This window comes from Actinacidiphila sp. DG2A-62, assembly GCF_035825295.1.
In the GTDB taxonomy this organism is placed as follows: domain Bacteria; phylum Actinomycetota; class Actinomycetes; order Streptomycetales; family Streptomycetaceae; genus Actinacidiphila.
On record NZ_JAYMGI010000002.1, the window covers coordinates 3899726 to 4013066 of the forward strand.

The following is a 113341-nucleotide window of genomic DNA, read 5'->3' on the forward strand; positions in this document are numbered from 1 at the left end:
CGTCCGGGGCGTGGTCGTCCCGAAAGGCGACGTGCAGCTCCCGGGCCTGCTCGCCGGCGAGCCGGGCGGACTCGGCGTATCGGCCCTCGCCGACCTCGCTGATCGGCACGGCCAGCGTGTGCAGCTCGCCGTGTCGGACGGTCAAGGCGACCGGCCACGCCAGGTTCAGGATGCCGACCACTTTCTCCGAGGCGATGACCAGCACGTCGCCGTCGCGGATCTCGTCGTTCCACTGCGTCGCGTCGTACGCCTCGCGGGTGCTGTCGAAGCGGTGCGCGCGCGGGTCGGTGACCGGCGCCTTGGCGGCGGCCTCCTCAGCTTCGCGGCGTTCGGCGATCCGCTCGGCGGCCTCCGCGCAGCCCTTGCAGAGCACGGGCACCCGGGCGGCCTGCTCCTCGTTGAGCCTGCGCTCGACCGGCTCGTGGCAGAGGGTGATCACCGCCGCCGGGTCCGCGAAGTGCGGCTCGAAGTCGTTCTTGCTGTGGGCCAGGTCGACGTCGGCCCGCCGGGCGAGCGCGCGGATCTCCTCGTTGCGGTCGCCGGGCTCGATCGAGTCGGCGAAGGCGCGGGCGGCGGCGGTCAGGGGAGAGGCGGGCTCGGCGCGCTCGGCGGCCAGCTTCTCGGCGTGGGCCACGCAGTGGGAGCAGAAGCGGGGCGCGGCGGCGGCCTCGGCGTCGGTCATGCGCGCGCCGGTTTGCCGGGTGCAGACGGCCGGGGCGCCTTCGGTCTCCGCGTAGTGGGGGAGGGCGGTGGTGGCGCTGCGGACCGGGATGAGGCCGGCCAGCTCGTGGAGGGGGCGGGTGTTGGTCATGGCGCGTGGCCTCTCGGGTGGGTGGTGAGTGGTTCAATCACCATCATACCCAAATGAACTTAGGTAAACCGACTTGGGTAAAGTTTTCGCAGGTAGATCGGCCCCAAGCCCGCTACGGCTACCGCGTTTGCCAAACCCCGCTTGTGGAATACTCGAACCTATGGCCACCAAGAAGACGCCCCGTCCCCCGTACGAGCCGAGCGACGACCTGCGCACCGCGCTGGCCGAGCTGGCGGCCGAGGAGGTGTCGTACGAGGAGAAGCGGCAGGCCACACGCAAGGCGGTCGCCGACGAGCTGCGCGCCTCCGGGCAGTCGCACGGCCGGGTCGCCGAGCACACGCCGTGGACCGAGGAGACCGTGCGCGGCATCGCCACCGAGTACGACGTGCCGCCGAAGACGCCCGGCAAGGTGCCACCCCCCTACGAGCCGAGCCCCGAGTTCACCGCCGCGCTGGCCGCGTGGGCGAAGGCGGAGGAGGAGTTGGGGAAGAAGCGCACGGCCGCGCGCAAGGCGGTCGCCGACGAACTGCGCACGTCCGGCGTCTCCCAGGCCAAAGTCGCCGCCCACACCCCGTGGACAGAGGCGACCGTCCGCACGATCGCCCGGGAGTACAAGGTCCCGCCGCTGCGCAAGCCGACGGTGCGCTCGATCCGCGACTGACCCGGGTCAGCCCTTCCGGGCCGGGTCACCCTGGCCGGCCTTCGCCTGAATCCGGGCGATCTCCACCTTCGCCCGCGCGAGCACCGCGGTGACCGCGACCACGCAGCCGCCGAGCAGAACCCACACGAACGCCGTCGTACCCGCCATGACGCCACCCTCCGACCTGCAACCTGGGCGGGGGAGCGTACCGCCTCCGGACATGCCGAGAGCCGCACACGAACGTGTGCGGCTCTCGTGTGCCCGGCCCCGCCCCAGCGGCGCCGGGGGCCTACCCCAGCCGGACCGCGATGCCGACGACGATGACGAGCGTCATCAGCGCGCCGGCGACCCACTGCCCGAGCGGGATGTCGGTGAAGCGAAACGGTTCGGGCTCGATCACCCGCTCGCCGTCGGGGACGTGGCCGCCGTGGAACAGCACGCGGTGCTTGCGGCGCTCCTCGTCCAGCCCCGTGCGCGTCAGCACCGGCGGCGACGTCGTGCGGCACTGGCCGCATCGGTACTGGAGGCTCATCCCGACTCCTGCTCTCATTTCAGATCACCCCCCATCATGGCGGACAGGTCGGACCTGCGGGTACCAGTCGTCACTTCTTCTCCCTGCGGCTGGGGTGGTACTCGATCGTCCAGACGGACGGCCCCCGGTCGACGTCCTGGACGAAGCGGTGGCCGCGCGCCAGGTCCTCCGCCGTCCAGTCGTTGCCGTCTACAGCCAACCCCTCTTCGGGGGCGTTGGCGGCGTTGTTGGCGTTGGCGTTGGCGGGCTGACCTGCGGCAACACCGGACCCCTGGGGGGCGGCCAGGGGAGGGGGCGGGGCCGGGAAGTCGTCGCGGTGCACGCCGGGCCCATTCCCGACTGGTGTTCGGACCCCCGGGCGGTGGGGGATTCCGGCCCCGTCCAGCACCCTCTTCACGGCCTGGGAATCGGGCAGACCGAGGTGCTTGTACAGGGCCGTGTGGAGTACCCCACTGCCCCCTCGATAGAGGTGGTGCAGGGCCGCCGCGATGGCCTCCCGGGAGGGGTCGGCGGCGGCCTCCTCCGGCGCATCTTCCGGGGCTTCAGGGGAGCCCTCTTCCGGGTCCTCCTCGGCGTCCTCGGCGGGGGTGTCGGCGCGGCGCGTGAAGCGGGCCAGCAGACGGGTCCGCGCGGGCGCGGGCGCGGCCTCGTTCACGACCTCGGTCGTCGTCTCCTCGGCGGCCGGGGCCGGCTTCTTCGCTGGGGCCTTCCCCTTGCCCTTGTCGGCGGCCTTCTTCGCGGGCTTGCTCTTGGGGAGCGCAATCCGGCCGGTGGCCGCGAGGACCACGGCGGCCAGGAACGCCGCGCCGATCACCCACGGGGCGATCGGGAAGGTCGCCGCGGTGCTCGCCGTGCCGTATGCGACGAAGCCGGCCGCGCCGAACCGGGCGCCGACGCTGCCGTGCTTGCCGTACTTCCCCGACAGCCAGCCGAGGAGGAGCGCCAGGAGCACGCGCAGCCCGCGCAGGTACCAGGCCGTCATCTTCACCAGGTCGCGCAGGAGTCGGCCGGCCCCCGGATCAGCGGCGGCCCGGCGACGCGCCCTGCCTCGACGGCGAGCGGGCCGAGCTCGGCGAGCGGGCGCACGTCGTAGTACGGCTTCAAGTCCGGCATCCAGCCGCGCCGCTCCCCCTCCTCGTCCTCCTTGTCCTCGACGTCGACCAGGTCCTCGACCTCGTCGGCGTCGTCGTCCTGGTCGACATCGGCGAGCAGCTCTTCGGCGGCCGGGATGTCGGCCGCGGGGGACGGGGCGACGGGGGGCGGGACGGGCACAGGCCACTCCGCCGGGCCCGGCGTCTCGTTGGGGCCGAACTCGGGGTCGGGAACGGCGTGCAGGTGAGCGGGGCTCATGACGCGAGCTGATGAGCGGCGGCGGCGACCCTCTCGGCGAGGATGCCGAGGCCGCCGTTGGCGCTGACGGCGACGTACCAAAACGCGATGCCCATCATGACCACGCCGCGACGGCTGAGCTTCTTCCACGCGATGATCGCCAGCATGCACAGGCCGATCGCGGGGAGCGTCATCCCGGGGATGAAGCTGTTGACGACCTTGATCAGGTCGTTGACCAGCCCGCGCACGAGGGAGAAGGGCCAGCCGGCGGCGGCGTAGGACGCTCCGGCGAGGACCGACAGGGCGAGGCACCATCCCCAGCTGAGCGCATTGGCCTGGCCGTCGCCCTTGGTGCCGACGATCAGCACGACGGTCAGGACGGCGGCCAGTCCGACCGGACCGAGGGTGCCGATGAGCGAGTTCATGATCTGTTCCTTCGCGGGTGAGATCAGACGGGGAGGTGGGGCGTGCCGTACAGCAGCGAGCCGACGACCATCGAGACCATGGGGATGCGGGCGGCGAGCGCGAACGGCGGGAGCCAGCGGCGGGTCTTGTGGTCCCACGCCCAGACGCCGATGGCGACGCCGTACCAGATCACGACGTAGAACGCCATCCACGAGTGGTAGGTGTGCACGAGGTAGGCGACCTCGGCGGTGAAGAACTGGGGGACTCCGAGCGCGAAGCCGCCGGCGAGCGCCGTGCCGTTGTAGAGCAGCCAGCGGGACTGCGAGGAGCGGCTGATCCACCAGTCGACCAGGGACTGCTTCGGGGCGGGCTTGCTCTTGAGGTAGCCGGGGCGCGCGTACGTCTTCTCTCCGGACCCGCGCACGCTCCAGCGGCGGCGGATCGCGGCCGGGACTTCTCCCCCGTCGCCGTCCTGCTCGACATCGGCGTCCTTGACGTCCTCCAGTTCGTCGTAGTCGTCGGGGACGGGGAGCTGCGTCTCGCAGTCCGCGCACCAGTACGCGACGAGCTGCCCGGTCGGCTGCGACCGGACCGCGTGCGGGTTGGGGTGCTCGCACGAGCCCTTGCGCGCCGTCGCAGGCGCGGGGGCCGGGGAAGCGGCGGGCACGTCGGGGTACAGCTCCTCCTTGCAGTCCGGGCACCAGAACGGGACCTGTTCGCCGGTCTCCCCCAGTTGGAAGGTGCTCGGGTTGGGATGCGTGCACACGGGACCGGCGATGACCGGCTTGGGCTCCCACCAGGCCGGGGCGCGGTCGCCGGGCCGCAGCGGGGCCGGCTGCGCCGGGACCGCCGCGGCGACCGGCACGGTCGGCGCACTCTCGGGCTCGGCGGGCGCGGGCTCGGGCTCGGGCTGCGCCTGGTCCTCGTCGGGCTCGGCGGCCTCGTCCGGAGTCACAGCGTCGGTGAGGCGCTGGAGCAGCGTCCGGGGGCGGAGGTCCACAGGGTCACTTCCTTCGGTACGCGGGGAAGAGGGCGGCGGCGCGGGGGCCGGGGTGCTCCCCCGCCGCGCGGTAGCGGCGGTCCAGGGAGTGCAGGACGGCGAGGACCTGGTGGGCCGGGACGATACGAATGGAATCGAGCACCCATTCGCCTCGGGGGTGCGGACTTTCCGCCGGACCTTCCATGGACACGAGCGGGATCACCGGACACCCGAGGGCAGCGGACACGGCGCGGGCCTCGTGGCGGATACCGTCGAGCCGCGCGCTGACGTCCCGGTCGCCGTGCAGGAGGCGGCCGCCGACGACCCGGAGCGGGTAGCGGGCGGACCACTTCTTGCTGTCGAGGACGACTACGACGCCGCGCGGGCTGACCAGCAGGTGATCCACGTTGGCCCGGCCGGTCGGCAGGGCGCGGTCGTGAAGGACCGTCCATCCCTGGCGGGCGAGGGGCTTGAGGCGGGCCGCGGTGCGCTTCTCCCCCACCGAACCGGCGGCCCACTGCTTCGCCTGGCGACCGCGCACGGTCTGGACGCCGAGGAGTTCGGCGAGGCGGACCAGCGGACTGCGGAGGCGGCGGGCCTGGGCGGCTGCGGAGGAGCCCGCGCCGGGGCGCTGCTGGGCCTGGAGGTACCAGGCGACGGCAGCGGCCACGACGAGGAGCATGACCATCACGTGGTCTCTCCCAGCACCCGGCGCAACACCTCGGCTTGGTCCTGATCGCCGCTCTCGGTGATCAGCGCCAAGGCCCGGGACAGATCGGCTTCGTCTACCTTGGCCTGCAAGGCCAGTACGGCGACCAGATCCTGTTCCCCCTGCTCGGAGATCAGGGCCAAGATCCCGCTGAGGTTGCCGGTCTGAGCAGCCAGTACCGCCAGTACATCGGCGAGGTCCTGCTCACCGTTCTTGGCCACTGCGCCCAGAGCGGCAGCGAGTTCGTCGCTGCTGTTCACGATGCTTTCGCCTTTCGGGTGGGGTCGATGCGCTGCGCGGTGCGGCGCACGGAGTCGGCGAGGGACGGCCGGTCCGGGTGGCCGGCCGCCTTCACGGCGGCGACCAGCTCGGCGTCGGTGACGTCGGAGTTCGCCGCGATCTCCTTCCTGCAGATCGCGGCGATCGCCGGGCGCGTGATCTCCGCGACCTGCGGCACGGGCCCGGGCTGCTCCTCGCCGCCCTGGTCCTCAGCGGCCGGAGGGACCGGAGGGACCGAATCGGACGGGGCCGGAACGGGAGCCGGGGTGGGCTTGGGCTGTCCGGACGTCGGCGGGACAGGGCTGCTGACCGGCTCGGACACCGTCCGGACAACCGGCGGCGGCTCGTCCGGCGGGGTCAGGCTCCGCGCGGCCTCGGCCCGGCTCAGGATCGCGTCGGCTGCCTGGAACTCGGCGCCGCCGACGGCCCGCTGGTACGCGGCCCGCCGGTTGAGCCTGCGGACCCGGGCGGCGAGCAGCGCGCGCCCGGCGAGCTTCTGCTCCTGCTCGGCCACCCAGTGGGCCACGCCGGCGTCCAGCGGGACGGCGTACTCGCGCAACAGCAGCCACCACGCGCCCTTGGCGATCAGGTCGACGCACGCGCCGAACGCGCCCGCCCACTGCTGGTGCAGCGTGTGGCCGTACGCGGCGACCGCGCCCATGCTGAGCAGCAGGAAGAACCACCCGGCGACCTTCGCGGGGCGGGCCCGGTCGGGCGCGGTGCGGTTCAGCCACTCGATCGCCAGGCAGTAGATCCAGGCGATGGCGAACACCGAGCCCATGCCGTACGAGATGACGGCGGGCACGAGCGGGTGGAGGAGGCCGCCGAGGCTGGCGGTGCCGCCGATCACGGCGATGGCGGTGAAGGTGATCGCGATGCCGGTGACGCCGCGCAGGATCAGCTCGTCCCACTCGCGCGGCGGGACCGGCTCCCACCCGTCGACGCTCACCCGGCGCGTCGAGGGGACACCGTCGATGACGGTCGTCTCCTCGCGGAACCGCGGGACCTTGCGGTACTTCACGCCTTCGATGCGCGGCTGCTGATCGGGGGCCTGGTCCATCGCTCTACCTCTCGTGTGCGATACGGGGATGGCCGACCTGCCCCGGGTGGGGCGGGCCGGCCGGTTCCGCCGCTAGAGCCCGTGGCGTTCGCGCTCCTGGCGGCGGTCGTTGTCCTCCCACGCCTGACCGGCGCGGGCGGAGTCGCGGACGTCGATCGCTCGCCCGATCCGTCGCTTGATCTGCTTCTTGGTGGCGAGGTCGGCGGCGAGCTGGCGGTCATTGCCGCCCCTCATCCAGTCGGGGACGATCTTCATCGCGGCCCCCGATCGGCACCGGCGGCCTGCGAGCCGTGCTCGGCCGCGGTCGCGTCGGCGTTCTTGACGGCCTGCGGGTCGCGCTGGGCGGCACCGGCCTTGTAGGCGGCGGCGGCCTTCTCCTGCTCGGACATCAGCGCACCCCCGCCACGGCCGCGACGATCAGGACGGCGAGCGCGAGGCTGGACTCAGTCCAGCCCTTGCACTTCGAGCAGACGAACTGGCGGCCGTCGCGGCGCATGGTGCGCGCACAGCACTTCGGGGCGCTGGCCATCAGGCACCCGCCTTCGAGGCGGGGCGCGACTCGGGGACGGTCGGCTTCGGGTCGGGCTGGGTGCGCTGGCCGGGGATTCCGGTGATGCGGGGGATGGCGGGATCGTTCGGGCCGTCGGGCCAGTCGTGGCCCGCCGTGGCGGCGCGGCGGAGGATCAGCGCGAACTCGCCGCGCGTGGTGCCGGGCACCAGCTCGGGCGCGGTGGCCAGCGCCGCCTTGGCGAGGGCCTGCGCCGTGCCGTCCAAGCTGCGGCCGGTGAGCTTGTACGCCTCCGCGCCGAAGGCGACGAGCAGCGAGGACTGCTCCAGCTCCTCGGTGGGGTTGGTCTTGGTGAAGTGGTCGGCGACGGCGACCAGGACGCGGCTAACGTCCTCTCGGTCTCGGCCCACGGCGTTCAGATCAGTAACCTGTGCCATGCGTCAGCTCCTGTCGGTAGCAGGTCTGGCGTGGCCCCCGGTCGGCGTTTCCTAGGCCCCGACCGGGGGCGACTTGTTGGCGCGAGAGTGGCGCTCGATTGCCCAATTTACGGGAGTCCCGTAAATTGAGCAACCGGCCATGTGAAAGAGGGTCCGGATGGCCGACGAACTGGCAGGCGGCGAGGAAGAGGTACGGCGCGTGTTCGACGCACTGGATGGCCTCAAGGCCATCGAGGATCCGAAGGTGCGGGCACGAGCGATCACGGCGTTCCTGAAGGAACAGCAGCCCCGGCTACGGGAGCTGAGCCGACTGCGGCGTGAGTACGTCCAGGAGCAGCGCAAGCAGAAAGTCCCCCGCTGGAAGATCGGCGAGGACATCGGCGTGTCTGCCTCGACCGTCCAGGACATCGAGCACGGCTACTCCGGCTCCGGCCGGACGCGGCCACCGAAGGACGAGGCGACGAGTGACGCTACAGAAGAAGTCGGAGACGAGTAGGCCAGCCGCCGTTTACCGCCTGTGGGCGGAAGACGGGACGCTGCTCTACATCGGGTCGGCGTACGACCCGGAGGAGCGGTGTAAGGATCACCGCGACAAGCCGTGGTGGCCGTTGGTGCACTCGCGGTCCGAGGAGAGGCAGGACAGCTGAGTGGGGGCCTACATCGCGGAGTTGGAGCAGATCCGGGCCGAGCAGCCACCGCACAACGTGATGGGCACGGCTCGGTACACGGCCCCGGACAGCCCCGGGCTGCGCTGGCGGAACGGTCTCAACGGCGTTCGCGCCCGCGCTCTGCGTGACGCGCGCCGCCTGCGCCAGGAGACCTGGTGCGCTGGGAAGAAGGACGGGTTGCCGGAAGCCGAGGTGTTCCGCCTGGGCGATCTGACCTACATCGCTGTTTTGGAGGCGTCGGGGGCGTGGACCGCCCGGGTGGCCGAACTGCGGGGCGAGCACACACGCAGGTACGGCCCCTCCTCGCGATGACGCGGTTCGTCCTCGTCCGGGTGATGTGCCGCGATTCCCCGTTGGTGATCTGATCTGTGGGTCTATCGTGCGGTCCGCTCAGGATCACCGCACGCAGGAGGAAAGCGGGCATGACGACCACACCAGACCAGCAGCCACCGCAGTACGCGGGGCCGCCCCCCACCGTGATCATCAACAACAGCTCGTCGGCGTCGGCCGCCGCTTCGACGGTCGTCGGCGGGTACGGCGCGGTCCGTCGGCGGCGCCAGTCGTTGTGGGTCCACTTCTGGCTGCTGATGTTCACGGCTGGGATCGGCAACGTCTTCTACGCGGTGCACGTCCACCGGTGGAACCGCGACCGCGGCCTGTGACCGGCTGACCGACTCCTGCTCGGCCCCTGGGTCGACGTAACGAGGCCCTTCCCGTGCGCGAACTACGGGAAGGGCCTTCGTGGTTGCAGGGCCGCCGGTTGTGATCCCGCGCCGCGCGACAGGTCTTACCGCCTGCGGCTGCCCGCCAGGCGCTGCGCGAGCAGCGGCCGGCCCTGCGCGCGCCAGGGTAGCCGGTCCGGACTGTCCGGACACGGTGTCCGGGCAATGTCCCAGCCGTTCAGGGCTGTGTCCGGTGTCCGGCGGCGATGGCGGCGGCGAGGCCGATCCATCCCTTGTGCCACGCCTGGTCGAGCAGCGCCCCGGCGCGCGGGTCCTTGGTGAGCCAGTCCTTCTTGCCCATGTCGTGGGCGATGCGGACCAGGAGCGGGGCGTCCGGGTCGGTCCGGGCCCAGTGTCCGGCGCAACGGTCGGCGACGTAGTGCGTCAGCGCCGACACCGCCAGGCCGGCCGCCGCGCGCCGCCAGTCCAGGCCGAGGCCGAAGCGCCGGTCAGCCGCCCACAGGGCGGCGGCCTGGGTGGCCGTGTACGAGGTGACGTGCCGTGCGCACGCGGCAGCGCCTTCCGGGCCGTGCTTGCCCTTCGCGACGGCGTCGCTGTTGCGCTGGACGATGTAGTCGCCGACTTCGTGGGCCGAGGTGAGGACGCCGTAGGCGACGGCGAAACGGACGGCTGCGCTGCTGATGGTCGACTGCATGATGGGACTCCTTCGGTTGATCTCCAGGTTTCCGGCGGTCGCGCTGCCGTACTGCCCACGGCTGGGCGGTACGGGTGTGGCATCCCGCACGGCGCGCGAGAGCGGCCCCTCTTCTCCGGGTGGGAGGCAGGGGCCGCTCTCGGTGTCCGGACGGTGTCCGGGCTGGTCAGACGGTTGTCCGCTGGGCGGGCGCGGGGAATCCGGCTGCTGGGGGCCGGCTGGTGTCGGTCGACAGGAACAGGCTGGTGCCCCACTCGACGTGGTACTCGGCCGGTTCGTCGCAGGCACGCGGCCACGCGCGGGCCTCGGTCGTCGGGATGGCCTCGCCGAGCGCCAGCACGCTGTGACCGGGCAGAACGTCGACCTTGTGCTCGTCGACGTCGAGGCGCTTCCACCGGGGGACGAGGAGGTACAGCGTCTCCCCGCCGGGCGTCTTCGCCCAGGCGTCGACGGCCTGCCACGTTCCCCGGCGCTGCCACAGCCCTTGCGCCAGCGCCGGGAGGACGAGCCGGTTCGGGTGGTCGTCGGGCGCGGCGAACGCGACCAGGCCGGGGGCGGCCCGTGCGTACGGGAACGGGCCGGTGGACTCGTACACGGCGGGCTGGTGGGTGCGGTAGACGTAGGCGAGCATCACCGGCTCGTCGAACCGGTACGTGACCGCCTGCTGGTGGTCGGGCTCGTCTTCGTCGCCGGCGTACGGCGTGATCCGCACGGCCACGCACGGCGCGTACGTCGGCGGGCTCGACACGATGTCGTCACCGGACACGGCGCGGCTCCTTCCGGTTCCGGCCGCGCGGCGGCGGGCCGTACGGGCTCGCCCACGCCGGCCGGTCGCGGTGCGCCGCGGCGGCCTGCTGGGCGACGGGCTGGAACGCGCGGACAAGGTCGGCCATCGCCGCGGCGGCGGCCTTCGCGATCGGCTGGAACGCCTCGATCACCTTCCGCATCGGGGCGAACGCTTCGGCGAGCACCGCGTTGGCTTCGACGATGACGAGGTGCGTGTGCGGGCCGGTCTCGCGGCGGCGTCGCTGGACAACGGCGGTGGCGGCCTCGTCGGCGGTGAGGCCGTGGTTGCGGACGAGGCGGGAGATCAGCAGCAGTGCGGCGCGGGCGCTGGCCTGCTCGGGCGTCATGGGCGCGGGTCCTTCCGAAGGAGGTCGGCGGGCAGGTCGAACGCGGAGCGGATCGCTTCGGCGACCTCGGCGCGGCGGCCGGCCGGGGGCGGAGCCGGCTCCGGCTCCGGCTCGGGTGGGTGGAGCTCGGCGGCGACGGCGGCCAGGCCCTCGGCGAAGGCGGCGCCCATGAGGTGGCGCGGCACCCGGGCCCGGTACTCGACGCGGACACCGCCGGGCGTGTCCGGACACTCGCTGTCCGGGCGTGTCCGGACGGTGTCCGCCCTGGTGGGCAGCGGTCCGCAGTCGACGGTCTCGCCGACGTCCAGGCCCGTCCGGACGTGTCCGCCGGACCTGTCCGGACGCTGCACGGACGCGGCGTCGTCGGGGGTCGTCACGGGGTTGCCTCCTGCCGGTCGACGGCGGTCAGGGTGGCCTCGGCGCGGGCTTTGCCGTCGGCGTCGGTGATGACGTCGAACGTCCACGGGGAGCCGTCGCCGGTGCTGAGCAGGCTCCAGCCGGTGCACTCGCCGGCGTCGTCGTAGTGCATGGCCAGCGCGAGGCCGCGGGGGTGGAGCGCCACGCGGTTGAGGAGCCACAGCAGGCCGGAGTCGCGTAGCTCGGCCAGGGGACGGGGCTCGCCCGGCGGGCGGTGCGGGGGGACGTTGGGCGGGGCCGGGGGCTCGGCGGACTTGACGTCGTAGGACTGCGGGAGGCACATGCGGGCGCCGCCGTAGCCGTCCAGGAGCAAACTTGGGTCGTCGGCCAGGCCGATGAGCCGTCCCTGCCACACGGCCTTGTCCGTCGGGTGGGTGACGGTCACCCAGCCGCCCATGTAGCCGAGTAGGGTGTCGCGGTCCGTCATGACTCACCGCCAGTGCGGGCCCGGCGGGCGGCCAGCTCCTCGGGGCAGTTGACGGTCCGGCAGCCCTCTTCGACGTAGCAGCCGTGCACGCAGCGCGCCCGGTTGTAGTGCGGGTCCTCGTCGCGGCGTGGTGCCCGCCGCGGCGGGACGGTGGGCCGCTTGTGCCAGCCCATCGGCTCATCCTGCGTCTCGGGATCCCAGGCGGCGACGCTGTCCGCGACGGCCTGCGGGTCGCGCGGGTAGCACCAGCCGTGGTCGTACGCCCAGGCACCGTCTTCGTTCTTCGGCACAGCGACCAGCCGGATGTTGAGGCCATGCCACAGCCACAGGTAGCGGTGCGTGGCGTCGGCGGCGAGTTCGTAGCCTTCCCAGTGCTCATCCAGGATCGGCGGTTCGTTGATCTGCACGGTGGTCCCTTCGGTCAGGACAGGTTGCGGTCGGGCGGCGGTAGCTCGGACCAGCCGAACGGGGACTCGCCCCGGTCCTGGTCGCAGACGACACCGGCGATCTCGGCGAAGAGGGCGTCAGCTCCCGGCGGCGGGGCCGGGGCGGTTGTGGTCGGTTTCACCGGGTTTCCTTCCACCAGAGGAGCATGGGGCAGTAGGGGTCGTGGCGTTCGCCGAGGCTGGTCCACCAGGTCTCGCAGCGGCACTCGGGCGGCAGGGCGGACGCCCTCTCGATCGCGGCCAGCTCGTCGACCGGCCCGACGTACGGCGCTCCGTGCCGGTAAACGGCGACGACGCGCAGGAGGCGCGCAGCGTGGCAGAACTCGCGGCGCACGGCGAGGAGCAGCCCGGCCGACGTGGAGAACAGGCCGGCCGCGTACAGGAAGTCGCCAGACGCGAGCGCGGAGGCACCGGCCCAGGCCGCGAGCAGGTACGCCATCGCGTACAGCGAGACCAACACCATGCGGGCCGCGTTCACCAGGTCTTCCCTTCCTCGCGCTGGCGGCGCTTTCGCGCGACCTCGTACTCGGCGGTCGCGGCGGCCATCGCGAACACCGCCCTGATGGCTTCGGCCAGGTCGTCGGTGCCGTAGCGGTCGGACGGCTCGGCGACCGCCCAGAACAAGGCGTGCGCGGTGTCCTGGTCGCGGTTCGCCCAGGCGGTGACGAAGTGGGCGGCGAACCGCAGCGGCGGTGGCAGCAGCTCGGCGTCGGCCGGTCCGTCCGGGCCGATGACCTCCATGCCGAACGAGCTGCCTGGGCTGGCCTCGCGGGCGTCGCTGGACGCGACTTCGGCGAGGGAGCCGAGGAGCGCGTACGTCGAGCGCGGTCCGGCGTCGACGAGCGGCTGGAGCAGCGCCAGGCCGCGTTCGGTGTCGCCGGCGACGCTGTGCGCCAGCGCGTCCAGGATGGTCTGTGCTTCGGTGGCGGGCATTGCGTCGGGTCCTTTCGGTCGTACGGTGGGGGGCCAGCCCGCCCCCGGTTGCCACGGGGGCGAGCTGGCTGGTCGTCAGGCGACGCGGCGCTCAGCGCCACAGCCGCACGTCTCGGTCCGCAGGTAGTGATCGCGCCGACAGGGATGGCAGCGCCACATGAATCCGGCGCGCAGCGCCACCCTCGTCACCGCGTTGGTCTCGGTGGCGGTGGTGGCCTCGGCGAGGAGCAGCGTCACGGCCTGCGACTTCAGCTCGTCGTCCAGCACGGGGGACTCGATCACGGCGTGATCTCCAGTTCTTCCAGGGGTTGTCCGCTGTCGATGTGGGCGTGCAGCTCGCGCAGGCGGGCCAGCGCCCGGCCGTCGCGGCGGTTGAGCGCCCTGCGGGCGGGCTCGGGCAGTGCGGCCCAGCAGGCGCCGCACAGGTACCAGCGGGACGGCTTCGGGGTCCGGCAGGCCCGGCACGGGGTCGCCGTGTACGCGCCGCGCGGCAAGGACTGGCCGGTCACCGCTCGTCCCCCGCCTGCCGGGTGGCCATCTCGTCGTAGGTGTCGAACAGCTCCGGCCAGTCGTCGCCCGGGTGCAGCACCTCGGGCGGGAGCCGCCGCTGGGCGACGGCCAGGCGCACGCCGATGTGCCGGTGGCCGACGGCGGCCAGCCACCCGGCGCACGCGATCTCGCGGCCCTCCGGCGTCTTGTGGCACGCGAACAGCGGCGCCCCGATGCCGGGCTCGTGGCCTTCGCGCTGCTCGCTGGTGACGCGCAGCTCCTCGTACCGCGACGCCGGGAACTCGCCGGGCTCGACGTCCTTACGCCACGGGCAGTTCCCGCACGGGCGGCGCCGGTACGGCACGGCCCCCGAGACGCACCGGGCGGTCACGCGGCAGCCCCGGGTAGGGCGGCGCGGAGCTTGGCCAGGTGCTCGGCGTGCGCGCGGCCGACCTCCGGGGTGCAGTACCGGGCGAGGACCGCGGGGTCCATGCCGCTGCGGCATTCCGGGCCGATGCCGAGCGTCTTCGACGTCTCGTCGCGCAGTGCCCGCCCGCAGCTCCAGCACCGCGTCCGCAGGTCCGCGAAGCAGCGGGCCGCGACCTCGGGCCGGCCGCGATGGCGGCCACGACCTTCTCCAGGTACGCGCGCCGCGTCTTCGACCAGGCCGACACGAACTCGACGCGGTCCAGCGGGTCGGCGGGGAGCTGCCACCGCTGCGGGATCGGCGGGCCGTAGACCGCCCTCGCCGGCCAGGGCCGCAGCGAGTTCGCCCGCGCGGTGCGTACGCGCCGCCAGTACGTGACCGTGGTGTCGTCGTCCGGGTCCAGGAGGGCGTAGTACCCGTCCTCGACCCGATCCAGCTCGGGCCACTCCAGGGTCGCCGTCATCGGTCACCTGCCGTGTCGTCGCCGAACAGGCCGGACAGCTCGTCGGCGTGATCAGTCAGCCAGTCGCTGGCGTACTGCCGGGCGAGGCGGGTGGGCACGCCGCCCTCCTCGTACATGTCGACCAGGTGCTCCGCGACGGTGCGGGTCTCGGCGTCCGCGTCCGGTTCGTCGGCGATGGGCCTCCACCGTCGGACGACGTCGTACCGCGGCTCGACCTCCTCGGCCTCGACGGTGTCGCCGTACCAGCCGTGGTTTTCCGGGGGCGGGCCGAGTTCGTAGTCACCCGTGTCCAGCTCGGCTTCGTAGGTGACGGCGTAGGTCTTGTCGTCGTCGGCGCGGAAGACGCAACGGCGCTGCATCGAGTACTTGAGCGTCGTCACCGGCTCGTCGGCGAGCACGGTCTCGCTGTACTCGATTTCCTCCGGGCTGTCCGGCGGGACGCCGAGGTCCGCCAGCTGGGCGCGGGTGAACTGCCGCATGGGCATTCAGATCTCTCCTTCATCGGTGTGCACCTCGGCCGCCGGTACGGCGAGCTGCTGCTTCGAGGGGTGACGGCCGCCGACGATGAGCGCGCGGGTGACCGCCTGCGGGCCGTACCGTTCGGTGGCCGCGTCCTGGCCGTGCTCCTCGATGTGCCGAAGCACGTCGCCGGGCACGAAGTCGTTGGGGATAGGGCGAGCCGGCCGCCGGTGCGCGGACCCGCACAGCAGGCATCCGTTCTCGGCCGTCGGGTCGACGGGGCTGCCGGGGTGCCGCAGGCAGCGGTTCGCCCGCGCGGTGCGCACGCGCCGCCAGTACGTGACCGTGCCCTCGTCGTCCGGGTCGAGGATCGCGTAGTAGCCGTCCTCGATGGCGTCCAGCTGCGGCCATTCCAGAGTGGCTGTCATCAGCTGTCGTCTCCTTCGTCGTTGGGCTCGGCCGCCGTGTGCTGAGGTTGGGGGGTGGGCCAGGTGCCGGCCGCGATCTGCTGCGAGCGGTGGGTGAGCAGCGCCTCCAGGAAGTCGATGTGCCGTTCCAGGCCGCGGCGGTCCGCGCGCCGGGCCACGATGTGGGCCTGGATCGCGTCGGTGCTGGCGTTCTTCGCGAAGCTGTCTAGGTACCGGCGCTGGACCGGGGCCGGGCTGTTCTGGGTGGCCGCTCTTGGAGCCGGGGCGCTGGCCGCGCCGGTCGGCGGGGTGTCGCCCTCGATCCAGGCGCCCAGCGCCTCGGCGTGCGCCGCGCGAGCCTTCTCCGTCGCGGCTTCCGCCCGCTCCGCCTCCTGCCGCAGGTCGGCGAGGTGTGGCGGCGGGGTGTCGCCCTCGATCCAGGCGCCCAGCGCCTCGGCGTGCGCCGCGCGAGCCTTCTCCGTCGCGGCTTCCGCCCGCTCCGCCTCCTGCCGCAGGTCGGCGAGGTGTGGCGCGTGACCCTCCAGCCGGTCGCGCAGCAAGTCCGGCATGATCGCGGTGAGCTTGGCCGGGGTGCGCTTGACCCCGTGACCGGGATCCAGGCACAGGCGGAGGAAGTCACGTACTTCCTCCTCGGTCTGAAACTGCATCAGGCGTCATCTCCTTCGTCGTTGGGCTCGGCCGCCATGGCGCCGGGCCGCTTGGTGGAGGGGTGGCGGCCACCGAGGAGCAGCGCGCGGGTGACTGCCTGCGGCCCGTACCGATCGGTGGCCGCGTCCTGGCCGTGCTCCTCGATGTGCCGAAGCACGTCGCCGGGCACGAAGTCATTGGGGAGAGGTCGAGCCGGCCGCCGCCGCGCGCTGCCGCACAGCAGGCAGCCGTTCTCGGCCGTCGGATCGACCGGGCTACCGGGGTGCCGCAGACAGCGGTTCGCCCTCGCGGAACCACGGGCCGCAGCGACCGCCGCGCGGGCTTTCTCGATCTCGGCCGCCAGCTCGGTGAGCGTGTCGTCGGTCACCTCGCGCCAGGTCGCGTACTCGCACAGGGCGCGCAGGGACGCGCCGATCGCGGGCAGGAACTCCGGGTTCACGCGCTGCTCACCGAGCCCAGCTCGGCGCGCTGCTGGTCGGCGGCGTACACGCAGTCCGGGCACAGGTCGCTGTTCCGCAGCCGGTGTTTCCGGCCGCAGCCGCACACCCGCAGCGGGGCTGTCGGGTCCTCGGCGGGCCACTGGGGGCGCTCACGGCGGCTCTGGGGGGCTCCCTGGCCACCACCAGCCAGCGGCAGTAGGAACGTGCCCTGGACCGGCTTCTCGGCCGCCGCCTTGCGGGCCTTCGCCGCCTCGGCCTCCTTGCGGAGACAGCCGCCGCACTGGTCCCGGTCCGGCCGCAGGATGCGCTGACCGCACTCGCAGAACTTCACCGCCACGTCGGCGGCGCCGTTCTCGAGACCGCCCGGCCGCGCAGCGGTCGCGGTCGTCTCCTGCCGCTCGGGCGAATCGTCTTCGCCTCGCTCGCCCGCGCGCTCCTGTGGTTGAGGTACTACACCAGCCATCTCTTGGGGTAGTTCCTGGGTACTACCTGGGTTGTTCGGGCCGCTGTGGCCCGAACCATTCGGGCCGCTGTGGCCCGAACCCATACGGGCCGCTGTGGCCCGAACCTCGTCGTCCAGGTCGGCATCCAAGTTCGGGCCGCTGTGGCCCGAACTTCCGTCCTCCGGGTCGCCCTCAGAGTTCGGGCCGCTGTGGCCCGAACTTTCGCCATCGTCCGACTTCTTCGGGCGGGCCGTCTCCTTGAGGTAGTGGGCGGCTGCCTCCCACCCCGGCCACGGGCAGTTCACCAGCATGTAGAGCGTCGGCTTGCCCCTGCGCCGCTCCCCGATCACCGCCACGACGCCCGCCCGGATCGCCGCCTCCAGGTACCGCCGAGCGTCCTTCTCGCGACACCCGGAAGCCTTGGCGATGTCCTGGATACGGATCGGCTTCCCGTCGCCGGAGAACCGCAACTGGCCGCTCGCGGACGCCATCGCCCGCATCGCGTACAGCGTCGTCAGGAACCCGCCCTTGAGGGACGTCGGCATGTCCCGCGTCCACTTCCAGGCCAGGGCGTTGCCGAACTCGTGCGGCGGGCATCCGGGAGCGCGCCCGGTGTCCTGCTGCTCGTTCGTCACGGCGTCTCTTCTCGGTCGTGCGGAGGGTGGTGGGGGGAGGTCAGGCAGGGGAGGGCCAACGCCAGATCGGCGGGCTTTCCTTGATCCCTAATGTGTACACTAGCGTACGCTCACGTACATGGGCTAGCCTCTGCGTATGCCTGCGAACACAACCGCCGAGATCGGTGTCCGCGACCTGCGAACCCAGCTGTCCGACGTGCTGCACGAGAGCACCGTCCGAGGCCGGATCACCTACGTGACCAGCCGCGGCCGGCGAGTTGCGGCGATCGTGCCGGTGGAGATCGCGGAGGCCGCCGAGAGCGCCCAGCAGCCGGGGGAACAGCCCTCGGCCTGACCGAGGAGAACCGCCGTGCCGCCGCTCGAAGACCAGCCGACAGCCGTGTACCGCCTCTACGGGGCCGACGGGACACTGCTGTACATCGGCTTGACCAACTCGCCTGAGACGCGCTGGAAGTACCACGCGCTGACGAAGGAGTGGTGGCCGCTCGTCGCGCGGAAGACCGTGGATTGGCGCCCGAACAGGCTCGATGCGGAGCGCACCGAAGCCGCAGCGATCCAGGCAGAAGGACCGCGGCACAACTGCATCCACTCGCCTGTCGGACCCGACGACATGCCGCTCCGGGACGCGCGGAGTGCGCTCGGTCCGCCGGTGGACAGCGTGCGAAACCACGGAGAGCACCGCTGGATCACGCGGCACGGCCGCCGAGCGGCGGTCGTCGTGCCGCTCGGCTTCTACGAGCAGGCCCTTGCGGACCGCGCCGCCCGGGGCGAGACCCCCGCCGGCTGACGTCACGACCGGCCCCCCGCCCTGCGGCGGTACGCGGTCAGGTCGAGCACGCCCGGCGGCAGGACCGCCGGGCGCTTCTGCGTTGCCCTGCGCTGCCGGGCCGTGCACGTCGCCACGTGCGGGACGTACAACTTCTCCCAGGCCATGATCGGCAGTTCGTCGGTGGGACGCCGGGACCGAAACGTTCCCGTCCCGTCGCGGTACGCCGCGGTGTTCCCCGTCTCGTCCGGCTCCGGGTCGACGGCAAGGCGCTTCCCGGCGTCGGTGACCGTCCAGAGCACTTCGCGGTAGCAGTCCCTACAGATGGCGCGGGTGCCCATCTGCGTCTCCTTCCAGGGGGAACCGGCGAGGTCGCCCCGCCGGGTCGGCGGGGCGGAACGCGCGTCAGTCGTCGTCGCAGAAGTCGCTGTCGTGGTGACCGTGGTGATGGCCGTGCTTCTTGGCCTTGGTCTTGCTCGGGCTCGGGGTCGGGGTGTGAGTCGCCGAGCCCTGGGGGGCGTGGTACGACGCGACCGGCCGGGATGGAGCCGCGGGGGTGGCCGGCTTCTTCACCAGCGAGGGGGCCTCGTGTGCGGGCGCCGCTGCCGGGGCCTTGCGCAGCGACCGCGAGTGCGGGTGCGGGCGCGGGTGCGGCTTCTCGTACGCAGCGAGCGCGAACGCGTCGCAGTCGTCGTCGTGGTGGCCGTGGACCTTCGTGCAGCCCGCCACGACGACCAGGACGACCAGGGCGGCGAGGGCGACCAGACCCGCGACGAGCCTGTGCCGGGCGGACACCGGGTGGCCGGTCACTGCTCGGCCGCCTTCGCCCGGCGCCGGCGGGAGCAGAGCACCACATCGGCCTCCAGCAGCAGTACCCGCGTCAGGCAGAACGACAGGTCGTGCTCGTCCGCCAGCGACCGGATCGACGCGGACTCGTCCTCGTTGTAGGTCTTCGCCATCGCGGCGCGGACGCGGTCGCGTTCCTCGCCGCGCAGCCTCGGCCGCCGGATCTGGTCGTGCCGGGCGCCGCGCCGCTCCTGGGCGGGCGTCTGGTCAGTGCTCATCGGTGTCGGTTCCCTTCGTCGGGTGGTGTCGTGCGGCCTGGGCATCCAGCCCGGCCGCGTAGGTCGTCAGCGACCAAAGCGACTCGGCCCGCTCAGCGGGCGAAGCTCCGGCCGCCGCCACGAGAGCGGTGACGTGGTCGTGGTCGTGGTTCGCGTAGGCCGTGACCAGTCGGACCGCGAACAGCCGCGGCGGGTGCTCTGCGGCGTCGCCGAGCTGGTCGAGGACCCATGCCTCGCCGCGCTCGGCGTCCGGCTGCTGGTACATGGCGCGCAGGGCGCGTGCCGCGGTGTCGGCGATGACCCGGCACGCGGCCAGCAGGTCGAGTGCGTCGGCCTGGTCGGTGATCTGGCCGGCGATCTCGGCGGCCAGGCTGTCGTTACCGGCGCGGGCGGCCTCCAGGGCCTCCCGTGTCCAGTGCGTCAGCAGTCCCGGGCTCAGCACGCCCGCCCCCCGGTCAACTGCCCCTGCGTCGCGTACGCCTGGACGATCGAGGCGACGTCGGCGAGCGCGGCCTCGGCGCACACCTTGTCGGCCGGGGTGCCCTTGTCGTCCCGCAGGTGCGTCGGGTGCCCGCAGTACCGGCACGGCCGTGCGTCGTGCGCCCAGTGCTCGGACGACGTCCAGTTCAGGCAGCCGTTCACCGGCAGCGGCGATGGCGCGAGCGGCGGGACGGACAGCAGCGGAGCGGGCTTACGCCGCCGAGGAGGCATCGGCCTTCGCCTTCTCTCGCTCCTGGCGGCGCTGCCGCTCGGCGGCGCGACGGGCCTGCCGCAGCAGCTCGGCCCGTTCGTCCTCGTCGAGGCCGCCCCACACGCCGTAGTCCTCGCGGTACGTCAGGGCGTGCCCGAGGCAGTCGGGTTGCACCGGGCACCGCTCGCAGAACGACTTGGCGTAGGCGGCTTCCACGGAGGCCGGCACACCTCCCTTGCCGGCGGGGAAGAACTCGGCGGTGTCGATGCCTCTGCACGCCGCGTCGTCGCTCCAGTGGTGCGGCCGGGGCAGGGTCACGTGATCGGCGGGGCGGGGGATTCGGGGCATGGCGCTGCTCCTTGATCGGTCATCTCCCGGACATGTCCGGACAGGCCACAGCGGGCATGTCCGGACGGTGTCCGCGCAGGTCGGGGCGGGGTCCGGACACCACGGCCGCTATGTCCGGCGGCGTGTCCGAGTCCTGTCCGGACGTGTCCGGACGCCGTGTCCGGCGGTGTCGCCCGCGGGGCGTGAGGCGCACGCCAGCGGCGAGAGCCGCCCCCGCGGCGAGGACCGGCACCCACACGTGGGCCGTCGACACCACGGCGTCGCCGACCGTGATGTACGCCACGAACACGTCAACCCACGTCATGGCGCGAGCCCCATCTCTTCCCGCCAGCGGGACACCGTCCGGGCGGACATCCCCAGCCGCGCGGCGATCTCCCCCGCGTCCTTCTCCGCCTCCGTCATGACCTGCACGGCCCGCCGCCGCTCCTCGTCGGTGAGCTGCGGACACACCCCCCGGCACAGCGCGGCACGCTCGACAGCGACCAGGTCGATGCCCCTGTCCCACGTCACGCCGGGGAGGATCACGCCGCGCCCCCTTCCCGGATCACGCGGTCGGCCAGGTGCCCGCCGGCCACGCAGCACGGGTAGTCGCACGTCGGCCGCACGTTGCCCTCCGGCTCACGGCCGTGGTGCCAGCGGAAGCTGAGCCGGTACGCCGTCTCGACCTGGCCGCGCCACGCCACCACGGGCGTGCCGCGCTGCCCGGTCGACCCCGACCAGTGCAGGTGACCGCCCTCCACGGCGACGGTCCGCTCGGCGAACGCGTCCTCCCACGACTGCGCCGAGGACCGGCGGCCCCGGCCGGGCACCGAAGCACCCGGCCGGGCCTCGCCGGCGGAGTCGAGCGCCGCAGCGATCTCCTCCTCCGTCACCGCCATCACCCCCGCTTCCGGGGCGCACGGCGGCGCGGCTTCGCGGCGACGTTGAAGCGGTCCAGCGACGAGACGTGCCGGACCACGACGACGACCGTGCGGGGGTGCTCGGCGTCGAGTTCGAGGACGCCGTACTTCGCCGTGAACTGGGCGTCGTCGATCCAGCCGATCCCGTTCCCGGCGTCGCAGATGTGCTTGATCAGGTTGTCCGTGTCGATGCGCTGCCGGTTCGGCCGGAACAGCACGCACCCGAGAGCGAGGTTCCCCGTCCACGGCTGGCGAAAGGACCGCCGCAGGTGCCACGCGGTCCGCTGTTCCGCCGCCGTGTCCTCGTCGGTCTTGTAGACCTGCCCGCCCTTCGAGAACCGCGGCCGGGCCTTCGCCGCCGGGTCTCCGTCGAAGACGAGCACCTTGTACTCACGAACCCCGGGCGCGAGGACGGCCGCCAGCCGCCGGGCCCGCTCCTGGTCCAACTCCCGGCCACCGGCGGGCAGCAGACTGGCCGCCGTCGGCGTTTCTGCAGAGCCGCCCTCGCGCTGCGGAGGGATCTTCGCCGCGTCGCCGCTCATTCGACGTCACCGCCGCTGGTGTCCATCCAGCCCTGCGGCAGCGGCGCGGCCTGACGGAACCCCGTGAGGACCAGCTTGTCGGCGTGGTCGGCGTGGCAGTTCGCGTCGGCCGCCAACCACAGGCCCGGCAGCGCGTCGACGTCCAGGCCGGTGTCCGTGACCAACTGGTCGAGCAGCACCGTCACCGGCTCATCCGGCCGCCACGGGGCGACTTCCACGCGGGCCGTGCGCGTCTTCTTGTCGACGTCGAGGACCTGCACGGCCGCCGGGGCGCGCACGTCGTCCTTCGACGCCAGGTACGTGTGCCCGAGCGGCGTGATCGCCGGGATGCCGTGCACGAGCTGCGCCAGGCCACGGAACTTGAGCTGCCTGAACACCTCGTCGTCGGCCTCGGCCGGCCCCTTCGCCAGCGCCCGCAGCAGGTCCTCCGCCGCCTGGTCGACGGGCATCTCGTGCGCCATCCGCGTCACACGAACCTGCGCCGCCCGCCACGCCGCCGTGTGCCTGGTCGTCTCCGCCGAGCACGGGCAGCCGCCGACCATCTCGCGGTGCTCGTCGTCGACGTGCCCGTTGCACCGCATGATGCTGTGCCGCCCCTTCTCGCACAACGCCGCTGTGCAGCACCCGCAACGCGGGCAGTCCGGCTGCGCGGGACGGACGTACTCCGGGCCGAACGACTCATCCATGGGTTGCTCCTGACGTCGTTGTCGGGGTGATGGCCTTGCAGGAGCGGCAGCGGCGCGCGCCTGCGTCGAGGGAGTGAGGGGTCTCACGGCCCTCAGCGGGGCACCAGGCGAGCAGCGGGCCGCGCCGGAACCCAGCGCCGGCCAGGGGCCGCCGGTGCGGCCCGCGCACCAGCGACACCAGGGCGGTCAGGGCGGCGCTCACCGGCCCCACCCCGCCAACGGGATCAGCGGCCACTCCTCGCGGACCGTGGCGGCGCGGTGCGCCTGGCCGCTGGCCTTGAAGTGCTCGCGCAGCCCGGACTGCTGGCCGGCCGCCCATCCGACTTGCCGCTCGTGCAGCTCGGGCAGCGGCGTCTTCCCGATCCACGGGTACTCGTCGGCGAGCGCCAGGGTCACCGCGCACGCGGCGACCGCATCGGCCCCCGCGTCGTGCGCGCCGCCGTGGACCACGCTGTACCGGGCGCACAAGTCCTCAAGGCGTCGCTGGCCGCGCTGGTACCGGTCGCAGTGCTTGTCGAGCACGCGCGGGTCCAGGACGAGCGGCGCCGACGCGGAGAACAGCGAGTACAGGCCGTACCGCTCGGCCTCCCTCTCCAGCATCGTGAGGTCGAACGGCGCGTTCATCACGACGAGGGGCTGACCGGCCTCGACGGCGGCGACCAGGGCGGCGATCACCTCGGCCACGACCTCGGCGGCCGGGCGGCCCTCGGCGCGGGCGCGTTCCGTCGAGATGCCGTGAATGCGGGCCGCCCCGGGCGGGATCTCCACGCCGGGGTCGGCGAGCCAAGACCGGACTCGTCTCGGTCCGTTGTCCCACTCCACGACGGCGCCCGAGACGATCCGGTCGACCTCCGGATCAACGCCGGTGGTCTCGAAGTCGAGGCCCGCGATGGGCCCCACGGTCCAGCTCATCCGTTACTCTCCGACGTGTACCGACCCGTCTCCGGGTCGCGCTGGCGGTTGAAGTAGGAGTGCGGGCGTCGGTTCTTCTGCTGCGTCGAGCGGTCCGCCCACCGGCAGTTGCCGGGCTCGTAACCCCGGTCGTTGTCGATGCGGTCCAGCTCCATGCCGGCCGGGCGCTCGCCCATGTCCGCGAGGAAGTTGGCGAAGTCGCGCCACCGCTCGCAGACGGTGATCCCACGCCCGCCGTAGTCGGCCCACCGCTGGTGGGTCGGCCGGGTGCAGCGGCCCACCATGTCCGCCCACGTCATGTAGATCGACGTGTGCGAGTGACCGTGGGTAGTGCTGCGCGCGGCGGTGACTTCGCGCCGGAGGCAACCGCAGGACCGCGTCTTGCCCCACTCGCCGAACAGCACGGTCCGAGGGGTGCCGCAGTCGCATACGCACTGCACGTGCTTCTCGCCCGGAACCCGGGGGACGGTCACGACCAGGCGGCCGTGACGCGTCCCCACGGGAAGGGGCTTGGGGGCCGGACTCACCGACGCGACCCCTTGCGGCTCTTGCGGGTCGTCCGGCGCGGCTGCGACCTCTTGCGCGGCAACGTCCACACCCGGGCGTCCTGCGGGTCCTGAGACTCCTCGGCCTGCTCGTGGGCCTCGTCCGCCTCGGCCAGGAGGTACGTCTCCTCGGCCGGGGCGTGGACGATCTGAACCTCACCGGCGTCCCCGGCGTCGTCCGCCTTGAGCAGCGCGACCAGCTCGGCGCTCATGGGCACGACCTTGTGCAGACGGCGCAGCGGCGACTTCCGCCACATCGCGTCGAAGTCCGTGTGCCAGAACGAGTCGTTCGCCCCGGACGCCTTCGCCCGCTGGTACGCCGAGCTGTACTCGTCGCGGATCTCCTCGGCGTCCTCCCGCGACAGGATGATCACCTGCGAGCGGGCACCCGACGCCATCCAGCAGAACGCGTAGGCCAGGATCGGCTTCCCGCGCTCCTTCTTCGACAGGTCCACGCGCGGCTTGTGCGTGAAGTCCAAGGGCGCCGGGGCGGTCGGCTCGTAGTTCCACTCGTCGTTCTCGTGGATCATCCCGACGTGCACCGAGCCGACCCGCCCGGAGCGGTACATCAGCTCGACATAGCCCTGCGCCATCGGCACGAACACAGCGAGCTTGCCCTCGCGCTTGATCACCGCGTGCCGGCCGTCCGGCAGCAGACCGAAGCGGGCGCAGGTCAGGAGCGCCTGACGCAGCGACGCCGGGGTGCACCGCACCAGGCCCGGCAGGGCAGCCCGCACGGCGGACAGGAACGCCTTCACATCGATGTGCGACGGCAGGGCCTTCGTGAAGTCCTCGCCGTACTGCTCCAGCCACGTCAGGGCCTTGTCGGCGACGTCGTCGCCCTCGGCCTGGGCCGATGCGTGGAGCTGGGCCGGGACCGGCCCGGCGGTGTCCTCGGCGAGGGACTGCACCGTCGCGTCGACGGCAGGCGGCTCGGTAGTGGCCGCGCGCACGCGGTCCTTGAGGGTGGACAGAGCCATGGGTCAGATTCCCTTCGCGGGCACGACGAGGCGGCGGGCGCGGAACTTCGCGTAGACCTCGGGGTCCTCGGCCTTGAGCCGGTCCATGTCGAGGGCGGGCACCATCCGCGTGTACTTCTCGACCAGCTCGGGGTGCGCCGTGGCGAACTGCTTCGACGCGAAGGTGCCGTTGCCCTTCCACGTCCACGCCGGCTGGCCGCCCGCCTTCGCGATCTCGTTCTCGCCGGTGAGCAGCTTCATCTCCGACTCGACGAGCCGCAGTTCCTCCGCGAGGGCCTTCTCGCGGGCCTTGATCTCGGCGTGCCGGGCGCGCAGCTCCTTGGCCTTCGCCACGTCGATCTCGGCGATCGTCTCGGCCTTCACCGACCAGAGCTTGGCCAGCAGGTCAGTGGTCGCCTCCAGGCCGTCAGCCGGGGGCTCGATCCCCTCGACCACGTGCCGCTGGAACCACTTCCCGCAGTAGTCGACCAGGTACTCGACCATCTCCTCGTCGCGCTCCAGCCGGACCCAGCGGAGCTTGTTGCCGCCGACGAGCGCGGCCACGAAGCCGTGGTCCCAGCCGCCGACCGCCATGCCCCAGTGGCACTGGATCGCGGGGGCGTCGGGAACAGCCCCGTCCTCCCACTGATCCGCCTGGTACTCGCTGCGGTTTTTGCACTCCAGCAGCCCGGACGCCGGGCCCGGCCGCTCGAAGGTGTACCGGTCGACGTTCACCCGCATCCACGGGCGGTCGAGGTGCACGAGCGTGCCGGGGGCCACCGCCGTGGCGACGCCGGACCGCTTCGTGAAGAGGTGGGCGATGAAGCCCTCGATCTCGCGGCCGACCTCCGCGTACTCGTTGTCCGTGAACGTCGGGCGGCCGTGTTTCTCCTCGAAGACGTGGCGCGGGCCGGTGTACTTCCCGCCCAGGCCAAGGATTCCGGCGACGTCGGAGCCGCCGATGCCCTCGCGGCGGACGGCCAGCCACTCGTCGTGGGAGGCACCGGCGGGCAGCAGCAGCCGCGCGGTGGGGGCGTCAACCAGGCCGCGAGGCGCACCGTCGCCGAGGTCGAACAGGGTGGGCTCGATGGTCGTCGTCACTTCGTGTCCTTACGGGTGCTGCAGAGGCGGCGCAGGCCGGCCAGGGCTTCGATCTCGGCGGCGGTCTGGACGGGGTCCACGGCGGTCCACACCGCGGTGGCCAGGTCCTCGCCCTGGTCGACGACGGCGAGGGCGCGGGCCATGCAGGTCCGGAACCACCTCGGGTCATCGCTCAGGCGGACGCGCGGCTCGGCGACGTCGCCGATGAGTCGGGTGTCAGGCAACGGGGACCGTCTCCTTCCGGCACGTGGTGCACCGCAGGGACACGAACTCGCCGTCATGGCCGAGGTAGTTGATCCGGCCGTGCTCGCACTCGGTGCAGGCGGCGCGGGCGGCGGCCAGCTCGGCGAGGAACACGGCTGCCTGCCGGGCGGACATGCGGCCCGACCGGTGCGCCAGCTCCTCCTGGACGCGGCGGGCGGCCTCGCCGTGCCCGCGCATGTCGAGGAACTGCGCGGCCTGCTTCGCGTGCAGGCCCCGGATCTCGGCCGCCGCCGCGTTCAGCAACGTGACGGCCTCGGTGTACTCGCCGGCGTCGGCGGGACCGGCGCCCACCGCGCGGGCGGCGTCGCGCTGCTCGGCCTCTTCGAGCTCGGCGACGAGCTTGCGGTACTCGGCCAGGACGGAGGCGTACGAGTCGACGTGGCCGCACGCGTTGCTCCACTTGTCGACCACGTACCAGTCGCCGTCCTCGTGGAACCGGAACGGGACCGCGTCGCCGCGGGGGCCGCCGCAGCGCGGGCACTCGGGGCCGACGGTGACGGTCACCACCCGCACGCCGACGTACTCGGTGCCGGACCCGCGGTCGCAGACCCGGTAGGTCATGGACGTCGGGCGGGGCTCCACGGCGGGGGCACCGGCTACGTAGCGGACCCACACCGCCGTGCCGCCGTCCTCGTGCAGGAAGGAGTACGCCTCGAACGTTCCGGGCGGCGCGTACGCCGGCATCCGCTGGGCCCTCGGGATGCGCAGGACAGTGCTCTTGGCACCGGTCGACGCTGGGTAGACGCCGGCGAGCTGCCACAAGCCACGCTGGGCCTTGGCGGCCCTGGCGACTGCGGCGTGGTCGAACCTCGATGCGCGCGCCATCAGTTGGCACCGCCCCTCTCGCTGGCCGATCGGTCGGCCTGCCGGGGCAGCGTCGTCAGGGCGCGCCGCGTGGGCAGTTGGGAGGGGTGGCGCAGCTTCGCGCACAAAAGGCACGTTCGTGGGTCGTGCGCAGGGCTAAAGTTCGTGCTCACGGTTCCTCGATTCGATGACTGGTTGAGGTTCCGGCGACGCTGGGGGCGGCGATCAAGGCCCGGCATGGCCAGTCGTCCCCCGGCGGCGCCGTTCAGGAAGCGCGCTGCTGGACGGGATCGGCGAGCGGGCGCACGGCCGTCATCTCGCTGATCTCGCAGATGTTTTGGCCGGTGAAGGTCACCCTGTTCCCGCCGTCGTTGAACGGGACTTCGCGGGCGTACGCCTTGCGCCTGAGCTGAAGAGCCGACCAGGGCAGGAAGTCCGCGGCCTCCTCCGGGGTGTAGTGGAAGAACCGGCCCTCCGGAGTGCCCGGGTAGGGCACATCCCGGTCACCGGTCTTCTTCAAGACCGGCGCCTGCCGCTTGTCTTTCGTCCCCTTGGCGGGCCGCTCGTGCTTCACGGTCTGCGGAGACGGCGTGAGGGTCGCGCCTTCCGCGCGGGTGATGTCGCTCACCGGGACGGCCAGGGCCTCCGCGATGCGGACGGCCAGGTCGTCGCGGGCGCCGGCGCGCCCCCGCTCGATGCGCGAGAGCTGACTCGGAGATGTCTGCGCGAGTTGGGCCAGGCGCCGCAGGCTCATGTTCTGAACTTCCCGCAGTGCGCGAATGGCCGTTCCATTCGGTGTCACGGTCAGAAACTGTACCTGAGTTGCGCATGGTTGGCAGACGTTTGGGGCACTTCTGCGTTCAGAAACTACGCATTCACTCGCATGGCCTCACGGTGGACCGGCACACCTCTGACGTTCCACGCGCAACGGATGCGCCCGTTTGCGCTGTTCGTGCGCTCTTGCTGTTGCACCGCCGTACGGCATCATGGGTTGCATGGAGAGGAACTGGCCTCGTCTCGGCGAGAAGCTGAAGGCGGCACGTGCCGACATGGAGCAGCAGGAGGCGGCAGCACGGATCGGCGTGAAACGTGGCGCCCTGCGCAACATCGAGCAGGGGAAGATCGCGAAGGTCACCCCCACCGTGCTCGCCTATGCGCGACTGGTCGGGTGGACTGAGGACTCGGTGAACCGCGTCCTCGACGGCGGCGAGCCCGTCATGGCGGACGCAGGGCCGGAGGTGGCCATCTCCGAGGCGCCGGCGGCGGAAGTGTCGGACCTGTCCCTGCGGGTTCGGCAGGCACTCAGGGAGGGGCCGCTCATCGAGTCCCGCGTAACCGAAGTGACCACGCCTTCTGGGCAGGTGACAGCCACGATCGTGGTCCGCGGGGAGGAGGGCACCCCGCCGGAGGAACTGCTCGCCGTGCTCAGGTCGTTGAAGATCGCCGTGACCGTAGGGCCCGGTTAGTAGGACTAGTTCACCCTTGCGGGTGGGTTTGCGTTACTTCTCCCATATCTTTGCCGCCTTTTCACGATTCACGATTAAATCGTCCTAACCGGATGGCGGTTGGGAGAACGCATGGCGAATGAGCCTTGCGGCCGTGCACAGCGAGTGTCAGGAGTGCCGAGGGAAGTCGTTGCCTGGATCGATCATGATCGGCAGCCCAACCTTCTCCTCCTCAACGCGGACTGCTTCACGGCGCAAGAAGAAGCGGCGATGACCGCAGTCCTGGGGGAGAGGGAGTACACCCCCCTCCAGGTATTGAGTGTCCTGGGGAAGGCAGAGGGGTGAGTGCACATGGCGTACGCGGAGAAACGAACCGCCAGGGGGAAGATCTACTTCCGAGCCTGCTTCCAGCGGCCGGACCGCAAGGCACAGGACTACATCAAGGACGCGGACGGCCGGGCCGTCCGGTACCCGACCAAGACGACCGCGCAGAAGGCCGCCGAAAAGGCCGAGGCCGACGCGTTCGAGGCGGCGAAGAAGGGCCGTTGGGTGCCCCCCGAGCAGGAGGCCGCCGCCGCTCGCGTCACCTTCGGCGCCTTCGCTCAGGAGCAGATGAACGAGCTGAGCCTCGCGGACTCCACCATGCAGAACTACCCCAGGTCTCTGGCCCACCTCCTGCCGACCTTCGGGGACACGGTGATCCGGGACATCACCGAGAGCATGGTCAACACCTGGGAGCGCGAACAGCTCACCCACTCCGCGCCGAGCAGCGTCCGCACCTACCGGGCGTTACTCCACCGCCTCCTGGCGGACGCCGTAGACGCGGGCCACGCGGACAAGAACGTGGCCGAGCGGCGCCGCGGCCGGGGGCGCCGGCACGGGCGCGGGGGGCACCGTGGCCCTGAGAAGGCCATCACCACCATGCTGGGCTCCCTGCTCATCGCCGAGCGCGCCAGCCTGCTGTCCGGCCGGGACGACGAGTTCGTGGCCCACATCCACAAGACCTACACCGGCATGAGGTGGGGGAACTGGTCGGCCTGGAGACGCAGTACGCGCGCCAGGAAGCCCGGTCCTTCCGGATCGAGTGGCAGTTGTACGAGCTGGACACCGGCGGCTTCTCCCGCTGCCCGCCCAAGGACGACAGCTACCGCAGCATCGACGCGCCGCCCTTCCTCGCGCGCCTCGTCGGCGAGCACGTCGCCCGCACCAAGCCCACCCCTTGCCCCTGCCACGGCCTGACGTACGTCTACAGCGGCCGAGGCCGGGGCGGCACCCGCCAGCAGGGGCCCACGCTGCGCCAGGTCGCCGAGCTCGCCGGGGTGTCCACGGGCACCGTCTCCAACGTGCTCAACCGGCCGGAGACGGTGAAGGAGGCAACGCGCGCCCGGGTGGAGAAGGCGATCGCGGAGGTGGGGTTCGTCCGCCAGGTCGGCCCGTCCAGGGAGGCCGCGCACTGGCGCCGATCCGGACACGCCGCGTGGATCTTCACCCCGGCCGCCACCGGTTGGTACCCCCCGAAGGCGCCGGCCGTGGCCCACCCGGTGCCGGTCACCGGCGGCCCCTGGCCCGGCGTGCCCGTGCGCGGCCGAGGCGCAGCCGGCCGCGCGGAGGCCTGCTGGCTGCCGATCAAGGACCGGCTGACCCGGCACGGCTTGCGGCACGGACACCGCACCCTCATGGAGGAGCTGGGCACGCCCAAGGTCCTCATGGACGAGCGGATGGGCCACGAGGACAGCTCGGTGTCCGCCCGCTACGCCCACGTGACGGACGCCATGCGGGCCAAGCTGGTAGCGGACCTGACCGAGGTGTGGGAGGAGTCCCTGGACGCCCGCCTCGCGCTGTGCCCGACATCCCCTGTGCCGGTGCTCAACCGGCTGTTGCAGGAGCGTGCCGCCGCGGCGTGACACCCCGGCACAAGATCACACCCAGTTGACACCCCACACCCCGGAACAGGCCCGGCAGGACCGGCCCCACACACCCCCTGGAGGCACTATGGTGCAGGTCACAGCGTTGCAGCCCCGAGCGATAGTTGCGGCGCGCACCTATTTCGGGACGAAGAGGCCGTGGGTTCAAATCCCGCCACCCCGACTCGGTAAGCAGCAGGTCAGGGCCCTGATCCTTCCAAGGATCGGGGCCCTGAGTCGTTCCTAGGGCCGTCTTGGGAGCCCTTTGGGAGCCAACCCCGACATCCGGCTCCCAGGGCGGGAGCGGCCCGGCTGGGCGGAATGCCTGAGACGGCCCTCACGACGGCGCTACGGTCGCCTCCACGGACTGCCGACCCGGGGGGATCCACATGCAGGAAAGATCAGCGGAACGGGGCTCGGAGGCCGTGCCGACGTCCGGACCTCTCATCGCCGGCGAAGTCTCGCTGCCGGAGGTCATGGCCCGGCTCAAGCAGGACCGCCCGGTCTTCTACTCCGAGCGGGACCTGCAACACAGCTTCGCGCGCGTGCTGTGGGAGCTGGCCCCCGATATCCGATCCAGGCTGGAGGTGCGCCAGAACGCACCGGACGCCGTCGGCGCCGAATATCTCGACCTGCTCTGCATCGGCCATGCAGTCCGCACGGCCATCGAGTTCAAGTACTTCACAGCGGAGTGGATCGGAGCAGTCGGGCAGCCTCCAGAGGAGTACGCGCTGAAGTCCCACGATTCCGACGACGTAGCCCGGCTCCGCTTCGTTTCCGACATCGCGAGGCTTGAGCGCTTCGGCAATCGCCCCGACCAGAACGGCCTGGCCCTCCTCATCACCAACGCAGTTAGCCTCTGGACACCGTCAAAGCGGGACACTACCCGGGACCGCGAATTCCGCATCCACCCGGGCCGCACCCTCACGGGCCGACTCCTCTGGGGCGGCGGCGACTACCCGCGAAACACGCGAACCCTCCGCGGCACCTACCCCCTCAACTGGCAGCCGTACTCACTGCAAGACGGCCCCCGGGGCGAGTTCCGCTACCTCGCCGTCTCCGTCGCCGCAGAGCTCACACCACCTCTCACGCCCCAGCCCTAAGTGCTCGAGAGCTATCCCGTGAGCTTCTTCGACCCAGCTAGCACAGTCGAAACGGAGGACCTCAGTGAGCACTTACGCCGGACCATTCTGTGATGACGCAATCCCGATGAGTGCCTACGAGGAGCAGGTATGGGACACGCTCAACGGGCGCAGGGAGCGCCGCAACAACCGCCGTGGGCTGCCGGACTGGGCGAATCCGCGCTCGGCCGCACCGGTGAAGTCGCAAGAAACGCCGTGAACCAGGTGAGGGACGCTGTGCCAGAGGGGGTCAAGAGACCGATCCGCCGCGCCGGTGACGCGGTCGCCAACAAAGCGGCGCGGCCGGGGCCCTCGCAGCTGTGACCGCGCTGCTCGAGCCGGCCACTGAGCGGCGTCAAACGTCGAATGGTTGCAGCTGTCCTTCAGCGTCGGCGTCCGGTGCCTCCGACTCCAGGTTTGGTACTGGCTGTTCCACCGGCGATGCATCCTGCGCGTCGTCTGAATCGTCCGAAGCAGTGGGCCGGCCCGCCTCCCCGCTTCTCCCGTTTCCGCCTCCGCCTCGTCGTCCTTCGGTGTCGGCAGGACGTACTCCTGCGCCAGGCCGGCCAAGTGGAGTGGCAGGGGCAGGGCAAGGGCCTGGTCGTAGTCCGAGGGCTGGCGGAGAACGTGGGCAAGAAGTGCAAGGGACTTCGGGTCGTCGCCATCGCCCCGGTGGCAACCGATGACGGCAATCTCCAGCAACCCCGGCATCCAGGCCGCCTGGCCTGTGTCAATGGTGGGTTCGCCCTTGCGCTCGCCCTGAGCGATCGGCCGGGGCGAGAGCTTGTCAGCGGTCACTGCCGCGTGCTTGAACTGCACGGGCTTAGCCGTCGTGCTGAAGAAGACGCGGGCGTCCTCGGCGGCACCCTCCGGCACCCACAAGCCCTGTTGGATACCGTTCGGCTTGCCCTTTTGGGCTTTCCCCCACCACTGCGGTGTCTCGTTCCGGGCGCCTGCGCGGACTCGGACCAACCGCAGGTCGGGGTCGAGGCGACGAGCGGGCGCAAGCCCATCTTGCAGGCGATCCCGTTCGATCCGGCCGTCCTGGAGCCAGGTCCAGTGCGAGCGGGCGTTGTGCGCCTCGGCGAACAGGACGGTTGGTGCGGTGCGCAGGGACGTACGCAGGCCCTGAAGCCACTCGGCGGCCTCACGGCGCTGCCGTTCGCGTTCTTGGTAGAGCTTCGGGCGTTCCACCTCACCCCCCGTCTCCGCCTCATCGGGGCCGGCAGCGCCGTCCCGTGGTCCGCGCTGGCCGGGCACAACGGACGTGACCTCTGCCTTCGTGGTCAACCTCAGCAGGAGCTCGGGGTAGGGGACCCAGGCACCGGCGCCGGAACGCGCCTCGGGGTCCCAGCCTTCGATGCGGGCCGCGCCGGTGACCTCGGGGTCGGGGGTGACCATGACGCCGACCGGGACGTAGGCGGCCCAGCGATTCCGGGTCGTGCGGTTCTTGCGGACCATCCACAGCGCAGCGTGCCGCAGGCCGTCGGGCAGTCCTTCGTTTACAGCATGCCATGGCACGGTGCGCGCGCCGAGCTGCCGCAGACCATCGTTCCAGGCGCTGAGAGTACGGTGCCTCAGGCTGGACGCTGTCTCCGCACCTTTACCGTTCTCGTCGCCCGCCACGGGCACCGTGATGAACTGCGTGACGAAGCCAGCCTTGGCACAGCCGAGTCGCATGGCGAACTTCGGATCGTGCAGTCTGCTCGGGTAGGACGCGGGGCGGCCGATCTCCACCACAGCGAGAGCTGGCGCATCGGTGGTGCGTTCCGCGGCCAGCCACTGTGCGGCGCTGTCACGGCGGGCTGCGGTTGCGGCGGCCACCTGGGCATCCTTGATGCGAGTGCCGGTGGGCAAGTCGAGGGGGGCAAGGAGACTGTCGGCGGTGCGGTCACCGAGCCCAACGAGCGGGCGCAGACAGTGAACCCTCACAGTCAGCTCCGGAGCGGACCATTCGTGGACAACCGGCGCGCCAGCCGTGGCGTTGTCGTACTGCTGTGCAGTGAAGGAACCGCCGTCTCCCTTGAGGCCGAGATGCTCTGCGAGTGAGGTCAGGGCGGCATTACGCAGCCGCGATGACTGCCACAGGAGCCGTGCCTCAAGCACGGGAGCGCCGCCCTGACGCACCACGCCGTTGAGGGCGTCCAATGCGTAGGCTGTCGCCAGCCGGCGCTGGGTGCACTGTTCCGCTTCGACCGACTCCTTGTCGCCCTTGGGGATGTTCGCGGGTGTGCCACGGTCGATCAGCGAGAGGTCCGGGGCTCGGCGCAGCTCGGACGTGAGAGCGCCTTCCGCCCAGGCTGTGAGCTGCGAGAGCTGGTGCGCCATGAAGCCGGTGCCCACGTCGTGCCGGCCCATCGCGGTGCGGTGCAAGACACCGGCTCGGGCGTCGTCGCGCAGCCAGGACGCGGGGTCGGTCAGGATCGCGTCGACGTCCGGGAAGGGCTCACCCAGGGGGAGCCCGGCGAGCATCGCCGCAGGGCCGCCCGCGCGCCAACGTTCGGCGAAGTCGCCCTTCTCACCCAGCTCCTTATCCCAGTAGCGCTCCAGACGAGCAATGGCGAACCGCTCACTACGGGGGGTGCCCGGCAGGAACGGCCTGCGCGGACGCAGCAGGACGGTGGTGCTCACGCCCCATGGGAGGTGCAAACGGCCCGTTTTGGCACTGGTACGAGTGGCCCAGCGGCGAACCGACCAGCGGAGGTTGAAGCGCGGCAGCGGGTCGAACGGCACAGTCTGAAGGGTGATCGATAGCGTCACCGACCACCAGGAGTCATGCTTCTCGTCAGGCCCAGCGAACCGGATCGGCTCGGAAACAAGTTGTGCACCCTGGTCGCGCGGCCCGCGCGGCATGGCTCGGAAGAAGAGCTGCCCACCGTCGTACGGGTACGGTCCCAAGGCAAGGATCCGGCGGGCCAGCCAGTCGGGGCTGAGGCTGTATTGGTGCGCTGACGGACGCGCGGTGCCACCTGGCGTCGCGTCATGCGGCATGAGTTCGTGGTGGACTGTCTCCCAGCGTGGCGGATGGGCGGCCAGTTCTGCGATGGTCTCCTGCAGCAGGCCCCGAAACTCGGGCTCGGGCCGCAGGTCACGCAGCCAGTGCTTCAGCACGGTGTCCAAGACCGGGCCGGGGAGCGGGTCGGGGAGGTCGGCGGGCGCACACAGCCAGTGGGCCGGCGCGTCCGGGTTGCGGTCGTGGAAGGGACGTGGCAGCGCGAGGACATCGGGGGCGAAAGCCTGCAGAACCTGTTCCAGGCGCCAGGTCGGTGCTGTCTTCCACGGCTCTTTGCCCGCTGCTACCCGGGGCGCGTTACACAGGGTCAGCACCGCGTCCCGCCACTGCTCGGGGAAGGGCAGTACGCGGTAGGGCGCGGTATGAGAGGCGAAGGCGTCGGCCGGGCACCAGGCTGTGGTGCGCGCGGAGCGATAGACGGGCGGCATGGAACAACTCCTCGCAAGGTGAAGCGGGGGTCAGCGGTGGGTCATCGTGCTGAGGGCGTTGTAGAACGGCTGATACAGGAGACGGACCAGTGCGCGAGCCTCCGGGTCGAGGTGGGGCAGGGCAGTGTCAAGCCCGGCCTGTCCGGTGTGAGGCGGGTCCGACAAATAGGGATCGAGGATTCCGGCGAGTGCATGGAGCAGGCCGTCGGTGCCCGGCACCTCGGTCACTGAGGACGGCTGGCCCATGCTGCCGGGTGCGAGCTGTCTCGCCAGGCGAGGCGAGAAGGCGGCATCGACGAACACCACACGGGCGGGCACTCCGCCTCGCACCAGACGGCCGATGACCTGCCACAGCGTTACAAGCTGGTCCCAGGCAAAGGCCCGCTTCTCCCAGACGGGCAGTGAGCTGTAGGCGTACCGGCGGTTGAGCAGTCGTCGCCATTCGCGGCGGCCCTGGTGGCGCAGAGCTCGGGCCGCCTCATCGAGCGAACCTTCCTTCTCCATGAGTTCGGTGAGCGTGTGGGGACCGTCGAGGCTGTCGCGGCGCGGCTGGTCGCGCAGCATGCCGCTCAACCAGTCGTTGACGGCGAATACGGACAAGTCGAGGTCGTCAGGGCGAGGGTGGGGGCGGACCAAGAACAAGGCCGTGCCGAAGGCCGCTTTGCCCTCCTCGTTGAGAATGTTGTGGCCGCGCTCGACCGCCAGAAGCGGAGCGACCAGGACTTCCGCAGTTTGATCATCGGCGAAACGGGCCACGTCGCCACGCCGTAGTGTCGCGTGAGTGTCGTCCGACTGCCCCGGGGCAGTGCCGGCAGGTCCGTCGCTGTTGTGGGCCTCATCATCCGGGATAAGCGCACTCACCTTGCCGCGCCAGGCGTCGAACCGGTGCAGCGCCTCGGCCACCGCCGAAGCTTCCCGGTAACTGCCCACGAGGACCAGCGCTCGACGCCTGGTCGTCTCGGGAATACGGCTGATTTCCTGCCCCAGCACCGAAGTGCCGCCCGGCCCTGGTTCGCCAAGCCGCCGGGCCATAGCAACCGCCTGGGCAAGCCGGTCGCGAGGCGGTGTGCCGGAGAGGCTCATCGGACGGCCGTCGCGGTCGTAGAGGAAACGGGTGGCGAACGAGGTCTGGGCCACGGCAGCCAGGGACGCGTCGGTGGGCTTGAGGACGAGGCTCACCGGGACGCGGACGTGGGCACGGCTGGACTCGCCGGCCCAGCTGGTACCCGACATCAACACGACGTGCGGGCCACCCAGGCCGGTACCCGGATCGGCGCCGAGGCTGTTCAGGTTCAGCAGCAGCTCGCGCCCGACCCCAGCACACCGGAAGAAGCGCAGAGTGCCGCCGCGGCGACCGGCATCGTCGCGTTCCTCGCCATCCGGGAGGTACTGGTAGCCGAGGATGTTACCCATGGGCGCCTCGGGCACCAGCGGTGCGTAGTCCAGCGGAACGCGCCGGGCCAGCTCCCTGCCCTGAGAGTCCAGTCGCAGGGCGGCCTCCACGTGCGGCCACAGAAAGGTGAGTCGTTCCAACCTGTGGTGGAGCGTGCTGAGCAGCAGAAGGAACGAGAGCCGCAGGCACAGGACGTCCCACCAGTCCTTCGTCGGCTCGGACGGGGGCGCGGCGGATGCGGGCTGCTCAGCCCGTACTTCTTCCGTCACCCGGTCGACGAGCTGACCGGCCAGCTCTCGCACCCGCTCCCTCGTGCGGCCCGCTGCCATGTGGTGAAGCAGGGCGTCGGCCGTGTCGGTGAGGACACCGGTAAGCGGGTCAGGGGTATCGCCTTCTCCGAACGGATCATCGCGGAAGGCATCCCAAGCATCCTCGAGCAGGCGGCGGACCGGGGAGAGTGCGAGGTGCGGCAAAGTGCCAGGCTCGTGCACCACGTCGTCATAGCCCTCGTAGAGTTCAGCGCTGTCGTCGACCATCTCGTCCACGGCAGACGCCTCCCGTTCCGGCTGGCACCGGACGCCTTCGCGGTGGCGCTCGGCCACATCGCTGAACAGGTCATCGAGCAAGCTCTGCTGGAGAGTCCACGGGCTGAAGTAGGCGGGATCAGCCCACTCCCGGAGGTCCTCGTCCTTGATCAACAGAGCGCAGAGCGGGTCGACGGCAAGGGTGACAGTCCCCAGTGCCCGGTTCCATTGGGCGACCTGGCCGTCGGTCAACGGCAGGCGCGCACGCCTGCTCAGCTCCTCGATCTTGTAGCGGTTCAGTTGGTCGAGCCAGGAGTCGGTGTCGGGGCGAACCAGGGTGCCAGATGGGGTGAAGAGGCGGTCCAGCGCCATTTGCACGCTGTCCGCCTCGTCCACGAAAATCAGGTCGCTGCGCAGACACGCCAGTTCCAGCTGGCGTAGCCGCTCGTCGTTGAGGTGCGCGGGCACCTGGCTCTGCACCAGGCTTGCCGGGTTCGCCACCCAGATCAAAGCGTCGACCTGCGCGCGGGCAGCCGCGTGGCGCGGGCATTCGGCCCACAGAGGGCAGCCATGGGGGCGGCCGGGCAGGCGGTCCGGGGCGGGAGTCTGGCGAGATCCGGTGTTCCTCCGGTCGGGATTCCATTGCTCCAGGACGACCGATTCCGGTTCCGCCGGGCCGCGCTGTGGCTCGGGATGCAGCCGAGTGCATGGCGCGTCGCGGTATTGCAGCGGATCGCCGTCGACACCGCGCAGACCGCTCACCGCGCAGGCGGTGCTCAGCAGGTCGAAACCGGGGTCGTCGTGGTCGAGGAGGTTGTCGAATCCTCGGGCGGACAGCCGCCGGTGCAGCCGCTGGACGTGTTGTTCACGTGTGGTGGCGCCAAGTACAGGCGCGACGGCGATGTCGAGTGCCTCGAAGAGACCGCACAGCCGTAGCTGTTCGGCGACGTCGCCGACGACGAGGGTGGTGCGCAGCGGGATCTCACGCCGGGCGGCCCAGACGGCCACCAGAATCATGAACGTGCTCTTGCCGGCACCAACCATGCCTGCCAGGTGCACCATGCCAGCCAGTTCGAACTCGTCGGCCTCGATATAGTTCGTTCCCTCGGCATTGCGGGGCGCGAACCTGACCCCCTCCAGCCGCTGTTCCCAATGACCGGGATGCGGGACCTCGGCCTCGCGCTCGCGCTCGTCCATCCACCGGGCCGTTGCGCACAGTTCGATGCGGCGCACGCTGAGCGGCTCGCCGCCCCCGGGCCGTTCTGCGGCAAGGTCGTGGCCGGCGGGGTTGGCGCGGACTAGCTGCTCGGGAATGGTGACCGAGGCATTGCGGCGGCGTTCCTGGAAGGAACTCGTCCCTGCTGGCGCCAATTTGAGGGCGCGGGTGAGGAGGTCCGGTAGCCGGCGAAGGGCCTGGTCGTAGACGTCCATCCGGCGCCCGGCCACCATCGGCACCAGGGGTCGGGGACCGCCGGGAGCTCCGGTGGGCGGCAGCTCGTAAGCCCGCAGTCGGTCGGAGACCAACCGGTAGGAATCCAGTGCTTGCCGCCAGGCGCGCCGCCGCAGCGGCCATAGGAGGTGCCGGGCAGCGGCGAGGGCCATGCGCTGCCACGGCTGCTGCGCCAGCCCGGCGCGATGCGCAAACGGATAGCCGCCAAATAGCACATAGGCGTCCACAGCATCCGCCGTAGGGGCAATCCGTTCGAGCAGCCGCAGGCCCAACTCGACACGGCACAACTCGACCGGCCCGAATCCATCCGGAGCACCGGCCTCGGGCCACTCGCCTCCCAGCTCCCCCGCTACCACCTCGCACCAGGCTTTCTCGTCACGCATCTGTGCCCTCCTGGCTGTCGGTGCGGGTGCCACGGTGTGACTCGGCCAACCGCTGGCGGGCAGCCCGGGTCAATTCGTCATCGGTGAGCAGCCGTACGGCAGCGGCCGCCACGGGCCGGGCTCGCTGAAACGCCTGCTGATAGCCGGGGCGCTCGCGTACCCGGTAGACAGGCACCACCCAGAACGCTTCGTCGTACGGAGGATCGGGCCGCACTGGGCGGGCGGCACGACCGAGGAAGGCCGGGTGCGCCCAGTCTTTGACGTCGATAGCCCAGCGGTGGCCGTCTGGGAAGACCACAAGCAGGTCGTACGAATCGAAACCGGGCCACATGGTGACGTCGAGGCCCAGACCGGTGAGCCGGTCCTCCAGTTCCACCTCGGCCAGTCCGGGCCCGGTGACGTGTCGACGCAGCGGGCGCTCCAGCTGGTACACAGCGCCGGCGTGAGCCGCTTCGATCAGACGGCCGACCGGTGGGTCTCCCTGCCGTCGGCAGCGATCCCGCTCGCACCACCATTCACCGCCCGCAAGCGGCGTCAGCAGTGTTCCGCAGCGGCCGCACACCGCGTAATAGCCGTCCCGGCTCCAGGAAAGAGGGACCTCCGGGTAGATCAAGTCGATGAGCTCCCAGACCGGCTCCAGCGTGAAGTCGCCGTGCAGGGCGAAGAGTTCCTGGGCCGTCAGCACCGGCCGCCGCACTAGCAGGCTACGAAATTCGGTGTATGCGTCCTCCTCTCCGTGGCTGCGGCAGCGATCCAGAGCGGTCCTCATCACCTGCTGGTCGCGATGCCGGACAGCCGGGTCAGGCGCCAAACGCTCCCATTCGCTCCACTCATGGCATAGCTGTGTGGGGCGATGCGAGTAGCGGTCGAGCAGTACGTCGTCCGGGCCGACAGCGTCCGACGGCAGAGACAACGGCCAGTCCTCCAACGGGATGTCAGCACAACGCTGGACGAGTTCGGCAAGTGAAGCGGGTGGCCGGAGTCCGACGCGCAACCAAGCGACGACCGCCCGGTCCAGAGCGAGTTGGACGACGGGAGGGTACGGAAGACAGAAGGCATCCAACCCAGTGGTGTGGTCCAGGACGCACAAGGCCCGAGCTACCGTAGCCAGCAGCGGCACGCCGTCATGGGCAGCCCAGGCGTCGAGCGTTTCGGCGGACGAATCAAAGGCGGCAAAGGGACTCGCGGGCACGGGTTCCACTCCAGGTGGTGCGACAAGCGACATGACGGAAACAACGGGAACTTCCCTCAACCTGCGGCAGCCACGCGCTTTTTACCAGTGGCACACCAAGACAGCGCCTCGCAGCCCATGCAGTCGTAACCGGGCCGGGGCACCGCGTCGTAGCGGGTCTCGACGGACCAAGGCACGGTGTACGAGGCCAGGACGATACGGGCATGTTCGACCGTGGCCTCATCGCCCGGATCGAACTCCTCGAGGGACACCCCGTCCGGACGAAGAATCTCCAGTTCCACGCGGGACCGCCGCGAATCGCCGCCGAGCACCCCGGCCGCCAAGAGCAGTACCGAGAGGGCGAGCTGCGGATGCTTCTCCAACAGAACGGACCGACCGACCGGTGGAAACGCACTGGTCTTTGTCTCGCGGACGACCACGCCGCCGCGTTCCTCGTAGACCAGGTCGCACGAGGCGATGACCGTAACATCGGACTGTGGGTCATACGCCATCACTCGATGCTGCGGGCGGAACCGCGTCGCCGCCGGATTGTCGAGCGGGCACCTGGCCCGGTGGGCCCGGAGCATGCCGAGTGCGGGGGCCAGTTCGTCGTCGGTGAGGCCGGGCAGGTGTGCGGGCGGAGGCACCTCGCGGCATGGCGAAGCGCCCGCCATGGCGTGCCGGGCGTTGAGCCAGCCGTCGACGGCCCGGCCTCTGCGCACGGCCTCGCTTTCTTGAACGGAGGCTGGCAGCTTGAGTACCCGGGTCAGGTGATAGCGGGCAGGACAGTCACGGTGTGCTCTCAGATCGCTGACCGATACCGTGCGCCGCTTGCGAGGCTGCGTGGGAGGTGGGAGCTCGAGAAGAGCGGGCGCCCGCGGTACGACGGAGCACTTGGATAACACCTTGCAACCCGCGCAGTGGGCGCCGGCGATGCGGTCGCGGCCATCGAGAACGCGACCGAGCCGGGGCACGACGTGCTGCACATGCAAGTCCATGATCTCTTCAGCGGTCCAGTCCGCGAAGACGTCGGTCTCGGTTGTACGCAGAAGACGGACCCGGCCTTCGGTGAGGCCGGCGGAGTAGACCCGGACGCGTTCTGGCCGCGGCGGCGGCGCCTGGTGCCTGAGGGCCGGCGAGTGATGCCCGAAGGGAGGGATGCGGGCCGGAGTCCCGAAATACAGGACAGAGGCAACAGCGGCAAGTTCGGGCAGCGCGAGACGCTCCTTGGCATCTCCCTTGGCGGGAATCACGAGTTCACGCAGCGTCGCGTCGTCCGAGATGTACTGCCTCCCCCAGACAGTGCGCTCGTAATTGGTGATACCACGCCTGTCGGGCTCCTCAAGCGTGCGGAATGCGATCCATGGGTCCGGGGCGCGGTACGTGCGGGGCAGGTCGGCGCTGTTGCGGCATTCTTGGTCCCTTTGCCGGGCACCGAGGTAACGCTCGACGGCCTCCACCGACCAGGTCACGTGCTGCGGCAGGCACCGGGATCGCGTCCGTCGACACTGTTCCAGGGCCTCGTCGACGCTCTGCGCCGCGCCGGATTCCAGTTGGTCGAGCAGTTCCTGCACAAGCGCGAACGGGAACTCCTCGCGTGGGGTGTTGGACGGAACCCGTTTCGCAGCGAACACGTCGCGGCGAACGCTGAGGGCACGGTCCATCGAACAACCGGGCTCTTCGTCGCGCAGATGACGAACCGGGATACGGGCCAAGCGCCCAACGCCGACCGTACCGGGAGGGTTGCTCCAGGGCTGCACGGTGCCAACTCCTCGCAGTCTCGACGGTGAGGGCATCACCGTGACAGAGACCTGTGAACAAAGTCAAGGAACACAAGATTCTGCTGTAGCTTGATGCCTGACGGTTCGCCAGGAGAGGTAGGGAGTGGGCGTGGTGGAGCCATGGCCGGCGGGCAAGAAGCTCGCGGGCAGATTCAGCCGCGCCGGCGAAGGCGCCTGGGGCGGGATGGGGGTTGTCTATCAGGCGACCGACGACCGGCATGTCGAGCGGACGGTCGCAGTGAAGTTCCTGTGGCCTCGAGACCCGGAGGCCACCCTGCGCGGGTACCGGACTCCCACCCCACAAGAGCTACGGCGTTTCGACCGCGAGTGCGAAATGCACCAACGCTTCGGTGGCCGGGGCGTGCCGGCCTTCGTGCACGCCGATCTCTCACTGCCGCGCCCGTACCTCGTCACGGAGTATGTCAACGGCGTTGACCTATATGCTTTTCTCACCCGGAACAGACCCACACTGTCGGCTGCGGCGAGCGTAATCGTCCCGCTGCTAGAAGTGCTCGGTCGGGTGCACGGCGCGGACGTGGTGCACCGGGACGTCAAGCCAGCCAACATCCTGCTGGCCCGACGCGACGGCGTCGTATACCTCACGGACTTCGGCATCGCCCTGCCGAAGGATCCGGCGGCCACCCGGTACACCAACGGTCGGACGCCCGGCACGATCGGCTACATGGCCCCGGAGATCCACCGCGGCGAACGCAACCCGGGCCCGGAGGCCGATCTCTACAGTGTCGCCTGCATAGCGTTCCAGATGGTGACCGGGCGGCTGGTCTTCGAGGCTGGCCACTCCGATTACGACCTGGCTCGCCTGCACTGCGAGGAGCGGCCGCCGCTGCTCAGCGACGACATCCCCGGCCTACCGTCCGACATCGTGGATATTACGGACCGTATGCTCGCCAAATCGCCCGCGGATCGGCCACCTCTGGAGCTGGCGCTTGAGATCTGGCGGCCCCTGCTGCCCTCGCCGGGCGACCCCGCTCCACGCCCCGCCCTCGACCCGGACCCGACCCTGCCCCACCGCGTCTCAAAGGCCGCCGCCGCCCCACGCTCGGAACCGCTGCCCACGGGTCCACGCCGCCCTCGGGTGCATCGCCGACCCGTCGGCGGTCCCACGCGTTCCGTGCTCCGAAAGCTGCACTCCGAGGCCGAGATCGAAATCGAACGCGGAGAACCGGACAAGGCCGTCGACGAGCTGACCGCAATGCTGGTGCACGCCGAGCAGCACCTCCCTGGGGCGGTTCGCGAGGTGCAGGGGGCGCGCCTCGTCGTGGCCCGTGCTCACCTGCTACGCGGACAGACCGCCTCGGCGGGCCGCATCTGCCGGGATGTCGCGAGGCGACTCGCGGACGCATCTGCTGGGACCGAAACCGGCGACCTGCGAACACGGGCGCGGCTCGGCGTGGTCCAGGTGATGGCTGCGGAAGGAAGTCCGGTTCAGGCTATGGCCGACGCCTGGCTGGAGCTAGCCGAGGAACTTGTGGCCTGGCCCGGGTCGGGACCATCCCCTCAGACCATTGAGGTCTGCTGGGAAGTGGGACTCGAGGTGCAGGAACTTGTTCAGGACGCGGGGCAAGGTGAAGTGTCTTCGGTGCTGCCCCAGGCGATCCGCAAGCTGCTGGATCGCCTGCCAGGGCCAGCTTGACGAGCTCCGCGGAAACTGGCCCCATGCCTCTGCCGTGCTGCGCTCCTCACTCCCCCGTCAGCCTGCCCTGGGCCAGCAGCCCCGACAACATGCCTGATAGCACATCACCGTGCCTGCCCAGGTCGGCCACCGCCTCCCGGAACCGGACCAGTCGGCGGTAGACCTCCCCGATCCGCCGCTGCTGCGCCGACGGCGCACATAGAACGCGCAGCCGGCGTACGTCGACCCGAGAGGAAGAGGAGGCACGCGTCCCTGCCCGCTGGTCGTTGCCCGGCGCGTTTAGACACGCGGCGAGGAAGAACGGGTCGAGCAGTGCAGGATCGGTCCGCAGTCGGACGGTGTGGGCACCGAGTAGTCGCGGTCCGGCCGTTTCGACCCAGACGTCGAATTCGCCGAATGTGGTTACGACCACGACGTCGCCGAAAGACGTCAGGACCCCCAGTCCCTCAGCCTCCAACTCGGCAGCCTGCGCCGCGGCGACCCATGGTTCCTCGCCCCGTGTGGCCCATGGATTGACGACGCGCAGAGCATCATCCGCCGGCGCTCCCTGCTGGATCAGATCGTCAGCGAGAACCTTGCCAGGCGCCACGTCCAGAGCACCGGAACGCTCCAAATCACCCACGAAGGTGTAGCCGAAGTTGTCCGGTACTACGAGACTCGCCTCCTGTCCGCGAACGCCCTTGGCCGCATCATCCATGTCCATCAGCACCTTGTCCCAGCCGGACCAGGCACGGCGCAGCTCCACCGGCCCCACGGACCGCTCGGTCACGGTGCGGCGAGAAGGCGTCAGGTCAGTCTCTTCGCCCAGCAGTTCCGCGGTTGGCACCCGTGTGACGCCAGGAAGGTCACTTCCACGCAGGGCCGCCACAGTGCGCTGACGAAGACCGTCCCAGTCGACGGCCATGCCGCGACCGGTGAGCGCAGTAGTCCGGCAGTCCGCTGCGTCAACGAAAATCACGTCATCCGCGGGGACTTCACGGGGCGCCGCCAGCAGCCACAGGTGCAGCCCCACCCCATGCGGCGGCGCGCTCCCGGGCGGCAGCGCTACTACAGCTCGCACAACTCCGTTGCGCACCAACCCTGCTCGAATTCGCCGTCCGGCCCGGCGCGAAGCGACACTCGGCGGTAGGACGAGCACTGCGACGCCCCCAGGCTCCAGTACGGACAGACAGTGCTGTACCCATGCCAGCTCGGGCTCGGTCCGCGGTGGAGCGCCATACGTCCAGCGCGGATCGGTCGCCAGTTCGTCGTGCCCCCACGAACGTTCGTTGGACGGTGGATAGCTCAGAACCACATCGGCGCAGGAGGCATGCCGCAAAGGGGCATCAAGCATTGTGTCTGCAGACTGCACGTGTCGCTCAAAGCCCGCGAACTCCAGAGCCAGCCTTGCTCGAGTCAGGCGAGCCACAGCAGCATCGTTGTCGACCCCTGCCAGCGCAGGCGGAGGTACCTGCCCCGACCACCGCCGACCGGACGCAGCCAGCAGCGAACCCATTCCGCAAGCAGGGTCCAGCACCCGACGTACCGGCGCACTATGGTCGCGGAGTTCGGCCGCCAGAGCCACCATGGTGTCGGCCAGTTGGCGGGGAGTGACGATCAGCTGACGTACGTGGACAGCGTGCCAACGATCCAGTAGCACGGCGAAGGCCTCTTTAGGCGACTGACGAAGGGCCAGCCCCACGATCTCGTCTGCCAACCTCTTCTCGGCAGCTCCGGGTTCCGGGGCTCCGCGCGGCGGGTTCATCGCCGGGGTCGCAAGGCGCTCCCCCGCCCAGGCCAGTAGGTGGGCCATGCCGTCCCGGTCGCCGAGGTCCTCGATCCGCGGCCAGAGACGGTCCCAGCCGCTGGAGGATTCGTCAATCTTGCCGTGCCGCAGAAGCCAGGACTCCGCATCCGCCAACGAGAACAAAGGGCTGGCATCCGTGCCGCCGACTGGCTCTGGGAAGTCGCTACGCCGCCGCCTCCAGTTGCTCACGGCCGCGCGACCGACTCCGGCAAGCCGCGCGATCCCTGCAAGGCTGAGCGTGACCAGTTCGTCCTGCTGCTCCATGGCCATGGTCTCTCGTTTCAGGGATGGTGTGACTGGATGGGGCGGACACCTACGTACCCGACACACGGCGCGCACCCGACGAGCGCAGCCTACGCGTTGACTCTGTCAATGTTGCACCGCCAAGCTGTCGTTCCCTACACCGTGCCGGTTTCGGACCGGCCGCTACAGTGAGAGGGTAAATGCCGGGCCTTGGTGGCACTTCCCACCTCCCACCGGCTCGGTGTGGGTCCCGGCTATCCGCCACGCTGCTCACGGCCTGGGAATGATGATTGAGCTGAAATAACTAATGAACGGCCCGGAACTGCCACCGGTGCCACGGATGCGGGCGGAGCCCCAGCCAAGAGCGAGCTTCTAACCACACCGAGTTATGTCGTGAGGCCCCAGCCGCCGTCCTTCTTCGGGAGCCGATCGCATTTACCGGCTCCCGAACCTCGTCACTGACATGAGCCCAGACGCGCTCGCAACAGCGCGTCAAGCACCTGCACGGGCGACTTGGAGCAGATCGCCAGCCGGGCGTCGAGCCCTGCCTCCCATTGCGCGGTCAGGCCGGCCATCAGCCGTTTGCGCATGCCAGGGGTGACATGGGCGTAGCGGGCCGAGACGGAGCCGTCGATGTGGCCCATGCGCTCGTCCATGAGCACCTTCTCCGTGCCAAGGTCCTCCATTACCGTGCGGTGGGTGTGGCGAAGGCCGTGCGGAGTGAGCCCCTTGGCGATCGGCGTCCAGCAGGCGTCGGCACGTCCGCCGGCGCCTCGCCCGCGGGCTGGGATTCCCGGCCAGGGTTCGCCGATGAGGGGTACTGGGCGTGCTTTCTGCGGTGCTTTCTGGGGATACCAGCCGCTGACCGCAGGGGTGAACAGCCAGGTGGCGAAGCCGTTCCTGCGCCAGTGAGCCGTATGCCCAGATACGGTGCCGCCACGGACGAATCCGAGGTCCGCGATAGCCTTCTCCACCAGGGCACGGGTGGATTCGGTGACGCGGTCCGGGCGATTGAGCACGTTGGAAACCGTCCCCGTGGAGACTCCCGCGAGGCGTGCGACGTCGACGAGTTTCGCGCCCTGGTGGCCACCGGTGCGGGCCGCGCCCTGTCCGCGGAAGACGTAGGTCTTCCCGTGGCAGGCGCACGGCACCGGTTTGGTGCGGGCGATGTGGTTGGCGACCAGGGCCGACAGCCAGTCGGTCGAGTCGATGGTGCGGTAGCTGTCGTCCTTGGGCGGGCAGCGGGCGAACTCGCCGGTGTCCAGTTCGTACAGCTGCCACTCGACTCGGATGGAGGCTGGCCTGACAAACTCGGTCTCCAGGCCGACGATTTCGCCCCAGCGCATGCCGGTGTACGCCTTGAGTACCACGGCCACGAACTCGTCGTCGCGGCCGGAGAGCAGGGCTGCGCGCTCGGCGATCAGCAATACGCCGAGCGGGTCGGTGACGACCTTCTCCGGGCCGCGGTCACGGGAGCGGCCGGCTCGTTTGCCGCGGCCGCGCCGCCTGGCGGCCGGGTTGGACGTGATGAGTCCTTCGTCGATCGCGTCCTCGAAGATGAGGTGGAGGGTCGAGCGCCAGGTCTTGACGCTGGAGGCCGCGTACACGGCCCTCTCCTTCTTCTCCCAGACGTCTATGTCTCCGCGCAGGATGCCGGCGAGCGCCTTGTCCTCGAACTCGGGCAGCAGGTGTTCCTCGATGTGGCGGCGGTAGTTCTGCATGGTCGAGGCAGCCAGGTCCTGGGCCTCGTACCAGCGGTTCGCGTACTCGCCGAAGGTCTCCTGGCCCAGCGTCGGGTCGCGCCAGTCGCCGCGCCGATACTTGTTCTCGGCCTCACTCGCGGCTCGGTGCGCCTCCCCTTTGGTGGCGAACCTGATGGCCTTGCCGCTGCCGTCGACGACGGTGAGGTGCTTGCCGGGTGCGATCTTGTACCTGCCGCGCCAGTAGCTTCCGCGCTTCTCCGCGAAACCCACGGAGTCCCTCCCCTTCTTGTGTCGTCTAACTACGCGGCGATCTCGTACTGATCCCGCCGGGCTCGGCGAGGAGGCCGGGCGCGAAGCCGGACCGAAGTCGCAGCCGGCAGAGAAGAACGCTGCGGGGACGTGGGCTTGGCGGATCCGGGGAGTTGGGTGGGCTGCTGGGGGTGGGCCGGGCGAGTCTCGTGCATGCGGATGATCTCCGCGAGGTGATCGGCGCTGAAGCGGTAGGCGCGGCCGACGCGGGTGAAGGGGATCAGGCGCCGTCGGGCTCGGTCCTTGACCCACCAGGCGGAGCAGCCGAGGACGGCAGCGACTTCCTCGGGTCGGTATAGGCGAGGCGTTGGACTCTCAGCCGGGGAGCACTCGGATATGGGCAGCCGCCTGCCTATCTGGGTGCGGGTGGGGGTGGCGGCGGGCATGGCGTGGTGGCGCACGTGGCGTCCTGTTCTGGCTGGCTGCGGGAGCGGCAACTCCGTGGGCCTGCCGGTGTGGTGTTCAGGGATGGGCGGTGCGGTTTCGCGGGGGTGGTGGGGTGGGGTTATTCGGTGTCCTTGTGGTCGGGGGTGGGGCGGCGAGGGCGCTGCTGGTAGGGCTGGGGGAGGCCGGTGAGTTCTTCGGCGATGGCCAGGGAGGCGGCGGCGTCGGCTTCTTCGCGGACGTCGGGGTGTTCTTCGAGGTAGGCGTCGAGGGCGTCGCGGGCTTGAGCGGCGGCGAGGTTGGCCATGTGGGCGTCGCGGTAGGCGCGGCGGATGTCTTCGACGAGTTCCATGGCGCGGGTGTGGGCGGCAAGTCTTGGGGGGCCGACGAGGTTGGCCAGGGAGATGCCGAAGACCTCGGCGAAGCCGAGGGCGTCGTTGACGTTGACGCGGCGCTGGTGGTTTTCGATGCGCCAGACCGCGGAGGGGTTCATCTCGTAGCCGGCGGCGTTGAGGCGGTCAGAGACGGCGTTGGTGCTCCAGCCGCGGGCTTCGCGTTCGAGTTTGATGCGTACGGCGATGTTCTCCTCGCCGGCGAGTTGGGTGATGGCCGGGCCGGGCAGGTCCTGGCCGGGTTCCTGGTTCTGGTGGTTGGCGGCCACAACCCCAGCCTCCTTCCGTTCGTAGTACCTCTCTGCGGATCGCAGGAAGAGTACTAGGATACACGACGTTCTGCCGATTGCAAGTAGTTGCTGCGATCCGCAGGATTGTGGTATCGTCTTACCATCCCCGCTCCCTGCCCACCAACCCCCGGACCCGCCCCTGAAACGACCCCAAACGCGACAAAGCCCCCGGCGCTGAGAACGCCGGGGGCTGAAGCAAGAACCTCTGCTACGACCGCCCATCCCTGAACGACCACAACCGGCACACGGCCCCGGGGTTGCCGCCCCGAAGCCCGCCAGGAGAGGAACTTCCGTGTACCAGCGTACGGCCCCAGCCGCCGTGCCCGCACCCCCTGACCGTCATCGCGACGCGAAGGCGGGGTGGTGAGCGGTGGCGCGCATCCGCACCATCAAGCCCGAAGCCTTCGCCTCCGAGTCCCTGGCGGCAGTGTCCCTGTCCGCGGAGCGGACCTTCTTCGGCCTGCTCACCCAGGCCGATGACCACGGCCGCCTGCGCGACCAGCCCGCCGTCATCGCCGGCCTGCTGTGGTCCCTTCGTCCCGACCACGGACCCCTCGGCGTCGAAGACGACCTCACCCAACTCGCCGCCACAGACCTGATCTGCCGCTACGAAGGCCACGACGGCAAGCGATACCTGCACATCATCACCTGGCACCAGCACCAGAAGATCGACCGCCCCAGCGGGGCCCGCACGCCCCCCTGCCCCCAGCGCGACCACACCCCAACCGGCGCCCCGGCACGGAGCACGCGGCGAGTCCTCACCGAGGGCTCAGTGAGGGCTCACCGAGGACTCACCGAGCCCTCCACCGATCGCCGTGAGACGTCACCGAGTCATGAAGCCGCAGGCCAGACCGCGTTCGACGAGCCCTCGTCGAGGGCTCAGGGAGGGCTCAGTGAGCCCTCGCTGAGCCCTCACCGTCCGGATCTAGGACCTAGGATCGTGGATCTAGGATCTGTCCCTTCGGGGGGCGCAAGCGCCCCCGCGCCCACCCCCACCGTCTCGGCGAAGCAGCTGGTCGGCGAGTACATCGCCGCATGCGCCCACCGCCCGCCGGAGAAGTTCCTGGCCCGTCTGGGACGAGAGGTCAACCAGCTCCTGGCCGAAAACATCGCCGCTGACCACATACGGTCCGCCCTGGACCGCCTGCGCGCCAAGGGCCTGAGCCCCAGCGTGCTGCCCAGCCTGGTCAACGAGGCCATGAACGCCCTCCCCCACCAGGCCGGCAGCCGCCCCGCGCACCGGGCGTGGACCAACCCCACCGACGTCGAGAACGCCTACGGCGGTGACCTGTGACCACCACCACCCGCGAACCGCGCACCGCAGGCGGCGCGGTGAACCGCCTCGCCGCCATCCTCACCGCACGCGGCATCAACCCAGCCGCCCAGACAACCACCCCGGAACCGAAACCGGTCACCGCGGTACAGCTCGCCGACGCCCGCATCCCGCCCCGCTACCGCAGCGCACTGGCCGACCACTCCCGCGTCACCGCCTGGGCCGACGAGATCACCCGCACCGGCAGGCGCGGACCAGGCGGCGTTCCCGGCATCGCCACCGGCCCCTCGCTGCTGATCGCCGGACCGACCGGTACCGGCAAGACGTACCAGGCATACGGCGCCATCCGCGTGCTCCTCACGGCCGGAGTACGGCTGCGCTGGGAAGCCACCACCGCCGCCGACCTCTACGCAGCCCAACGCCCCCAGCAAGGACACGCCGACCCCGAACAGCAGCTCCAGCGCCTCGTCCGCACCCCGCTGCTGCTCCTGGACGACCTCGGCGCCGCCAAACAGTCCCCGTGGACCGAGGAACTGACCTACCGCCTGGTCAACCACCGCTACAACCATCTGCTGCCGACACTGGTCACAACCAACCTGCCCGTCGCCGACCTGCGCGAGGCCATCGGCGACCGCACCGCCTCCCGCCTGGCCGAAATGACCGACCGCGTCATCCTCACCGGCCACGACCGCAGAAGGCACCCCACCGCGTAACGCCCCCGCGCTTTCCACGACGCCCCTCCCGGTCAACCCCACCCCCCCACCACCTGTTCACGGCTCCGCTGACGCCTGCCCGCGTGCGGAACCCACGCCCTCCCGGAGACACCTGCATGCCCGAAACCGCCCGTTCCGCCCGCCCCGCCCACCGGGCCACCGCCTGGGACCGCGCCGCCATCACCGTCCTCGGCGGCGCCGGCTGCGCCCTCTCGTACGATGCCCTCCAGCAGATGGCCACCGCCATCCACATCCGCCCCACCCTGACCTACCTCTTCCCCACCGTCATCGACGGGTTCATCGCCTACGGGGTGCGCGCCCTCCTCGTCCTGCGGAGGGCACCCTTCCGCGCCCGCCTCTACATCTGGACCCTGTTCGCCACCGCCACCACCGCCAGCATCTGAGCCAACGCCCTCCACGCCGTCCGCCTCAACCAGCAAACCCACCAACCCGGACTCCACCTCGACAACACCACCGTCGGCATCCTGTCCACCCTCGCCCCACTCGCCCTGGCCGGCGCCGTCCACCTCCACATCCTCATCACCCGACACAGCACACCCGACCTCCCCCACCCCCAGCAGCCCTCGCCAGCCCCCGCAAGCGGAACCGAGCAGGAGCGGACCGTCGCTTCACCGCCTCAGCCGCAACCTGGTCCCGCGCCCGAACCTGAGCCGCGGCACGACAAGGAAGCCGAGCCCGCATCCGGCGGACCGGCTCCGGTCCGGCGGATCGGCCGACCGCCCAGCGCCGAACTCGACGCCCTCGTGGACCTGGTCCGCCCGGTCTTCTCCCTGCGCGAAAGCCCCACCCGGGCCATGGTCCGCGAGCACGTCCGCGCCGCCGGCCACACCCTCAGCGAGGACCGCCTCACCCACGTCATGCACATCCTGCGCCGCGACCGGCCAGGCCACTGACCGGAAGTCTCCGCAGGTCACCGGCGGACCAGCCCCAACTGGTCCGCCCAACCGGTCAAACCCGCCCGGCTCGTCCGCGGCCCCTGACCAGCGGTCCGCCACTCCCCCAAGCAGCACAACACGGCCGCGAGCACCCGTTCCGTCACGGAACATCAACAGCGTTCCGGGACAGAACGCGACCCAGTTCCGCGACAGAACGCCAAGACCCGTCACCGCGCGAACGGTCCGGACAGGCCCACCGCACGCCCGCCGCACGAAAGTCCCGCCTCGGACACCCGGTCCCGGACCAGCCACCGCGCCGCTACGGAACGCTCACCGGTGCCGAAGCCGAACCGCCTCCCGTCGCTGTTCATTTTCTGAACCGCACAGCTGTTCAGCGCCTGAACAGACCGCCTGTTCAGAAACTGAACCGCCCTGCCGACCTCCGCACCCCGGCGCAGCACCCGAACCAGGCAGCGCCATGCTCAAGACCGGCCCCACCGAAACGAAAGCCCCACCATGCCCAACAACGCCAGCAGCCACCCCGCCAACTACCCTGTACCGCGCAACTCCACGTCCGCCCAAGCCTCCGACGGCGCAACTGCCACGACCACCAACCCAGCTCCCGGCGGAGCAAGGTATGGCGTTGGACCGTCCAATGGCCGGTCCCGCGCAGGTTCCTCCGCCCCGGGGGTGGCGGAGGAACTCCGGCGCCAGGGGGCACCGGAGGGACCAACCGTCGTCGCCTCCGTCGAAGTGCCGCCCACCGTCGACTCGCCGAGTCTGATGCGCGCCGCTGCTGAAGCCGCCGTGCGCCGCGTCGCCCGCCGCCGTAAGCGTGACGGTACGCAGCGCACGTACCGCGTCGATGTCCGCTACAGCCGCGCCGAGCAGCAGGCCATCAAGGCCAAAGCCCGTTCCATGGAGATCGCCGGTGCGCACCTGGTCGGTGCGGTCGTCATGGCCTTCGTCGAAGGCACCCAGCCCCTGCCCGGTCGCCGTACCGAGACCGACGACCTGATCGACGAGCTCGTCGCCCTGCGCACCCAGGTCGCCCGGATCGGCACGAACGTCAACCAGATCGCGCACCGCCTCAACGCCGGCGGCACTCCCTACCCCGCCGACATCCCCCTGCTCGCCCAGGCCCAGCGCACCCTAGACACCGTACGTGCGGCCATTGCCGGCATCGAGACCACCGCCCACCACGCGGTCGGCCGGAAGGCGGCCTGAATGATCGCGAAGATCACCCGGGGCAAGCAGATGCGCCGCCTGCTGGCCTACCTCTACGACACCCACAAGGCCAAGGACCACACCGACCCGCACCTGGTCGCCTCCTGGGACGGCTTCGCCCCCGACCCCGGCCGCGACCCCAATTCCCAGACCGCGATGACACAGCTCACCAACGCCCTGGAGCTCCGTCTGTACCAGGCACGCGGCAAAGACCAGCAGGTGCCCGACAAACCGGTCTGGCAGTGCTCGGTCCGCGCCGCGCCCGAAGACCCCTTCCTCACCGACGCGCAGTGGGCCGACATCGCCCGCCGCGTCGTGGCCGCCACCGGCATCGCCCCCGACGGCGACTCGGACGGGTGTCGCTGGGTCGCCGTACGCCACGCCGACGACCACATCCACATCGCCGCCACCACCATCCGCGGCGACCTGCGCACCGCCCGCCACTGGAACGACTACCTGCGCGCCGACAAGGAACTCGAAGCCGTCGAGCGCGACTACCACCTGCGCATCGTCATCCGCGGCGACCGCACCGCCGCCCAGCGCCCCACCCGCGCCGAAACCGAGAAAGCCCACCGCACCGGCCACCACCACACCCCACGCGAACAGCTCCGCGCCACGCTGCGCACCGTCGTCGCGGTCTCCACCACCACCGAGGAGTTCTTCCACCACCTCACCCGCAGCGGCATCCTCGTTGAGGTACTGCGCTTTCCCTCCGGCGACATCCGCGGCTACAAAGTCGCCCTCGAAGGCGACACCAACGCAGCCGGCGAACCGGTCTGGTTCTCCGGCTCCACCCTGGCCCCCGACCTGTCCTACCCCCAGATCCACGCCCGCCTCACCACAACCCCACCCCAGCCCGCCCCCGTCGCCGGAGCGCCCCGGCCCAACCCCTGGCACCAGGCCACCGCAGCCATCGAACGCATCCCCCACCACCTCGAACATGCCACCGACACCGCCGCCCAGGCCCACATCACCGCCTTCGCCGAAGCCCTCGACGCCCTCCCCCTAGTCACCCCCAAAGCCATCCGCGCCCAGCTCCACGAGGCGGCTGCGGCCTTCGAACGCGCCAGCCGCTCTCGCATCAAAGCCGACCACCGGCACGCCCAAGCCCTACGAGGAGCCGTCCGCGCCATCGCCCGCCAGCCCCCCACCACCGACGGCGCCGCACTGGCGACGTTCCTCGACGCCGCCATCCTCGCCCTCATCGCCATCCAGCGCTGGCAGTCCGCCCGCCACCACAACCAGCAAGTCCAAGCCGCGCGCCGCACGCTCACCCACCTACAGGCCGCCTACGACCACACTGCCCCGGCGCCCCTGGCCACCCTCAACCAACGCCAGCCACCCCGGACCGTCATGCACCACCAGGCCACGCAGATGCGCCAGGCCGTCCCCGGCTACGCCGAACACATCCTCACCGACCCCGCCTGGCCCGCCCTCGCCACCGTCCTCACCGACGCCGAAGCAGCCGGCCACGACCCCGCCCGACTCCTCCAACAAGCAGCCGACCAACGTGCACTCGGCGACGCCCGCTCTCCAGCCCAGGTACTGACCTGGCGCATCCACCGCCTCACCCAACGCCCCGCCCCCAGCCCCCGAGCCAAAGCAGCCCAATCCCGCAGCACCGTCATCGGCAGGAGCACCTTGCCGTCGCGGCACGAGGAGGGTGGAGCGGCCAGCTCCGTTCGGGCTGGACAGCCAGACAACCGACCGCGACGGCGGTGACGGCTGCTGCTGCAGCCGTCGAAACCGGCACTTCCCGCTATGCAGCCGCCACGAAATCCCGGGCTCGCTCGTTGAAGTCCGCGACCAGCCGGTGGTTCCCGAACGGCTGCATCCGTCGCCGTAGGTCCTGAACCGCCTCAACGCACCGCGAGCTCTTCACCTGCCGCGAGAGGGACAGGGTGCGCAGGCCGACGGCGTGGGCAGCTTCGAGGTCGCCGCGTTGGAGGTGGGTGGCGGCCAGGGCGGCTTGGGACATGGCGCCGCGGCGGGCGCGGCGCTGGGCGCGGGCATGGTCGATGGACTGGCGTGCGTGCTGTTCGGCGGCGTCCGTATCGCCGAGGTCGCGGAAGGTGTTGGCGTGTTCGCCGTGGAGGTAGGCGGGGTCGATGAAGGTCGCCCACTCCTGCTCGTCCTCCAGGCGGACGCGGCTGTAGGCGGTCTCGGACTGCACGACGGCATGTGCGGCGCCGGTCTTGTCGCCGAGCTTGGCCAGTGCGCGGGCTTCCAGGGCCCACAGGTCGGCCAGGCACGCGGGCGAGGTGCCTTTGGCGAGTCCGGCGCGGCCGGCCTGGGCCAGGTGCCGCCCTTCCTCGGGGTTGCCCAGGAGGGTGGCCTGGTCGGCCATGCCGGCCAGTACGTGGGCGCCCAGGGCGGGGTTGCGGGATTCCTCGGACAGGCGCAGGGACTGCACCAGGTAGCGCTGGGCGATGCCGTGTTCGCCGTTGTCGTAGGCCATCCACCCGAGCAGGTAGGTCTGCTCGGCCGCGGCCTCGCACAGCGCCCGCCGTACCTCCTCGGTGTAGGTACGCCGTAGCAGCGGGAAGACGTGCTGGTTCATGTACTCGGCCAGGACCAGCCGCCCCGTGCCGCCGCCTTGCAGGACGTCCATGCGCTGGAACTCGCCGAACATGTTCCGTACGGCGACGACGTCTTCGAGACGCACTCGTGGGCCGGGGTCGGGGTGCTGGTCGAGGGTGTTGAGCAGCCAGTCGCGGGACGGCCCGACGGCCGCGACAGCGGCGAAGGGTGCTGCTGCCAGGAAGCTTCGACGGTCCACGTCCGCTCTCCCCAAGTCGGCGACTGCTTCCACCGTAACGGCGAACGAGGCGTTGTACGCCAGCGAGCGCTCCGCCGTACCGCTCTCACCGAGCCCGAGGTCGTAGGTGGTGACCCGGTAGCCGAAGCAGGCGGAGAAGACGTCGGCGAGGATCTCGGGCACCGGCGGCCGGGGCCGGTCGCCGGCCAGCCAGCGCCGCACCGCCGTGGCGTCCGGGGTCACGTGCGGCTGGCCCCATACCTGGGCTGCGGTTCTGACGCGGCGGGCCAGTTCCTTGTGGCTCATGCCTGAGCGGTCGAGCCATCTGGCGAGATCGGTGTTCGGCGACTTCATGGTGGGCCCTTACCCCTCAGATTGGCGCGGCCACGAGCGGTAGCGGGAGTGACACCCTTTGACACCCCTCACGACGGTACCCGCTCCCGGGTGGCGGCGGTTGGCTTGGTGGACAGACCACGAGTCGTCGCACCAAGGGGAGTTGGCGCCATGGGGAGCACAGCAGGCCGCCGTCCGTTACGGACCGGTCGCGCCCACCCGTACGCGAACGGTTGGGCGGGTGGTCAGCGATGCTGCAGCCTGTGACGCGGGAGTTCCTCCGGGAGGCCGTCGCCGTACCCGAGGCCCGTTCCTTCGTGCGCGACGTCCTGGACGCCTGGGGCGTCAGCGAGCGCTGTGACGACGTACTCACCTGTGTCTCGGAGCTGGCCACGAACGTCGTCCGCCACGACGAGACACACGGCCGCAGCTTCCACGTCGCGCTGTCCGGCCGGGACGGCCTGCTGCGGATCGAAGTGCACGACGCAAGCCGGCGGCACCCGGTGATCAAGTCGCCGGGTGCCGACAGTACGACCGGCCGCGGGCTACTGCTGGTCAACGAACTGTCCGACGGATGGGGCGTCGAGCCGCAGGACCCGCGCGGCAAAGTCGTATGGACAGAGTTCAAGATCGCCGCAGCTCAGGGTGTGACGCGCCCATGGTGAGCACCCCCGATGCCCCGGAACAGGCGCCCACAGCCGAGCTCATCGCCTCGTTAGCCGTCTGGCACTGGATCGCCGGCACGCCTGCCGGACCGGTGGCCTTCCTGCTGCTGGCTCGCCCACCGTCCGGGCATCTCGGCTCCCCGGCGAAGGCCGCGATCCGCATGTACGGGCTGGCCAAGTCGCTGCGGCTGGCCGAGTGCAGCAGGCGGCTGCCGGACATCGGACCCCGGCTGTACACATGCGGCCTGGATGCCTTCTTACGGCTCGACCGGTGCGAGCACCTGCTGCACGCCCCGATCGGTGACCTCTGGAGCGACTTCGCGCTGGGCGGCGGAACCGTAGCAGTGGCCGTCGGGCTGGACCCCCTGCGGGCGCGAGCCTCCAAGGAAGTGGTCCAGGCGTACATGACCGCCACAGCCCGGGCGGGCCGGCTGTTCATGGCAAGACCCGCCCCACGGCCGCGTCGGGGATTGACTGGTCGACGCCCGCCTACGAGGTGGGTGAGCCGCGATGAGCACCGACCTACGGCCCTGGCTGAGCAGGCTCGCCGCTCCCCGCATCACGCGCCTCCCACCGCCTGCGGAAACCGACGACGGCAATCACTGGACGACCGGCCGCTGCTGGCTGTGGTGCGGCCGAGAAGACACCCGAGTGCTGTGGATCGGCACCGGCACCGCCCCCGGCGGAGTGACCACGCACCTGTTCGCCTGTGCCTCCTGCGCCCAGTCCCTCTGCGACCAGATCCTTTCCGCCCAGCTCTGCGCCGACATCGGCGGCCACGACCTGCCCGGATACGCACACGTCGGAACTCCGCAGACCGCCCGCCTTCCGGCCCCACCCGGCGGCAGACACCGACGGCGTACGTGACCCGCGCCGACTCCCTGCACCACCACAGATTTCCGCCGGGATCCCGGCGGAACCACCAAACAGACACAGGAAGGAGTGTGCGATGCCCGACAATCCGGCCGCCTCACCCGAGGACGGCCTCCTCGTGGCGGTGGAGGCGCTGGCAAGCGTCCACAACCGGCACGACGTCACCCGGTCCGACCCGCCCCCGGACGGCGGCGGCGACAATCCCTGGCCCGACGGCGACTCCCTGAACCACCCCGCCTGACGACCACAGCACCCAGCCGCGGACCCGCACAAGCACCACGTGCGGGCCCGCGGCCCCACACACAACCCCACCCCACCCGTACAAGGGGGAGACATGGAACACCGCCTGATCACGGCCATGGAGGCGGCCCTCGGCTGGAAAGGCTCCGGCCCGCTCGGCGGGGACTTCGCCCGCGGCACGATCGACGATGCCGCCTTACCACAGCGCATCCTCACGCCCAACCGGCTCCTGGACCTGGCGATGCGCCGCAGCCTGTCCAACCCACAGTTCCGCTGCTTCCAGAACGGTGAGGAACTCCACCCCAACGCCTACCTCACCGACGAGGTCACCCTGCGCGGCCAGTCACTGCGCATGGTCAACACCCACCGCCTCGGCACCCTCCTGCGCCAAGGCGCCACCCTCGTCCTGGACCAGGTCAACACCTTCGACCCCACCATGGAAATCACCTGCCAGGCCCTGCAGTGGTGGTCGCGCGAACGCGTCCAGGTCAACGCCTACCTCACCACCAACGACGCCTCCGGCTTCCGCCTCCACTGGGACGACCACGACGTCCTCATCGTCCAGCTCGCCGGCGAGAAGCAGTGGGAAGTACGCGGCCCCTCCCGCACCGCGCCGCTCTACCGCGACGCCGACCGCAGCGACCAGCCCAGCAACGACATCGTCTGGTCCGGCACCATGCGCACAGGCGACGTCATGCACATCCCCCGCGGCTACTGGCACCAGGCCACCCGCAACGGCAACGGCCCCGGCAAAAGCCTCCACATGACCTTCGGCTTCGCCAAACGCACCGGCGTGAGCTGGCTGTCCTGGCTCGCCGACTGGTCCAGCGAACACGAAATCTTTCGCCACGACCTCGACCGCACCGGCCACACCAGCACCCAAGCCCTCACCGAAGCCGCTCTCGAACTCGTACGCCGACGCACCCCCGCAGACTTCCTGACCGCCCGCGAACAGGAAGCCCCCGTGCCCCGCCACGTACCGTTCCTTGACATCTTCGGCCCTCTGGAAGCCGTCGCCTGCATCACCCACTTCCCGCCCCAAGTCACCGACCACGGCGACACCGTCGAAGTCACCGCGGCAGGCAAGAAGCTCACCTTCCGCGCCAAGGCACTGCCCGCCCTGCGGCTGCTCCTCAGCGGCCACCCCGCCCACCTCACCCAAGCAGCCGCCCAGGTCGGCGCCGAGGTCGAACAGGTCGCCCACATCCTGGTCCAGGAGGAGCTGTGTGCCACCCTCACCCCCGAGTTGTCCTCGGGCTACACCGGTCTCGTCACGAACGCCGCACCCTGACCGCAGCCCTCGACCTCGACGTCACCACCATCGACACCAGCTTCAACTACCACCGCTTCACCGCCCACGAGACGCTCACGCGGGTGGCCGGCGACCTGCTCCCCAGGCTCACGATCTCCACCAAGGTCGGCTTCTTTCCCACCGGCAACGGCCAAGCCGAGCACTCCCTGGACCCCGGCCGCCTGCTCCAGGCCCTGGAGAAGACGAACACCGACCTCGGCCGACCCCCGGACCTGGTCTTCCTCCACAACCCCGAACGCAGCCTCGAACGGCACCGGGATCAGGCCGCCGAGGCCCTGGCGACCGCATGCGACGCACTGCGAGAGGCCGCGACGAGGGGGCTGTGCGGAGCCTGGGGCATCGCTTCCTGGGACCCGTCCCGACTACCCGAACTGATCGACACGACGACGCCCAGGCCAGACGTCCTCATGACCCGCACCGGCCTGACCGCGAACAGCGCGATGCTGGACGCCGCCGAGACCCTCACCGCCCAGTGGAAGCCGAACGCGCGGTGGGGCATGAGCCCCTTCGGCGGCAACACCGACGACCCGGTCTGGCAGACCTTCGACCCCCGCATCTTCCTGCAAGGACCCTCCGACGACATGAGCCGGTTGCAGGCCGCTTTCCGCCTCGCCTACCACCTGCCGCCCGTCACGACGGTCGCCGTCGGCACCGACAACCCCACCCACCTCCGCGAACTGCTCAACGCCCTCCCCCGGAAGGTCGACAGCACCGCGATCCACCAGTACAGATCGCTGCTCCGCGAGCGAGCCCGCCATCAGCCGGCCTGAAGCTCCTCCACCAACCGCTCCGCCGCCGCCCGCGCAGGCCCCAGCCGGGGATCCTCCGGATGCGCGTACGGACCGGCGATCTTCGCGCACGCGAACAGCATCATCACCTTGCCGTCCCGGCTGCTCAGATCACCAGCACGCTCACGCAGCACCCGCTCCGCGAGCGCCGGGACGCCAAGGGACTGCGCCCAAAGCGAGGCCGAGTCCAACCCCCGCGGAGCCATCCCCCAGTCCTCCCAATCGAACAGGCAGAACTGCGGCCCCGTGACGTTCGCCCAGTTCAAGTCCGCATGAGCCGGCACCCACCGCTCCGCCACCGTGTCCGGCACGTCGGGGAACGCCGACCGGATCACCTCATCCACATGCGCCTGGGTCACCATCACCGTGTCCGGCGTGGCCACCCTGGTAGTGCGCGCGGCGGCCAGCGCATCCAGCGAGCCATTCAACGCAGCCCACCACTCATCGGGAAGCCCAGGGTCCTCAATCAGCACCCCGCCCGGCTTCACGGGCTCCCCCGGCAGCAGATCCGTCTCATCCGCCCGCCACATCACCGCATCGCCCTCATCCCGCCACGACACAGCCCCTCGCCACTCGGGTTGAGCCACGCCCTCCAGCAAGGCCGCGCATTCCGCCCCATTCCAGCCTTGAGCCCCGATTTGAGCATACGGCCGCCGCTCAACACGCACCCAGGTGCCACGATCCGTCCGCACTCCGACAGTACGACGCTTCCGCACGACAGCGTCGTAATCAAAGCGAACCCGAAACATCTGCCGCACGCGCTCAAGGACCTCATCCACCGAGCCCTTGCGCAAGTCGACCGCAGGGGCTGAGGACACGGAAAGGGCCATACGAGCGACCGTAGCACTGCCTCCAGCATCCACAGCTTCGAATCCTGACTCGCCGAACGAGCTTCCTCATCCTGGGCTGATCCGGCGTCACATGATCAAACCGGATCAACACGACTCTTCGGGGCACTGACCCTGCCAAGCCCATCGCAACCACCCGATCGGACCTCGCGTTCGAAGCGCACCCCTCGCGGAACGACAACAGCGCCTGACACCCGAGGTCCGGTCACGGGGCATGGACTGTTGCAGTCGCCCTTGAGTCGCACCCCTCCATCAACCGCCTACCTTGATTTCTGAGCGCCTCCAGGGGCTGGCCCAAGAAGCGAATTCATCACGTTCAGGGCCGCCTTCTGACGTTGGACCTTCCTCGACCACACAGCTGGACAGACCACTCCGAAGAAGAACAAGAACCCCAGAACGAGGACCGGCGCCGCCGAAATGACGGCGATGGTCTTGTTTCCTTGAAGGGAGGCTGCGAAGGGGCCTGCACTGGTTGCCGCCACGCCGGCCGACGTAAGCCAGCGCGAAGTGCGCCTGGGAGGCGCGGCTCCAACCGCCTGAGCGGCTTCACCAGAGACAACACTCCCCGTACCCTCAAGCATGTAGTTCTCCGTATGGTCGATGGGGACTACGAGCAATGGCGGCTTCCTGCTGGCGCAGGGAGCCGTCCGCTCTTTCTGAAGCGCCGGCTCAGCCGATGTCGCAACGATCGCAGACCTTCACCAGGCCTGATTCCCGCAGAAAACTTCGCGGGACTCGTGTAGCCTTATGTTCCCGCAGGTCAGAGGGCACAAAAGGCCCTGCAATGTGATCCATGCCATGCTGCGCAGGAGGGAGAATGTGATGCATGTCACGGTGAGGGCATGCCGCGAAGGCTTCCGCTGAGCGGCGACGGCCCTTTGGTGTCCTTCGCCCGCGACCTTCGCGAGATGAGAGAGCGGACGCAGGGCACGGTTGAGGCGGCGGTGATTCGCGGCGCGTCACGGACAGCTGTCTACGCCGCCCTGAGCGGTACTCGCCTGCCGAGCATCCAGACTTTGGACACCATGGTCGAAGCTTGGACCGATGGTGGTGAGCCGGAACTGCAGCGGTGGCGCGAGCGACGTCGTGTCACCGAGGAGTCCCTGGCAGAGGCTGCACGGCTAAAAGGCGTTGCCACGGCACGCCGCACCCCCGAAGAGGAGGACTTCAATGAGCAGCTGCGCGCGGTGTGGCAGGAGTGCGGCAGTCCATCGACGGAAAGGGTTGCGCGGCACTGCGGTCTGAGCGCACGCAGCCTCGATTCCTACTTGGAAGGGCGGACGCTACCGACTGCCGCGCGCCTTCGCGAGCTCTTTGACGGGCTTTCGGCGGTGCGGGAGGACAGCGAGATCTCGTTGTCGTCGCAACGCGAAGCACTGGTCGATGAGGCGCTCTTCCGGGCACGCACAGCCCACAAGGAAGAGCGGATCAGGGTCCGACAGCTGGCAAAAGCCCTGCCCGGAGGGCAGCCAGCCGACTCAGACACTCCGCGTTTCGACGGCTTCGGAGCCGTGCCAGGAGTTCGCCCCGGGCAACGGTTCACCACCCGACGAGCGCTGGCCCAGGCCGGCGTGCACCGACAACTCATGGCCGGTATCGCTGGCAGAAAGGATCGCGGCGCGGAATCAATCGTACTCACTGGCACACACGCCGATGATGACCACGGTGATGTGATCATCTACACCGGCGAGGGCACGGTGAATTCGCAGACTGGCCACCAGACGCACGATCAGCAACTGACCCGGGGGAATGCAGCTCTCGCGGCGAGTGCCACCACCGGCCTCCCCGTTCGAGTGACCCGTGGGATCAACGCGGGCCCACACATTGGGTTGTACCGATACGACGGACTGTACAGAGTCGAGGACTACTGGTCTGAGCAAGGCCCACACGGTTACAGGGTGTGGCGCTTCCGCCTCGTTCAGCTCCCACCGGTGGAACAAAGCGAGGTTGCCCAGCCAGCACTCGCGCTGTCGGCGAATGCGCAGATACGAGAGCGCGATGATCGCCCTCGTTCGGTGTCGTCAGTACAGCGCGTCGTTCGAAGCACCGCAACCGCGAACCTCGTCAAGCGCATGCACGACTACACGTGTCAGGTATGTGGCATCCGCCTCCAGGGTGCGACAGGCGGATACGCCGAGGCAGCACACATTCGTCCGCTGGGATCGCCGCACGATGGTCCGGACGCGATGGAAAACGTGCTCTGTCTGTGCCCCAACCACCACGTGCTCCTGGACCAAGGCATGTTGATCATCAACGATGACCTCACTGTTGTGAACCGCGCGGACAGCACTGTGGTCGGCCGCCTCCGCGAAACCGCAGAACATCGGGTCGACAGGCGACACCTCGCACACCACCGAGTCCACCACGGGCTACCTACGGATGGAGCTGCCCAGTGACATACCGGGCACAAAACATGAGCGCGACAAGCCCTGTGTGCCCACATCTTTTCGGCGCCCCAGATGGCAGGCCGCGGAGGGCGAGCCCTTCAGCGAGGGGTGGCACGTGCTTCAAACCCGTGGGCCGAGAACCCTCTCCATCCTGACGCGCTGCAGCCTTCACCCACCACGAGCTGCTCGACGACGGGCGCGTTCTGAGCACTTGGAATCGGATGGAGCCCTTTGCCTCCCAGACCCGAATCTTCCAGGGAGGCTCAGCTCGCGAGTATGCCCTGCGCATGTTGGAGCAATACCGTACTGCGGCGGGCGGCCATGAGCCCACAGCCACCCCATGAACGCCTGCACAGCAGTCGACAGCCCTTGAGCTCGGCGTCAACCGCGCGTTCGCCGGGTTTCTCGGATGTGGCTGATGAGGTTGGCGTCCTTCTGGCACGCGCATTCCGGAGTGGGAGCCCAGTGGTCGGTCATCTGGCTAGGGCGGGGGCCGAAACGGGTGTCGTACTCGACGCGCCGCACGGGCCCGGTGACGAGGCCCGTGCTGCGGGCGATCCAGGCGCCAACGACCAGGCAGGCGGCCTGTTGGGCCACGAACGCGGCCGAGGGCCGGAAAGCATCGTTCGTGCCGCCGCCAAGCTCCGTGGAGTTGATTAGCCCGCACACCGGTCGGCCGAGGAACTGTTTTACGAGTTCGCGCTGTTGGTCGTCCAGGCCTTCCAGGTCCTGTTCGGTCAGCGGTTGCTGGCCGCGGGCGATCCGCGCGAGCGGGAGTCCGGTCAGTTCGTGGAGTCGCTGTTCCGCGCTCTTCCCGGTGTGGTTGGCCTTGTAGTAGCAGAACAGGCAGGGGCCGGTGGGCAGCGCCTCGTGCAGGGCGACGGTGGTGCCGACCGGGCCGCCGGTGCTGCCGTCCAGGGTGAGGTCGGCGTGCAGGCGCTGCAGGTCGTGCCGGGCGCCGACGCTGTCCAGTCCGCCGAGGACGGTCCGGGGCCACGGCAGGTTACCGGTGTCGACGGCTTCGATGGCGTCCTGGATCGTGCCGTGGAACGGGGTGACCTCGATCCGCCGCAGGCGCGCGGCGATCAGCTGCACCTTCGGCAGGAGCGCGGCCGCCTCGGCCAGGGTGCCGATGCTGTAGGAGGTGACGTTCGGCTTTTCGAAGACCTCCTTATCCACCACCGTCAGCTCGCCCGAGACCCGCAGCAGGTCCAGGATCAGGGCGATGCCGGTGCCGATCGCGCCGCTACCGCCCAGCAGCGTCCGCTCCAGCACGGGCGGCGGGGCGGTGGCGGTCCCGGGTTGCTCGCCGGGCAGGACGGGGCAGAAGTCCACCACCGGGGTGGCTTCGAACTTCCCCTCCGGCAGTCCGGCGACGACCTTGAACGCCTCGCCGGCCAGCATCGCTGCGGTGAGGACCGCGCCCAGCCCGGTGCCGGGTGCGTTGAGCTGGGGGAAAGGATGGCCGGCGTGCCGCAGCCGTGTCCCGTGCCCGTCCGGCACGCTGGCCACTGCGACGTCCGGCGGCGGCTCGGTGCCCACGTGCAGCCGCAGCGGCGTTTCGCCCGGGGGCGCGCCGATGTGAAGTGGCCGGTCCGGGTCGGTCCCGGCCGCCGTTTCCACCAGTTGGCGGACGAGTGCGTCGTCGAGCCGTCCCGGCCCGTGGCCGGGGTCCAGGCTCAGCCGGATCGGCCACCGGCGCAGGTCGGCCACCAGCACTTTGAGGGTCTCGGCGACCACGGGCATGCGTCCGTCCGCGGTCAGGTGAACGAGGCTGGCCTCCATCCGCTCTAGCAGAGTGAGCTCGTCGACGCCGGCGGCCAGGCCGCCCAAGCGCACGCTGCGACTGTAGTCAGTACGCACGGACGCCCTCCTCGTCGAACAGCACAGTGAGCACCGGGGGCAGCGCGACATCGATGACCGCGGCAGCGCAGGGCAACCAGTCCTGGTCGAAACGCCACCACCCCCACGACGCCGGGTCGGCGGGCGGTGCCGCATAGGTCGGAACGACGGCGCTGACGAACCCCGGCACCCGCAGCGAGTACAGGCGGTCGGTCCGCGACAGGAAAGCCTCCGCCGGGTGGGAGTGGATCATCGCCCGCGTCCGGTAGGACCGCTCCTCGGCGAAGGTGAACAGCCGGTCGTACGCGACGGCGCTGACCCTGAACAGCCCCGGGCCCCGCACGATCCCCGCCGTCCCGGCCACCGCCACGACCAGGACGTCCATCTCCGACCGCCCGGTCAGCAGCAGCGCGCCGGTCTCCTGATCGGCCAATCCGTGGCTCCGGGTCTCCCGGAGCACCGGGTCGACCGCGCCGGTCGGTAGGACCAGGCTCCTCGTGTCGGCGTTCATCCGGCACGCCTCCCGTCAACGCGGTCGATGTCGCCCTGCACGTTCTCCACCACGTACAGGAAGGGGTTGCCGGTGCTGCGCCAGGCGTGCGGTCCGGTGCCCCACTCAAGGTGGAGCTGCTGGCCCTCGGCGGTGAACGGCTTGCACACGTCGTTGGGGCCGCAGCGGTAGCCGTTCGCCCCCGGCCAGACGCTGGGCTCCCCGGTGGCATGGGCGCCGACCGACTCGACAAAGACGAGGGAGGGCGGCCGGTGCGGGTAGACCGTCCACTCGATCCGGGCTACGAAGGCCGCACGCTCGCTGTTGCTCGGCTGAATCTCGGCCCAGAACAGGCCGTCGGGGTCCTGGTCGCGGTGGTGGAGGCGGCCGGCGGTCGAGGCGAGGAACGCCTCGACCGCCGGGACGTCGTCCGCCAGCCGCAGACGGCTCTCGAGATCCACGACTGACTCCCGAGCCTCAGCCGTTGGTGGTCTCGGTACGCAGGCCCAGGTGCAGGGCCTTGGCGTGCCCGGCCAGCTCGCCCACCGTCGCCTCGGGCGGGATCTCGTGCCCGTCGTGGAACAGGTAGTAGCGGGTGGTGCCGTCGCTGGTGAAGCCGAAGGAGGCCATGGCGTCGGACAGGACACTCGCCGCGGTCACCTGCGGGGCATAGTCGTGCTGGTACGGGTGCCCGGCGAGGGAGGAGGTCACCGTGGTCTTGACGGTGTTGGGCTGAGGCATGTTGATCTCCTTGATCGTTCGGAGTGTTGAAGGAAAGCTTCGCTGATTCAGCAAAGCGTCACTGAGTCGCCAGTGGCTGGATTCAGTGTGATCACCTCGGAGTGATGCAGTCAAGCTTCATCGCCATATTGGTGAGCGCTACGCTGCCCGTATGAGCCCTGACCGGAGCCAGCTCTCCCTCCCAGACCCCGAAACGACCGGGCCGGACGCTGTCGAACAGTTCGACATCGCCGAACTCGGGCGTCTCCTCAAGGAGCGCCGCGGCCCCCTGTCCCTTCGGCAGGCCGCCGCCGAGGCGGGCGTCAGCTTCAGCACCCTCACCCGAGTCGAAGCCGGAGCCCAGCCCGACCTCGCCACCTTCACCCGCCTCTGCGCCTGGCTCGGCGTCCCCCCGAGCCGCTTCTTCACCCCGGCCGCGACCCGCCAAATCTCACCTCTCGACCAGGCCATCACCCATCTCCATGCCGACCCCCGGCTCACCGGCGACGCGGCGAACAAGATCAGCTCTGTCCTGCGAGGCCTCTACGAGGCCCTCGCCAAAGAAGCGGTCCCCGCCACCCCCGCCCTCGCCTGCCACCTCCGCGCCGCCTCGGTACTGCGCCCCGGCATCCCCCAGCGGCTCGCCGATCTGCTCACCGACATGAACACCGAACTCGAACGACTTGTCGAAGCGGGAGAACTGTGACCCTGCCCCGAGGCTTCAAGGCCAACGCCGAACGAGAAGCCCTCCGGCTGCGCCGCGAACTCAACCTCGGCGACACCGACGCCCTAGAGGTCGACGACCTCGCCAAGCATCTCAAGGTCAAGATCGTCAGTGCCGAGAAGCTCGTCACCCGCGACCGCCTCGAAGACCTCGAACGCGTCCAGGCCTATGCCTTCTCCGCCGCCACCTTCCAGATCGCCGGCAGTAACATCGTCGTCACCAACCCGCTCCGGACCCCGGGCCGCAGGGCCAGCGACGTGGCCCACGAGCTCTCCCACCTCATCCTCAAGCACGATCTCACCGAGATCCGCGAAGTCAGCGGCATGCCTTTCAGGACCTGCCGCCCCGACGAGGAGGAGCAGGCGACTGCCTTCGGTGGAACTCTGATGCTGCCCCGCCCGCTGCTGCTCAGCGCGGTTCGCCGCCAGTGGGGGCCGGCGCAGATCGCCGAGCACTACGGGGTGACCGAGGAGATGGCCCGCTACCGGTACAACACCACGGGCGTGGCCAAGCAGGTCCGCGTCCACTGACCGTGCTGGAGGCGCGCGCTGTTGGTCTGCCACTTACCACTGGGACGTGGCTCAGGAGGGGGCGAGCGGCCACAGTGGCACCCCGCCCTGGTTGCAGTTCTGGTTGCATTCACCCCCGTTCAGCGCCGTCCAGGGCCCGGAAAGCAAGCCACTCCAACGCAGGTCAGGACGTTTACGGCCGCCGCCGGACGGCCGGGCGAAGAGTTGGAAAGCGTGCTGGAGGTCATGGCGCAGCGGACGGGCCGCGCTGGCGCCCAGACGACGCGACCCGTTCACCCGCCACCGGGGGGCATCGGCTGCACACAGTTGGATTAGGGCGCAGCCCTTCCCGGGCCCCGGTAGCCTTCCTGGTGCTGATCAGCAGGTAGGGAGACTCCACAGTCATGTACGAACGCGGGATGCGAGTCCGGCTCCGAGACCGCTTGTGGGAAGTCGAAGGGGTCCGCGGCGCTGGCAGCGAGGCGTTCCTCGACTTGCGCCGTGCTGACGGGCGTCCCGGTCCGCGGCGTCTGACAGTGTTGCCGAGCCGGGAGCCAACGCTCCGCCCGGAAGCGGCGACCCGATTGCGGTTCGAGCCTGGCAACCCGATCCGCCTCAACGAGCTCCATGACGCCCTCGCACTCACTATGGCGCATGGCCGCGGAGACCTGCTGGCGGTCGAGCATGGCCGAATCGACGTCGAGCCCTACCAGCTCGTCCCCGTCCTGGTCGCCATGCGTCAGCCCCAAGTACGCCTGCTCGTCGCGGACGACGTTGGTCTGGGTAAGACCATCGAGGCTGGCCTGGTGCTGATGGAACTGGCCCGCCGCGGGCGTGCCGACCGCGTCCTGATCGCCTGCCCGGCCGGTCTACAGGATCAGTGGGGCGAGGAGATGCGCTTCCGATTCAATCTCGACTTCACCAAGGTCGACAGCAAGAAGTGGCTGGAGATCCGCCGCGACAACCCCACTACCGTCAGCCCGTGGACCGCAGTGCCTTACGCAGTGTCGTCCATCGACTACCTAAAGAACAACCTCACCGCGATCCAGAGCGCCCCGCCATTCGACGTTGTGATCATGGATGAGGCCCACCATGTAGCGCGCGCGTATGCGGGGAGGGGCGCTCCAGCGCCACCGACCGTAGCCGCCTGGCTCGGGCCCTGGCCGACCACAGCCGGGAGATGTTGTTGCTGTCGGCCACGCCACACAACGGTTACCAGGAATCCTTCGCAAGCCTGCTGCAGCTCCTCTCCCCACACCTGGCAGCCGACGACGGACGACTGGACACCGACCTGGTCCAGCCGTATATCGTGCGCCGCCTCAAGGACGAGGTCACTCGCGGTGAGCCGCCGCAACCGATCAGCCGACGCCTGCCGCCGAATCCCATCGAGGTGCGGCCGACCAGCCGGGAAAAGGAGATCCACCAACGGCTTCGCGGGCACAGCAAGCGCGTTCTTCACGCCCTGCGCGACACCGACTCCTATTACGTCCAGGCATTCGCCTTGGAAGTGCTTCGTAAGCGGGCTCTGTCCAGCCCGTACGCGCTGCTGCAGAGCCTTCGTCGCCGGGCGGAGAACCTCGGCATCCCGCCCGTCGAGCACACCGGCCGGCACCGCATGGACGTCCTGCAGCAGTACCGAGGAGACACCGCGCTGCCCGAGGAAGACCTGCGAGCTGCCGAGGAACTCGCGCTGGAGGGCGTGGCCGCCCATCTTCCCGAAGACGACCTACGCGAGGAACAGCGCCTGGTCAGCAAGCTTCTGGAGCAGGTCGAATCCCTCAGCCCGGGTGATGACAGCAAGCTCACCCGCCTGCAGGGATGGCTGGAGGGCTTTCGGGCCGGGCGGCGCGGCGAGCGCGTCATCTTGTTCACCGAGTACCGCGACACTTTGGACTACCTGGAGAAGAACCTGGGCCACAGCCCCTTGCTGCGGATCGACGGCACCATCCCATTGGCCAAGCGCCGCGAGGTACTGGAGCGCTTCTCCCGCACCCCAGGGGCGATCCTGCTGGCCACCGACGCGGCCGGCGAGGGGCTGAACCTCCAGGATGCCTGCCATGTGGTGGTCCACTACGAGCTGCCCTGGAATCCGAACCGGCTGGAGCAGCGCAACGGCCGCGTCGACCGCTACGGCCAGGAGCATGTCGTCGAGATCAGCTACCTCTACCTGGCCGAGACCCGCGACGAGGAGATCCTCCAGCGGCTGCGCGACAAGCTGTCCACCATCACCAAACAGCTCGGCTCCAGCAGCGATGTCCTGGGGGTAGCGGGCCGCAGCGACGTCATCGACGGCCTCCTCGAAGACGCCTCCGCCCACGATCTGGAGGAGCGCCTGGAGCGTGCGGTTCAGCAGGTCCGCGACTACCTCGAACGCAGCGGTGCCCTCGTCCTCATGCAGAGCATGCAGAACGAGAAACAGGTCGAAGAAGAAACCGTGGCTGCCCGTGAGCAGGCCCGCTGGCTGTTGCCGGACTTTGAGGAATTCCGGCAACTGGTGACCTCCGTGGTCCGACAGTGCGACGGCCAGGTCACCGGCAACGGAGAAATCGTGACCATCGAGCCGGGACCGCTCCTCAAGCAATATCCCCTCGTTCCCCAAGAAGCGTTTCAAGCCACATTCAGCCGTTCCGTCGCCCTGGAGCCGGAGCACCGCGGGATCGCCTTCCTCACCCCCGCCCACCCCCTGGTGCGCGCGGTCCTCCAGCGCGTCCGCACCCGCCTGTACGACGACCGCGACGGCGGCCGCGTCGCAGTCCGTCCCGTCGCCGGAGGCGGCAGTGGCTGGCTGTTCACCTATGTGGGCCGCATCACCTCCGACGACAACCGCGTCCTGGAAGAGCCCCTGGTCCCCGTCTTCGTCCCGCGCACGGATGCCGGTACCCCGGCCGCCCCCAGCCAGGACGCATCCGCCGACCTGCGCCGACTGCGACAGCGCCCCGCCCCCACCGGCAGCCTCGACCCGGTCGAGAGAGCCCGTCAGGAACTGTCCGCCGGTTTCGAGGCCGCTGTCCTGACCGGGCAGCAGGAAGCTTCCCGCCGCATCGCCGCACGAGCCGACGAACTACGAGAACAATTGACCGCCGAATCCCAACACCTACACGCCGACCTGGACCGCTGGCACGCCGCCGAACTCGCCGAAGCCGAACGGCGCTTCGCCACCGGAGCCGGTGACACCATCCAGCTCGGCCTCTTCGCCGACACCGGACACGGCGCCTTCCACACCGTCGACGAGGCCACCGCCGCCGTCGACGCCGAATTCGACCGACGCCGCAAGGCGCTCAGCCGAGGCTTCCAAGTCGCCGAGGTCACACCCGGCGAACCAGTCGGCTGCATCGTGTGCGTGGAGGTGTCCGAATGCTGAACATTACCGTCGCCGGCACCACCCTGTCGACGTACTACCTCTCCGATCCCGCCCTCTTCCTCCGCGAACAGCGCGACCGGATCGGGGCCGAGGACGCCACGGACGGCATCCGCCACGCCAAACGCGAACTGCGCCGCCTGGTCGCTGACATCGACGAGACCAGCACCGCCAGCGACACCCGCAAGCGTATGCTCAGCTGGCTCTCCTGCTTCGGCTGGGCTTTCCTCGGCAGCCTCCCAGCGATAGAGGAACCCGTCCTGGGCCGCGCACATGACACCGACGGTGAGTCTGCGACAGACGACCTCGTCTCTGTGCTCATTACCCCGCCCGGTCAGCACCTGGACGCATCCCCCACCGGTCGCCGGGCCGGCAAGCTGCGCCCGCAGCGCCAAGCCGAAGTCTGTGCCCGCGAGCACAAGCTCCCTGCCGTCCTGCTCAGCAACGGCACCGAACTGCGGGTGATCCGGCGCGACCCGGGACTTGGCGGCGAAGCCAGTTACCTCTCAGTCGACCTAGCCGGCCTGGCCGAACTCGGCGACGACCACGAATGGCGCGTCCTGTGGGCCCTGCTGCGCCCCGAAGCATTCATCCTCGATGACGCTGGCGAGATCCTGTGGAAGCGCGTCGAAGACGCCAGCTCTGACGCCGCCACCTCCGTCAGCGAAAACCTCTCCAGCGGTGTACGCACCGCCATCAGCGCCATCGCCAACGGTGCCTTGCACCACTGGCGGCTACATGGACAGGCCATTCCCGAGCCCCGTGACCTCTTCGCCGACGCCCTGAAGGTCGCCTACCGACTTCTGTTCGTCGCGTACGCGGAAGACCGCGGCCTCCTGCCCGTCGGCACACCTTCATACGACCGCGGCTACTCTCTGCGAGCCCTCCGCAAGGACATCCTCACTGCCGACGCGGCCTGGGAACCCGACGGCGGCTTCCTCTGGAACTCCCTGAGCGCCCAGTGGTCGCTGCTGCGCGACGGCATCGACGCCGGCGAACTCCAGATCACCGGCTTCAACGGCGGCCTCTTCGACCCCGCCAAGTGTCCACTCCTGGAGGCGCCTGACCTGACTGTCGGGGATACTTTTGTCCGCGACGCCATCGACGCTCTCTCCTGGACCGAAGCAGAGCGCAGCACCAACAAGAGCAAACCCCCAGTAGGGCGTCGAGCAGTCAATTACCGCGAACTCGGCGTCGAGCAACTCGGCAGCATTTACGAGGGCCTACTCTCCTTCGAGCCTCAAATCGCCGACACACCCAAGGTCCTCGCCCGCATCGGTCGCGGCCAATCCGCCCTGGTCCAAGTGCTCGGCACCGACCAGTTGCCGGAAAACGCCGAAATCATCGAGCCCTACGGCACCGGTACCTTCTACCTCTTCGAGGCGAGTGGCCAGCGCAAGGGCTCCGGCTCGTACTACACTGCCCGCCCCCTCGCGCACTTCGTCGTCGGTGAAACCCTGCGCCCCCTCGTCCAGGACGCCACCCCCGAGCAAATTCTCAGCCTCCGCATCTGCGACCCCGCTATGGGGTCCGGAGCTTTCCTCGTCCCTGCCGTCCACCAGCTGACCGAGGCATACGGCGAAGCGTTGGCACGGGATGGCGAGACACTCGATCACAAACTCGACGATGCCGAGCGCGCCGCCTACCGCCGCCTGATCGTCGAACGCTGCATCTACGGTGTGGACCTCAACCCCATGGCCGTCGAGCTCGCCAAAGTCTCCCTCTGGCTGACCACTGCGGCGGCCGGGAAGCCACTGTCCTTCCTCGACGCGCACCTGCGCTGCGGCAATGCGGTGATCGGTGCGGGAATCGACAGCTGGACAGGAGTCCCTTTGCCTGCTCAGGGAGGACGCGTCCAGCGCAAGGCCAGCACCATCGACGAGCTGCAGGACTCTCTTTTCGCAGTGGAAGAGCCCGACCTTTCCGCCCTTGTGCGAGTACGCGAGAAATTGGCACACGATCCGTCGGAGGACCGCCTGCAAGTCCGCGCCAAGGAGCAGCGCTTTGCGCGACTTCTCGACAGCGACGACTTCACCAGGCTACGCGCCCTAGGGGACTGGTGGGTTGCGCCGTTCTTCTACACCGAGCAACTCAAGAACAATTCAGGACAATGGCTCTCCGGGTATGACAGCATCAAGCGCGGTGAAGATCTACGGAGCGGATTGGCCGACATCCCAGGCCGGACGCGCACCGAGATTCGCCCCTTCCACTGGGAAGTGGAATTCCCCGAGGTATTTTTTGACGCCGATGGGGAGCGACGCGTCGACGCCGGCTTCGATGCCATGATCGGAAACCCTCCCTGGGAGGGCATTACCTTTAAGGCAGCAGAATTCTATGGCCGCTTTGACCCCTCATATTCACTCTTGAAGAAACAGGGAGAGCGCAGCCTCCGGCAGAGAGAACTCAACAAACGACGAGACATCGAAGCCGCAAAGAAGGACGAGGACACGAGGCTCGACGGCGTTAAGTCTTTCATCAAGTCCTCAGGGGCGTATACCATGCTGTACTCTCATGGAATCGCCTTCAACTATTATCGCACTTTCCTGGAGAAGGAAATCTCCCTACTGTCCCCTCAGGGGCGACTCGGACTGGTCATCGATTCCGGCGTCTCGTCGGACGTGTCGACAGCGGACCACCGCCGCGAACTCCTCGACCGGTTCACCATTGACCGCTTCGTCCTGTGCGATAACACGAAAGGAATTTTTCCGATTCACCGAAGCGAGCAGTTCCTACTGCTCGTCGCTGGCCGCGGTGGCCCCACGGACCCGCTACCTTTCGCGGCCGATGTGTCCGAGGTCGACCATCTACTCGACCTAGATTCCCGCGGACTGCCAATCTCACGCGCAACCCTTGAAGCGCTAGACCCTGAATCACTCGCCGTACCAGATGCCAGAGATCCCGCACTGCTTCATCTCATGGAGGCGATTTACAAGGACCGCCCATTTTTCCTGGATGAAATGCCAGCAGGCGGATGGAATATTGAATGGGGGCGCGAGTTCAACATCTCCGACGACCGCGCCTCCTTCGCCCCGGATGGCACCGGCATGCCGATGCGAGATGGAAAAGACATCCATCAATACGTCCACGAGTTCTCGGAACCGATCAACCGACTCAAGGAAGATATTGGCGAAGCCGCACTCGTAGGCCGAGCCCGAAAGCGCGCGAAGAAAAAGGATGTGCGATCCAGGACACGGTCCCGAGGGGAGCGCTTCTTGCGCACCCCGGGCCCCCGGCAAGGAACGCTTGAAATTCCTGCCGACTCATACCGTCCATGCCTGCGTAAGAAAGCACGTGCCGGTGATGAGCGCACCTTGATTTCCGCCATCCTCCCTCCAGGGACAGCAGTAACCGAGATGCACTTCTTCTATCGGTCCGTTTTTGACCACACGGCAAACGGCTACCGCACGTCCCTGAGCTCAGAAGCGATGGCATTCGTAGTTGCGCTACTGAACAGTCTAACGCTGGATTTCGTCGTCAGGAGGAAGGTATCAAGCACTGTGAGCAAAGCAATCATGTCAACGCTCCCCGTGCCTGACGTCCCCCTTGACCATGGAGACGGCGCTGAAGTGGTCCGGGTATCGGGACGCCTCACATGCCGTACCCCGGAGTTCCGTGAGCTGGCCGAAGTGCTCGGCGTGGAATGCGCCCCGCTTGCCAAAGATGAGGAGTACAACCTCCGGGCGGAACTCGATGCACGGGTGGCCCATCTCTACGGATTGTCGGCATCGCAGCTGGATTTGATCTTGGCCGACTTCCGGCAGAGCGCCGATTCCGAGGGCAGCCCGGTTCGCCCTGGCGAGGAGTACAAGCAGCTTGTCCGGGAGCACTTCGCGCGCTTGGCTGGCTGATCTTCGCCGCCGATGCAGGCGCTGTTGTCAGTACCCGCCACTACGCTCGACGTTCGAGTGCTACGTGGGCCTCCACACACAACGACAGGCCCACGTGCGCACCCAAGTGGTCAACAACGGGCGTAGGAGGAGCACGGGATGAACCCGCTGGAGCTGGCCGATCGGTTGCGCGAGGACTATCGGCGGTTCACCTGGACCACCTACCCGATTGCCGATCAGAGCCTGCGCTCCCGTCTGGAGCGGATGGTGGATGAAGAATCGCTTCTGTGGAACGGCCCTTACCTGTCCGTGCAGCCGCGCTACCAGCTGGACGCGACGCTCACCGAGCTCGCTGCCGACGTCGGCCTGCCGATGGAGGTCACCGGGGCCTTCCCTCGGGTGGAACGTTTGTTCACGCACCAGGTCACGGCGATCACTCGGATCCGCCAGGGCCTCAACACCCTGGTGGCCACAGGTACCGGCTCCGGTAAGACCGAGTCCTTCCTGATCCCTGTCATCGCGCATGCCTTCGACAACGGGCACCGGCCCGGGGTCAAGGCAATCGCCCTTTATCCGATGAATGCGCTGGTTAACGACCAGGAGGACCGTGTCAAGGCCGCCTGCGAGAAGCTCGGCCTGACCTATGGCGTATACACGGGGGCCACTCCGCAGCACGAGCGGACGCGGATGCAGGAGACGCCGCCGGACATCCTGCTGACCAACTACTCCATGCTGGAGTACATCCTCACCCGCCGGGATGATCGGGAGCTGTTCCGCAACGGCGTGCTGCGCCATCTGATTTTGGACGAGATCCACACCTACCAGGGGGCGCTGGGTACCGAGATCGCTGGCTTGGTGCGACGTCTGCGCGGCCACGTCGATGTCGACGGGCTGGTCTGCGTTGGGCTGTCCGCGACCGTGAGCGCCGGGGGCGACCACGACGTGGACCTGCAGCGCACCGCGGAGTTCGCCAGCAGCCTGTTCGCCGCTCCGTTCGACGTGAACGCCATCGTCGAAGAGACGGCCATCCCTCAGCCGGAACCGGACCACAGCGCGATCGGGCCAGCCCCCGACCGCGATCTGCTGCGCCGCGCCTTGGCCGACGGCGGGGACACTCAGCGCCTGCGGGCCGTGCTCGGTGATCCGCAGGCCAGCCCGGTGCTGGACTTGCTGCGCGCACACCTGGCACACCCCAGCACCGTCGACGAACTCGTGGACACCCTGGCGGTCCTTCCGCAGCGCGCTGGCGCCGACCGGGATGCCTTGGAGGACGAGGTCGCCGGATGGCTGCTGCTGGGCGCCGACACCCACACCCCGGCGGGCCCGCCCGTCCTGGAGGCCAAGGTCCACCTGTTCCTGCGCAGCCTACCCACCCCCGTACGCTGCGTCGGCGAGGCCGAGCACCTCCTGCTGGATGGCGCGACCACCTGCAGTCACACGGACTGCGGCGCGAAGGCCACCATGTCGTTGGGTGTATGCCTGGGCTGCGGCCAAGACTACGACCTGGAACGAGACGAACCCCACGGCCCGGTCGTCCGCTATGTCGCCCGCCGCCTGACGGCCGAGGAGCCCCTGGAGGTGCCACGGACGGGCAACAGGAACTGGTACCCGGCGCGTCGGTGCACGCGTTGCGGCAAGGACGCCAACGGTACGACCTGCCTGGGCTGCGGCACCGCCACCCGCGAGGTTTCCGTCGCGATCCCCGAGCCTGACCGTCCACTGACGCGCTGCCTGGTCTGCGGCTACCAGCGGTCGTCGCACGGCGCCGTTCAGGAATTCACCGCCCGCACTGCAGCGGCCGTCACCGCCGCCGCGTTCAGCCTGCACACCGGGCTGGCGGCACAGAGCGATGACGAGATGCTGCGCCGGCTTCTGATCTTCGCTGACTCGCGGCAGGACACCGCCTTCCAGGCCGGCGATCTGCGCGACCGCGCCCGCGCCGTGCAGGTGCGTCACCTCATCGTGGACAGCATCGCCGACCGTGTGCGTGCCCAGGATCCCCCCGCGAGTTTCAACAGTCTCGTCGAGGACGTCTTCCGGCGCGGTCAGATATCCGGGCTCTACGACGACCCGGCGGGCAAGGACGCCCGTCGCCGTGCCCTGCGCGTGTGTGAATGGGACCTGCTGGGCGAGCTCGCCAGCGATGAGCGGCGTCCCCCGACCCTGGAACGCCTGGGTCTGATTACGATCGGCTACCCGGGCCTGGAGGCCCTCAGCGACGATGCACTCAAGCCGATCACCGACACCCTCGGCGGGGGCACGGCGGCGGCCCGGTGGCTGTTGGCGCGCATGCTCGACCTGGTCCGCACGCGCGGCGGACTCGGCCACGATCTGCTTAACAAGCGCCTGGACGCGAAGACTGAGGCCGAGCTCATCGACGCCGGCGCCACCATGGGCATGGGTCATTCCGTCACCGGCTACGGGGAGACCACCGTCACGGTGGCCGGAGCCAACCCCTTGGCCTTGAGCCACCGGGGCGCCGCCGCCCGCCTGGTGAGGACTGCGTTCCCTCTGGTGACCAACTCGGATGCCCGTGAGCGCGGCGTGCGCAAAGCCGTGGACCTGCTGGCCGAGCACAATCTTCTGACCAGCACCCAGGTCGGCACCGGCAGGTCCCGCATTCAGCTGCGTCAGGTCAGGCCCCAGGCGGTGGAGGTGCGGCCCGCCTCCGAGACGATGTACCGGTGCGGCGCTTGCCGCGCCGTACAGCCCGGCCCTTCACCGCAGAACAGATGCGCCACCTTCAACTGCAAGGGCACCATGGCGTCCTGGCAGGGCGATCCCGACGACCACGAGCGGCTGCTGGCCGCCAGTGACGCCCCCCTGGTCGTCAAGGCCGAGGAGCACTCCGGCCAGGTGCCACTGGAGAATCGGGAAGACATAGAGGAACGGTTCAAGGACGGCGACCTCAATCTGCTGGTGTGCACGATGACGTTGGAACTGGGCGTTGACCTCGGCCAGCTCCTCGCCGTCATCTTGCGCAACGTGCCGCCGCGCCCGAGCAATTACGCCCAGCGCGCGGGCCGCGCCGGCCGCCGCGAGGAACGGGTCGCGCTGATCGTGACCTTTGCGGGTGGCATGCCGCACGACAGCTACTACTACGCCCGCCCCGTGGAGATGATCCGCGGTGCCATCCGCCCGCCGGCCTTCCTGCTGGACAACCAGCGCGTCCTGCAGCGCCACGCCCGTGCCATGGCCCTCGAACTCTGTGGCCAGAGCCTTCCCCAGTGGATGCGCGGCCTGGTCACCGAAGACGCAGCCGGACAGCTGCAGGGAATCGGCGAGGTCAAGATCGCCCTCACCGACGGACGGGATCGCATCTCGGCCCAGATCCACGCGGCCTTCCGCTTCGGCCTGGCTCAGGACGACCTTCCCTGGCTCACCGAAGACTGGGCCCGCGCGGTGGTCGACAACTGGATCACCGACCTCGACGAGGCCGTCGAGTCTTACCGCCTCCGGCAAAAGAGCCTGCTCGAGGAATGGACCCAGGCGACAAGCAAGCCGGGCAACAAGGAAGCCTCCCGCGCTGTCAGCAGCATCAGCGCCAGCCTGGAAGCCATGCGCAGCGGTGACCGCATCCGCGCCTACACGCTCTCCTATCTCAGCAACGTCGGATTCCTGCCCTCCTACGCCTTCCCCACCGACACCACCACCCTCTCCCTGCAGCGCGAGACGGCTGAACTCGCCCAGGACTCCGTCCAGGCGCTCAAGGACTACGCCCCCGGCCAGCTCGTCTACGCCCGCGGCGACAAGTGGCTCGTCGACCAAGTCGACTTCCGCCGCGCCAACCTCGTCAACTCCGACGGTGTTGGCGCGCTGGACTCCATCAACCTGTGCAACCGCTGCGACACCGTCAACGACTCCACCAGCGCGCACTGCCTGTCCTGCGACAGCGACGACCTGACCCCTCAGCACAGTGTCCCGATGCGTGCCATGCGCGCCTCACGCCGCCAGCGGATCTCGGCCGACGAAGAACACCGCTCCCGTTCCCCCTTCGAGGTCACCCATCACCTTGGCGCCCCCAACACCTCCGAGACGTACCTGTTCGAGCGCGACGGACTGGTCCTGCAGTGGGAGCGTGGCGCAGAGCTGACCATCCTCAACCGGGGCCGCATCGCCAGGAACCAGAGCAATAGCGAACGGTTCATCGTGTGCAGCAGCTGCGGACTGTGGTTCGACGCCATCCCCGGCCCTGCCCCCACACGCGCCCAGCGGGACCGCCAGAAGTTCCACGACACGATCTGCACCAACCACCAGCTTGTTCCCAGCATCCTGCAGGTCGAACGGCGCGTGGACTGCCTGCAGGTCCTCCCCGACCTGGAAGCACTGGACATCCGCCCGGACAACCTCGAGGAATTCCTCGCCAGCACCCGCGCCGCCCTGGACCTGGGCTGCCGCGTCATCCTGCAGGCCGGCGACGACGAAGTGGCCGGCTTCGACTGGCCCCGACCCGACCCGGAAGGCGAAGACGCCACCTTCCGCCTCGCCGTCTTGTACGAAGAGGTCCCCGGCGGCGCCGGCTACCTTCGCCAGCTCGCCGCCCGCTTCGGCGAAGTCGCCGCTGCCCTCGTCCCGGTCCTCGACGACTGCTCCTGCGAGCGCTCCTGCTATGCCTGCCTGCGCTCCTACGGAAACCAGCTCGAAGAAGACCTGCTCGACCGCCGCATCGCTGCCGACTTCCTGCGCCGCTTCATCAACGCGCCAGACGTCGACGGACACCGGGTACCCAGCTACGCTGACGCCTTCCACGGCCGTCCCCGCTCCGCCATCGAACGACGACTCGCCATTGCCCTGATGACGATCGGAGTCCCCCGCGGCGTGGCACAGCACTCGTGGGGTGACCGCGGATCCACCGACGGCACGCCCCGCCCGGTCACCATCGCCGACTTCGCCTGGCCGGAACAGAAGGTCGCCGTCTTCTGCGACGGCTGGAAGCACCACCACACCACCGAACGCCAGGCATCCGACAAGGCCAAGCGCGACTCCATGCGTACCCAGGGCTGGACTGTCCTGTCTTTCTGGGGCGGTCAGATCGTCCGCAACGCCGAACAGTGCGCGCAGGAGGTTCTGGCGCACCTGGCCGCCGAAGCCTGACGGAGTCAACTGCTTCCGGGTAGGCCGCCCACGCTGGCCTCCCCGGAAGCATCAGGTTTATGGGTGGCGGCGGGTAGGCCAGTGGGCAGCGAGGACTAAGTTGCGTTTGAAGGCGGCCGAGCGATTCAGGCAGGGCGAGGAGGGCACGGTTATCGCTCACGACCTGCAGGTCAGCGTCAGGTCGGTACAGCGTAGGCGTATGGACGTGCTCGCAGTGCTGGAGCATGAACTGGCCCAAGGACACGTCACGCGTGCCCCGCGTTTCGTCGGTGCCCCACCCTGGGAGCCGACTCGCTCTCGGGCCCTCTTCTAGGCCGCGCGAAACCAGTCGGTACCACCCCCCTGAACAGGGAAACAGCATCGAGCCAGGCAAGCTCATCGCCCGATCCTCATTCAGGGCGCAAGGGTCGTGGGTTCAATTCCCGCCACCCCAACTGTGAGGTTCGACGTGGACGCGGTGTCTTCTCTGAGTCGGTCTCGGCAGCCCGGTGAGCACCCCATGCGCATGCGGCAGTGCCACCTTCGTGTCAGCGCACGGAACCGAGATAGCGCTGAACGGTTCGCCTGGAGCAACCAAGCACTTGCGCAATGTCGTTGATCCGCCATCCGTCTCGGCCCAGACGGATGGCCGTGAGAGCTCGGTCCGGCAGGGGCGTTGCACTCTTGGCAAGCCGGAGCATTGCCGCGATACGGTCGCGTTCTGCCGGGCCGAGGCCGCCGTACCAACCGTGACGGGCTTCCGGGTCCTCCGCCCGCAGCGCCAGGGCTAGGCACTCCAAGCGGCCCCCGCAGCCGACGCATACGGCCAAGGGACCCTCGGCGGGCCGCTCCCCGTCCTCGGGATGGTAGAGACTCACGTCCACGCCCCTGCAAGCCGCACGGACTGAGTCCCGGTGCTGAGACGACTGGATCAGATCGCGAAGCTCCTGTTCGCGGCCGACGAGGAATTGCAGGCTGTCCATCGAGTGCTCCAGCTCGTGGCCATGTCCGGTCCACAGTGAATAGCCAGGGTGAGCTCGGAACTGCCCGGCGCACCCACTTGATGTCTTCCGGGGTCACGCCCGGTGTGACGGCAAGCGGCAGCGGCTTGCGGTTTCGGCCCCGAGGTGTACCGGCTTCCCAAGCAAAAGCCCGGAAAGCCGGCGTTGCCGCCCTCGCCCTGGTCGGGTGGGTGGGCCTCACCGTTCACCCGCGTCGCGGCTCCCGGCACGCGGCCGGGTTTCTATGCCTATCCGGAGAACTCCGGGGGCGAGCGATTCAAACGACCTCGTCCTGAGGCGGCGAATCTTCATCGGTCGACTGACCGTCGAACTCGTCGTCCGATTCCTCGGCTTCCTCGTCGTCACGGTCCGCATCGAGGTCGTACGGGTCCTCGGCGATAATCCCGTGTCGCTGGACACTCCGCTGTTGCCAGACAGGCAGCTTGAATAGGACGTCCTGCAGGACGTTTCGCCACGCCTCACAGTCGGCTCGGTCGGCGCCCAGCGAATCGATAGCACGGGTCCCATCGTCGGACCTGACCGCCTCCACGACCTTAACCGCACCCTCGACCGCCTGGATCGAAGTGGCCAGGTCATGCAGGGCATTCCCGAGAATCTCAGCCGCGTTCCGAGGGGCCGGTGTGGGTGATGGACCTTCGCCGGCGGGTGGGAAGGTTCGGCGGAGGTCCGCGTCGGTGACGAGGATGTCGCGGCCGTCGTCGTTCTGAGTGACCCGTCCTGTCTCGTCCACCTTGCGGGTCCTGCGCCCCGCCGCAGAGTCGAGGAGCGTCTGCTTCAGCTGGTGCACACCGTGCTGGGTACTGCGCATACGGTCGATGACCTCGCCTGGGTGCCGCCGATCGGGTTGATCGTTGTTGCTTGAGCCACGGTCACCCGTGAGCTGGCCGTTGATCACCAGGGGATAGGCGCTGCGGGCCGCGAGTTCCCGGGTCGCCGCGCCTGGCTCCCCCTTTGCCACCTCCTCAAGTGCGGCTTGGGCCAGCTCCTCCGTCCCACGGAAAGTGGCCTCCCAGTCCTTGGCCAGCTCACCCGGGAAGGCCGACTTCAGGTACTTCCGCATCCGTTCCCGCCTGCGGGAGTCCTCTTCCGAAACCGAGCGCATGACCAGAGAGGAAGCAACGTCGAGTAGCAGCTTGGTGGTGATGTTCTTGCGGGTGCTCTGTCCGGTGATGGCGACCCGCACAGCAGCGTGGATCGTCTGATTACGCTCGGCGAAGAGCCGGACAATTGCCGCCGCCCGGACGGACGGGTCGTCGTTGAATCCGGCCGCCATCGCCTGGTCGGGGGTCAGGGCACCGCGTAGCCAGTCGGCCTTGGCAGGAGTGATCAGTTTCCGCCGTTCGATCTCGTCCACCACGGCGTCGGCGAGGGCCTCGTTCTCTGCGGCTTCACCCCACGGCTTCGGGGAGTCGACGTGCCGAAGTGCGACCAACGACTTCACTGCGACTCCGAAGTCAGCGGTGGTGCCGTCATGCGGCTCGAAACCGACCAGCAGAAGCGCCGGAAGCCGTTCGCAACGCACGGTGACCGCCACCTCGGGGTCAACCTGTGCCGGGTCGCCTGCGGTCGTGATCGCCGCGTTGAGCTTGCGGATGTGGGAACGCAGCTTCGCCGTGTCCCGCAGGTACGGAACGTCGGCGGACCTGAGGTCGAGCAGGTCGTGGGCGCACGTCACTCGGCTCGACCCCTCGACCGTGACCGGAACCGTTACCCCGGGTGTGCTGTCCTCGTGCTGAAAAGCCGTCGCGGCCAGCCACACCTCTGTCATCACTCCCTGGTGACGGAGGGACTCGCGCCAATCGTTGTGGTCAAGCACGTACTCTTTGGACAGTTGTGCCGCCCACGCTAGGTGTTCCTGGTTCGCGAGCCTCTGCACGAGTTCCGGGCGACTCCCTGACGCCGCGATGGGCTCGGCCAACGGACGGAAGCGCGTGCTCTCGCCAGTGCCGATCAGGTTCGAGGCCGGGTGCCGGCGCGACGGACCGATCCGCGGGTTTCGCGGGTCTGGGATGATATACCGCGCCCATACGTCAGCCCGGATGGCCAGGATCACGCCGCCGGGCACCCGCAGCCGCTCGGGGACTCTGCCGCCCGGCGGGCAGCAGAGGGGTCGACGACAGCCTGCGCGAGCGCCAACGCTGCGGGCTCGCCCATGGTGAAGTGCTCGATGAGTTTGTCGGCAAGCTTCCGTGCTGCGGTCGCCAATGCAGGCAGGGGCAGCGCTTCGACAGGGCGGGGCAGTACGGTCTCGCCCGCGCCGGATGATGGCTCCATCAGGTGTTCTCCGATCTTCGTCCCGGGGTCCATCCAGGCACGCACCTGGACGCCGTGGTCGTCCAAGGAGATCGGTCACGCTGTTTCCCGTTCTCCCCCTCAGCTCGCCCGGGCAAGACCCGATGTGTCCGAGACGGCATCAGCACGCTCGACCGCACTTCCGAGACGTACCGGCTTCGACTGCCGGCGTTGCCGCCCACCGCCAACATGGCGAAGGTGAGGAGCTTGAGTCCGCTGATGTGACTGCCCGAAAACGCTAGCAGCAGGGGTGACACCCTCTCAGAGTCCCTTGGTTCCACACCCGTTGGGCGCACAATTGTGGTAGGTGGTTTTCGCGGGAACAGGGCTTCTTTGCCGCGGCTCATGACGACAGCGAGGTCCCACCGAGTGGTGTGGTCTTGCGGATCCCGTCGGCCCGGATGCCCTGTGGCCGATCGGCGCGGCCGAGCGACCATGGCAGCTTTGTGAGCCCGCCAGAGCGGCGCCCACAATGATCGATTTTCATCCTGAATTCGCAGGTCGGGCCGCTGGTGTGGGTGGCGATTGACGCGCTCGCGCTGCTCTCGGCCGTGATCGTTAGCAGGTGATCATCTGCCACGGGCCGGTTCGCGGATTCTGGGGTGGCGCATCCGGGCGTCTCGTAGGTTCCGCAGCGGGAGGGAGGCGCATGGTGGACGTGCTGACGTGGACGATCGAGCGGCGGATGCGGCTGACGGAGCGGGCGGAGCTGCTGCGCAAGGAACTGGCGGAGATCGACGTCGAGCTGGGCCGGCTGGAGGCGGCCGAGGTGGTGTTCGGGCAGTGGGCCGAGGCGACGGACGGAGGAAGGCGGCCGTCGGGCATCGTGGAGCCGGAGCCGGAGCCGGAGCCGGAGCCGGAGCCGGAGCGGGTGGTGGTGGTGACGCCGGGGGCGGCCGGGATGCGGCTGGTTCCCGACCGTGAGGAGGGCATGGGGGTGGAGGTGCTGACGCCGGAGTACCGGCGGATCATGGAGATCGTGACGGCTGCGGCGGGGCCGGTGATGGCCAAGGACGTCGCGCTCGCGCTGGGCCGGGAGAACACCCCGGGGAAGGTCGAGCCGGTCCGAGGGCAGTTGCGCAAGCTGTCCGGCCGGGGCTGGCTGGCCCGGAACGGCTCCGGGCGCTATCTGCCGTGCTGACCACGCTGACGCCGGGCGGATCGGCCGGTTTCGGCCGTAACGTGAGGACCCCCGGCAGGAGTTGGCGCCTGTGTGAAGAAGCAGCCGCCCGCCGGGGGCTCTCCCGGTGTTGTCTACCAGGTCCGGCTTCCCGTGTCGAAGCGGACCGTCGATCTCGTCGCCGGACTGATACGCCGGCGCCGCAAGCAGCTGGGCACGCGCTGGCGCAAGGCCGCCCCCGGCACCCAGGCGATCGTCGTGCTCGCTGTCCTGCGTCACGACCAGCGCCTGGCCGACATGGCCGGCGGCAACGCGGTCTCGGCCGCCACCGTCCGACGCTGGGTCCTCGAAGTACTCGACCTGCTGGCCGCGAAGGCCCCACGTCTGGACCGCGCCCTGAAGAAGATCGCCCGTTCCGGCGGTGCGGTGGTCCTGCTGGACGGCACCCTGGTCCGCACCCGCCGCCGCACCGGGGCGGCCAACCGCAAGAACTACAGCGGGAAACACAAGGCCCACGGCCTGCTCTTCCTTGCTCTCACCGATGAGAAGGGCAACCTGATCTGGATCTCCTCGGCCCGTCCCGGCCGGGCCAGCGAGATCACCGCCGCCCGCCACGACCACATCACCGCGCATCTGCGCGAGGCCGGCCTCGGCGCCCTTGCCGACCTCGGCTTCGTCGGACTGGACGACGACCCTGACGACAATCCCGTGATCATCACCGGCCGCAAGGCGACGCGCTCCCGCCGCCTCACCGACGCCGAGAGGGAGGCGAACCGGCTGGTCAGCCGCGAACGCGCCGCCGTTGAGCACGGCTTCGCGAACCTGAAGACCTGGCGCGTCCTGACCAAGGTCCGCATGAACGCCCGTCACGCCACCACCCTGCTGCGGGCCCTGCTCGTCCTAGCGAACTCCGAGGTCCGACGGTGACGAACGATCACCCCAAGACGATCAGGCCCTCGGCCTGCACGAGCACCCCGTCACGGACTCACACCAGTACCGCGACCTGCGAATTCAGGGTGAAACGATCTCAATGGTGATCTGAGCCCGCTGGTCGAGTGCCATGGCGCCAAGGATTCGTGTGAGCTGATACGGCGGGTCAGACGGACTCGGCGGTCGTTGGCTGATGCCCCGTTGGGAGCCACCTGGGAGCCGACCCGCTCCCCGAGTCTCTTCAAGACCACCCGAGACCACCGCACCCCAACGCCCTGACCAGGCAAAACAGCAAACCACCCGGTGTCGATCACGCCCGAACCTCATTCGGGACGAAGAGGCCGTGGGTTCAAATCCCGCCACCCCGACTCCAAAGCAGCAGGTCAGGGCCACATACGGATCTCCGTACGTGGCCCTGAGCCGTTCCCGGGCGGCCTCCTGGGTGCCGTTCGGGTGCCGCCTGGAGAGGGCCGCGCGGGGGTCAGGGCCGGCGGCCGGGGGGCGGCTCAGGCGGGGCGGGCTTCGAGGTGGAGTTGGACGAAGGCTTCCACCTTGGCTCGGATGATCGCGGGGTCGAACGGTTTGACCAGGTAGTCGACGGCTCCCGCGGTGTAGCCGCGGAACATGTGCGACGGGTCGTGGTCCATGGCCGTGAGGAAGATGATCGGGATGTTGCGGGTGCGGGCCCGGCGCTTGATGTGCAGCGCCGTCTCGTAGCCGTCCATGTCGGGCATCTGGACGTCGAGCAGGATGACGGCGAAGCCGCCGCCGTCCAGCAGTGCCTTGAGCGCGGCCTGGCCCGAGTCGGCCGTCAAGATGTCGTGGCCCAGGCCGGCCAGCACGGCTGTCAGCGTGAGCAGGTTGGCCGGCTTGTCGTCGACGGCGAGAATCCGCGCGGGTGCGTCCGGGGACGTATGAGCCGCGGGCGTCCGCAACGTTGCGGCAGGGTCCGGCCCGATCGGCGCAAGGGCCGGCAACGGGCCTTCGGCGATGGCGAGTTGGCGTTCGAGGACATTGCACCTGGATTCGGCGAGCATCACCCGCAGCCGGGTCTCCTCCAGCTCGGCTTCCAGCTTCCTGACCTGGTCCTCCAGCCGTCCGCGCTCGGCGAGCAGGTCACCCGCGGCGCCCGCAGCGCCCGCCGCTCCCGGTTCGCCCAACGGCGGCCGGAGGTATGCGCGTTCGGCCGACCACTGCGCTTCCAGCAGGTTGAGGCGGACTTCGAGGTCGGCGATGCGGTGCTGGCGGTCCAGCAACGCGTCGCCCAGTACGTCCTCCTGCGCGGTGGCGCGGCGTGCCTCCCGGTCGGCGTCGGCCAGTTGGCGCTGCAGCACCTGGACGCCGTCGGCCGGCGCGGCGCCTGCCTGGACCGCGCGGCGGTGCAGCTCCCGTACGTGGTCCAGGGTCAGCGGCGTGGCCGCCGCGCCGTGGTCGGTGGCCAGATCGGCGAAGAGGTCGACGACGAACTCCCACGGCGGCACCCGCGTGCCGCCGAGGTAGCGCGAGACGGTCCCCGCGTCCCGGTAACGCCGCGCCGCGTACCGTCGCACGGATACCCGCAGCCCGGTGAAGAGGGTGCGCAGCGCCTGCGCGAACGCCCGGCAGTCGTCGTCCAGTTCATCGGCCAGCGGCCGTAATTCGCCCATCGGGTCGGTTCCTCCTGTCAAGGGTCGCGCGCCGTGGGCGTTTGCGCCCCGGGTTGTGCGGCTTCGGGTCGAGCGGCTCCGCGCCACGCCGTTCCGGGTCAAGCATGGGGCCGACGTTGCTCACTCGGGTCCGGTTCTCCCGATAAGTCGGTCGAAGAAGGGAACCGCCAGGCCGAAGGACCCGGCTCCGTAGAGCACGCACTGGGTCGGCTCGGTGCCGCCCACCGCGGACAGGACCCCGGCGCCCAGTCCGGTCAATAAGGCCAGGGTGAGGACGAGCGCCGCCCTGACCGACAACAACGGAGTACGCACCGACGACCTCTTCCCGCGACGGGGGCCGCCGCATGTGACTGCCCGGCCGATCGGCCCGACGGCATCCAGCCTGGCGGCCCGCAACAGTGTTGCGGGCCGCAACGGACCTCGTGGCGGTGGACGGCAACGACGGGGCAGCGCCACGGGCGAGGCGGGGTGGGCGGTGGGCGGTGGCTTCTCCTGGGGTGCGCTCAGCCGGCGCGAAGGCGCAGCCGTGGGACGGGTGGGTGATATGGGGTGGGAGTGGCGTGCATCACGAATATCAGACAAAAGGAACTTGTGGTTCCGCTTGTCCGTCTGATCCGGGGAGGCCGATCGGGAAAGGCGGGCAGGGTCCGGTATGGGCGAGGCATTGGGCGATGACCGGCGCCCGGCGCGGGACGCGGGAGCGGGAGCAGGCGGCACGGCACCGGATGGAGGTACGGGCGGCGCGGCACCGGGTGCCGGTGCGGGTATGGGTGCGGGCTCGGACGCGACGTGGGCGCTGCCGGCACCGACGTCGATGGCGTCGGCGCCGACGTCGGCGCCAGGGCGTGGCGCGGGCGGCGCGGGCGGCGGAACGGGCTCGGCCTCCCGCTCCGACTTCGACTCGACCTCCGGCTCCGGCTCCGGCTCCAGCAAGATCGACCGCTCCAGCGAGAGCAACGCCAAAGCCACCCTCGACCTCAGCGTTCCGCAGGTCGCGGGCAGTGCGGTCGCCGCGGTCGTCGCCGCCAAGCTCGCGTCCAACCTCGGCGTCTACGGCACGATCGTCGGCGCCGGCGTCGTCAGCGTCCTCGGCACCTGCGGCGGTTCGATCCTGCAGCACGTCTTCCGGCGTACCGGCCGGCACATGCAGGAGGTCGCCGTGCAGGCGCGCCCCGGCGTCCGCCGGATTCGCGGGCGGACGCGACCCGGCCCCGGACCCGACCCCGAGGCCGCCACCGCCACCAGCCCCGGCCCCGAGCCGGGCACCGCCACCAGCCCCAGCCCCAGCCCCAGCATCGACGCCCACCGTGACGCGGATCACGACACCGCGGCCCCCGCCTACGGCGCCCCGACCGCGTACCGCGCCGGCGAACGCTCCCGCACGCGCAACTGGAAGCGCCCCGCCGCAGCCGTCGCGCTCGCCTTCGGGCTGACCATGGCCGGCATCACCGGCTACGAGGCCATCGCCGGCGAGAACATCAGCGGCCACGGCCACGGCACGACCATCGGCAACGCCGTCACCGGCCACAGCTCGTCCGGCTCCGGCGGCGGTCCCGCCACCACCCCCACGCCGTCCGATACGAGCACGGGTACGGGCCCGGCCACCGGAGACTCGGGGAGCACGACGGGCTCCCCGTCCCAGAGCCCCGCCACCCCGCGGGGCAGCGACCCCAGCGGCCGCCCCGGCTCCGGCGTCACCACCCCCTCGACCCCGCGCCCCACGATCACCCCGTCCGCCGGCGGTGGCGGGAGCGCGAGCGAGGGCACGGGCTCCGGGGGCGGTACGGGCGCCGGCGCCCCGCGCACCACTGCCCCCGCCTCGCCGCCCGCGACGTCCGAGCCGTCGACCTCGCCCACCCCGACCAACGGCTTCGGCTCCTCGGCCCGTTGAGCCGGTCGCGGGCCGGGCCGTCGACAATCCACCGCCGCTCGGAGGCGGTTACGGCCTGCGTCCGCGCAGAGCGACCAGCTCGGCGAGTTCGGCGTCGCTCAGCTCGCTCAACGCCCCTTCTCCGGAGCCGAGTACGGCGTCGGCCAGCTCGCGCTTATGGGCCAGGAGCGCGGCGATCCGCTCCTCGACGGTGCCTTCGGCGATCAGCTTGTAAACCTGGACCGGCCGCGTCTGGCCGATGCGGTAGGCCCGGTCGGTGGCCTGGTCCTCGACCGCGGGGTTCCACCAGCGGTCGTAATGCACGACGTGGGCGGCGCGGGTGAGGTTCAGGCCGGTGCCGGCGGCTTTGAGGGAGAGCAGGAAGACGCGCTCGGCGCCGGACTGGAACGCGTCGACCATCTCCTGCCGCCGCCCGACCGGGGTGCCGCCGTGCAGGAACAGGCTGTTCACACCGCGCGCGGCGAGGTGGCGCCGCAGGAGCCGTCCCATCGCCACGTACTGCGTGAAGACGAGCACCGAGCCGTCGTCGTTCACGTCGCCGCCGGTGCCGAGCACGGTGTCGAGGAGATCGTCCAGCATGCTCAACTTGCCTGAGCGGCCTCGGAGTTCGGCGGCGTCCGGCGGTTCCTCCAGGAATTGCGCGGGGTGGTTGCACACCTGCTTCAGGCCGGTGAGGAGCCGCATCACCAGGCCGCGGCGCGCCATGCCGCTCGCACCCTCGATGTCCGCCATCGATTCGCGGACCAGCGCCTGGTAGAGCGAGACCTGCTCCCTGGTCAGCGGGACCGGGCGGTCGATCTCGGTCTTGGGCGGCAGTTCGGGCGCGACGCCGGGGTCGGACTTGCGGCGTCGCAGGAGAAACGGGCGTACGAGCGCGGCGAGTTGGCGCATCGCCCGCTCGTCGCGGTCGCCCTCGACGGCCTTGGCGTAACGGTCGCGGAACGCCCCCTGCGTGCCGAGCAGTCCGGGCGTCGTCCAGTCGAGCAGCGCCCACAGCTCGGAGAGGTTGTTCTCCACCGGGGTGCCGGTGAGCGCGACCCGGCCGCGCGCGGGGATCAGGCGCAGGGCCTGCGCGGTGTGCGCGTGGGGGTTCTTGACGTGCTGGGCCTCGTCGGCGACCACCAGGCCCCAGGTGCGGGAGCCGAGGCGTACGGCGTCGCGGCGCATGGTGCCGTACGTGGTGAGGACGAAGCCGCGCGCGCAGGCCGTGTCCAACTCCCGCCCCGCGCCGTGGAATCGGTGGACGGGCTCGGTCGGGGCGAAACGCCTGATCTCACGCTCCCAGGTGCCGAGCAGCGACGCGGGGCAGACCACCAGCGTGGGTCCCGCGGCGGCCGGACGTTGCGCGCGACGCAGGTGCAGGGCGATGAGCGTGACCGTCTTGCCCAGGCCCATGTCGTCGGCGAGGCACGCGCCGAGGCCGAGCGAGGTCATGCGGTCCAGCCAGTCCAGGCCGCGGAGTTGATAGCCGCGGAGGGTCCCGACCAGGGTGCTCGGCGGTCCGCTCGGGGCAGGGAGGAGACGTCCGATGCGGTCGTGGTCGGCGGGGTCTTGCCGTGCGGCGGGGGCGAGGCGGTCGGCGCGGGCGAGGGCGGTTCGGCCGGCGTCGGCGCTCGGGTCTGCGGCGGCCGGGTCGAGGTCTGCGGCGGCGATGTCAGCGGCGGCGGGAGCGGCAGCTCCGGTGACCGGGGACGTCGCCGCCGGCTCGGGCTCGGCGATACACGCGCGCAGCTCCTCCAGCGCCCCGCCCGCCACCACCGCGACCTGCTCGCCGTCGACGTCCACCGAGCCCGTCAACGCCGCGCCGAGCGCCTCGATCCCCGACAGCGAACGCGCTTTCCCCCGCCGCGTGGTGCGCAGACGCCGCGCCAACTCGCCGTCCACCACCACCCAGCGGTTCCGCAACCGCACCACCGGCCGGTGTGCCTGCACCAGCCGCTCCACCTCCGCCTCGGACAACGTCTCCTCGCCGAGCGCGACCCGCCAGCGGAAGTCCACGAGACCACCGGCGGAGAGGAAGGAGGGTGCCGACGAGGCCGTGCCCGTGACGGGGCCGCCGCGGCCTTCGCGCGCTGGTTCGAGGTACGCGCGCGCCGTCAGACCGCGCACCAGCTCCTTCGGCCAGTGCACCACGACGCCGACCGCCGCGAGGCGTCCGGCCGCGCCGCCGAGCAGTTCGCCGGCCTCGGCGTCGGACAGGTCGAGGCCGGTCGGCGCGACGGCGTCCAGCAGCCGCTCCGCCGGCGCCCAGACGCGTGCGGCTCGGCGCAGCGCCACGTGGACATCGGCCCGCGCGTGCGGCCCGAACGCTTCGGGCGCCGCAGCCTCGCCGGCCCACAGCTCGGCCGCGTCCGCGAACACCGTCGGCGCGGCGAGGCTGCGCAACTGGACCACGGCGCGGAACCGTACGCCGTCCGCCGTCCCGGCTCGGGACCCCGCGTCAGCCGCGTCAGCCGCAACGTCCAACTCCACCCGCAACGACACCTCGAGCCGGCCCATCCCCCGGTCGCGGCGCACCGGCCCACGGGGACGCTCGGCGATCGACCGGCCGGCCTCCGCACCCTCGGTACGCCGCCCCGCCGAGGGCGCCTGCCCCTGCTCGGCCAGGCGTACGGCCTCCGCGAGCGGTACGCGTGCGGGTCGCGGCCGGCGCGCGGACCCGGCCTGCGGCGCGGCAGCGGCGAACGTCGGCCCCCCGCCCAGGTGCCGCGCGGCCGGCGTCCGGGCGAGCGCATCGGCAACGGCGTCCAGGAAGGCGCGCAACAGCGACTCCGCGTCCCGGAGCGGACGCGGGGACCCGTCGCCCGGCAGCGAAGCACCCGCGTCCTCTCCACCCCCGACCCTCGCCGCACGCGCCACCGGACGAGCCGACGACACGACGCCCGCTGTCTCGCCCACGGCGAGCAGGCTGTCGGCATCCGGCGCCAGGCCCGGCGTCCCGCCCGCCCCCGGCGTCACCGCCCTCGCCCTGCCCGCGCTCGGCGTCCCGTCCACGTCGAGCACGCCGTCCGCATCCGGCGCCACGCCCCCGCGCGCGCCCACGCCCAGCACGCCGTCCGCGTCCGGCGCCGGCGCCGCCCGCTTCCACGCCCATGCCTCGACGGGCATCGCCGCCGCGAGCGCGGCCGCCTTCTCCTCCTCGCCCGGGTCCAGCGCCGCGACACGCCAGGCGTCGTGGCCCGCCGGGGTGACTCCGGCCACCAGCCGCCCTCGGGCGAGCAGGCTCAGCCCCATCGTGGCCGCCGCGCCCCAGTACGCCGTGCTCGCCGACGCCCGGCCGGTCGCGCCCAGCGCACGGCAACGCGTGAGCAGCGGCACGGCCAGTTCCACCGGCACGCAGACGGCCTGTGCGACCTGGCCGCCCGAGGAGACCTCACCGGTACCGGTACGGTCGACCGCGATCCCTACCGGCTCCACGCCCAGATCCGGCAGGTCGCCGGTCGGCGACCAGAAGGCGACGAGCCCGCGCCGCGGTGGGTCCGCCGGCAGGAACGCGGCCTCCCCCGAGGCCAGCGCCGGCAACGCGCCGAGGAGCAATTGGCGTTCCGGCACCGCCGGCTCCGTCGCGACCGCGCCGCCCCACGCGCCCGCTGTCTCCGCCTCCGCGTCGTCAGCCTCGTCCTGGCCTGTCTGACCGGCGGGTTCACCCCTCCCGTCGTCATCGCGTCTTGCCAACCGCACCTCCTCCCCGGAGCTCGTTTCCGGACTCGTTCCGAACTCGTCCACCTGCCGAACCGTCCGCGCGACCACCGGCCGGGCCGGCCACCGGCAATCCCGCGGAACGCCTTGCCGAGCAGACCGTCGTCCCCCGGCCCGACCTGGCTCCCCCAGGCTAACCGGAGGGTCTGACAACGCCGGTCACGTAGCGTCACCGACGGCACGCGACGCCCCCGGGGCGTCCACGACGCGGCGCCCGAGGCGTCCACGGCCGCGGTCGCGCGGTTCTCGCCCGCTGACCCACCTGGCCTGTCACGCCTGTTCCACCCACGTGGCCGGGCGGCCTCCGGCTTGCCTCTCACGCGGCGAGATCACGGGCTGCTGAAGTGGATCACGGCGTACGCGCCGCTGGTGCGCCACGTCCGGCCGCTCGCGTCGAGCCCGGCGACCGTTTGCGGGTCCAGTCCCACCGCGACGTCGCACTTCATCGTGCGCAACGCCACCAGCGGCCCCGGAAAGTACGACGTGAGCCGGGCGAACGGCGTGGTGGCCGGCCACGTCCGGTCGCCCACCAGGCGCCGGTAGTTGAGGTCGCCCTTGGCGATGGTCACCGTGGCGGCGGCCAGTTCGGCGCGCAGGTCGTCGGGCATGTCGGCGTACGGAAGCGGCGCGCACGCGAACGGATGTGCGCGCACGGTCAGCCGGCCGTGCGCCACCGCCTCCCGCAGCCGTGCGCCGACCCGGCCCGCGTGTCCCGGCGCCTGGGTGATGCGCCGCAGGCAGTCGGCCACGTCCGCGGTCGTCGCGTCGGACACGAAGTACGGGTACGGCTTCACGTGCAGCACGACCGCGGCCGCGCGACGGGTCTGCAGCAGGTGGTCGGCGAGCAGCAGGTCGGGGATCAACTCGCGGCCGGCGTTGTCGGCGAGCACGCAGACGGTCGCGGGCGCGGGCCCCGCGGGCGCTGCGTGACCCCCGGGCGGCCGGGGGTGTCGCAGGTGACGCCAGAGCGCGTCGCTGTCGTCGGCGACGACGCGTTCCGAGCCGGGGTCGGCCGCGGAGTGGGACGCGGCCCGGGAGGAGAGGCGGAAGCCCAGGTCGGCGCGGTTGCCCCACAGCGCTCCGGTGAGCAGGGCCCGGTCCTGCTCCTCGGGCGGCATCGCCGCCACCTCGTCCAGCGCGGCCAGCTCCTCCTCGACCTCGGGGCCGCTCAACTCCGCGCGCTTGAACGGCCCGAACGGATCGATGCCCTGCCACGCCCCGGGCCCGAAGTAGCCAACGGCCTCCAGCAGCCTGCGGTAGAAATAGCTCTCCGCCCACAGGAACGGCACCTCGTACCACGGCCGGCCCACGTGCTCCCGGCCCCATTCGGCCCACCGGTCCGCATCGTGCGACCCGGCCGGCAGCGGGGCGACGACGCCTCCGGCGATCTCCTCCAGCAGCGCGTCCAGCCTCCGCTGCTGCTCCGGCGGATACGCGGTGGCCTCGCGCACCTGCCGGATCAGCGCGGGATGCCGCTCCGCCAGTACCGACCGGGCGAACGACCCTTCCTCCGCGCCCGTGATCACCGCCGCGCCGGTGTCCTCACCCGCCACCCCGACCGCCTCCGTCCACTCCGTCCGAGTGTCCACTCCGTTTGACTGTCCACTCCGTCCGGCTGTCCGCCTCGGCCGCCCCGGCCTTTCGGACCTTCCTGACCGTCTCGGCGGCGTGGGACGTCCAGGCCCCGGCCGCCCGTTCCGCGGGCCGTACCACCGTAAGGGCCCGCCTGGTCGGACATGTGCGGCGGCACGGTGGGCGGCCGGTCCCCGAGCCGGGGTGTGGCGCCCGGGGCTACTCGGTTGTCGTGGTGACGGCCAGGGCGGCGTCGCGGACGTCGGGGTCGGGGTGGACGCGGAGGGTGCGCAGGCGGGCTCGCCACGCGGGGGGCCAGCCGGTGCGGACGCCGAGGGCGTGGGTGAGGGCGACGGCGAACAGGCCGGTGGCGTGGTGGGGGGTGGCGGTGAGGTGGTCGACGGCGGTGAGCAGAATCTCGGGCCGGCCGGGGCGGCGCGCGGTGGAGAGGCGGTGGCGGAGCGTCTCCGCGGTGCGTGCGGCCAGGGCCTGGCCTATGTGCAGGGTGGCCAACTGGTCCAGGGCCGCGTGGAGTCGGGTGGGCGGGGCGTCGAGGTCGAGGGCGGCGGCCTGGAGGCGGGTGCCGTGCGGGACGAAGTCGGGGGTCCGGGACAGCAGTTCGGAGGCGCGCAGTGCCGCCTCGCGGTGGTGGGCGGTCGCGCCCATCGTGGCACCGGCCGCCAGGCGTGCGACGAGGTGGTCGACCCGCTGACGTGCGGGGCGGTCCCGGTCGGCGTCCGCGTCGAGTCCACGGGCGGCGGCTTCGGCGTCCGCGGTCGTGAGCCGGGTGAGCGCGTCCAGCAGCGGAGCGTCGCCCTCGGGGGCGGCAGTCAGCGCGACCAGGCCGTCCGCCGCCGCCCGCCAGGCCGAACGCCGGTCCAGGTCGACCACCCTGGCCAGCAGCAACGCCGCCGCCTCGGGATACCACGGTGCCCAGCGGGCGAGTTGGGTCGTCGCGCTGTCTGCGGTCTCGGTGTCGCTGCTGTCCGCGACCCGGCCCACCAGGCGGGCGTAGGCGGGGCGGTCGCCGTCCTGAAGGTCGTACGGCTGGACGCGCAGCACAGCGGCCTGGACGACCGGTGGCCCGTCCACGGCGCGTTCCAGCAGCTGTCGGGCGGCGGGCGCGCGCAGGAGGCCGACGGCCGCCGGCACGCATGCGGCGCGTACGTCCGGATGCTGTCCGAGCAGCGCGTATGCCTCGGCCACGACGGCCGCGGCGGTGTCGATGGGCAGTCGGGAGGCGGCGAGCCGCACCAGTTCCTTGCGGCTGGTGACCTTGGCCGTCGGCGCGGCGGGAGCGTGGCCGGCTCCGGGAGTGCGGTCGGTCGCGAGGGCGCCACCAGCCGTGGGCGCGGTGCCGGGCGGGGCGACGGGTGTGACGCTGTCCGAGGAGGCCAGGATCTCGGTCGAGTGCGCGGCGCCGGGCGGGGCCGCGGGGCTGGTACCGGGGGTCGCGTCCGTCACCTCCGCGAGCGCCCCCGGCAACAGCACCGCGCGCAGTTCGCTTTCCAGCTCCGTCGGGGCGATGAACCGCGACACGCGTGTCGTCGCGTAGAGGGCGACGCGCGCACGGTCGTGGCCGGCGTGGGCCAGCAGCAGCGGGAGGGCGTCGGCCGGGCGGTCGGTCCAGGCGAGCGCGCCGAGTGCGGCTTCGGCGAGGACCGTGTCCGGGGAGCCGGCGTAGCGGCGGGCGATGTCCGCGCCGTGGGCGGGGATGGTCGCGGCCGCGCGGATGTGCGCCGCCCGGGTGTGCTTGGGGAGCGAGGCGTCATCGGCGGCGCGTGCCAGGAGACGTGCCGCGGCGGCCTGTTGGCGGGGCAGCCAGCGGGCGGAGTCGGCGACGGGCGGCAGCCAGCGGGAGTCGGCGACCAGGAAGCGGCCGTACGGCGGGGTGTCGCCGAGGACGATGTCGAGCAGGTCGGTGCGGCGGCGGGTGAGGACGCGCAGGACCGGGGCGAGGACTGCGGCGGAGCGGTCGACGTCCAGCACGCGTGCGACGCGCGCGTCCCTGGCGGAGGGGTCGTCCAGCCACAGGTCCACGGCTTGGCGGGCGGTGGTGACGCCGCCGGAGCGGAAGGCCTGCCACAGGAGTTCCTGCAGCTGCGGCATGTGGTGGGCGCGGCGGCCGAGGGCGCGGGCGAGCGACAGCGCCAGCGAGTGGTCCGCCTTTTTCGCGCCCGCGTCCAGCCAGGGCCGCAGCGCGTCGAATACCTGGAACTCCTGGCCACGGCGCAGCATGGTGTGGAGGCGGCCGAGGTCGGCGCCCCCGGTGTGTCCCGACAGGCGGGTCAACGTCGTCAACGCCCAGGCCACCAGCGGTTGTCCGCCGCCGACCGCGTGCTCGCGCAGCACCGCGAGCGCGAGGTCGGACAGTGCGCGCCGGGTGCGGTAGGAGCTGTCGCGGGCCTCGATCGCGTCGACGGCGATGCGGTCGAGCAGCGCGGTGTCCGCATCGGCGAACAGGCTCGGCGGGACCTTCGCGAGAGTGTCGAGGGCGGGCCCGCGGACCGGTTCCTGCTCGTTGCGCAACCGCTGCAGGTCCTCCAGCAGAGCGGCGACGGCCGCGGCCTCACCGGACCTGGCGGCGTTGCGGACCAGCAGCGGGTACGCCACCGCGCGGTCCTCGGCGGCCGGGCGGCGGGTCGCGGCCAGGAGCCGCGGCCGGGCCTCCGTGACCGGCAGATACGCGACAGGCGCGAGGGCCGCGTCCCAGGAGGCGCCGCGCTCGTCGGCCTGCACGGCCATCCGGCGTGCCTCGGCCTGTGCGCGCCGGCGTGGCAGTGCGTCGAGGACGGCGTCCGCGAGACTGCTGCGGCTCAGATCCTGCCCGGCGGTCACCGTGTCGTAGAACGCCTCGCGGCGCGACGGCGGCAGCGCTCGCAACAGAAGGACGAGGGAGTCCGGGGTGTCGCGCCACGCCCGGCCCAGGTCGGCCAGTTCGGGTGTCCCCGCGCGCGCGAGCCGCCCGAGTGCGCTGCGGGAGAACAGGCCGCGCGCGGGAGCGGTCGACCGGTCCGGCGCGGTGACCAGCGCGATCGTCCGCCCGGGAGCGGCCTTGAGGAGCACGCCGAGGCAGTCACGCACGGGCGCGGGCAGGTGCGGCGGGCAGTGCGCTTCCAGCAGGTCGAGGACGCGATGCGGGCGGGCCCTGGCGGTGGCGGCGAACACGTCAGCGTTGCGCGCCCACCATGTCGTACGCAACGGTGCCGGGAGGTCGGCGAGTTGGCGGGCGACCTCGTCGAGCAGCAGGTCGGGGTGGGCGCGGCCGAGTGCGTGCCACCGGGTGACCGCGGGGAACAGCCGCGGCAGCAGGACCCGTACGGTCTCCGCTCCGCAGGCCGGCAGCAGCCGCGCGGCCTCCTCGTCGCCCCACGTGTCCGCCAGCGAGGCGACCAGCCGCTCGGCGAGAGCGCTGCGGCGGCCGGCCACGACCGCTCTCGCGATGCGCCGGCGTACCGCGGCCGGGGCGTCCCGCATGGCCCGTTCGAGCGCGTCGTCACTGATCGGAAGGCTCGACGCGGCGCTGAGCGCGGTGGCGCGCACAGCGGCGTCGGGGTCGGTGAGACGTGCCTCAAGAAAGTCGACGTCGCCGACGATCGTCGCGGCCACGACCGCGAGCCGGCGTCCGTACGGGTCCCGGACGTCCAGCTCGTCCAGATACGGCCGGATCCCGCTCGCGTCCGCGGTGTCTCCGGCCTGTTCGCGCGCCAGCTCCCGTGCCCATACCGCGAGCGCTCGTGCACGCGCGGGATAGGCAAGCGGATCGAGCGCGGCGTACAGCGCGTCCACGACGGCACGAGGACCGCCGGACCGCCGCCCGGCACGCGCACGGCCGAGGCCGATGCGCCCACCGAGGCCGCCACGATCGCGCGGATCACGGGAAGCGCCGGCGTCGCGCCGAGCGCGGCGGTCACGCGGCTCACCCGCGTTGCTGGGGTACTGCTCACGACTGGACATGCGAGACATTGTGCTGCGCACCGCCCGCCGAGCCGCACAAGTTTTCCACAGGCTCCGTCGTACGGTCCTATCAACCGACACAACGCTCGACCGCGCCCGCCCCCGCCTGTCCGGCCCGACCGCCCGCCACCCGGACGCTCGCGGCCCCGACCACCGCATCGCCCGACCACCGCATCGCCCGACCACTGCGTCGCCCGACGACCGCCCCCCGCCCGGTCACCGCGCCTCTCACTCCGCGGCCGTCGCCCGCGTGAGGTACACATGGGCGAACGGGGAGACCCGCGGGGAGGAGACCGACGTGAGGCGTGCGGCGACTGGCGCACTGGTGGGGTTGGCGATCGGGGACGCGATGGGCTTCCCGACCGAGTTCAACGGCATGGCGGAGATCGCGGCGAAGTCCGGTCCTTGGCGCGAGATGACGCTGCCGCTCGCCTGGGGGCGGGCGTACGTCACCGACGACACGCAGATGACGCTGGCACTGGGCGAGGGGCTGGTCGCGGCGCTGGCCGAAGGGCCGTTGACACCGGAGCGCATGGAGTGGCCGGTGCGGGAGCGCTTCGTCGCCTGGAGCGTCTCACCGGACAACAACCGCGCGCCCGGAGCCACCTGCCTGCGCGCGTGCGAGGCGCTCGGCGCCCGCGGCCCCTGGCAGGAGGCGAGCCAGATCGGTTCCAAGGGCTGCGGCGCGAACATGCGGGTCGCGCCGCTGGGCCTGGTGCCCGGACTGGACGAGGAACAGCAGGGCGGCGCGGCCCAGTTGCAGGCCGCCCTCACCCACGGCCACCCCACCGCGCTCGCCGCCGCCGATCTGACGGCCCACGCCGTACGGCTGTTGGCCGCGGGCGTCGCGCCCGCCGAACTGCTGCCCGCGCTCACCGACCACGCCCACCGCAATCGCGACCGCTACCGCGTCGAGTGGCTCGGCGACCTGGTCTCCCACGCGCACGACGCGGACCCCGCGGCCTTCGCCGCGCGCGGCTGGGACGAGTGCCTGACCGCGCTCGACCGCCTCGCGGCCGCGCTGCGCTCGCCCGACGTCGAAGCCGATCCGTGCGAGGCCACAGGCGCCGGATGGATCGCCGAGGAGGCGCTGGCCACCGGTCTGTACTGCTTCCTCCTGCTGCCCGACGACGCGGCGGCGGTCGTGCGCCGGGCCGCGTACTCCTCCGGCGACTCCGACTCCATCGCCGCCCTGGCCGGTGCCTTCGCAGGCGCTCACCTGGGCGCGGACGCCTGGCCGGCGGAGTGGGTCGAGGTCATCGAGTACCGGGACCGTCTGCTGGCCCTCGGCGCGGCCTGGGACGTCTGATCTGCGGACGCGTGCCGGTGGGCGCGCCGGAGGTCGGGCCGCGGACTCTAGCCGCGGCGGCGTGAGATCAGCAGCCAGGCTGCCGCGGCTGCGGCTGCGGCTGCGGTGATCGTCAGGGTGACCGCGGCGGTTCCGGCCGAGGCGCCGCCCGGGCGGTCCTCGGCGCGGGAGCCGCCGGCCGGTTCGTCGGCGGGGGCTTCGGGGCGGGACGCGGAGGCTCCGAAGCCCGCGTAGGGGCCTGCCTTGAGGAAGTCGCGGGCGCCTTGCACCGACAGCACGGACGCGAAGGACTGCAGGGAGCCGATCGAGGCCAGAGAGAGTCCGGAGCCGATCGAACCGATCGACAGGGAGGAGCCGATCGAACCGATCGACAGCGCGCTGCCCACCGAGCCGATGGACAGCACCGAGCCGACCGAGCCGATGGACAGGAAGGAGTCGTGCGACCACAGCGAGAGCGCGGAGGGCGCGGACGCCCTGGGGACGCCGGACGCACGGGTGGAGGCGCCGACTCCTGGTACCGGGTTCACGGTCATACCGTCATCCTGCCGTGCGCGGCCGCGGTTCGCGCCACATGGGCAACATCCGCGGCCCGTCCGGCAGGTCGACCGTCCGGCTGTCGAGGTGGAAGCCCAGGCGTTCGTACAGCCTGCTGCTGCGCACGCTGCTCGCCTCCAGATAGGCGTACCGGCCCTCGCGGTCGCAGCGTTCGAGCGTGCTGTTGATCAGTGCCGCTCCGACGCCCCGGCCGCGCTGGTCGGGCGACACCGCGATCAGCATCAGGTATTCGTGCGGGCGGTCGGCCGGGTGGTTCGCGTCGAGGATGAGGGAGATCTGCTCGACGCGCTCGTTGTCGGGGTCGACCGCCTCGCGCAGCGCACGCGCGGCGGCCCTGCCGGCGTCCTCGCCGTGGCCGCCTTGGGCGCCGCCGTCAACCGCGGCATCGGCGGCACCGGCGGCGTCCGGACCGGGCATCGAGAACCACAGTGCGACACCCGAGCCGTCCTCCGTCATGTCCACGTAGCCGTCCGCGAGTGCCGCGTCGAGGAACGCGCCCATCATCGTGCCGTGGTGGCGCCGGCGGCGCTCGGGGTCGGGGAAGATCCAGGTGCTCACCGGATCGTGGTAGAACCCCTCGTCCAGCAGCCGCGTCAGCGCCTCGCGGTCGCCTTCCCCTGCCCTGCGGATCGCCACACCCATCGCCGCCTTCCCGCCCTTCGTGCGCTTCGATGCCGTCCCGAACGGCCGACGGTCCGTCGGCGCCGTTCAACCGATCATGTGCGTACGGCGGTTGCAGCCTAGACGCTACGGCCGGAGGGCGCTCCCGCGCGCGGGAGCGCCCTGTCCGCAGCCGCATCTGTGAGGGCGTCATCTGTGAGGGCGTCGGTTCGCGCCTCCAGGGCGTGCAGCACGGCGACCATGTCCGCGTCGGCGAGGCCCAGGCCGACCGTCTCGGCGAAGAGCGCGTGGCACACGTCGAGCAGTGGCGACGCCAGGGCGGCGTCCCGGGCCGCCTCGGCGATCAGCCTGTTGTTCTTGAGCACGTCGAGCGCCGCCGCCTGGACGGAGAAGTCGCGGTCACGCAGTTTCGGCGCCTTCATACGGGAGACGCCGCTCGCCATCGGCCCCGCGTCCACGACGGCGAGGAAGCGCTCGCGGTCCAGCCCGTGCCGGTCGGCGAAGTGGAACGCCTCGGTGAGGCCGGTGACCATGGTGATCAGGAACAGGTTCACGGCCAGCTTCATCAGCAGACCGGAAGGCGCGGCCGTGCCGCACACGAACGACTCGCGGCACATCGGCGCCAGCAGCGGCCGTACCTGCTCGACCGCGTCGGGCGGCCCGGCCAGCATCGCGACCAGCGCTCCTGCCTCCGCCGGCACCCGCGAACCGGAGACCGGGCACTCGACGTACGTCCCGCCCGCCGCGCGCACCCGCGCCTCCAGGTCGCGGGACCACCCGGGCGCGGTGGTGCCCATGTGCACGACGACGCGGCCGCGGACGCTCGCCGGGGAGCCGCCGAGGACCTCGCCCAGGACCTCGTCGACGGCCTGCTCGTCCGCCAGCATCAGCAGGACGACGCCGCAGCGCCGGAACACCTCCGCGGGCGTCGCCGCCACGTGGGCGCCGGCCGCGCGCAGCGGCTCCGCGCGGGCGGCCGTGCGGTTCCACACGGTGAGCGGGGTGCCGGCGCGCGCGAGGTTGAGGGCCATCGGGAACCCCATCACGCCGAGCCCGAGGAAGCCCACCTCGACCGCGGAGCCTGATGCGACGGGGTGTGCCTGCTCCTGCCGGCGTGCCTGCTCCTGCCCGTCCGCCTGCTCATGCGGGTGTGCCTGCTCATGCCGGTCCGCGTGCTCATGCCGACCTGACTCCTCATGCCGGTCCGGCTGCCCGCCCGGTCCCGACTGCCCGCTCGGGTCCGGTCCTGTGACCTGTCCGTTCACGTCCGCCGCTCCTGCCGCTCGCCCAGGCGCGCGGCACCGCGCCGTGGTGCCGCCTTGCCGATTATGACGGTCGTCATAATACTGGTCGCTATGACGACGGTCATAGAGGGTGCGCAAGCGGCGGACACGGCCGCCGCCCGAGCGGCACCGCCGCCGGCGGCGGCACAGGAGGGCGGGGGCCGCGCCCGGCCCGGCGTCCGCATCGCCGACGTGGGTCCCGGGGACCGGGCCGCCTTGGACGCACTTTTCGCACGCTGCTCACCGGAGACCGTGCGGTTGCGCTTCTTCGGCTTCCAGCGCGTCTTCCCCGAGGAGTACGCCGACGCCCTGTTGGCGGGCCGCCCCGAGGAGCACGACGCGGTGCTCGCGTACACGGCCCCCCACCACGGCGACGGCGCGGAATCGCTCAGCAGCGCGGTGCCGTACGCCTGCGGTGACGCGCATCCCGTGGGGCTCGCGAGCCTCGCCGCCGTGCCCGGGGCCGGGCCGCCCGCCGCCGAACTCGGCGTCCTGGTGTGTGACGGGTGGCAGCGGCAGGGTGTGGGTTCGGCCCTGGTCGCCGCTCTGATCGCGCGGGCGCGGGAGCGGGGCGTCGTGGCGGTTTCGGCGTCGGTGCTGCCAGGGCGTACGGCGCTGCTGCGGGCCATGACGCGGAGGCTGGCAACGCTCGTCCTGGTGGCGCCGCCTCCTCCCGCGCACGAGCCGCCGTTCACCTCGCCGCCACCTGCCGCGCCGGTCTCGTACGCGTGGACCGACGGCAGCCTGACCGCCGTCTATAGGCTGAGCGAACCGTTTCCGCAGGACCGCCGGACTTCAGGTCCGGGCCCGTGGCACAGCAGTCGGCAGGAGCCGAGCCCGTACGCGTAGGGAGGTCGTGATGGCGAAGCCCGAGGGGCGGGCCGCGTCCGCAGGCGACGCGGCCGGGGTGACTGCCGCGGCTGATGCGGCTGATGCGGCCGATACGGCTGATGCGGCTGATACGACCGAGGCAGCCGACGCCAGCAGCGCGCCCGGCCCGGCCGACGCCGCGCGGACCGACGGCGCCCGGACCGGCCGCGCGCAGACGGGCCGCACGCCGACAGACCACACGCAGACAGGCCACACGCCGACAGGCCACACACGGACGGACCACGCGCAGGCACGCCGCACCTACAGCCCGCGCGAGCGCATGGTGTTCAGCGCGGCCCAGCTGATCAGGCGCGACGGCGTGGCCGCCACCGGCATGCGGGAGGTGGCCGCGCACGCGCAGGCACCGCGCGGTTCGCTGCAGCACTACTTCCCCGGCGGCAAGGAGCAGCTGGTCAACGAGGCCGTCGCCTGGGGCGGCCGGTACGCGGGCCGTCGCGTCGCCCGGTTCATGGCGGCCATGGACGCGCCGACGCCCGGCGGGCTCTTCGCCGCGATGGTGGCGCAGTGGCGTGAGGAGTACCTGACCTCGGGGTTCGCCGCGGGCTGCCCCGTCGCGGCGGCGACCGTGGACTGTGCGGAGTCCGTCCCCTCGACCCGCGAGGCGGTGGCCGCGGCTTTCGCGACGTGGAACGTCCCGGTCGCCGAAGCCCTCGTCTCGATGGGGGTCGCGCCCTCGCAGGCGCCCGACCTGGCCACCGTCATGATCAGCACACTGGAAGGCGCGATCCTCATCGCCCGGGCCGAGCAGGACGTCCGCGCGCTCGACGCGGCGGCGACGCAGTTGGGCCCGATGCTGGACGCGTGCGTGCGGCGCGGCTGAGCGACGCCTACGTGACCGCACGAAGCGGCTGAGCGGCGCGGCCGGGAGGACCGCGGAGACGAGCCCCGCGCAGCCCCCGCGCATATGAACGGATCACCCCACGCGTTTGCCGCACCGGCCCACGGGCACCCGCCCTCACGAACGCCACCGGGACCGCGTGCCCGTGTTCTCCGTGCGTTCTGTCGTGCGCGCGACGCACGACGACGGGAGGTGCGGAGGGCACGCACGGCACGCGAGCAGAGCGTGAGGAGACGCGGTCATGGTCGAACCGATCCCCGAGCCGGGCGCGAGCGACGCGGAGCACCCGTACGAGCTGAGCGACGCGGAGGGTGGACAGGCCGCGGACGAGAGCCCGGCGCGCACCGTCGGCGCGCCCGGCGCGGCGCCGACGAGCGAGAGCGCGATGGCCCCCGGCCGGATCGTGGTCGGGGTGGACGGTTCCGAGCCGTCCCTCGAAGCGCTGCGGTGGGCCGGCCGGCAGGCGTCGCTGACCGGCGCGGCGCTGGAGGCCGTGATCGCGTGGGAGATGCCCGGCGCCTACGGATGGGCCGGGATGCCGGGCCTGCCGGAGGATTTCGATCTTGAGGAACCGGCCGCACGGGCGCTGGACGACGCGGTGCGCGCCGCGCTGCCGCCCGAACAGGCCTCGGCGGTGAACCAGGTCGTGGTGATGGGAAACGCGGCGCAGGCCGTCCTCGACCGCGGGCAGGGCGCCGAACTGATCGTGGTCGGGGTGCGCGGCCTCGGCACGTTCAGGGCCACGCTGCTGGGCTCGGTCAGCCACACGGTCACGCTGCACGCGTCGTGCCCGGTCGTGGTGGTGCGCGGGGCCGCGGCGCAGGCGGAGGCCGGCTCGGGCTCGGGCTCGGGCTCGGGCTCGGGCTCGGGCTCGGGCTCGGGCTGAGCGTCGGCGCGATGCCGGCCGAGCGCGGTCCGAGCCTGCTTTTCCACTCTCCCCACTACCGCTGTGACCTGCGCTTTCGTGAGGTTGTCCACAGGCTGCGAAGAGGGCCTCACCGAATGTGCGTGCGGCGGAGCATCATGGGGGCATGAACGAGATCACCGGGTCCGCGAGCGGGTCCATGCCGGAGTGGGAGAAGCGGTTTCGCGCGCCGCGCGTCGGACTGCCCGAGTGGGCGGAGGACGCGCCGGAGCGCAGCCTCTTCGTGTCGAACGTGACGGGTACGTACGAGCTGTACGCGTGGGATCGGGTGACGGGCAGCCGCCGCCAGGTCACCGACCGGCCGAACGGCACGACGGAGGGCGCGCTCAGCCGGGACGGCGCGTGGGTGTGGTGGTTCTCGGACACCGACGGCGACGAGTTCGGGGTCTGGATGAAGCAGCCGTTCGGCGGTGGCGAGGACATACCGGCCGCGCCGGGCCTCGCCCCCTCCTATCCGGCCGGGCTGGCGCTGGGCGTGGGCGGGCTCGCGGTGATCGGGCGCTCGACGGACGACGAGGGCACGTCCGTCCATGTCGTGCCGCCTTCGGGCGATCCGTATCTGATCTACCGGCACGAGGAGTCCGGCGGCGTCGGTGATCTGTCCGAGGACGGCACGCTGGTGGTCATCGAGCACACCGAGCACGGCGACGCGATGCACAGCGCGCTGCGCGTGGTGCGGGTGGCGGACGGCTCGACGGTGGCCGAGCTGGACGACACCGACGGCGGCTCCCGCGAGCTCGGCCTGGACTGCCTCGGTTTCGCACCGATCCCCGGTGACCCCCGGCTGCTGGTCGGCCACCAGCGGGCCGACCGCTGGCTGCCGATGATCTGGGACACCTCGACCGGCGAGGAGACCGACCTCGGCATCGACCTGCCGGGGGACGTGCACGCCGAGTGGTATCCGGACGGCTCCGCGCTGCTCGTGGTGCATGACTTCCACGCCCGCAGCGAGATGTTCCGCTACGACCTGGCGGCGCGGGAGCTGACCCGGCTGGACACCCCGGCCGGATCGGTCGGCGGCGCCTCGGCGCGGCCGGACGGCTCGGTGGAGTTCCTGTGGTCGTCCGCGGAACTGCCGCCCGCGGTCCGCTCGACCACCGGAGCGGTCGTGCTTGAGGCGCCGGGGCTGCGGGCGCCGGACTCGGTGCCGGTGGAGGACGTGTGGGTGGACGGCCCCGGCGGCCGCATCCACGCCCTGGTGCAGCGTCCGGCCGGCGGCGGCTCCGGTCCGTGGCCGACGGTCTTCGAGATCCACGGCGGGCCGACCTGGCACGACTCGGACGCGTTCGCGGCGGGCCCGGCGGCCTGGCTGGACCACGGCTTCGCGGTCGTGCGGGTCAACTACCGCGGGTCGACGGGCTACGGCAGGCAGTGGACGGACGCCCTGAAGCACCGGGTCGGGCTGATCGAGCTGGAGGACATCGGCGCGGTGCGCGAGTGGGCGGTCGGCTCGGGGCTCGCCGACCCGCAGCGGCTGGTCCTGACCGGCGGGTCGTGGGGCGGGTATCTGACCCTGCTCGGTCTGGGCACCCAGCCGGAGGCGTGGACGGTGGGCATAGCCGCGGTCCCCGTCGCCGACTACCCGACCGCCTACGCCGACGAGATGGAAGCTCTCAAGGCGCTCGACCGCACCTTCTTCGGCGGGTCCCCCGAGGAGGTGCCCGAACGCTACGAGGCGTCGTCGCCGCTCACCTACGTCGAGCAGGTCAAGGCCCCGGTGTACATCAGCGCGGGCATGAACGACCCGCGCTGTCCGATACGCCAGATCGACAACTACGTCGAGCGGCTGCGCGCCCTGGACAAGCCGCACGAGGTGTACCGGTACGACGCGGGCCACGGGTCGCTGGTGGTGGAGGAGCGGATCAAGCAGGTCCGGTTGGAACTCGCCTTCGCTCTGCGGCACGCGGGGAGCTGACCGGCTCCTCGGGGTCGCCGTCCGAGCGGCCGCCGCCCGCGCCGTCGGGGTCCGCGCCGTCGGGGTCCGCGGCGCCGGGGGCGTCCACGTCGGCCGTCCTCTCCGCGTCGTCCGTCCCGGCGGTCTCGGGGAGCAGGCCGAGCGCGGCGTCGGCCCGGGCCTCGCCCTCGCGGCGCACCAGCCGGAACCACATGAAGACGACGAAGCCGGCGAAGACGAACCACTGGCCGGTGTAGCCGAGGTTCTGGAACGCCTTGAGGTCCAGCCCGCTGTTGGGCGGCGCCGCCGGGGGCACCGCCTTCAGCGGGGCCGCGGTGTGGGTCGCGGTGATCCAGCCGTTGTACACGGAGTAAGGGAGGACGTTGACGAGTGACGCAGCGCTGATGATGCCGAGCTGACCGGAGGGCAGCGCGCCGGACTGGGCGCCGTCGGTCCCGGTGGTCTCGGGGTACTGCAGGGCCCCGGTCACCGTGACCGTTCCGGTCGGCGGGGCCGGCACCGAGCCGGCCCGCCCGGCGGCGGACGCGTCGCCGGGGAGCCAGCCGCGCACCACGGGCAGCGCGGCGCCGCCGCCGATCCGCAAGGGGGTGAGGACGTAGAAGCCGTCGTGGCCGTCCAGCGTGCGGTCCGGCACCAGGAGTTGGTGGGCGGGGTCGTAGCTGCCGGTCGCGTCGACCAGGCGTCCCGAGCCGTCGTCGGGGACCTGGGAGGCGGCGTCGGGCAGCACCGTCCGCAGCGGCACGGGCGCCTCGGTCGCGGCCTGGCTCCGGTCGTGTTCGGCGCTCTTGTGCTGGTCGACCCGGACCTCGAACCGACTGAGCTGCCAGCTGCCCATGAACACGCAGAACGGCACGGCGAGCAGCGCGAGCACACTGACCGCCAGCCAGCGGGGGGTGAGCAGGAACCGGTACACGCCTCAACGGTACGGGTGCGGTCCGCGGCCCCGGCACCCGCCCCCGGCCCGCGGGCCACCCGCCCCCGCCCCGCGGGCGTCGGCCCCGGTCACGCGCCCGGCGCCGTCAGGACGCCGGGGCGGCCCCGGCGTCGGCGATCGGCGCGGCGGTGTAGACGGTGCCGGCGCACACGTTCTGGATGACGGGGCCGGTGACCACCGGGGCGCCCGCGGCCGGGGTGTGGTTCAAGGCGATGCTGCCGGACGCCGGCGTGGTGGGGTCGCTGCCGGAGTCCGGCGGGGTGTCGGCCGCGCCCGCGGCGTCGGCGGAGTTGGCGGAACCGGTGTCGGCGCCGGTGCCGGTGCCGCCGCCCGCGGTGGTGCCGGTCCCCGCGTCGGTACCGCCGCCGGCGGTGGGCGTGTCACTCGGCGTCGGGGTGGTCGGCGGCGTGGTCGGCACGGTGCAGCCGCCCGGGCCGTCGCCGGAGGGCACCCACGCGAAGTCGACCTTGTAGTCCTCGCCGGGTTTGAGGACGACCGGGCCGGCCGTGGTGGGCAGCGCGGCGGCCGCGTCGCCGGCGGTGTGCGTGACGACCTGGATCCGGGACGGGTCGGCGTCGCCCTGGGCCAGCGCCTGCACCAGGCCGCCGCTGGGCACGGTGCAGGGGGTGTCGGAGACGTTGGAGAGGCGGAACCAGCCGTAGACCGTGCCGTCGCCGTCCGGGCTGTCGGCGCTGCTCGCGCCCTGCCCGAGCTGGTCGCCGGTGCAGTCCGGCACCGGGGCACCGGTCGTGGTCGGCGTGGTCGGCGGGAGGGCCGGGCCGCCCGAGCCGGTGCTCGGGTGCGGCTTGCCCGGGGAGCTGTCGGGCCCGGCGGAGGTCTGCCAGGTGGGCCGGCCCGGGAGCTGGGCGTGCCCGTCCTCGCCGAGCCCGTCGGTGGCGGTGGGGCGCACGCCGGCCGCGGTGGTGGCCGGGTCGCTGCCGCTGCCGGCGGCGTGCACCAGCGCGGGGATCGCCACCACCGCAAGCACGAGGGTGGCGGCGGCGCCGACCATCGCCTGGCGGCGGCGCTGGCGGCGCTGGGGAACGGCGCGGCGCAGGTACTCCAGGGCGTCGGGCGAGCCCTGGAGGTCGCTCACGGCGTCGCGCATCAGCGCGCGCAGGGCCTCCTCGTCCGCCGTCTCGCCGTTCAGCGGCCCGGCGGGCGAGGAGATGTCGTGGGAGGAGGAGATCTGCTGGTCCATCTCGGATGCGTCGTGTGTGCGGGTGTCGTCTGTACCGGGGACGTCCGGGGAGACGCCGGGGGTTGCCCCGTCACCGGAGCGGGGTGCGTCGCCGGAGGCGGAGGCGCCGCCCGGCGGGACGGCGTCGCCGGAGGCGGAGGCGCCGCCCGGCGGGACGGCGTCGCCGTCGAAGGCCCGGCGGTCGTCGGGCGTGGTCATGTCGCGGCCTCCATCGCGACGCGCAGCGCCGCGAGCCCACGCGAACCGTACGCCTTGACCGAGCCGAGGGAGATGCCGAGCGTCTCGGCGACCTGGGCTTCGGTCATGTCGGCGAAGTAGCGCAGCACCAGCACCTCGCGCTGGCGGCGCTGCAGGGCGCGCATCGCGGCCTTGAGCTGGTCGCGCTCCAGGATCTCGTAGGCGCCCTCCTCCGCGCTGGCCATGTCGGGCATCGGCTTGGAGAGGAGCTTCAGGCCGAGTATCCGGCGGCGCAGGGCGGAACGGGAGAGGTTGACCACCGTCTGGCGGAGGTAGGCGAGGGTCTTCTCGGGGTCGCGGACGCGGCTGCGCGCCGAGTGCACCCGTATGAAGGCCTCCTGGACCACGTCCTCGCAGGAGGCCGTGTCGTCCAGCAGCAGCGCGGCCAGGCCCAGCAGCGAGCGGTAGTGGGCACGGTAGGTCTCGGTGAGGTGATCGACCGTGGTGCCGACTGCCATGGGGGTGTCGGCGTCCTCACTGCCCGTGCGGCTGGTGCTGCCGTTGCCGGCGGCGCCCTTGGTGCGGCCGGAGCCGTCGGTGGTGTCGGTCGTGGTGCCGACCCGCACCGGCCACGGCGCGATCACCGGGATACCGCCGACAGGACGGTCGGCCGTGCGCGCCCGCGGGACGCGCGGCGGAGCGACGGTGCCGCCCCGCACGCCGAATGCCGTCTCGATACCCAGTGCCTCCGCCACGCCAGTTGGACACGCATCCCCCCGCCAGGGTTGTACGCGCATGGCACTTCGCCGGACCGCGGGCCGAATATCCCCATGTGCGTACCAGCTTCTTCCTCAACGCCCCATCGACACCGACGCCCCCTGACCGCGCTCGGTGTGCAGCACCCTAGGGCAGTGCGCTGACACAAAGACGCTCCCCCGGGGCCGTCGGTTGCAGCCGCGGGGGAGGTGATTGTCCAACGCGCGGGCGACGCGGATCAAGTGGTCCAGACCAGCCACCGCCGCGCCGCCTCGCCGCGCCGCCTCGCTGCGGCGCCGTCAGCGACCCGTGCCGCCGTACACCACGGCCTCGTCGCTGTCGCTGTCCAGGCCGAACGCCGAGTGCACCGCCTGCACGGCCGGCTTCACGTCGTCGATCCTGGTGACGACCGAGATCCGGATCTCCGAGGTCGAGATCAGCTCGATGTTCACCCCGGCGTTCGACAGCGCCTCGAAGAACGTCGCGGTGACCCCCGGGTTGGTCTTCATCCCGGCGCCGACCAGCGAGATCTTGCCGATCTGGTCGTCGTAGCGCAGCGAGTCGAAGGCGATCACCGACTGCGTCCTGGACAGCGCCTCCATCGCGCGGTGCCCCTCGGACTTGGGCAGCGTGAAGGAGATGTCGGTCAGGCCCGTGGCCGCGGCCGAGACGTTCTGCACGACCATGTCGATGTTGATCTCGGCGTCCGCGATGGCCCGGAAGATCGTCGCCGCCTCGCCCGGCTTGTCCGGCACCCCGACGACCGTGATCTTCGCCTCGGAGGTGTCGTGCGAGACACCGGAGATGATCGCCTGCTCCATCGGCTTCTCCCCTTGCGGTGGTTCGTTGCTGACCCAGGTGCCCGGAAGTCCGGAGAACGAGGACCGTACGTGGATCGGGATGTTGTAGCGGCGGGCGTACTCGACGCACCGGTGCAGCAGCACCTTGGACCCGGAACTGGCCAGTTCCAGCATGTCCTCGAAGGCGATCCACTCCATCTTGCGGGCCCGCTTGACCACCCGCGGGTCGGCGGTGAAGACCCCGTCGACGTCGGTGTAGATCTCGCAGACCTCGGCGTCCAGCGCCGCCGCCAGCGCCACCGCGGTGGTGTCCGAGCCGCCGCGGCCGAGCGTCGTGATGTCCTTCTTGTCCTGCGAGACGCCCTGGAAGCCGGCGACGATCGCGATGTTCCCCTCGTCCAGCGCGGTGCGGATGCGGCCGGGCGTGACGTCGATGATCCGCGCCTTGTTGTGCACCGAGTCGGTGATCACACCGGCCTGGCTGCCGGTGAACGACTGCGCCTCGTGGCCGAGGCTTTTGATCGCCATCGCCAGCAGCGCCATGGAGATCCGCTCTCCTGCGGTCAGCAGCATGTCGAACTCGCGGCCCGCCGGGATGGGCGAGACCTGCTCCGCGAGATCGATGAGCTCGTCCGTCGTGTCGCCCATCGCGGACACCACGACGACCACCTGGTGGCCGGCCTTCTTGGTGTCGACGATCCGCCGGGCGACCCGCTTGATGCCTTCGGCATCGGCGACGGAGGAGCCGCCGTACTTCTGCACGACAAGGCCCACGTGCGCTCCTCGCTCAGGGGTGGATGCGGTCGCCCCAGTCTAACGAGCAGGCCGAACCCGCCCCGGGCCGGTCGTATGGTGAGACGGGGCGTTCAGTACGTGATCATGTCCCCGGCTACACCGCGCCCGCTCGCGCCGCGCTCCCCCCACCGGCTCAGGAACGCCGGCGGCGCAGCCCCATCGTGCCCAGCTCCGCCTCCATGACCTCGCCGGCCTCGCGGGCGAGCTGCTCCTCGTCGTCCTCGTCGTTGCCGGTGTCGAGTCCGTCCAGTTCGTCCAGCGGGCTGTCCAGGCGTACGTGCGCCACCAGCGACTGCAGCGCGCGCAGCGAGGCGCTCGCGGTCGCCCCCCAGTTGGACAGATAGGAAAACTGCCACCACCACAGCGCCTCGGACACCCGCCCGGCCCTGAAGTGCGCGATGCCGTGCGTCAGGTCGGCCACCACGTCCGCCAGGTCGTCGGAGATCCGGCAGGCCACCGGCGTGGACCGGGGCACGTACGGGTCGAAGACCTCGGAGTAGACGTCGATCGGCTCCAGCAGCGACGCGAGCCGCTGCCGCAGGTCGTCCTCGTCCGGCTCGGGCCCGGCGTCCGGCTCGTACCGCTCGTCCGGGACGATGTCCTCGTGCGCGCCGAGCCGGCCGCTGGCCAGCAGCAGCTGCGAGACCTCCAGCAGCAGGTACGGCACCGCGCTGTCCGGGTCGTCGCCCTTGGCGACCTCGCGCACCGACAGCACGAAGCTCTCGACCTGGTCGGCGATCTGCACCGCGAACTCGTCCGGCTCCTGCGGAACGCCGCCCCCGGCCGCCACGGCCTCGGCCGCTCCGGCCCCGCCGGCTGTCCCGGACGCACCGCTCCGTCCGGCCGTCCCGGACGCCCCGGTCCCGCCGGCCGTCCCGCCCGCTCCGCCCGCACCGGCTGTCGTCGCCGCCGTCCGGGCCTGCTCCTTCTCCACCGGCTTCCTCTTCACCTGCTGCTTCTTGTTCACCACGGCCTCAGACATCCAGCAACCGCCTCCCTTCGAAGGCCCGCCCCAGCGTGACCTCGTCCGCGTACTCCAAGTCGCCGCCCACCGGCAGCCCGCTCGCCAGCCGGGTCACCCGCAGACCCATCGGCTTGACCATCCGGGCCAGGTACGTCGCCGTCGCCTCGCCCTCCAGATTCGGGTCGGTCGCCAGGATCAGCTCGGTGACGGTGCCGTCGGCGAGCCGGGTGAGCAGTTCCCTTATCCGCAGGTCGTCCGGGCCCACACCTTCGATCGGGCTGATGGCGCCGCCCAGGACGTGGTACTTCCCCCGGAACTCCCTCGTACGCTCGATCGCCACGACGTCCTTCGGCTCCTCGACCACGCAGATCACCGCGGGGTCCCGGCGCGGGTCGCGGCAGACCCGGCACTGCTCGTCCTGCGCGACGTTCCCGCACACCGCGCAGAACCGCACCTTCGCCTTGACCTCGGTCAACGCGTGCGCGAGCCGTCGCACATCGGTCGGATCGGCCTGCAGGATGTGGAAGGCGATCCGCTGCGCGCTCTTGGGACCCACGCCGGGCAGCCTGCCCAGCTCGTCGATCAGGTCCTGAACCACGCCTTCGTACACGCCGGCGGCCTTCCTCGAAAACGGTGCAGTGGGTGGGTGGATAGGGGGGTCGTGGGCGCGGGTGGGGCGGTGCGCCCGCGGGATCGGGGTCGGGGTCGGGGGTCGGCTACGGATACAGGGGGCGGATGCGGGATACGGGCCCGGTCGTGGACACGGATACGGGCCCGCGGCCGCTCCTGTGCCGCCCCCGCCCGCGTGGCCACCGCCGGAACGCCGACCCGCGGGCCGCGGCGGTCAGAACGGCAGGCCAGGGATGCCTCCGCCGCCCAGCCCCTGCGCGAGCGGGCCGAGCTTGGCCTGCTGGAGTCGCTGCGCGGCCTCGTTCGCGTTGTGGACGGCGGCCACCACCAGGTCGGCGAGGGTCTCGGTGTCCTCCGGGTCGACCGCCTTGGGGTCGATCACCAGCGCACGCAGCTCACCGGCGCCGCTGACCGTCGCCTTGACCAGGCCGCCGCCGGCCGAGCCCTCCACATCGGTCTCCGCCAACTCCTGCTGAGCCGCGGCGAGATCCTGCTGCATCTTCTGGGCCTGCTGGAGCAGCGCCTGCATGTTGGGCTGACCGCCACCGGGGATCACGGGATTCGCTCCTGCCTGTGCCGTGCCGTCGCATTCACGTGTGCACGCGTTCACGCGCTGACGTGGTCCACGTGATGTCGCACGAGGTTTTCATGTGACAGGGCGAGCCTACGTGCTCGTACGGCGGATCGCCCTACGCCGTACGGAGGATCGGCGTGGCGCGTCGTGCACCCCAGGGCGTACGGGCTGTGTTCCACGTGAAACACCAGGTCACGACAAGGTTGCCACCGGAACGAAACCCCGAGGTGGTGGGCCCGGCGGGCCGGGACGACGCCGGGATCACCCGTGGTCGATCTCCTCGATCACGGTCGCGCCCAGCTCCCTGATGAACAGGTCGTGGCCGCTGAGCGCGGAGTCGACGAGGTCCGGGTCGTCGTCCTCGGGGATGTCGTCCTCCAGCGGCGGCGGCTCGTCCATCGCGGGCGGCGGACCGCCGTACGGCTCCGCGCGGGGGGCGGGAGGACCGGAGCGGGGGCCGGGCGTCGAGCCGGCGGGGCGTCCCGCGGCCGCGGCGGCGTACTGAGCGGAGCCGGTGGGGCCTCCTCCGGGGCCGCCGGAACCGGACCCGGAGCCGGCGGAGCCGGGACCGCCGCCGGGGCCCGCGCCTGTCCCGGGGCCGCCCACCGCGGTCGCGGTCGCCGCCGTCGCCGCCGTCGCCGCGGAGGAGAAGGCGGCCGACGCGCCCGGGGGCTGCGCCGCGGCCGAGGGCCGGCCGGGGCCCTGGCTCGG

General features: G+C 70.9%; 114 protein-coding genes and 3 pseudogenes (2 of these 117 cut by a window edge). 36 read left to right on the forward strand and 81 right to left on the reverse strand.

Annotated elements, in window-relative coordinates; all coding sequences use genetic code 11:
* A protein-coding gene (locus VSR01_RS17305; protein ID WP_326450116.1) for a hypothetical protein crosses the window boundary here: on the reverse strand, positions 1-811 show its 5' portion. The gene continues 572 nt to the left of window position 1, outside the view; the window shows 811 of its 1383 coding nt (coding positions 1-811); it begins with the start codon at positions 809-811; its stop codon lies beyond the left edge, outside the window.
* A gap of 160 nt (positions 812-971) precedes the next feature.
* Here VSR01_RS17305 and VSR01_RS17310 point away from each other — a divergent pair, with 160 nt between their 5' ends.
* On the forward strand, positions 972-1472 hold the full coding sequence (locus tag VSR01_RS17310) for a hypothetical protein (protein WP_326450117.1): 501 nt from the start codon (positions 972-974) through the stop codon (positions 1470-1472).
* A gap of 6 nt (positions 1473-1478) precedes the next feature.
* Here the strand turns inward: VSR01_RS17310 and VSR01_RS17315 are convergent, their stop codons facing one another.
* The 13 genes from VSR01_RS17315 to VSR01_RS17375 all read right to left on the reverse strand — a co-directional run bounded on the left by VSR01_RS17315 (position 1479) and on the right by VSR01_RS17375 (position 7689).
* Complete coding sequence (locus tag VSR01_RS17315; protein WP_326450118.1) at positions 1479-1619, reverse strand: hypothetical protein; 141 nt, start codon at positions 1617-1619, stop codon at positions 1479-1481.
* A 121-nt stretch (positions 1620-1740) separates the two neighbouring features.
* Positions 1741-1983 carry a hypothetical protein gene (locus VSR01_RS17320; protein WP_326450119.1) on the reverse strand — a complete coding sequence of 81 codons (243 nt, stop codon included), beginning with the start codon at positions 1981-1983 and terminating at the stop codon, positions 1741-1743.
* Between the two features lie 70 nt (positions 1984-2053).
* The gene (locus VSR01_RS17325; protein ID WP_326450120.1) at positions 2054-2965 is read right to left on the reverse strand and encodes a hypothetical protein; all 912 of its coding nucleotides are present in this window, start codon (positions 2963-2965) and stop codon (positions 2054-2056) included.
* Between the two features lie 2 nt (positions 2966-2967).
* Positions 2968-3333, reverse strand: a complete 366-nt coding sequence (locus VSR01_RS17330; RefSeq protein WP_326450121.1) for a hypothetical protein — start codon at positions 3331-3333, stop codon at positions 2968-2970.
* Positions 3330-3737, reverse strand: coding sequence for a hypothetical protein (locus VSR01_RS17335; RefSeq protein WP_326450122.1), 408 nt, complete (start codon positions 3735-3737; stop codon positions 3330-3332). Before VSR01_RS17335 ends, VSR01_RS17330 begins: the two co-directional genes overlap by 4 nt.
* Positions 3738-3760: 23 nt before the next feature.
* Complete coding sequence (locus VSR01_RS17340; protein WP_326450123.1) at positions 3761-4717, reverse strand: hypothetical protein; 957 nt, start codon at positions 4715-4717, stop codon at positions 3761-3763.
* Positions 4718-4721: 4 nt separating this feature from the next.
* Positions 4722-5384 (reverse strand): nuclease-related domain-containing protein, encoded by a 663-nt coding sequence (locus VSR01_RS17345; protein WP_326453691.1) that lies wholly within the window; start codon positions 5382-5384, stop codon positions 4722-4724.
* The gene (locus tag VSR01_RS17350) at positions 5384-5665 is read right to left on the reverse strand and encodes a hypothetical protein (RefSeq protein ID WP_326450124.1); all 282 of its coding nucleotides are present in this window, start codon (positions 5663-5665) and stop codon (positions 5384-5386) included. The genes VSR01_RS17345 and VSR01_RS17350 overlap by 1 nt, the downstream gene beginning before the upstream one ends.
* Entirely contained in the window at positions 5662-6744 is a 1083-nt protein-coding gene (locus tag VSR01_RS17355; RefSeq protein ID WP_326450125.1) for a hypothetical protein, read from the reverse strand. The genes VSR01_RS17350 and VSR01_RS17355 overlap by 4 nt, the downstream gene beginning before the upstream one ends.
* Before the next feature lie 72 nt (positions 6745-6816).
* Entirely contained in the window at positions 6817-6999 is a 183-nt protein-coding gene (locus tag VSR01_RS17360) for a hypothetical protein (protein ID WP_326450126.1), read from the reverse strand.
* A complete protein-coding gene (locus VSR01_RS17365) occupies positions 6996-7133 on the reverse strand; it encodes a hypothetical protein (RefSeq protein ID WP_326450127.1) in 138 nt (45 codons plus the stop codon). The genes VSR01_RS17360 and VSR01_RS17365 overlap by 4 nt, the downstream gene beginning before the upstream one ends.
* Positions 7133-7273, reverse strand: coding sequence for a hypothetical protein (locus tag VSR01_RS17370; RefSeq protein WP_326450128.1), 141 nt, complete (start codon positions 7271-7273; stop codon positions 7133-7135). Before VSR01_RS17370 ends, VSR01_RS17365 begins: the two co-directional genes overlap by 1 nt.
* A complete protein-coding gene (locus VSR01_RS17375; protein WP_326450129.1) occupies positions 7273-7689 on the reverse strand; it encodes a hypothetical protein in 417 nt (138 codons plus the stop codon). The genes VSR01_RS17370 and VSR01_RS17375 overlap by 1 nt, the downstream gene beginning before the upstream one ends.
* A 157-nt stretch (positions 7690-7846) precedes the next feature.
* Between VSR01_RS17375 and VSR01_RS17380 the strand changes: the two genes are divergently transcribed.
* The 3 genes from VSR01_RS17380 (at position 7847) to VSR01_RS17390 (ending at position 9019) form a co-directional block, all read left to right on the forward strand.
* Positions 7847-8185 (forward strand): hypothetical protein, encoded by a 339-nt coding sequence (locus tag VSR01_RS17380; protein WP_326450130.1) that lies wholly within the window; start codon positions 7847-7849, stop codon positions 8183-8185.
* Between the two features lie 151 nt (positions 8186-8336).
* Positions 8337-8669, forward strand: a complete 333-nt coding sequence (locus tag VSR01_RS17385) for a hypothetical protein (RefSeq protein WP_326450131.1) — start codon at positions 8337-8339, stop codon at positions 8667-8669.
* 110 nt (positions 8670-8779) lie between these two features.
* The gene (locus VSR01_RS17390; protein WP_326450132.1) at positions 8780-9019 is read left to right on the forward strand and encodes a hypothetical protein; all 240 of its coding nucleotides are present in this window, start codon (positions 8780-8782) and stop codon (positions 9017-9019) included.
* A 238-nt stretch (positions 9020-9257) separates the two neighbouring features.
* Here the strand turns inward: VSR01_RS17390 and VSR01_RS17395 are convergent, their stop codons facing one another.
* The 18 genes from VSR01_RS17395 to VSR01_RS17480 form a co-directional block, all read right to left on the reverse strand.
* The gene (locus VSR01_RS17395) at positions 9258-9734 is read right to left on the reverse strand and encodes a hypothetical protein (RefSeq protein WP_326450133.1); all 477 of its coding nucleotides are present in this window, start codon (positions 9732-9734) and stop codon (positions 9258-9260) included.
* Between the two features lie 166 nt (positions 9735-9900).
* Positions 9901-10500 carry a hypothetical protein gene (locus tag VSR01_RS17400; protein WP_326450134.1) on the reverse strand — a complete coding sequence of 200 codons (600 nt, stop codon included), beginning with the start codon at positions 10498-10500 and terminating at the stop codon, positions 9901-9903.
* Positions 10490-10867: a hypothetical protein gene (locus VSR01_RS17405; RefSeq protein WP_326450135.1), complete on the reverse strand. Its 378-nt coding sequence runs from the start codon at positions 10865-10867 to the stop codon at positions 10490-10492. The genes VSR01_RS17400 and VSR01_RS17405 overlap by 11 nt, the downstream gene beginning before the upstream one ends.
* Positions 10864-11244 carry a hypothetical protein gene (locus tag VSR01_RS17410; protein WP_326450136.1) on the reverse strand — a complete coding sequence of 127 codons (381 nt, stop codon included), beginning with the start codon at positions 11242-11244 and terminating at the stop codon, positions 10864-10866. The genes VSR01_RS17405 and VSR01_RS17410 overlap by 4 nt, the downstream gene beginning before the upstream one ends.
* Entirely contained in the window at positions 11241-11711 is a 471-nt protein-coding gene (locus VSR01_RS17415) for a hypothetical protein (protein ID WP_326450137.1), read from the reverse strand. Before VSR01_RS17415 ends, VSR01_RS17410 begins: the two co-directional genes overlap by 4 nt.
* On the reverse strand, positions 11708-12118 hold the full coding sequence (locus VSR01_RS17420) for a hypothetical protein (protein WP_326450138.1): 411 nt from the start codon (positions 12116-12118) through the stop codon (positions 11708-11710). Before VSR01_RS17420 ends, VSR01_RS17415 begins: the two co-directional genes overlap by 4 nt.
* 14 nt (positions 12119-12132) lie before the next feature.
* Entirely contained in the window at positions 12133-12279 is a 147-nt protein-coding gene (locus tag VSR01_RS17425) for a hypothetical protein (protein WP_326450139.1), read from the reverse strand.
* Positions 12276-12635: a hypothetical protein gene (locus VSR01_RS17430; RefSeq protein WP_326450140.1), complete on the reverse strand. Its 360-nt coding sequence runs from the start codon at positions 12633-12635 to the stop codon at positions 12276-12278. Before VSR01_RS17430 ends, VSR01_RS17425 begins: the two co-directional genes overlap by 4 nt.
* On the reverse strand, positions 12632-13090 hold the full coding sequence (locus VSR01_RS17435; RefSeq protein WP_326450141.1) for a hypothetical protein: 459 nt from the start codon (positions 13088-13090) through the stop codon (positions 12632-12634). Before VSR01_RS17435 ends, VSR01_RS17430 begins: the two co-directional genes overlap by 4 nt.
* A 75-nt stretch (positions 13091-13165) precedes the next feature.
* Positions 13166-13372 (reverse strand): hypothetical protein, encoded by a 207-nt coding sequence (locus VSR01_RS17440; protein ID WP_326450142.1) that lies wholly within the window; start codon positions 13370-13372, stop codon positions 13166-13168.
* Positions 13369-13599, reverse strand: coding sequence for a hypothetical protein (locus VSR01_RS17445; RefSeq protein ID WP_326450143.1), 231 nt, complete (start codon positions 13597-13599; stop codon positions 13369-13371). Before VSR01_RS17445 ends, VSR01_RS17440 begins: the two co-directional genes overlap by 4 nt.
* Positions 13596-13970: a DUF6283 family protein gene (locus VSR01_RS17450; RefSeq protein ID WP_326450144.1), complete on the reverse strand. Its 375-nt coding sequence runs from the start codon at positions 13968-13970 to the stop codon at positions 13596-13598. Before VSR01_RS17450 ends, VSR01_RS17445 begins: the two co-directional genes overlap by 4 nt.
* Positions 13967-14293, reverse strand: a complete 327-nt coding sequence (locus tag VSR01_RS17455) for a DUF6011 domain-containing protein (protein WP_326450145.1) — start codon at positions 14291-14293, stop codon at positions 13967-13969. The genes VSR01_RS17450 and VSR01_RS17455 overlap by 4 nt, the downstream gene beginning before the upstream one ends.
* A gap of 172 nt (positions 14294-14465) precedes the next feature.
* Entirely contained in the window at positions 14466-14954 is a 489-nt protein-coding gene (locus VSR01_RS17460; RefSeq protein ID WP_326450146.1) for a hypothetical protein, read from the reverse strand.
* Positions 14955-15356 (reverse strand): hypothetical protein, encoded by a 402-nt coding sequence (locus tag VSR01_RS17465; protein ID WP_326450147.1) that lies wholly within the window; start codon positions 15354-15356, stop codon positions 14955-14957. It lies immediately after the preceding gene.
* Positions 15356-16003 (reverse strand): hypothetical protein, encoded by a 648-nt coding sequence (locus VSR01_RS17470; RefSeq protein WP_326450148.1) that lies wholly within the window; start codon positions 16001-16003, stop codon positions 15356-15358. Before VSR01_RS17470 ends, VSR01_RS17465 begins: the two co-directional genes overlap by 1 nt.
* Positions 16003-16443 carry a hypothetical protein gene (locus VSR01_RS17475; RefSeq protein WP_326450149.1) on the reverse strand — a complete coding sequence of 147 codons (441 nt, stop codon included), beginning with the start codon at positions 16441-16443 and terminating at the stop codon, positions 16003-16005. Before VSR01_RS17475 ends, VSR01_RS17470 begins: the two co-directional genes overlap by 1 nt.
* Positions 16440-17522, reverse strand: coding sequence for a hypothetical protein (locus VSR01_RS17480; protein WP_326450150.1), 1083 nt, complete (start codon positions 17520-17522; stop codon positions 16440-16442). The genes VSR01_RS17475 and VSR01_RS17480 overlap by 4 nt, the downstream gene beginning before the upstream one ends.
* Before the next feature lie 136 nt (positions 17523-17658).
* Here VSR01_RS17480 and VSR01_RS17485 point away from each other — a divergent pair, with 136 nt between their 5' ends.
* Both VSR01_RS17485 and VSR01_RS17490 read left to right on the forward strand, forming a co-directional pair.
* Positions 17659-17856 carry a type II toxin-antitoxin system prevent-host-death family antitoxin gene (locus VSR01_RS17485; RefSeq protein ID WP_326450151.1) on the forward strand — a complete coding sequence of 66 codons (198 nt, stop codon included), beginning with the start codon at positions 17659-17661 and terminating at the stop codon, positions 17854-17856.
* A gap of 15 nt (positions 17857-17871) precedes the next feature.
* Positions 17872-18309: a GIY-YIG nuclease family protein gene (locus VSR01_RS17490; RefSeq protein ID WP_326450152.1), complete on the forward strand. Its 438-nt coding sequence runs from the start codon at positions 17872-17874 to the stop codon at positions 18307-18309.
* A 2-nt stretch (positions 18310-18311) separates the two neighbouring features.
* Here the strand turns inward: VSR01_RS17490 and VSR01_RS17495 are convergent, their stop codons facing one another.
* The 17 genes from VSR01_RS17495 to VSR01_RS17575 form a co-directional block, all read right to left on the reverse strand.
* Positions 18312-18629 (reverse strand): hypothetical protein, encoded by a 318-nt coding sequence (locus VSR01_RS17495; RefSeq protein WP_326450153.1) that lies wholly within the window; start codon positions 18627-18629, stop codon positions 18312-18314.
* A 64-nt stretch (positions 18630-18693) separates the two neighbouring features.
* Positions 18694-19098, reverse strand: coding sequence for a hypothetical protein (locus tag VSR01_RS17500; protein ID WP_326450154.1), 405 nt, complete (start codon positions 19096-19098; stop codon positions 18694-18696).
* On the reverse strand, positions 19095-19352 hold the full coding sequence (locus tag VSR01_RS17505) for a helix-turn-helix domain-containing protein (RefSeq protein WP_326450155.1): 258 nt from the start codon (positions 19350-19352) through the stop codon (positions 19095-19097). Before VSR01_RS17505 ends, VSR01_RS17500 begins: the two co-directional genes overlap by 4 nt.
* Positions 19342-19794, reverse strand: coding sequence for a hypothetical protein (locus VSR01_RS17510; protein ID WP_326450156.1), 453 nt, complete (start codon positions 19792-19794; stop codon positions 19342-19344). The genes VSR01_RS17505 and VSR01_RS17510 overlap by 11 nt, the downstream gene beginning before the upstream one ends.
* Positions 19788-20063, reverse strand: a complete 276-nt coding sequence (locus tag VSR01_RS17515; protein ID WP_326450157.1) for a hypothetical protein — start codon at positions 20061-20063, stop codon at positions 19788-19790. Before VSR01_RS17515 ends, VSR01_RS17510 begins: the two co-directional genes overlap by 7 nt.
* Entirely contained in the window at positions 20044-20391 is a 348-nt protein-coding gene (locus VSR01_RS17520) for a WhiB family transcriptional regulator (RefSeq protein ID WP_326450158.1), read from the reverse strand. Before VSR01_RS17520 ends, VSR01_RS17515 begins: the two co-directional genes overlap by 20 nt.
* A 300-nt stretch (positions 20392-20691) precedes the next feature.
* Positions 20692-20901 carry a helix-turn-helix domain-containing protein gene (locus VSR01_RS17525; protein ID WP_326450159.1) on the reverse strand — a complete coding sequence of 70 codons (210 nt, stop codon included), beginning with the start codon at positions 20899-20901 and terminating at the stop codon, positions 20692-20694.
* An 11-nt stretch (positions 20902-20912) separates the two neighbouring features.
* Positions 20913-21263, reverse strand: coding sequence for a hypothetical protein (locus tag VSR01_RS17530; protein WP_326450160.1), 351 nt, complete (start codon positions 21261-21263; stop codon positions 20913-20915).
* 5 nt (positions 21264-21268) lie between these two features.
* Positions 21269-21832: a RusA family crossover junction endodeoxyribonuclease gene (locus tag VSR01_RS17535; protein WP_326450161.1), complete on the reverse strand. Its 564-nt coding sequence runs from the start codon at positions 21830-21832 to the stop codon at positions 21269-21271.
* Positions 21829-22518 carry a hypothetical protein gene (locus VSR01_RS17540; protein ID WP_326450162.1) on the reverse strand — a complete coding sequence of 230 codons (690 nt, stop codon included), beginning with the start codon at positions 22516-22518 and terminating at the stop codon, positions 21829-21831. Before VSR01_RS17540 ends, VSR01_RS17535 begins: the two co-directional genes overlap by 4 nt.
* Before the next feature lie 198 nt (positions 22519-22716).
* Entirely contained in the window at positions 22717-23430 is a 714-nt protein-coding gene (locus VSR01_RS17545; protein ID WP_326450163.1) for an exonuclease domain-containing protein, read from the reverse strand.
* On the reverse strand, positions 23427-23729 hold the full coding sequence (locus VSR01_RS17550; protein ID WP_326450164.1) for a hypothetical protein: 303 nt from the start codon (positions 23727-23729) through the stop codon (positions 23427-23429). The genes VSR01_RS17545 and VSR01_RS17550 overlap by 4 nt, the downstream gene beginning before the upstream one ends.
* Before the next feature lie 224 nt (positions 23730-23953).
* Entirely contained in the window at positions 23954-24955 is a 1002-nt protein-coding gene (locus tag VSR01_RS17555; protein ID WP_326450165.1) for a recombinase RecT, read from the reverse strand.
* Between the two features lie 3 nt (positions 24956-24958).
* The gene (locus tag VSR01_RS17560) at positions 24959-26035 is read right to left on the reverse strand and encodes a YqaJ viral recombinase family nuclease (RefSeq protein WP_326450166.1); all 1077 of its coding nucleotides are present in this window, start codon (positions 26033-26035) and stop codon (positions 24959-24961) included.
* Positions 26032-26259, reverse strand: coding sequence for a hypothetical protein (locus tag VSR01_RS17565; protein WP_326450167.1), 228 nt, complete (start codon positions 26257-26259; stop codon positions 26032-26034). The genes VSR01_RS17560 and VSR01_RS17565 overlap by 4 nt, the downstream gene beginning before the upstream one ends.
* Positions 26252-27124, reverse strand: a complete 873-nt coding sequence (locus tag VSR01_RS17570) for a hypothetical protein (RefSeq protein ID WP_326450168.1) — start codon at positions 27122-27124, stop codon at positions 26252-26254. Before VSR01_RS17570 ends, VSR01_RS17565 begins: the two co-directional genes overlap by 8 nt.
* Before the next feature lie 244 nt (positions 27125-27368).
* Complete coding sequence (locus VSR01_RS17575; RefSeq protein ID WP_326450169.1) at positions 27369-27905, reverse strand: helix-turn-helix domain-containing protein; 537 nt, start codon at positions 27903-27905, stop codon at positions 27369-27371.
* Between the two features lie 193 nt (positions 27906-28098).
* Here VSR01_RS17575 and VSR01_RS17580 point away from each other — a divergent pair, with 193 nt between their 5' ends.
* The 3 genes and pseudogenes from VSR01_RS17580 (at position 28099) to VSR01_RS17595 (ending at position 31555) form a co-directional block, all read left to right on the forward strand.
* A complete protein-coding gene (locus tag VSR01_RS17580; RefSeq protein ID WP_326450170.1) occupies positions 28099-28569 on the forward strand; it encodes a helix-turn-helix transcriptional regulator in 471 nt (156 codons plus the stop codon).
* A 330-nt stretch (positions 28570-28899) separates the two neighbouring features.
* A pseudogene (locus VSR01_RS37800) lies at positions 28900-30452 on the forward strand (LacI family DNA-binding transcriptional regulator).
* A gap of 389 nt (positions 30453-30841) precedes the next feature.
* Positions 30842-31555, forward strand: a complete 714-nt coding sequence (locus tag VSR01_RS17595) for a hypothetical protein (RefSeq protein WP_326450172.1) — start codon at positions 30842-30844, stop codon at positions 31553-31555.
* A gap of 114 nt (positions 31556-31669) precedes the next feature.
* Here VSR01_RS17595 and VSR01_RS17600 read toward each other — a convergent pair whose 3' ends face one another.
* Genes VSR01_RS17600 through VSR01_RS17615 form a run of 4 tightly spaced genes read right to left on the reverse strand, consistent with a single transcriptional unit; the run spans position 31670 to position 41695 of the window.
* Positions 31670-35014, reverse strand: a complete 3345-nt coding sequence (locus tag VSR01_RS17600; protein ID WP_326450173.1) for a pPIWI_RE module domain-containing protein — start codon at positions 35012-35014, stop codon at positions 31670-31672.
* A gap of 30 nt (positions 35015-35044) precedes the next feature.
* On the reverse strand, positions 35045-38764 hold the full coding sequence (locus VSR01_RS17605) for a hypothetical protein (RefSeq protein WP_326450174.1): 3720 nt from the start codon (positions 38762-38764) through the stop codon (positions 35045-35047).
* On the reverse strand, positions 38757-39956 hold the full coding sequence (locus tag VSR01_RS17610) for a restriction endonuclease-related protein (protein WP_326450175.1): 1200 nt from the start codon (positions 39954-39956) through the stop codon (positions 38757-38759). Before VSR01_RS17610 ends, VSR01_RS17605 begins: the two co-directional genes overlap by 8 nt.
* A gap of 56 nt (positions 39957-40012) precedes the next feature.
* Entirely contained in the window at positions 40013-41695 is a 1683-nt protein-coding gene (locus VSR01_RS17615) for a PD-(D/E)XK nuclease family protein (RefSeq protein WP_326450176.1), read from the reverse strand.
* A gap of 124 nt (positions 41696-41819) precedes the next feature.
* Here VSR01_RS17615 and VSR01_RS17620 point away from each other — a divergent pair, with 124 nt between their 5' ends.
* Positions 41820-43370: a serine/threonine-protein kinase gene (locus VSR01_RS17620; protein WP_326450177.1), complete on the forward strand. Its 1551-nt coding sequence runs from the start codon at positions 41820-41822 to the stop codon at positions 43368-43370.
* A gap of 46 nt (positions 43371-43416) precedes the next feature.
* Here the strand turns inward: VSR01_RS17620 and VSR01_RS17625 are convergent, their stop codons facing one another.
* The 4 genes from VSR01_RS17625 to VSR01_RS17640 form a co-directional block, all read right to left on the reverse strand.
* Positions 43417-45426, reverse strand: coding sequence for an N-6 DNA methylase (locus tag VSR01_RS17625; RefSeq protein WP_326450178.1), 2010 nt, complete (start codon positions 45424-45426; stop codon positions 43417-43419).
* A gap of 428 nt (positions 45427-45854) precedes the next feature.
* Positions 45855-47372: a LacI family DNA-binding transcriptional regulator gene (locus tag VSR01_RS17630; protein WP_326450179.1), complete on the reverse strand. Its 1518-nt coding sequence runs from the start codon at positions 47370-47372 to the stop codon at positions 45855-45857.
* 29 nt (positions 47373-47401) lie between these two features.
* A complete protein-coding gene (locus tag VSR01_RS17635) occupies positions 47402-47797 on the reverse strand; it encodes a helix-turn-helix domain-containing protein (protein WP_442785680.1) in 396 nt (131 codons plus the stop codon).
* Between the two features lie 119 nt (positions 47798-47916).
* The gene (locus VSR01_RS17640; RefSeq protein ID WP_326453694.1) at positions 47917-48417 is read right to left on the reverse strand and encodes a helix-turn-helix domain-containing protein; all 501 of its coding nucleotides are present in this window, start codon (positions 48415-48417) and stop codon (positions 47917-47919) included.
* A gap of 430 nt (positions 48418-48847) precedes the next feature.
* Here VSR01_RS17640 and VSR01_RS17645 point away from each other — a divergent pair, with 430 nt between their 5' ends.
* The 6 genes from VSR01_RS17645 (at position 48848) to VSR01_RS17670 (ending at position 54308) form a co-directional block, all read left to right on the forward strand.
* Positions 48848-49771, forward strand: a complete 924-nt coding sequence (locus VSR01_RS17645; protein WP_326450180.1) for a hypothetical protein — start codon at positions 48848-48850, stop codon at positions 49769-49771.
* Positions 49768-50463, forward strand: a complete 696-nt coding sequence (locus VSR01_RS17650; protein ID WP_326450181.1) for an ATP-binding protein — start codon at positions 49768-49770, stop codon at positions 50461-50463. Before VSR01_RS17645 ends, VSR01_RS17650 begins: the two co-directional genes overlap by 4 nt.
* 116 nt (positions 50464-50579) lie before the next feature.
* Complete coding sequence (locus VSR01_RS17655) at positions 50580-50867, forward strand: DUF2637 domain-containing protein (protein WP_326450182.1); 288 nt, start codon at positions 50580-50582, stop codon at positions 50865-50867.
* A 360-nt stretch (positions 50868-51227) separates the two neighbouring features.
* Positions 51228-51377 carry a hypothetical protein gene (locus VSR01_RS17660; protein WP_326450183.1) on the forward strand — a complete coding sequence of 50 codons (150 nt, stop codon included), beginning with the start codon at positions 51228-51230 and terminating at the stop codon, positions 51375-51377.
* Between the two features lie 672 nt (positions 51378-52049).
* Positions 52050-52586 carry a plasmid mobilization relaxosome protein MobC gene (gene mobC, locus VSR01_RS17665; RefSeq protein ID WP_326450184.1) on the forward strand — a complete coding sequence of 179 codons (537 nt, stop codon included), beginning with the start codon at positions 52050-52052 and terminating at the stop codon, positions 52584-52586.
* Positions 52587-54308, forward strand: a complete 1722-nt coding sequence (locus tag VSR01_RS17670) for a relaxase/mobilization nuclease domain-containing protein (RefSeq protein WP_326450185.1) — start codon at positions 52587-52589, stop codon at positions 54306-54308.
* A 37-nt stretch (positions 54309-54345) separates the two neighbouring features.
* Here VSR01_RS17670 and VSR01_RS17675 read toward each other — a convergent pair whose 3' ends face one another.
* On the reverse strand, positions 54346-55698 hold the full coding sequence (locus VSR01_RS17675) for a transcriptional regulator (RefSeq protein WP_326450186.1): 1353 nt from the start codon (positions 55696-55698) through the stop codon (positions 54346-54348).
* Between the two features lie 230 nt (positions 55699-55928).
* Here VSR01_RS17675 and VSR01_RS17680 point away from each other — a divergent pair, with 230 nt between their 5' ends.
* The 5 genes from VSR01_RS17680 (at position 55929) to VSR01_RS17700 (ending at position 59537) form a co-directional block, all read left to right on the forward strand.
* Positions 55929-56342 carry an ATP-binding protein gene (locus tag VSR01_RS17680; protein WP_326450187.1) on the forward strand — a complete coding sequence of 138 codons (414 nt, stop codon included), beginning with the start codon at positions 55929-55931 and terminating at the stop codon, positions 56340-56342.
* A 510-nt stretch (positions 56343-56852) separates the two neighbouring features.
* Complete coding sequence (locus VSR01_RS17685) at positions 56853-57209, forward strand: hypothetical protein (RefSeq protein ID WP_326450188.1); 357 nt, start codon at positions 56853-56855, stop codon at positions 57207-57209.
* An 82-nt stretch (positions 57210-57291) separates the two neighbouring features.
* Complete coding sequence (locus VSR01_RS17690) at positions 57292-57456, forward strand: hypothetical protein (protein ID WP_326450189.1); 165 nt, start codon at positions 57292-57294, stop codon at positions 57454-57456.
* Between the two features lie 93 nt (positions 57457-57549).
* On the forward strand, positions 57550-58746 hold the full coding sequence (locus tag VSR01_RS17695; RefSeq protein WP_326450190.1) for a JmjC domain-containing protein: 1197 nt from the start codon (positions 57550-57552) through the stop codon (positions 58744-58746).
* The gene (locus VSR01_RS17700; protein WP_326450191.1) at positions 58680-59537 is read left to right on the forward strand and encodes an aldo/keto reductase; all 858 of its coding nucleotides are present in this window, start codon (positions 58680-58682) and stop codon (positions 59535-59537) included. The genes VSR01_RS17695 and VSR01_RS17700 overlap by 67 nt, the downstream gene beginning before the upstream one ends.
* Here VSR01_RS17700 and VSR01_RS17705 read toward each other — a convergent pair.
* Positions 59525-60385: a phosphotransferase gene (locus VSR01_RS17705; protein ID WP_326450192.1), complete on the reverse strand. Its 861-nt coding sequence runs from the start codon at positions 60383-60385 to the stop codon at positions 59525-59527. The genes VSR01_RS17700 and VSR01_RS17705 overlap by 13 nt on opposite strands.
* A gap of 899 nt (positions 60386-61284) precedes the next feature.
* Between VSR01_RS17705 and VSR01_RS17710 the strand changes: the two genes are divergently transcribed.
* On the forward strand, positions 61285-62799 hold the full coding sequence (locus VSR01_RS17710; protein ID WP_326450193.1) for a YDG/SRA domain-containing protein: 1515 nt from the start codon (positions 61285-61287) through the stop codon (positions 62797-62799).
* A 372-nt stretch (positions 62800-63171) separates the two neighbouring features.
* Here the strand turns inward: VSR01_RS17710 and VSR01_RS17715 are convergent, their stop codons facing one another.
* Genes VSR01_RS17715 through VSR01_RS17730 form a run of 4 tightly spaced genes read right to left on the reverse strand, consistent with a single transcriptional unit; the run spans position 63172 to position 65863 of the window.
* Positions 63172-64629 carry a ThiF family adenylyltransferase gene (locus VSR01_RS17715; RefSeq protein WP_326450194.1) on the reverse strand — a complete coding sequence of 486 codons (1458 nt, stop codon included), beginning with the start codon at positions 64627-64629 and terminating at the stop codon, positions 63172-63174.
* A gap of 13 nt (positions 64630-64642) precedes the next feature.
* Positions 64643-65143, reverse strand: a complete 501-nt coding sequence (locus tag VSR01_RS17720; protein WP_326450195.1) for a hypothetical protein — start codon at positions 65141-65143, stop codon at positions 64643-64645.
* Positions 65140-65583, reverse strand: a complete 444-nt coding sequence (locus VSR01_RS17725; RefSeq protein ID WP_326450196.1) for a hypothetical protein — start codon at positions 65581-65583, stop codon at positions 65140-65142. Before VSR01_RS17725 ends, VSR01_RS17720 begins: the two co-directional genes overlap by 4 nt.
* Before the next feature lie 16 nt (positions 65584-65599).
* Entirely contained in the window at positions 65600-65863 is a 264-nt protein-coding gene (locus tag VSR01_RS17730; protein ID WP_326450197.1) for a hypothetical protein, read from the reverse strand.
* 151 nt (positions 65864-66014) lie between these two features.
* Here VSR01_RS17730 and VSR01_RS17735 point away from each other — a divergent pair, with 151 nt between their 5' ends.
* From VSR01_RS17735 to VSR01_RS17760, 6 genes and pseudogenes are all read left to right on the forward strand, one after another.
* A complete protein-coding gene (locus VSR01_RS17735) occupies positions 66015-66548 on the forward strand; it encodes a helix-turn-helix domain-containing protein (RefSeq protein ID WP_326450198.1) in 534 nt (177 codons plus the stop codon).
* Entirely contained in the window at positions 66545-67096 is a 552-nt protein-coding gene (locus VSR01_RS17740) for an ImmA/IrrE family metallo-endopeptidase (protein WP_326450199.1), read from the forward strand. Before VSR01_RS17735 ends, VSR01_RS17740 begins: the two co-directional genes overlap by 4 nt.
* Before the next feature lie 713 nt (positions 67097-67809).
* Positions 67810-68118: pseudogene (locus VSR01_RS17745) on the forward strand (helicase-related protein); the annotation flags it as partial.
* A gap of 137 nt (positions 68119-68255) precedes the next feature.
* Complete coding sequence (locus VSR01_RS17750) at positions 68256-70436, forward strand: helicase-related protein (protein ID WP_326450200.1); 2181 nt, start codon at positions 68256-68258, stop codon at positions 70434-70436.
* A complete protein-coding gene (locus tag VSR01_RS17755) occupies positions 70430-74281 on the forward strand; it encodes an Eco57I restriction-modification methylase domain-containing protein (protein ID WP_326450201.1) in 3852 nt (1283 codons plus the stop codon). The genes VSR01_RS17750 and VSR01_RS17755 overlap by 7 nt, the downstream gene beginning before the upstream one ends.
* Positions 74282-74419: 138 nt before the next feature.
* On the forward strand, positions 74420-79354 hold the full coding sequence (locus VSR01_RS17760; RefSeq protein WP_326450202.1) for a DEAD/DEAH box helicase: 4935 nt from the start codon (positions 74420-74422) through the stop codon (positions 79352-79354).
* Positions 79355-79881: 527 nt separating this feature from the next.
* Here the strand turns inward: VSR01_RS17760 and VSR01_RS37805 are convergent.
* The 3 genes from VSR01_RS37805 to VSR01_RS17770 form a co-directional block, all read right to left on the reverse strand.
* Positions 79882-80316, reverse strand: coding sequence for a WhiB family transcriptional regulator (locus tag VSR01_RS37805; RefSeq protein WP_045558105.1), 435 nt, complete (start codon positions 80314-80316; stop codon positions 79882-79884).
* A 295-nt stretch (positions 80317-80611) separates the two neighbouring features.
* On the reverse strand, positions 80612-82408 hold the full coding sequence (locus VSR01_RS17765) for a hypothetical protein (protein ID WP_326450203.1): 1797 nt from the start codon (positions 82406-82408) through the stop codon (positions 80612-80614).
* Positions 82405-82695, reverse strand: a complete 291-nt coding sequence (locus VSR01_RS17770) for a hypothetical protein (RefSeq protein ID WP_326450204.1) — start codon at positions 82693-82695, stop codon at positions 82405-82407. The genes VSR01_RS17765 and VSR01_RS17770 overlap by 4 nt, the downstream gene beginning before the upstream one ends.
* A 601-nt stretch (positions 82696-83296) precedes the next feature.
* Here VSR01_RS17770 and VSR01_RS17775 point away from each other — a divergent pair.
* Both VSR01_RS17775 and VSR01_RS17780 read left to right on the forward strand, forming a co-directional pair.
* The gene (locus VSR01_RS17775) at positions 83297-83788 is read left to right on the forward strand and encodes a hypothetical protein (RefSeq protein WP_326449366.1); all 492 of its coding nucleotides are present in this window, start codon (positions 83297-83299) and stop codon (positions 83786-83788) included.
* 72 nt (positions 83789-83860) lie between these two features.
* The gene (locus VSR01_RS17780) at positions 83861-84694 is read left to right on the forward strand and encodes a transposase family protein (protein ID WP_326449367.1); all 834 of its coding nucleotides are present in this window, start codon (positions 83861-83863) and stop codon (positions 84692-84694) included.
* A gap of 509 nt (positions 84695-85203) precedes the next feature.
* Here VSR01_RS17780 and VSR01_RS17785 read toward each other — a convergent pair.
* Positions 85204-86343, reverse strand: a complete 1140-nt coding sequence (locus VSR01_RS17785; protein ID WP_326450205.1) for a response regulator — start codon at positions 86341-86343, stop codon at positions 85204-85206.
* 766 nt (positions 86344-87109) lie between these two features.
* Between VSR01_RS17785 and VSR01_RS17790 the strand changes: the two genes are divergently transcribed.
* Entirely contained in the window at positions 87110-88234 is a 1125-nt protein-coding gene (locus tag VSR01_RS17790; RefSeq protein WP_326450206.1) for a hypothetical protein, read from the forward strand.
* Between the two features lie 48 nt (positions 88235-88282).
* On the opposite strand, the gene VSR01_RS17795 is transcribed toward VSR01_RS17790, so the two are convergent.
* The 3 genes from VSR01_RS17795 to VSR01_RS17805 form a co-directional block, all read right to left on the reverse strand.
* A complete protein-coding gene (locus VSR01_RS17795) occupies positions 88283-91786 on the reverse strand; it encodes a DEAD/DEAH box helicase (protein ID WP_326450207.1) in 3504 nt (1167 codons plus the stop codon).
* Between the two features lie 476 nt (positions 91787-92262).
* The gene (locus VSR01_RS17800; protein ID WP_442785480.1) at positions 92263-93522 is read right to left on the reverse strand and encodes a damage-control phosphatase ARMT1 family protein; all 1260 of its coding nucleotides are present in this window, start codon (positions 93520-93522) and stop codon (positions 92263-92265) included.
* A 202-nt stretch (positions 93523-93724) separates the two neighbouring features.
* Positions 93725-97294, reverse strand: coding sequence for a hypothetical protein (locus VSR01_RS17805; RefSeq protein ID WP_326450208.1), 3570 nt, complete (start codon positions 97292-97294; stop codon positions 93725-93727).
* A 466-nt stretch (positions 97295-97760) separates the two neighbouring features.
* Between VSR01_RS17805 and VSR01_RS17810 the strand changes: the two genes are divergently transcribed.
* Complete coding sequence (locus tag VSR01_RS17810; RefSeq protein WP_326450209.1) at positions 97761-98771, forward strand: ADP-ribosylglycohydrolase family protein; 1011 nt, start codon at positions 97761-97763, stop codon at positions 98769-98771.
* Positions 98772-98818: 47 nt separating this feature from the next.
* Here VSR01_RS17810 and VSR01_RS17815 read toward each other — a convergent pair whose 3' ends face one another.
* The 3 genes from VSR01_RS17815 to VSR01_RS17825 all read right to left on the reverse strand — a co-directional run bounded on the left by VSR01_RS17815 (position 98819) and on the right by VSR01_RS17825 (position 101014).
* The gene (locus tag VSR01_RS17815) at positions 98819-99304 is read right to left on the reverse strand and encodes a hypothetical protein (protein ID WP_326450210.1); all 486 of its coding nucleotides are present in this window, start codon (positions 99302-99304) and stop codon (positions 98819-98821) included.
* 4 nt (positions 99305-99308) lie between these two features.
* Positions 99309-99968 (reverse strand): GNAT family N-acetyltransferase, encoded by a 660-nt coding sequence (locus VSR01_RS17820; RefSeq protein ID WP_326450211.1) that lies wholly within the window; start codon positions 99966-99968, stop codon positions 99309-99311.
* 98 nt (positions 99969-100066) lie between these two features.
* Positions 100067-101014: an NAD(P)-dependent oxidoreductase gene (locus VSR01_RS17825; RefSeq protein ID WP_326453696.1), complete on the reverse strand. Its 948-nt coding sequence runs from the start codon at positions 101012-101014 to the stop codon at positions 100067-100069.
* A 432-nt stretch (positions 101015-101446) separates the two neighbouring features.
* On the opposite strand from VSR01_RS17825, the gene VSR01_RS17830 reads away from it, so the two are divergent.
* The 4 genes from VSR01_RS17830 (at position 101447) to VSR01_RS17845 (ending at position 105799) form a co-directional block, all read left to right on the forward strand.
* Positions 101447-102079 (forward strand): GNAT family N-acetyltransferase, encoded by a 633-nt coding sequence (locus VSR01_RS17830; protein ID WP_326450212.1) that lies wholly within the window; start codon positions 101447-101449, stop codon positions 102077-102079.
* Between the two features lie 301 nt (positions 102080-102380).
* Complete coding sequence (locus tag VSR01_RS17835) at positions 102381-102941, forward strand: helix-turn-helix domain-containing protein (RefSeq protein WP_326453697.1); 561 nt, start codon at positions 102381-102383, stop codon at positions 102939-102941.
* Between the two features lie 403 nt (positions 102942-103344).
* Positions 103345-103845, forward strand: a complete 501-nt coding sequence (locus VSR01_RS17840; RefSeq protein WP_326453698.1) for a universal stress protein — start codon at positions 103345-103347, stop codon at positions 103843-103845.
* Positions 103846-103990: 145 nt separating this feature from the next.
* Entirely contained in the window at positions 103991-105799 is a 1809-nt protein-coding gene (locus VSR01_RS17845) for a S9 family peptidase (RefSeq protein ID WP_326450213.1), read from the forward strand.
* Here VSR01_RS17845 and VSR01_RS17850 read toward each other — a convergent pair.
* From VSR01_RS17850 to VSR01_RS17885, 8 genes and pseudogenes are all read right to left on the reverse strand, one after another.
* Positions 105747-106712 (reverse strand): SURF1 family protein, encoded by a 966-nt coding sequence (locus tag VSR01_RS17850; protein WP_326450214.1) that lies wholly within the window; start codon positions 106710-106712, stop codon positions 105747-105749. The genes VSR01_RS17845 and VSR01_RS17850 overlap by 53 nt on opposite strands.
* Before the next feature lie 106 nt (positions 106713-106818).
* Positions 106819-108132, reverse strand: coding sequence for a hypothetical protein (locus tag VSR01_RS17855; RefSeq protein WP_326450215.1), 1314 nt, complete (start codon positions 108130-108132; stop codon positions 106819-106821).
* Positions 108129-108866 carry a SigE family RNA polymerase sigma factor gene (locus VSR01_RS17860; RefSeq protein ID WP_326450216.1) on the reverse strand — a complete coding sequence of 246 codons (738 nt, stop codon included), beginning with the start codon at positions 108864-108866 and terminating at the stop codon, positions 108129-108131. The genes VSR01_RS17855 and VSR01_RS17860 overlap by 4 nt, the downstream gene beginning before the upstream one ends.
* A gap of 300 nt (positions 108867-109166) precedes the next feature.
* A complete protein-coding gene (locus VSR01_RS17865; protein WP_326450217.1) occupies positions 109167-110441 on the reverse strand; it encodes an aspartate kinase in 1275 nt (424 codons plus the stop codon).
* Positions 110442-110595: 154 nt separating this feature from the next.
* Complete coding sequence (locus VSR01_RS17870; protein ID WP_326453699.1) at positions 110596-111252, reverse strand: DUF5063 domain-containing protein; 657 nt, start codon at positions 111250-111252, stop codon at positions 110596-110598.
* Between the two features lie 184 nt (positions 111253-111436).
* On the reverse strand, positions 111437-112036 hold the full coding sequence (recR, locus tag VSR01_RS17875; protein ID WP_326450218.1) for a recombination mediator RecR: 600 nt from the start codon (positions 112034-112036) through the stop codon (positions 111437-111439).
* 234 nt (positions 112037-112270) lie between these two features.
* The gene (locus VSR01_RS17880) at positions 112271-112612 is read right to left on the reverse strand and encodes a YbaB/EbfC family nucleoid-associated protein (RefSeq protein ID WP_326450219.1); all 342 of its coding nucleotides are present in this window, start codon (positions 112610-112612) and stop codon (positions 112271-112273) included.
* A 279-nt stretch (positions 112613-112891) separates the two neighbouring features.
* Positions 112892-113341, reverse strand: a pseudogene (locus VSR01_RS17885) (DNA polymerase III subunit gamma and tau) (it continues 2197 nt past the right edge of the window).

What these genes read in the sequence shown, in the direction of transcription:
- VSR01_RS17310 (WP_326450117.1), top strand. Translation starts at nt 972, where the DNA reads ATGGCCACCAAGAAGACGCCCCGTCCCCCGTACGAGCCGAGCGACGAC.
- VSR01_RS17315 (WP_326450118.1), bottom strand. Translation starts at nt 1,619, where the DNA reads ATGGCGGGTACGACGGCGTTCGTGTGGGTTCTGCTCGGCGGCTGCGTG.
- VSR01_RS17320 (WP_326450119.1), bottom strand. Translation starts at nt 1,983, where the DNA reads ATGAGCCTCCAGTACCGATGCGGCCAGTGCCGCACGACGTCGCCGCCG.
- VSR01_RS17325 (WP_326450120.1), bottom strand. Translation starts at nt 2,965, where the DNA reads ATGACGGCCTGGTACCTGCGCGGGCTGCGCGTGCTCCTGGCGCTCCTC.
- VSR01_RS17330 (WP_326450121.1), bottom strand. Translation starts at nt 3,333, where the DNA reads ATGAGCCCCGCTCACCTGCACGCCGTTCCCGACCCCGAGTTCGGCCCC.
- VSR01_RS17335 (WP_326450122.1), bottom strand. Translation starts at nt 3,737, where the DNA reads ATGAACTCGCTCATCGGCACCCTCGGTCCGGTCGGACTGGCCGCCGTC.
- VSR01_RS17345 (WP_326453691.1), bottom strand. Translation starts at nt 5,384, where the DNA reads ATGGTCATGCTCCTCGTCGTGGCCGCTGCCGTCGCCTGGTACCTCCAG.
- VSR01_RS17355 (WP_326450125.1), bottom strand. Translation starts at nt 6,744, where the DNA reads ATGGACCAGGCCCCCGATCAGCAGCCGCGCATCGAAGGCGTGAAGTAC.
- VSR01_RS17360 (WP_326450126.1), bottom strand. Translation starts at nt 6,999, where the DNA reads ATGAAGATCGTCCCCGACTGGATGAGGGGCGGCAATGACCGCCAGCTC.
- VSR01_RS17365 (WP_326450127.1), bottom strand. Translation starts at nt 7,133, where the DNA reads ATGTCCGAGCAGGAGAAGGCCGCCGCCGCCTACAAGGCCGGTGCCGCC.
- VSR01_RS17370 (WP_326450128.1), bottom strand. Translation starts at nt 7,273, where the DNA reads ATGGCCAGCGCCCCGAAGTGCTGTGCGCGCACCATGCGCCGCGACGGC.
- VSR01_RS17375 (WP_326450129.1), bottom strand. Translation starts at nt 7,689, where the DNA reads ATGGCACAGGTTACTGATCTGAACGCCGTGGGCCGAGACCGAGAGGAC.
- VSR01_RS17380 (WP_326450130.1), top strand. Translation starts at nt 7,847, where the DNA reads ATGGCCGACGAACTGGCAGGCGGCGAGGAAGAGGTACGGCGCGTGTTC.
- VSR01_RS17390 (WP_326450132.1), top strand. Translation starts at nt 8,780, where the DNA reads ATGACGACCACACCAGACCAGCAGCCACCGCAGTACGCGGGGCCGCCC.
- VSR01_RS17395 (WP_326450133.1), bottom strand. Translation starts at nt 9,734, where the DNA reads ATGCAGTCGACCATCAGCAGCGCAGCCGTCCGTTTCGCCGTCGCCTAC.
- VSR01_RS17405 (WP_326450135.1), bottom strand. Translation starts at nt 10,867, where the DNA reads ATGACGCCCGAGCAGGCCAGCGCCCGCGCCGCACTGCTGCTGATCTCC.
- VSR01_RS17415 (WP_326450137.1), bottom strand. Translation starts at nt 11,711, where the DNA reads ATGACGGACCGCGACACCCTACTCGGCTACATGGGCGGCTGGGTGACC.
- VSR01_RS17435 (WP_326450141.1), bottom strand. Translation starts at nt 13,090, where the DNA reads ATGCCCGCCACCGAAGCACAGACCATCCTGGACGCGCTGGCGCACAGC.
- VSR01_RS17460 (WP_326450146.1), bottom strand. Translation starts at nt 14,954, where the DNA reads ATGCCCATGCGGCAGTTCACCCGCGCCCAGCTGGCGGACCTCGGCGTC.
- VSR01_RS17465 (WP_326450147.1), bottom strand. Translation starts at nt 15,356, where the DNA reads ATGACAGCCACTCTGGAATGGCCGCAGCTGGACGCCATCGAGGACGGC.
- VSR01_RS17470 (WP_326450148.1), bottom strand. Translation starts at nt 16,003, where the DNA reads ATGCAGTTTCAGACCGAGGAGGAAGTACGTGACTTCCTCCGCCTGTGC.
- VSR01_RS17485 (WP_326450151.1), top strand. Translation starts at nt 17,659, where the DNA reads ATGCCTGCGAACACAACCGCCGAGATCGGTGTCCGCGACCTGCGAACC.
- VSR01_RS17495 (WP_326450153.1), bottom strand. Translation starts at nt 18,629, where the DNA reads ATGGGCACCCGCGCCATCTGTAGGGACTGCTACCGCGAAGTGCTCTGG.
- VSR01_RS17505 (WP_326450155.1), bottom strand. Translation starts at nt 19,352, where the DNA reads ATGAGCACTGACCAGACGCCCGCCCAGGAGCGGCGCGGCGCCCGGCAC.
- VSR01_RS17515 (WP_326450157.1), bottom strand. Translation starts at nt 20,063, where the DNA reads ATGCCTCCTCGGCGGCGTAAGCCCGCTCCGCTGCTGTCCGTCCCGCCG.
- VSR01_RS17520 (WP_326450158.1), bottom strand. Translation starts at nt 20,391, where the DNA reads ATGCCCCGAATCCCCCGCCCCGCCGATCACGTGACCCTGCCCCGGCCG.
- VSR01_RS17535 (WP_326450161.1), bottom strand. Translation starts at nt 21,832, where the DNA reads ATGAGCGGCGACGCGGCGAAGATCCCTCCGCAGCGCGAGGGCGGCTCT.
- VSR01_RS17540 (WP_326450162.1), bottom strand. Translation starts at nt 22,518, where the DNA reads ATGGATGAGTCGTTCGGCCCGGAGTACGTCCGTCCCGCGCAGCCGGAC.
- VSR01_RS17545 (WP_326450163.1), bottom strand. Translation starts at nt 23,430, where the DNA reads ATGAGCTGGACCGTGGGGCCCATCGCGGGCCTCGACTTCGAGACCACC.
- VSR01_RS17550 (WP_326450164.1), bottom strand. Translation starts at nt 23,729, where the DNA reads ATGACGTGGGCGGACATGGTGGGCCGCTGCACCCGGCCGACCCACCAG.
- VSR01_RS17555 (WP_326450165.1), bottom strand. Translation starts at nt 24,955, where the DNA reads ATGGCTCTGTCCACCCTCAAGGACCGCGTGCGCGCGGCCACTACCGAG.
- VSR01_RS17570 (WP_326450168.1), bottom strand. Translation starts at nt 27,124, where the DNA reads ATGGCGCGCGCATCGAGGTTCGACCACGCCGCAGTCGCCAGGGCCGCC.
- VSR01_RS17580 (WP_326450170.1), top strand. Translation starts at nt 28,099, where the DNA reads ATGGAGAGGAACTGGCCTCGTCTCGGCGAGAAGCTGAAGGCGGCACGT.
- VSR01_RS17595 (WP_326450172.1), top strand. Translation starts at nt 30,842, where the DNA reads ATGCAGGAAAGATCAGCGGAACGGGGCTCGGAGGCCGTGCCGACGTCC.
- VSR01_RS17600 (WP_326450173.1), bottom strand. Translation starts at nt 35,014, where the DNA reads ATGCCGCCCGTCTATCGCTCCGCGCGCACCACAGCCTGGTGCCCGGCC.
- VSR01_RS17605 (WP_326450174.1), bottom strand. Translation starts at nt 38,764, where the DNA reads ATGCGTGACGAGAAAGCCTGGTGCGAGGTGGTAGCGGGGGAGCTGGGA.
- VSR01_RS17625 (WP_326450178.1), bottom strand. Translation starts at nt 45,426, where the DNA reads ATGGCCATGGAGCAGCAGGACGAACTGGTCACGCTCAGCCTTGCAGGG.
- VSR01_RS17635 (WP_442785680.1), bottom strand. Translation starts at nt 47,797, where the DNA reads ATGCCCGCCGCCACCCCCACCCGCACCCAGATAGGCAGGCGGCTGCCC.
- VSR01_RS17655 (WP_326450182.1), top strand. Translation starts at nt 50,580, where the DNA reads ATGCCCGAAACCGCCCGTTCCGCCCGCCCCGCCCACCGGGCCACCGCC.
- VSR01_RS17670 (WP_326450185.1), top strand. Translation starts at nt 52,587, where the DNA reads ATGATCGCGAAGATCACCCGGGGCAAGCAGATGCGCCGCCTGCTGGCC.
- VSR01_RS17675 (WP_326450186.1), bottom strand. Translation starts at nt 55,698, where the DNA reads ATGAAGTCGCCGAACACCGATCTCGCCAGATGGCTCGACCGCTCAGGC.
- VSR01_RS17680 (WP_326450187.1), top strand. Translation starts at nt 55,929, where the DNA reads ATGCTGCAGCCTGTGACGCGGGAGTTCCTCCGGGAGGCCGTCGCCGTA.
- VSR01_RS17685 (WP_326450188.1), top strand. Translation starts at nt 56,853, where the DNA reads ATGAGCACCGACCTACGGCCCTGGCTGAGCAGGCTCGCCGCTCCCCGC.
- VSR01_RS17690 (WP_326450189.1), top strand. Translation starts at nt 57,292, where the DNA reads ATGCCCGACAATCCGGCCGCCTCACCCGAGGACGGCCTCCTCGTGGCG.
- VSR01_RS17695 (WP_326450190.1), top strand. Translation starts at nt 57,550, where the DNA reads ATGGAACACCGCCTGATCACGGCCATGGAGGCGGCCCTCGGCTGGAAA.
- VSR01_RS17705 (WP_326450192.1), bottom strand. Translation starts at nt 60,385, where the DNA reads ATGGCCCTTTCCGTGTCCTCAGCCCCTGCGGTCGACTTGCGCAAGGGC.
- VSR01_RS17720 (WP_326450195.1), bottom strand. Translation starts at nt 65,143, where the DNA reads ATGAACGCCGACACGAGGAGCCTGGTCCTACCGACCGGCGCGGTCGAC.
- VSR01_RS17730 (WP_326450197.1), bottom strand. Translation starts at nt 65,863, where the DNA reads ATGCCTCAGCCCAACACCGTCAAGACCACGGTGACCTCCTCCCTCGCC.
- VSR01_RS17735 (WP_326450198.1), top strand. Translation starts at nt 66,015, where the DNA reads ATGAGCCCTGACCGGAGCCAGCTCTCCCTCCCAGACCCCGAAACGACC.
- VSR01_RS17750 (WP_326450200.1), top strand. Translation starts at nt 68,256, where the DNA reads ATGTTGTTGCTGTCGGCCACGCCACACAACGGTTACCAGGAATCCTTC.
- VSR01_RS17755 (WP_326450201.1), top strand. Translation starts at nt 70,430, where the DNA reads ATGCTGAACATTACCGTCGCCGGCACCACCCTGTCGACGTACTACCTC.
- VSR01_RS17760 (WP_326450202.1), top strand. Translation starts at nt 74,420, where the DNA reads ATGAACCCGCTGGAGCTGGCCGATCGGTTGCGCGAGGACTATCGGCGG.
- VSR01_RS37805 (WP_045558105.1), bottom strand. Translation starts at nt 80,316, where the DNA reads ATGGACAGCCTGCAATTCCTCGTCGGCCGCGAACAGGAGCTTCGCGAT.
- VSR01_RS17775 (WP_326449366.1), top strand. Translation starts at nt 83,297, where the DNA reads ATGGTGGACGTGCTGACGTGGACGATCGAGCGGCGGATGCGGCTGACG.
- VSR01_RS17785 (WP_326450205.1), bottom strand. Translation starts at nt 86,343, where the DNA reads ATGGGCGAATTACGGCCGCTGGCCGATGAACTGGACGACGACTGCCGG.
- VSR01_RS17790 (WP_326450206.1), top strand. Translation starts at nt 87,110, where the DNA reads ATGGGTGCGGGCTCGGACGCGACGTGGGCGCTGCCGGCACCGACGTCG.
- VSR01_RS17815 (WP_326450210.1), bottom strand. Translation starts at nt 99,304, where the DNA reads ATGACCGTGAACCCGGTACCAGGAGTCGGCGCCTCCACCCGTGCGTCC.
- VSR01_RS17820 (WP_326450211.1), bottom strand. Translation starts at nt 99,968, where the DNA reads ATGGGTGTGGCGATCCGCAGGGCAGGGGAAGGCGACCGCGAGGCGCTG.
- VSR01_RS17835 (WP_326453697.1), top strand. Translation starts at nt 102,381, where the DNA reads ATGGTGTTCAGCGCGGCCCAGCTGATCAGGCGCGACGGCGTGGCCGCC.
- VSR01_RS17840 (WP_326453698.1), top strand. Translation starts at nt 103,345, where the DNA reads ATGGCCCCCGGCCGGATCGTGGTCGGGGTGGACGGTTCCGAGCCGTCC.
- VSR01_RS17845 (WP_326450213.1), top strand. Translation starts at nt 103,991, where the DNA reads ATGAACGAGATCACCGGGTCCGCGAGCGGGTCCATGCCGGAGTGGGAG.
- VSR01_RS17855 (WP_326450215.1), bottom strand. Translation starts at nt 108,132, where the DNA reads ATGACCACGCCCGACGACCGCCGGGCCTTCGACGGCGACGCCGTCCCG.